Annotated in this window: 101 protein-coding genes, 2 tRNA genes and 1 pseudogene (2 of these 104 only partly in view); 50 read left to right on the forward strand and 54 right to left on the reverse strand. The window is 64.4% G+C overall.

The annotated features are described in order from the left end of the window. From N6L26_RS11250 to N6L26_RS11270, 5 genes are all read right to left on the reverse strand, one after another. A protein-coding gene (locus N6L26_RS11250; RefSeq protein ID WP_263605654.1) for a hypothetical protein crosses the window boundary here: on the reverse strand, positions 1-1503 show its 5' portion. It extends 501 nt beyond the left edge of the window; 1503 of the gene's 2004 nt are visible here — the first part of the coding sequence; the start codon lies at positions 1501-1503; the stop codon falls past the left edge of the window. A gap of 103 nt (positions 1504-1606) precedes the next feature. Then, positions 1607-2068 (reverse strand): DUF2141 domain-containing protein, encoded by a 462-nt coding sequence (locus N6L26_RS11255; protein WP_263605655.1) that lies wholly within the window; start codon positions 2066-2068, stop codon positions 1607-1609. Beyond that, entirely contained in the window at positions 2065-2781 is a 717-nt protein-coding gene (locus N6L26_RS11260; RefSeq protein WP_263607304.1) for a sterol desaturase family protein, read from the reverse strand. Before N6L26_RS11260 ends, N6L26_RS11255 begins: the two co-directional genes overlap by 4 nt. Before the next feature lie 49 nt (positions 2782-2830). After that, the gene (locus N6L26_RS11265) at positions 2831-3310 is read right to left on the reverse strand and encodes an MmcB family DNA repair protein (RefSeq protein WP_263605656.1); all 480 of its coding nucleotides are present in this window, start codon (positions 3308-3310) and stop codon (positions 2831-2833) included. A 94-nt stretch (positions 3311-3404) separates the two neighbouring features. Then, on the reverse strand, positions 3405-3803 hold the full coding sequence (locus N6L26_RS11270) for a hypothetical protein (protein ID WP_263605657.1): 399 nt from the start codon (positions 3801-3803) through the stop codon (positions 3405-3407). A 129-nt stretch (positions 3804-3932) separates the two neighbouring features. Between N6L26_RS11270 and N6L26_RS11275 the strand changes: the two genes are divergently transcribed. From N6L26_RS11275 to N6L26_RS11285, 3 genes are all read left to right on the forward strand, one after another. After that, positions 3933-4009, forward strand: a tRNA-Arg gene (locus tag N6L26_RS11275). A gap of 787 nt (positions 4010-4796) precedes the next feature. Then, positions 4797-6953: an ATP-binding protein gene (locus N6L26_RS11280; protein WP_263605658.1), complete on the forward strand. Its 2157-nt coding sequence runs from the start codon at positions 4797-4799 to the stop codon at positions 6951-6953. Positions 6954-6955: 2 nt separating this feature from the next. Next, on the forward strand, positions 6956-8341 hold the full coding sequence (locus tag N6L26_RS11285) for a hypothetical protein (RefSeq protein ID WP_263605659.1): 1386 nt from the start codon (positions 6956-6958) through the stop codon (positions 8339-8341). A gap of 12 nt (positions 8342-8353) precedes the next feature. On the opposite strand, the gene N6L26_RS11290 is transcribed toward N6L26_RS11285, so the two are convergent. The 4 genes from N6L26_RS11290 to N6L26_RS11305 form a co-directional block, all read right to left on the reverse strand. Beyond that, complete coding sequence (locus N6L26_RS11290) at positions 8354-9568, reverse strand: type II restriction endonuclease (RefSeq protein WP_263605660.1); 1215 nt, start codon at positions 9566-9568, stop codon at positions 8354-8356. After that, positions 9569-10021, reverse strand: a complete 453-nt coding sequence (locus N6L26_RS11295) for a very short patch repair endonuclease (RefSeq protein WP_263605661.1) — start codon at positions 10019-10021, stop codon at positions 9569-9571. Further along, the gene (gene dcm / locus N6L26_RS11300; RefSeq protein WP_318173605.1) at positions 10014-11216 is read right to left on the reverse strand and encodes a DNA (cytosine-5-)-methyltransferase; all 1203 of its coding nucleotides are present in this window, start codon (positions 11214-11216) and stop codon (positions 10014-10016) included. The genes N6L26_RS11295 and dcm overlap by 8 nt, the downstream gene beginning before the upstream one ends. Positions 11217-11845: 629 nt before the next feature. Next, entirely contained in the window at positions 11846-13006 is a 1161-nt protein-coding gene (locus N6L26_RS11305; RefSeq protein ID WP_263605663.1) for a tyrosine-type recombinase/integrase, read from the reverse strand. 377 nt (positions 13007-13383) lie between these two features. Here N6L26_RS11305 and N6L26_RS11310 point away from each other — a divergent pair, with 377 nt between their 5' ends. After that, positions 13384-14421: a diacylglycerol/lipid kinase family protein gene (locus N6L26_RS11310; RefSeq protein WP_263605664.1), complete on the forward strand. Its 1038-nt coding sequence runs from the start codon at positions 13384-13386 to the stop codon at positions 14419-14421. Beyond that, the gene (locus N6L26_RS11315) at positions 14418-15308 is read left to right on the forward strand and encodes a hypothetical protein (RefSeq protein WP_263605665.1); all 891 of its coding nucleotides are present in this window, start codon (positions 14418-14420) and stop codon (positions 15306-15308) included. The genes N6L26_RS11310 and N6L26_RS11315 overlap by 4 nt, the downstream gene beginning before the upstream one ends. Here N6L26_RS11315 and N6L26_RS11320 read toward each other — a convergent pair. Further along, positions 15305-15802: a DUF2141 domain-containing protein gene (locus tag N6L26_RS11320; protein ID WP_263605666.1), complete on the reverse strand. Its 498-nt coding sequence runs from the start codon at positions 15800-15802 to the stop codon at positions 15305-15307. The two genes, N6L26_RS11315 and N6L26_RS11320, sit on opposite strands and share 4 nt — an antisense overlap. 272 nt (positions 15803-16074) lie before the next feature. On the opposite strand from N6L26_RS11320, the gene rpe reads away from it, so the two are divergent. The 9 genes from rpe (at position 16075) to N6L26_RS11365 (ending at position 25421) form a co-directional block, all read left to right on the forward strand. Next, positions 16075-16737, forward strand: coding sequence for a ribulose-phosphate 3-epimerase (gene rpe / locus N6L26_RS11325; RefSeq protein WP_263605667.1), 663 nt, complete (start codon positions 16075-16077; stop codon positions 16735-16737). Then, positions 16734-18596: a heparinase II/III family protein gene (locus N6L26_RS11330; RefSeq protein ID WP_263605668.1), complete on the forward strand. Its 1863-nt coding sequence runs from the start codon at positions 16734-16736 to the stop codon at positions 18594-18596. Before rpe ends, N6L26_RS11330 begins: the two co-directional genes overlap by 4 nt. Before the next feature lie 5 nt (positions 18597-18601). Then, entirely contained in the window at positions 18602-20188 is a 1587-nt protein-coding gene (purH, locus tag N6L26_RS11335) for a bifunctional phosphoribosylaminoimidazolecarboxamide formyltransferase/IMP cyclohydrolase (RefSeq protein WP_263605669.1), read from the forward strand. 123 nt (positions 20189-20311) lie between these two features. Further along, positions 20312-20443: a hypothetical protein gene (locus N6L26_RS11340; RefSeq protein WP_263605670.1), complete on the forward strand. Its 132-nt coding sequence runs from the start codon at positions 20312-20314 to the stop codon at positions 20441-20443. Next, the gene (gene msrA / locus N6L26_RS11345; RefSeq protein WP_412071328.1) at positions 20401-21123 is read left to right on the forward strand and encodes a peptide-methionine (S)-S-oxide reductase MsrA; all 723 of its coding nucleotides are present in this window, start codon (positions 20401-20403) and stop codon (positions 21121-21123) included. Before N6L26_RS11340 ends, msrA begins: the two co-directional genes overlap by 43 nt. 37 nt (positions 21124-21160) lie before the next feature. Then, positions 21161-21628, forward strand: coding sequence for a Fur family transcriptional regulator (locus N6L26_RS11350; RefSeq protein WP_263605671.1), 468 nt, complete (start codon positions 21161-21163; stop codon positions 21626-21628). A gap of 79 nt (positions 21629-21707) precedes the next feature. After that, entirely contained in the window at positions 21708-23630 is a 1923-nt protein-coding gene (gene dxs / locus N6L26_RS11355) for a 1-deoxy-D-xylulose-5-phosphate synthase (protein WP_263605672.1), read from the forward strand. 152 nt (positions 23631-23782) lie between these two features. Continuing rightward, entirely contained in the window at positions 23783-24580 is a 798-nt protein-coding gene (locus N6L26_RS11360; protein ID WP_263605673.1) for a crotonase/enoyl-CoA hydratase family protein, read from the forward strand. A gap of 73 nt (positions 24581-24653) precedes the next feature. Further along, positions 24654-25421, forward strand: a complete 768-nt coding sequence (locus tag N6L26_RS11365) for a hypothetical protein (RefSeq protein ID WP_263605674.1) — start codon at positions 24654-24656, stop codon at positions 25419-25421. Positions 25422-25428: 7 nt separating this feature from the next. On the opposite strand, the gene N6L26_RS11370 is transcribed toward N6L26_RS11365, so the two are convergent. From N6L26_RS11370 to N6L26_RS11390, 5 genes are all read right to left on the reverse strand, one after another. Continuing rightward, a complete protein-coding gene (locus tag N6L26_RS11370; protein WP_263605675.1) occupies positions 25429-26112 on the reverse strand; it encodes an NnrU family protein in 684 nt (227 codons plus the stop codon). 77 nt (positions 26113-26189) lie between these two features. Further along, complete coding sequence (locus N6L26_RS11375; protein WP_263605676.1) at positions 26190-26684, reverse strand: FKBP-type peptidyl-prolyl cis-trans isomerase; 495 nt, start codon at positions 26682-26684, stop codon at positions 26190-26192. Positions 26685-26697: 13 nt separating this feature from the next. Then, complete coding sequence (locus N6L26_RS11380) at positions 26698-27990, reverse strand: amidohydrolase family protein (RefSeq protein WP_263605677.1); 1293 nt, start codon at positions 27988-27990, stop codon at positions 26698-26700. Further along, positions 27987-29369 carry an amidohydrolase gene (locus N6L26_RS11385; RefSeq protein WP_263605678.1) on the reverse strand — a complete coding sequence of 461 codons (1383 nt, stop codon included), beginning with the start codon at positions 29367-29369 and terminating at the stop codon, positions 27987-27989. Before N6L26_RS11385 ends, N6L26_RS11380 begins: the two co-directional genes overlap by 4 nt. A gap of 107 nt (positions 29370-29476) precedes the next feature. Beyond that, positions 29477-31060: a peptide MFS transporter gene (locus N6L26_RS11390; protein ID WP_263605679.1), complete on the reverse strand. Its 1584-nt coding sequence runs from the start codon at positions 31058-31060 to the stop codon at positions 29477-29479. 201 nt (positions 31061-31261) lie between these two features. On the opposite strand from N6L26_RS11390, the gene N6L26_RS11395 reads away from it, so the two are divergent. The 4 genes from N6L26_RS11395 to N6L26_RS11410 all read left to right on the forward strand — a co-directional run bounded on the left by N6L26_RS11395 (position 31262) and on the right by N6L26_RS11410 (position 32990). Beyond that, positions 31262-31603 carry a GntR family transcriptional regulator gene (locus tag N6L26_RS11395; RefSeq protein ID WP_253523079.1) on the forward strand — a complete coding sequence of 114 codons (342 nt, stop codon included), beginning with the start codon at positions 31262-31264 and terminating at the stop codon, positions 31601-31603. 48 nt (positions 31604-31651) lie between these two features. Further along, entirely contained in the window at positions 31652-32032 is a 381-nt protein-coding gene (locus tag N6L26_RS11400; RefSeq protein WP_263607306.1) for an integration host factor subunit beta, read from the forward strand. Between the two features lie 68 nt (positions 32033-32100). After that, positions 32101-32185, forward strand: a tRNA-Leu gene (locus tag N6L26_RS11405). A gap of 172 nt (positions 32186-32357) precedes the next feature. Beyond that, complete coding sequence (locus tag N6L26_RS11410) at positions 32358-32990, forward strand: PilZ domain-containing protein (protein ID WP_263605680.1); 633 nt, start codon at positions 32358-32360, stop codon at positions 32988-32990. A 49-nt stretch (positions 32991-33039) separates the two neighbouring features. Here N6L26_RS11410 and msrB read toward each other — a convergent pair whose 3' ends face one another. The 4 genes from msrB to N6L26_RS11430 form a co-directional block, all read right to left on the reverse strand. Further along, entirely contained in the window at positions 33040-33537 is a 498-nt protein-coding gene (gene msrB, locus N6L26_RS11415) for a peptide-methionine (R)-S-oxide reductase MsrB (RefSeq protein WP_263605681.1), read from the reverse strand. An 82-nt stretch (positions 33538-33619) separates the two neighbouring features. Next, positions 33620-34960: a cytochrome P450 gene (locus tag N6L26_RS11420; RefSeq protein WP_263605682.1), complete on the reverse strand. Its 1341-nt coding sequence runs from the start codon at positions 34958-34960 to the stop codon at positions 33620-33622. 134 nt (positions 34961-35094) lie between these two features. Beyond that, complete coding sequence (locus N6L26_RS11425) at positions 35095-36306, reverse strand: ABC transporter permease (RefSeq protein ID WP_263605683.1); 1212 nt, start codon at positions 36304-36306, stop codon at positions 35095-35097. Next, positions 36303-37283 carry an ABC transporter ATP-binding protein gene (locus tag N6L26_RS11430; RefSeq protein ID WP_263605684.1) on the reverse strand — a complete coding sequence of 327 codons (981 nt, stop codon included), beginning with the start codon at positions 37281-37283 and terminating at the stop codon, positions 36303-36305. The genes N6L26_RS11425 and N6L26_RS11430 overlap by 4 nt, the downstream gene beginning before the upstream one ends. A gap of 66 nt (positions 37284-37349) precedes the next feature. Between N6L26_RS11430 and queG the strand changes: the two genes are divergently transcribed. Next, positions 37350-38390: a tRNA epoxyqueuosine(34) reductase QueG gene (gene queG / locus N6L26_RS11435; RefSeq protein WP_263605685.1), complete on the forward strand. Its 1041-nt coding sequence runs from the start codon at positions 37350-37352 to the stop codon at positions 38388-38390. Here the strand turns inward: queG and N6L26_RS11440 are convergent. The 11 genes from N6L26_RS11440 to N6L26_RS11490 all read right to left on the reverse strand — a co-directional run bounded on the left by N6L26_RS11440 (position 38387) and on the right by N6L26_RS11490 (position 51528). Then, on the reverse strand, positions 38387-39547 hold the full coding sequence (locus N6L26_RS11440) for a CaiB/BaiF CoA transferase family protein (RefSeq protein WP_263605686.1): 1161 nt from the start codon (positions 39545-39547) through the stop codon (positions 38387-38389). The genes queG and N6L26_RS11440 overlap by 4 nt on opposite strands. Then, the gene (locus tag N6L26_RS11445; RefSeq protein ID WP_263605687.1) at positions 39544-40770 is read right to left on the reverse strand and encodes an NAD(P)/FAD-dependent oxidoreductase; all 1227 of its coding nucleotides are present in this window, start codon (positions 40768-40770) and stop codon (positions 39544-39546) included. Before N6L26_RS11445 ends, N6L26_RS11440 begins: the two co-directional genes overlap by 4 nt. A gap of 70 nt (positions 40771-40840) precedes the next feature. Further along, complete coding sequence (locus tag N6L26_RS11450) at positions 40841-45529, reverse strand: NAD-glutamate dehydrogenase (RefSeq protein ID WP_263605688.1); 4689 nt, start codon at positions 45527-45529, stop codon at positions 40841-40843. Between the two features lie 177 nt (positions 45530-45706). Continuing rightward, complete coding sequence (locus tag N6L26_RS11455; protein WP_263605689.1) at positions 45707-46684, reverse strand: LLM class flavin-dependent oxidoreductase; 978 nt, start codon at positions 46682-46684, stop codon at positions 45707-45709. Further along, positions 46681-47520, reverse strand: a complete 840-nt coding sequence (locus N6L26_RS11460) for a tetratricopeptide repeat protein (RefSeq protein ID WP_263605690.1) — start codon at positions 47518-47520, stop codon at positions 46681-46683. Before N6L26_RS11460 ends, N6L26_RS11455 begins: the two co-directional genes overlap by 4 nt. Then, positions 47517-48260, reverse strand: coding sequence for an alpha/beta hydrolase (locus N6L26_RS11465; RefSeq protein WP_263605691.1), 744 nt, complete (start codon positions 48258-48260; stop codon positions 47517-47519). Before N6L26_RS11465 ends, N6L26_RS11460 begins: the two co-directional genes overlap by 4 nt. A gap of 40 nt (positions 48261-48300) precedes the next feature. Next, on the reverse strand, positions 48301-49377 hold the full coding sequence (locus tag N6L26_RS11470; RefSeq protein ID WP_263605692.1) for a M48 family metallopeptidase: 1077 nt from the start codon (positions 49375-49377) through the stop codon (positions 48301-48303). Between the two features lie 4 nt (positions 49378-49381). Then, complete coding sequence (locus tag N6L26_RS11475) at positions 49382-50473, reverse strand: YjgN family protein (RefSeq protein WP_263605693.1); 1092 nt, start codon at positions 50471-50473, stop codon at positions 49382-49384. A gap of 70 nt (positions 50474-50543) precedes the next feature. Continuing rightward, positions 50544-50738, reverse strand: coding sequence for a helix-turn-helix transcriptional regulator (locus N6L26_RS11480; RefSeq protein WP_067693113.1), 195 nt, complete (start codon positions 50736-50738; stop codon positions 50544-50546). Further along, a complete protein-coding gene (locus N6L26_RS11485; RefSeq protein WP_263605694.1) occupies positions 50735-51313 on the reverse strand; it encodes a hypothetical protein in 579 nt (192 codons plus the stop codon). Before N6L26_RS11485 ends, N6L26_RS11480 begins: the two co-directional genes overlap by 4 nt. Then, positions 51310-51528, reverse strand: a complete 219-nt coding sequence (locus N6L26_RS11490) for a hypothetical protein (RefSeq protein ID WP_263605695.1) — start codon at positions 51526-51528, stop codon at positions 51310-51312. Before N6L26_RS11490 ends, N6L26_RS11485 begins: the two co-directional genes overlap by 4 nt. A gap of 120 nt (positions 51529-51648) precedes the next feature. Here N6L26_RS11490 and N6L26_RS11495 point away from each other — a divergent pair, with 120 nt between their 5' ends. From N6L26_RS11495 to N6L26_RS11505, 3 genes are all read left to right on the forward strand, one after another. After that, on the forward strand, positions 51649-53310 hold the full coding sequence (locus N6L26_RS11495) for an alkaline phosphatase D family protein (protein ID WP_263605696.1): 1662 nt from the start codon (positions 51649-51651) through the stop codon (positions 53308-53310). A gap of 233 nt (positions 53311-53543) precedes the next feature. Beyond that, entirely contained in the window at positions 53544-55583 is a 2040-nt protein-coding gene (gene thrS, locus N6L26_RS11500) for a threonine--tRNA ligase (RefSeq protein WP_263605697.1), read from the forward strand. Between the two features lie 14 nt (positions 55584-55597). Beyond that, a complete protein-coding gene (locus N6L26_RS11505; RefSeq protein WP_263605698.1) occupies positions 55598-56341 on the forward strand; it encodes a sulfite exporter TauE/SafE family protein in 744 nt (247 codons plus the stop codon). A 4-nt stretch (positions 56342-56345) separates the two neighbouring features. Here N6L26_RS11505 and N6L26_RS11510 read toward each other — a convergent pair whose 3' ends face one another. The 3 genes from N6L26_RS11510 to N6L26_RS11520 are packed head-to-tail and all read right to left on the reverse strand — an operon-like array spanning position 56346 to position 59231. Continuing rightward, positions 56346-56474, reverse strand: coding sequence for a hypothetical protein (locus tag N6L26_RS11510; protein WP_263605699.1), 129 nt, complete (start codon positions 56472-56474; stop codon positions 56346-56348). Between the two features lie 35 nt (positions 56475-56509). Beyond that, complete coding sequence (locus N6L26_RS11515) at positions 56510-57502, reverse strand: agmatine deiminase family protein (protein ID WP_263605700.1); 993 nt, start codon at positions 57500-57502, stop codon at positions 56510-56512. 25 nt (positions 57503-57527) lie between these two features. Next, positions 57528-59231, reverse strand: coding sequence for a M28 family metallopeptidase (locus N6L26_RS11520; RefSeq protein ID WP_263605701.1), 1704 nt, complete (start codon positions 59229-59231; stop codon positions 57528-57530). A gap of 106 nt (positions 59232-59337) precedes the next feature. On the opposite strand from N6L26_RS11520, the gene glnE reads away from it, so the two are divergent. The 6 genes from glnE (at position 59338) to N6L26_RS11550 (ending at position 70200) form a co-directional block, all read left to right on the forward strand. Further along, a complete protein-coding gene (gene glnE / locus N6L26_RS11525) occupies positions 59338-62019 on the forward strand; it encodes a bifunctional [glutamate--ammonia ligase]-adenylyl-L-tyrosine phosphorylase/[glutamate--ammonia-ligase] adenylyltransferase (RefSeq protein ID WP_263605702.1) in 2682 nt (893 codons plus the stop codon). Then, positions 62016-62489 (forward strand): peroxiredoxin, encoded by a 474-nt coding sequence (locus tag N6L26_RS11530; RefSeq protein ID WP_263605703.1) that lies wholly within the window; start codon positions 62016-62018, stop codon positions 62487-62489. The genes glnE and N6L26_RS11530 overlap by 4 nt, the downstream gene beginning before the upstream one ends. A 557-nt stretch (positions 62490-63046) precedes the next feature. Then, positions 63047-63724 (forward strand): M23 family metallopeptidase, encoded by a 678-nt coding sequence (locus N6L26_RS11535; protein WP_263605704.1) that lies wholly within the window; start codon positions 63047-63049, stop codon positions 63722-63724. Positions 63725-63878: 154 nt separating this feature from the next. Then, positions 63879-65426 carry an acyl-CoA synthetase gene (locus tag N6L26_RS11540; protein ID WP_263605705.1) on the forward strand — a complete coding sequence of 516 codons (1548 nt, stop codon included), beginning with the start codon at positions 63879-63881 and terminating at the stop codon, positions 65424-65426. Next, positions 65426-66727 (forward strand): cytochrome P450, encoded by a 1302-nt coding sequence (locus tag N6L26_RS11545; protein ID WP_263605706.1) that lies wholly within the window; start codon positions 65426-65428, stop codon positions 66725-66727. The genes N6L26_RS11540 and N6L26_RS11545 overlap by 1 nt, the downstream gene beginning before the upstream one ends. Positions 66728-67071: 344 nt before the next feature. Next, the gene (locus tag N6L26_RS11550; RefSeq protein ID WP_263605707.1) at positions 67072-70200 is read left to right on the forward strand and encodes a type ISP restriction/modification enzyme; all 3129 of its coding nucleotides are present in this window, start codon (positions 67072-67074) and stop codon (positions 70198-70200) included. 55 nt (positions 70201-70255) lie between these two features. On the opposite strand, the gene N6L26_RS11555 is transcribed toward N6L26_RS11550, so the two are convergent. Further along, positions 70256-71146: a UTP--glucose-1-phosphate uridylyltransferase gene (locus N6L26_RS11555; protein WP_263605708.1), complete on the reverse strand. Its 891-nt coding sequence runs from the start codon at positions 71144-71146 to the stop codon at positions 70256-70258. Positions 71147-71287: 141 nt separating this feature from the next. On the opposite strand from N6L26_RS11555, the gene murA reads away from it, so the two are divergent. Continuing rightward, complete coding sequence (murA, locus tag N6L26_RS11560) at positions 71288-72571, forward strand: UDP-N-acetylglucosamine 1-carboxyvinyltransferase (RefSeq protein ID WP_263605709.1); 1284 nt, start codon at positions 71288-71290, stop codon at positions 72569-72571. Between the two features lie 62 nt (positions 72572-72633). Continuing rightward, on the forward strand, positions 72634-72855 hold the full coding sequence (locus N6L26_RS11565) for a hypothetical protein (protein ID WP_263605710.1): 222 nt from the start codon (positions 72634-72636) through the stop codon (positions 72853-72855). Here N6L26_RS11565 and N6L26_RS11570 read toward each other — a convergent pair whose 3' ends face one another. Beyond that, positions 72856-73134 carry a ribbon-helix-helix domain-containing protein gene (locus tag N6L26_RS11570; RefSeq protein ID WP_318173607.1) on the reverse strand — a complete coding sequence of 93 codons (279 nt, stop codon included), beginning with the start codon at positions 73132-73134 and terminating at the stop codon, positions 72856-72858. A gap of 87 nt (positions 73135-73221) precedes the next feature. Here N6L26_RS11570 and N6L26_RS11575 point away from each other — a divergent pair, with 87 nt between their 5' ends. Then, positions 73222-73950 carry a helix-turn-helix domain-containing protein gene (locus tag N6L26_RS11575; protein ID WP_263605711.1) on the forward strand — a complete coding sequence of 243 codons (729 nt, stop codon included), beginning with the start codon at positions 73222-73224 and terminating at the stop codon, positions 73948-73950. A 39-nt stretch (positions 73951-73989) separates the two neighbouring features. Here N6L26_RS11575 and phbB read toward each other — a convergent pair whose 3' ends face one another. Together phbB and N6L26_RS11585 are read right to left on the reverse strand one after the other, a co-directional pair. Continuing rightward, positions 73990-74715: an acetoacetyl-CoA reductase gene (phbB, locus tag N6L26_RS11580; RefSeq protein WP_263605712.1), complete on the reverse strand. Its 726-nt coding sequence runs from the start codon at positions 74713-74715 to the stop codon at positions 73990-73992. 120 nt (positions 74716-74835) lie between these two features. Next, complete coding sequence (locus tag N6L26_RS11585) at positions 74836-75600, reverse strand: hypothetical protein (protein ID WP_263605713.1); 765 nt, start codon at positions 75598-75600, stop codon at positions 74836-74838. 335 nt (positions 75601-75935) lie between these two features. On the opposite strand from N6L26_RS11585, the gene N6L26_RS11590 reads away from it, so the two are divergent. The 4 genes from N6L26_RS11590 (at position 75936) to holA (ending at position 80501) form a co-directional block, all read left to right on the forward strand. Then, entirely contained in the window at positions 75936-76385 is a 450-nt protein-coding gene (locus N6L26_RS11590) for a DUF3576 domain-containing protein (protein WP_263605714.1), read from the forward strand. A gap of 62 nt (positions 76386-76447) precedes the next feature. Continuing rightward, the gene (gene leuS, locus N6L26_RS11595) at positions 76448-78970 is read left to right on the forward strand and encodes a leucine--tRNA ligase (RefSeq protein ID WP_263605715.1); all 2523 of its coding nucleotides are present in this window, start codon (positions 76448-76450) and stop codon (positions 78968-78970) included. Further along, the gene (gene lptE / locus N6L26_RS11600; protein ID WP_263605716.1) at positions 78970-79458 is read left to right on the forward strand and encodes an LPS assembly lipoprotein LptE; all 489 of its coding nucleotides are present in this window, start codon (positions 78970-78972) and stop codon (positions 79456-79458) included. The genes leuS and lptE overlap by 1 nt, the downstream gene beginning before the upstream one ends. Further along, positions 79455-80501 carry a DNA polymerase III subunit delta gene (holA, locus tag N6L26_RS11605; protein WP_263605717.1) on the forward strand — a complete coding sequence of 349 codons (1047 nt, stop codon included), beginning with the start codon at positions 79455-79457 and terminating at the stop codon, positions 80499-80501. Before lptE ends, holA begins: the two co-directional genes overlap by 4 nt. Before the next feature lie 7 nt (positions 80502-80508). Here the strand turns inward: holA and N6L26_RS11610 are convergent, their stop codons facing one another. Genes N6L26_RS11610 through N6L26_RS11620 form a run of 3 tightly spaced genes read right to left on the reverse strand, consistent with a single transcriptional unit; the run spans position 80509 to position 82367 of the window. Continuing rightward, on the reverse strand, positions 80509-81057 hold the full coding sequence (locus N6L26_RS11610) for an LptA/OstA family protein (RefSeq protein ID WP_263605718.1): 549 nt from the start codon (positions 81055-81057) through the stop codon (positions 80509-80511). After that, entirely contained in the window at positions 81057-81725 is a 669-nt protein-coding gene (locus N6L26_RS11615; protein ID WP_263605719.1) for an LPS export ABC transporter periplasmic protein LptC, read from the reverse strand. Before N6L26_RS11615 ends, N6L26_RS11610 begins: the two co-directional genes overlap by 1 nt. A 24-nt stretch (positions 81726-81749) precedes the next feature. Next, positions 81750-82367, reverse strand: a complete 618-nt coding sequence (locus N6L26_RS11620; protein ID WP_263605720.1) for a ribonuclease D — start codon at positions 82365-82367, stop codon at positions 81750-81752. 79 nt (positions 82368-82446) lie between these two features. Between N6L26_RS11620 and ung the strand changes: the two genes are divergently transcribed. Both ung and N6L26_RS11630 read left to right on the forward strand, forming a co-directional pair. Further along, entirely contained in the window at positions 82447-83130 is a 684-nt protein-coding gene (ung, locus tag N6L26_RS11625) for a uracil-DNA glycosylase (protein ID WP_263605721.1), read from the forward strand. Between the two features lie 58 nt (positions 83131-83188). Beyond that, positions 83189-84670, forward strand: coding sequence for a serine hydrolase domain-containing protein (locus N6L26_RS11630; RefSeq protein ID WP_263605722.1), 1482 nt, complete (start codon positions 83189-83191; stop codon positions 84668-84670). A 1-nt stretch (position 84671) separates the two neighbouring features. Here N6L26_RS11630 and N6L26_RS11635 read toward each other — a convergent pair whose 3' ends face one another. Next, positions 84672-85451: an SDR family NAD(P)-dependent oxidoreductase gene (locus tag N6L26_RS11635; protein ID WP_263605723.1), complete on the reverse strand. Its 780-nt coding sequence runs from the start codon at positions 85449-85451 to the stop codon at positions 84672-84674. Between the two features lie 85 nt (positions 85452-85536). Between N6L26_RS11635 and N6L26_RS11640 the strand changes: the two genes are divergently transcribed. After that, positions 85537-86319: an enoyl-CoA hydratase gene (locus N6L26_RS11640; protein ID WP_263605724.1), complete on the forward strand. Its 783-nt coding sequence runs from the start codon at positions 85537-85539 to the stop codon at positions 86317-86319. Positions 86320-86334: 15 nt separating this feature from the next. On the opposite strand, the gene N6L26_RS11645 is transcribed toward N6L26_RS11640, so the two are convergent. The 4 genes from N6L26_RS11645 to N6L26_RS11660 form a co-directional block, all read right to left on the reverse strand. After that, the gene (locus N6L26_RS11645) at positions 86335-87771 is read right to left on the reverse strand and encodes a glutamate synthase subunit beta (RefSeq protein WP_263605725.1); all 1437 of its coding nucleotides are present in this window, start codon (positions 87769-87771) and stop codon (positions 86335-86337) included. 5 nt (positions 87772-87776) lie between these two features. Beyond that, the gene (gene gltB, locus N6L26_RS11650) at positions 87777-92432 is read right to left on the reverse strand and encodes a glutamate synthase large subunit (RefSeq protein ID WP_263605726.1); all 4656 of its coding nucleotides are present in this window, start codon (positions 92430-92432) and stop codon (positions 87777-87779) included. Positions 92433-92666: 234 nt separating this feature from the next. Beyond that, complete coding sequence (locus N6L26_RS11655) at positions 92667-93800, reverse strand: hypothetical protein (protein ID WP_263605727.1); 1134 nt, start codon at positions 93798-93800, stop codon at positions 92667-92669. Between the two features lie 16 nt (positions 93801-93816). Next, positions 93817-95034 carry a TIGR04063 family PEP-CTERM/XrtA system glycosyltransferase gene (locus N6L26_RS11660; protein WP_263605728.1) on the reverse strand — a complete coding sequence of 406 codons (1218 nt, stop codon included), beginning with the start codon at positions 95032-95034 and terminating at the stop codon, positions 93817-93819. Positions 95035-95114: 80 nt separating this feature from the next. Here N6L26_RS11660 and N6L26_RS11665 point away from each other — a divergent pair, with 80 nt between their 5' ends. Together N6L26_RS11665 and N6L26_RS11670 are read left to right on the forward strand one after the other, a co-directional pair. After that, complete coding sequence (locus tag N6L26_RS11665; RefSeq protein WP_263605729.1) at positions 95115-95297, forward strand: hypothetical protein; 183 nt, start codon at positions 95115-95117, stop codon at positions 95295-95297. Next, positions 95290-96699, forward strand: coding sequence for a DUF5935 domain-containing protein (locus tag N6L26_RS11670; RefSeq protein WP_263605730.1), 1410 nt, complete (start codon positions 95290-95292; stop codon positions 96697-96699). The genes N6L26_RS11665 and N6L26_RS11670 overlap by 8 nt, the downstream gene beginning before the upstream one ends. A gap of 284 nt (positions 96700-96983) precedes the next feature. On the opposite strand, the pseudogene N6L26_RS13265 reads toward N6L26_RS11670, so the two are convergent. After that, positions 96984-98567 (reverse strand): annotated as a pseudogene (locus N6L26_RS13265) (LTA synthase family protein); the annotation flags it as partial. Positions 98568-98794: 227 nt separating this feature from the next. On the opposite strand from N6L26_RS13265, the gene N6L26_RS11680 reads away from it, so the two are divergent. The 3 genes from N6L26_RS11680 (at position 98795) to N6L26_RS11690 (ending at position 101168) form a co-directional block, all read left to right on the forward strand. Beyond that, complete coding sequence (locus N6L26_RS11680; RefSeq protein WP_263605731.1) at positions 98795-99244, forward strand: MaoC family dehydratase; 450 nt, start codon at positions 98795-98797, stop codon at positions 99242-99244. A gap of 57 nt (positions 99245-99301) precedes the next feature. Continuing rightward, positions 99302-100480: an acetyl-CoA C-acyltransferase gene (locus N6L26_RS11685; RefSeq protein WP_263605732.1), complete on the forward strand. Its 1179-nt coding sequence runs from the start codon at positions 99302-99304 to the stop codon at positions 100478-100480. An 85-nt stretch (positions 100481-100565) separates the two neighbouring features. Beyond that, positions 100566-101168 (forward strand): DUF4126 domain-containing protein, encoded by a 603-nt coding sequence (locus N6L26_RS11690; protein ID WP_263605733.1) that lies wholly within the window; start codon positions 100566-100568, stop codon positions 101166-101168. Between the two features lie 5 nt (positions 101169-101173). On the opposite strand, the gene N6L26_RS11695 is transcribed toward N6L26_RS11690, so the two are convergent. Next, a complete protein-coding gene (locus N6L26_RS11695; protein ID WP_263605734.1) occupies positions 101174-102412 on the reverse strand; it encodes a polyhydroxyalkanoate depolymerase in 1239 nt (412 codons plus the stop codon). A gap of 164 nt (positions 102413-102576) precedes the next feature. On the opposite strand from N6L26_RS11695, the gene N6L26_RS11700 reads away from it, so the two are divergent. The 5 genes from N6L26_RS11700 to N6L26_RS11720 all read left to right on the forward strand — a co-directional run bounded on the left by N6L26_RS11700 (position 102577) and on the right by N6L26_RS11720 (position 106410). Next, positions 102577-104406 (forward strand): ABC transporter transmembrane domain-containing protein, encoded by a 1830-nt coding sequence (locus N6L26_RS11700; RefSeq protein WP_412071329.1) that lies wholly within the window; start codon positions 102577-102579, stop codon positions 104404-104406. A gap of 42 nt (positions 104407-104448) precedes the next feature. Further along, complete coding sequence (locus N6L26_RS11705; protein WP_263605735.1) at positions 104449-105264, forward strand: undecaprenyl-diphosphate phosphatase; 816 nt, start codon at positions 104449-104451, stop codon at positions 105262-105264. Between the two features lie 98 nt (positions 105265-105362). Continuing rightward, positions 105363-105617 carry a GlsB/YeaQ/YmgE family stress response membrane protein gene (locus N6L26_RS11710; protein WP_263605736.1) on the forward strand — a complete coding sequence of 85 codons (255 nt, stop codon included), beginning with the start codon at positions 105363-105365 and terminating at the stop codon, positions 105615-105617. A gap of 79 nt (positions 105618-105696) precedes the next feature. Further along, complete coding sequence (locus N6L26_RS11715) at positions 105697-105954, forward strand: hypothetical protein (protein ID WP_253521399.1); 258 nt, start codon at positions 105697-105699, stop codon at positions 105952-105954. Between the two features lie 204 nt (positions 105955-106158). Further along, positions 106159-106410, forward strand: a complete 252-nt coding sequence (locus N6L26_RS11720) for a hypothetical protein (RefSeq protein ID WP_263605737.1) — start codon at positions 106159-106161, stop codon at positions 106408-106410. An 88-nt stretch (positions 106411-106498) separates the two neighbouring features. On the opposite strand, the gene phhA is transcribed toward N6L26_RS11720, so the two are convergent. Continuing rightward, the gene (phhA, locus tag N6L26_RS11725) at positions 106499-107437 is read right to left on the reverse strand and encodes a phenylalanine 4-monooxygenase (RefSeq protein ID WP_263605738.1); all 939 of its coding nucleotides are present in this window, start codon (positions 107435-107437) and stop codon (positions 106499-106501) included. A 58-nt stretch (positions 107438-107495) separates the two neighbouring features. On the opposite strand from phhA, the gene ppk2 reads away from it, so the two are divergent. Continuing rightward, positions 107496-108266, forward strand: coding sequence for a polyphosphate kinase 2 (gene ppk2, locus N6L26_RS11730; protein ID WP_263605739.1), 771 nt, complete (start codon positions 107496-107498; stop codon positions 108264-108266). A gap of 43 nt (positions 108267-108309) precedes the next feature. On the opposite strand, the gene N6L26_RS11735 is transcribed toward ppk2, so the two are convergent. From N6L26_RS11735 to N6L26_RS11760, 6 genes are all read right to left on the reverse strand, one after another. Beyond that, on the reverse strand, positions 108310-109164 hold the full coding sequence (locus tag N6L26_RS11735; RefSeq protein ID WP_263605740.1) for a MaoC family dehydratase N-terminal domain-containing protein: 855 nt from the start codon (positions 109162-109164) through the stop codon (positions 108310-108312). Further along, positions 109164-110396, reverse strand: coding sequence for an acetyl-CoA C-acetyltransferase (locus N6L26_RS11740; RefSeq protein WP_263605741.1), 1233 nt, complete (start codon positions 110394-110396; stop codon positions 109164-109166). Before N6L26_RS11740 ends, N6L26_RS11735 begins: the two co-directional genes overlap by 1 nt. A gap of 3 nt (positions 110397-110399) precedes the next feature. Next, positions 110400-111638, reverse strand: a complete 1239-nt coding sequence (locus N6L26_RS11745) for a CoA transferase (RefSeq protein ID WP_263605742.1) — start codon at positions 111636-111638, stop codon at positions 110400-110402. Positions 111639-111641: 3 nt separating this feature from the next. Beyond that, entirely contained in the window at positions 111642-112826 is a 1185-nt protein-coding gene (locus tag N6L26_RS11750) for an acyl-CoA dehydrogenase family protein (protein WP_263605743.1), read from the reverse strand. Then, on the reverse strand, positions 112819-113091 hold the full coding sequence (locus tag N6L26_RS11755; protein ID WP_263605744.1) for a hypothetical protein: 273 nt from the start codon (positions 113089-113091) through the stop codon (positions 112819-112821). The genes N6L26_RS11750 and N6L26_RS11755 overlap by 8 nt, the downstream gene beginning before the upstream one ends. 92 nt (positions 113092-113183) lie before the next feature. Beyond that, entirely contained in the window at positions 113184-113474 is a 291-nt protein-coding gene (locus N6L26_RS11760) for a hypothetical protein (protein ID WP_263605745.1), read from the reverse strand. Positions 113475-113590: 116 nt separating this feature from the next. On the opposite strand from N6L26_RS11760, the gene recQ reads away from it, so the two are divergent. Further along, positions 113591-115343: the 5' portion of a DNA helicase RecQ gene (gene recQ / locus N6L26_RS11765; protein ID WP_263605746.1), read on the forward strand. Its footprint extends 17 nt past the window's final position; only the first 1753 of its 1770 coding nucleotides appear in the window; its start codon is at positions 113591-113593; its stop codon lies off the right edge, out of view.

Genomic DNA, 115343 nt, shown 5'->3' on the forward strand with positions numbered 1-115343 from the left:
GCGGCCAACCGCGGCATACAGCGTCTTGCGGCTGCGATCTTCGGTGCTCTGCGCAGCCTGCGCCATTTCGCGCGCTGCGGCAAGGCTGCCGTAAAGGCCGTCGGGAGTGACCCCATCCTCCTCGACCGGCGCTTCTGCTTCAAGCTCATCCTGAGACCATTCTTCGCCATAAGCGATGGATTCTTCGAGCGGCGCGGCGGGCACTTCCGGCTCGTCGTATAGCTGCTGCTCCTCGAACGCCGGCTCGTAGTCGCCCGCTTCCTCGCCGGCAACGATGGCAAATTCGGTGTCGTCTTCGTCGGGTTCGCTCTCGTCGGTCCCGGCCATCGGCTCGAGCCATTGCTCGGCCGGAGCATCGTAGGCGGTGGGCATGGGCGGCGTGAATTCAGCGCCCTCGCCGTGGAAAGCATGCGGTATGGGCGGCGCGGTCTCGTCGCCCGTCAGGTCGACGCTCTTCTTGGCCCGCTCGCCGCGGCTCACCAGCGAGATCAGGCTGCTCGATGTCTCTTCATCGGCCAGTGGATTGACGACATCGGCAACATCGTCCTCGCCTTCCTCCTCTTCGTCCCATTCGGGCAGGCCGTAATCGGCGGCGGTCTTGATGCTGTTGTCGAACTCGGGGCCATCGTCGCCTAGACCCATGCCGTCTGCGATCGGGCCGCCCAAGGGATTGCCGAGTGCATCGAGGCGCGGGCCGGAGGAAGCGGGACGGGGGCTCGCTTCCATCGCGACCTCTTCCGGTTCGTCATCGGCCGTCCCGAATGCGGGCTGCGGCAAGGGGCCGTGTCCGTGGCTTTCCATCATCTCTGCGTTCCCGAGTTCGAGTACGTCTTCGCCGTGTTCGGCGCGCGCATTGGTCGTCAGCGTTTCGGCGGTTTCGACGGTGTTGCCGTAATCCGGCGCGCTCCCGAGCGACTGGTCGATAGCCAGCAGGAGCTCGTCGGCGGTCTGCTGGTCGGCCATTTCCTTCCAGTTGATCACGCCATAGATGAAATCGATCGTCTGGTTGTTGCTCGAATAGGGCAGCAGGATGCCGCGATAGAGTACCGGCGCGCCGTGGGCGTCGATGAACTCGGCCTCGAAGCCGATCGGCGCCTGGTTGGCGAGGATCTGCATGTAATGGTCGGTGATCCGGCTCAGTACCGAACGTCCGGGTACTTGCGACAGCAGCGCGGGACCACCGTCGAAATCGCATTCATACGCGAGTTCGGCGCCGACGAAGCGGACCATCGGATCGTCGACATCGTCCGACAAGTCGAGCAGCACAGAATAGGGACCGAAATCGCCCAGCTGTTCGGGGTGGAGCTCGGCAATATGCGGGAAGTCGAGATCGCCGAGCAGGCTGGCCCAGTGATTGTAGGCGCGCACCTGCATGCGGCGCTCGTCCTGTCCGACCGGCGAGGGCGGCGGATCGAGCTCGGCGTCGGACTCCTCGGCATAGTCGTCGCCGAAGTCCTCCTCCGCATCGCGCGAGCCGAAATAGCCGCCTAGCCTGTCAATCACTGCGTTGGTCCCCGCATTCTACTCATTCGAAAGGGGTATGCGGCGCGCGTGGTAAACATATCGTAAAGCGTATTGCCTGCGGCGATGACCAGCGCGTGGGACCTCAAAGCATGTAGCGCATCCGGATAGTGAGCCCGCGATCTTCCGCGCCAATATCGACCGCCGCGTCGGCAAAACTGGGCGGACCCATGCGCACCTTGGCATCGCGCGAGAAACCGAAGCCTTCACGTGGCATCATGCCCAGCGCGCGGTCGGCCTTGCCATTGGTATTCTCGTCATGGAGCAGCGCGATGGCATAGCGTCCCGGTTTGACGTTGGTGAAGGTGAAGGACACGCTGCCTTCGTGCGCCGGCGCGGTCGCTCCATGCGCCCCGGGCACGCCGCGGCAGCGTGGGAACTGATCCTCGTCCGTCGTCATGCAGGCGCGCACGATACCCTTGGCATTGCGTAGCTCGGTCACGGTCACGGTGATCGTCGCACCCGTCTTGGGTGTCGGCGGCGGCGGCGTCGCGGCTGCCAGTGCCGCGCTAAGCGGCAGCAGCCCCAAAACGGCCGCGCGGCTCACGCGTTGGGGCTGAGGCCGCGATCCGTACCGCACAAGCGATCCCAGAAGCGGAAATAGAGGCCGTAATTGCATCTGTACTCTTCATGATGACGCTGGTGGTGGCTGGCGGTTATCAGCCAGCCGCCTAACGCCGAGTGAACCAGTCGCCGGGGAAACATCTCCCAGCCCATGTGGTTGGTGACGCCCATCACGGTCATCACCAGCAATACCAGGCCGAGCATGGCGACATGGATCGGGATGAGGAAGACCAGTGCGGGGATCACCACTGCGCCGGTAATCGCCTCCCATGGGTGGAAGCTCATCGCCGCCCACGCGGTCGGCGGGCGGCTGGCGTGGTGGACCGCATGCATCGTGCGAAACCACGCTGGCCGGTGCATCAGCCGGTGCGTCCAGTAGAACCAGGTGTCATGCGCCATCAGGAATAGCAGCGGCGCGAGCGGCAGGTACCACAGCGGGTAATCGTTCCAGCCGGTATAGATCTGCGTCCACCCGCGCTCCTGCCAGCCCCACGCGACAACGCCCGCGGGAATGCCGTAAATCGCCGCCGAGGCGAGCGACCAGCCGATTTCCCGGCGAATCTGCGGCCCCAGCCTGGCGTGATAGCCGGGCCGCACGCGCTGCGTGACTGCAGCGAAAATCCCGCTTGCGGCAAGATAGCGCAGCGCCACGATTGCGGTCATCGCGAGAACGGACAAAAGAATGGCGGCCCACATCATCCGCGGACCTTAGTCTGCCGCAGGCCGCGGGGGAACAGGCGAAGTGCTAGTCGGGTGTGCCCCAAGGCGCGCATTGCGGGTCGAGCCCAACCGTCGCGCGGCGTAGTGCAGTGCGCGCAAGCCGCTCGACCTCGACCTTGCGGCGCGGGGCGGCCAGCGGGTGGAGCGGCGCAGGGCGGATGATCTCGCCGTCATAGCCATCGGCAACTATGATGCCGCAGCAATCGGGGCGATAGCCGTCGCCTTCCAGCGGGCTGCGATCGAGCCCCGGCGGCACGCCCCAGTAGAAGCGATCGCAATAATCGAGGTAGTCGGGCCATTTACCATCACCCAACAAGTCGCCGCGCTGCACCTTGATCTCGACGATGACCACGCGGCCCTTCGGATCGATACCCATCAAATCCGCCCGCCGGCCGTTCCTCAGCGGCATTTCTGCGAGGCACCAGATATCGTTGCGGGCAAAAAGTCGCGCAATGCCGCGGGCAACAATTGCGGCCGTTTCTGCTGTGGCTACCGAATCCGTCATGCTCCCGAACTGGAACAGAGGGCGAACATCGTCAAGGGTTATGTGCCAAACCGGCTGTCCGGGCAGCGCAGTCGATACTGGCGGAGCGGATCGTTCAGTTAGCCTCGATGAGGTCGACAATGGCTGTCCGCGCGGTGTGGAACTCGCGCCACAGCGTCAACGCGGCGGCGGTCGTGTCCTGGCCCTGCGCCGTAAGCGACAGCAATGCGCGCAGGCCCGGCTGCATTACTGCGGCGAGGTCTTCGATCCCGTGTGCTACCATTTCATAGTGCCAGCCACCCCGCTCGGCCGCGCGGTGTGGCAGCTGCTCGATTTCGGGTGTCGGCGCCTCGCGCCCGAGCTGGGCCAGATTGCCCACCGCAGCAGCCGCTTCATGCACCGCTTCCCATTGCGCGGCGAGGATGCCGATATTGGGCGTCGCCCGTGGTCCCGTGTCGGCGGGCGGCAGCATGGTGGCGTGGGCCAGGTCGAATTCGTGGGGCATCGCGCTCATGACCGTGGAAGGTACGAAGCCAGTCTTGCGAAAAGCCTAACGCGCGCATCGCGAGCGGCCCGTTCGTTTTAAGGCTGGCGAGCGCGACCGCGCTTTGCTAAGCGCCCCGCTCGCCGAAAGGCATGCGAAGCACCCGTAGCTCAGCTGGATAGAGCGCTGCCCTCCGAAGGCAGAGGCCACAGGTTCGAATCCTGTCGGGTGCGCCATTATTTCAATGACTTAGTGCTACGCCATTCCTCCCGTATGGAATGAGTATGGAAAATAGGGGGTCCGGCTGGCCCGGCTTCGATGTGCCCTCAGTGGCTCGCAATCCAGCAATTGTGGCTCGGCTTCCAGTCCAGGCATTTGCGGGTCCTACCTGCCGAATGCGCCAGCATTAAGCGCTAGCTGACTGCCTTTTCTTCGGCTGCGCCGGTTCGGGCATTAGTCTTAGTTAGAAATTACAGTTTGACCTGAGACGGCTTGGCAACGTGACGCGGACGAATTGTATGGATCGCAGACAACTCGCGGAGATTGGCGAGTTTCAATCGTCATTTCAAAGCCTTGTCCCGCAATGAGTTGTCTGCGGCTCAGCGCAAACCCGCTCTACTCGCAGGCGGGTTGATTCCGCCCAAACTGCATTTCATCAGAATTTATAACGGCTTACGTCCCGAATTCGCGGGGTAGGGTGTGCTCCTGTTCCGAGATGAGAAGAACGGTCGAGAAGGGCGAGTCAATACGCTGGCGCGGCAACGTATCACTTCCGAGTGGATTTCGAGCCTCGCTGGCGTTTGAGGCTGCCTGTGGGCCTTTAACAGAATGTCTGGTGCTGCGGAGTCCATGGAGCACAGCAGACTGTAATTGCGGCGTGCGATGCGTCTTTCAAGCCTCCCTGGGTTCGTGCGCGTCAGGTCCAATGATAACTTTCTTGCAAACGGAAACGACTCCCAAGCGAACCGATTGTTGGAACGCTTTTGCTGTGGTGATTGCACATAAATCGCTTATAGAATCTAGATGAATGAAATTGGCACAAAAGCTCACTTTAAATCTCGGGCACGGCTTCTTCAGCATTTGGGTGATCAGCTGATTGGCACGCCGCGACTGGCAGTTTTTGAGCTTGTAAAGAACGCCTATGATGCGGACGCCTCGTACGTAGAGATAAAAATCAAGGGTTTAGGTACCAGTAAGCCCAAAATTACCGTTCGTGATGATGGGGTCGGCATGACCCCGGAAACAGTTCGCAATGTGTGGTTTGTGATCGCTCACGATCACAAGGAAAAACAGCTCAAAAGCCGGATCAGAACCGAGAAAGGCCGGTTGCCTTTGGGTTCTAAAGGTCTCGGGCGTCTTTCTGTACACAAGCTTGGCAACAAAATTGATCTGATTACGCGGGCCGAAGGCGAGCCTGAGGTTGTTGTTCGCATCGACTGGAATGCGATGATGGATCATGAGTTTCTGGATGATGCGGAAGTCGTCATCGAGGAGCGCGAGCCAAAGGTCTTTGATAACGACACGACGGGTACGGCTATCAGGATATCTGAATTGCGGGACGTGCACTGGACGCGAGGAGAGATCCGTCGCCTGTACCGGCAGATAACGTCGATATCATCGCCATTTGGGAAAGAAGCCCGCGACGATTTTGACGCTTCACTGAAAGTGCCAGACTTTCCCGAATGGATCGCAAACCTTCCTGACCCGAGTGAGCTCCTGAAGAGGGCACCATGGAAATACAGTTTCACATTTGATGGTGAGAAATTCGAGTACGAATACAAGTTCAGGCCGATACCCGGCATTTCGCGAGAAGCACGCGAAGTTGTCGAAACGGATGTTCGCCTGCTTGTTCCGCCAGCGCCGGTCGATGATGATGACCCAATCTTTAGCGGAAAAGCGCAGACCAGCACGCTAAAAAAAGTAATCGCTGATCTGGAGATGCTTGATGGCATCGGACCGATATCGGGCGAATTTTTTGTTTACGATCTTACACCGAAGATCGCGAGTATGATGGGAGAGACAAAGCTCATTAAAGATTTTCTGGATGAGAATGGCGGCATCAGAATTTATCGCGATGGAATAAGAGTATACGACTATGGTGAGCGGAACAACGACTGGCTCGGGCTGGACCTGAAAAGAGTCAACAACCCCACAAAAGGAATTAGCCGGAATATAGTTGCCGGGTACATCTCATTGAATCAAGAAGACAGCCCTGCACTGGTTGAAAAGTCTAACCGTGAGGGTTTCATCGAGAATGCAGCATATAATCGCCTGCAACGAATTGTTCTTGGCGCCATTGAGCCGCTTCAGCGAGAAAGGGAAGTCGATCGCAAAGCAATACGTGAATTACTGGGTACGGTTCAGGATCCCGAGACAAAGAGTATTCTCGAGCCTGTTTCGAAGATAAAAGCAATTGCCAGTAGAAAAGGACTTTCATCCCAAGTTGATCCACTGCTGGACCGAATTGAACACGAATATGCTTCAATGAAAGAGCGGCTGCTTGTCACTGGCATTTCTGGCACCAGTCTGGCTGTCGTTTTTCATGAAATCGAGCAGGGTATCCGATCTTTGTACCGGAATCTGGAAGCCGATCCTGCAATGACAGTCGTGGCAGAGCAGGTTCGGGAAATGATGCGGCTCCTTGACGGTTTTTCCGATTTGTTGCGCAAAAAAGATCGCAAGATCGTCGAGTTGAATGCCCTCATAAAGCGGGCTCGCGATATCAATCATCTTCGGTTCCGACATCATAAAGTGCGCCTGAACTGTCCGGCAGTCGAAGAAGATGCTCCCAGGGTTTCGGTATCATGCTCATTTGGTTTGACGCTTGGGGCAATCACCAACATCATTGACAATGCCATCTTCTGGATGCGGACGCGCTGGCCTGATGATGACGAAGGCACCGGCCGCGCTATTTATATCAATATCGAAGACGATTTTGAAGGCGGACCTGCAATTGTTATTGCTGACACAGGCCCCGGTTTCCAAGACTCGCCCGTCGAGCTCGTGAGGCCCTTCTACTCGCGCCGCCCCGAAGGAATGGGAATGGGCCTGTATTATGCCAACATGGTTATGGAGCTTAATGACGGGCAGTTAGTCTTTCCTCAATTGTCCGAAACCAATGTTCCGGATGAGTACGACGGGGCGGTTGTGGCACTAAGATTCCCGCAGCAGGGACGCTAAAGATGTTTATTCATTCACGGTTTGTTATCGTTGATGACAAGGAGACGCATCTAGACGGGATCAAAAAGTCGCTCGATTTTCTGCGTCTGGACTGCCACTCGAAGCTGTATTCTGATGAGACTGTGGCTGACTGGCAAAAACTGCCCGGTATGCGCATACTGTTTCTCGACCAGAACCTCATAACCGGGGCTACATTCGGCGGCGAAACAAAAGTAGCTTTTGCGGCCCTCGCTGACGTGGTCTTCAAACTTGTTTGTCCCGAGAGCGGTCCTTATGGCCTGATACTATGGGCCGAGCAACCCGATCTCGAGGCGCTGAAAGACAGCTTTTTCGAGAGGTTCACAGGGGAAGATGCCCAGCTTCTCCCGGTATTTTTCACCTCTCTGAGGAAGGGAGATTATATCAACACCAATACCGGTGAAATTGTAGATGCTCAGAAACTACAAGTCGATATTCAAGACAGGATATCGCAAAGTCCGCAGCTTAACGCGCTGCTCTCTTGGGAAGCAGACGTTTCCGCCGCGATGGATGCGGTACTGCGGTCCGTTGTTAATCTGATTCCGGACGATGACAGGGCTTCTGACAACTTTGGCCCTGAACTCGGAAAAGTCTTTTACCGATTATCTCAAGCAGGCGCAGGAATCGAGCGTGCGACAGAATCGCCAAGGGAGGCAATCAACCGTGTTCTTGTCCCAATTCTGGCAGACAGAATAATTGAACACGATCCGAGTAGCGGGAACAATTTCGACTGGCAAACTGCATTGGTAGATCCAACTGAATCTCCATCAGTCCCGGCGCAGGCTTCGGTCAACAGCGCCATTCACCTGTCTTTTGCCCGTTCAGAAGGCAGCGCGCCGATCAAAGCGACCGACCTTGGTGCTGTCGTTCAGATTCCTGACAATGACGTATCGGGTTTTCTCGCTGGTCAGTTTGGATTGACGGAAGCAGAGTTCTTGGCCGAAATCTTCAAAGTGAATGAGGAAGAGTGGAAAGATTGCCGGGCCAGAATGGTGCAGATCGGAGCTCCTTGCGATTTTGCACAACCCAAGCCGGGGCCACTGTTGTATCTTTTTGCGGTGGAATGGCCGTTTGCCAATAGCGACGGGTGCAAAAATCAAGGAGCGGACCCGAAGCGCAATCTAAGTGTGGATACGAAACGCAAACCCAAGGATCTAGAATGGCAATCTCCCATCTTGCAATTTGAAGATGGGTTGAATGCAGGTCGAATATCGATTTTCAAAAACCTAGCGATAAGCATTACGCGGAAAGATGCTGAAGAGAGCTTGACGCCGCTATACCGGTTCAGAGACGAAATTATCTCGCAAATCACTCATTCGTACTCCAGGCATATTTCCCGCACTGGAATTGTGACTCTTCCGGAAAGATGAGTCAGCGCAGCGTCATTGCCGATCGTTTACCAGAGACAGAAACTCCGAAACATCCATCAACCATGTCTGCTGCGCCGACCTGAAACTCCCGTGAAGCTGGCGCGGCAGTACAAGCTGAAGCTGTTTCGCCTGCATTTCGGAGGTCTGGTTTTCGGAAATGCCCGGCTCCAGTGTCAGCAAATGTTTGTTCTCGATCCGCTCGGCCTCGGATAGCACCTGCCGCCAGCGGTCCTTCAAAGTTGATTTTGCGCCCAGCATAGTGAGCTTTGCCGCTGGAAAGGCAGGATCGTGATAATGCTCTTGTCCCGGAAACAGGAAGTCCGGCTTGTTGCGGTTCTCGGTCTCCGCTCCGCGCGCATACCGTATGCTGTTGGCGACAAATATTGCCTCCAGATGATGCTCCAATGACTGCCCCGCACGAGATTTGCGCCGGTTCTGGACGCTAAGGGAGAATGAAAGGAAACCGTCTACATCCGCACCCTCCGGCGCATTGAAGCCGCTCGCAATCCGCTCTGCCACTATGCGCCGCTCCAGCCGTCTGAAAAGCTGCTCTTCCATGTCGAGCCAATCCAGCAGCGCACCGTCCGGATCGTCTGCCGGGTCCACGTCTGTGACGGCCGACCGAGCGATCTCAGAGAAGTTCTTCGTTGTCGGAAACACCATGCCAAATTGCTCGATCAGTTCGTCTAGTCGGTCCGCTTCCGGCTCTTCCGGCTCAATGCCCAGCTCGTCCAAAATATAGCGCGTCGCAAAATCTAGGTCGGGATTGCTGGTTCCAGCGATCTCCTGAACGGTGAACTCGAACTCTGGCTGGTCCTCCAGCCCGAACAGCCAAACAAGCTGATTTTGAATGGTGCTGTCTACCGGCGTAATAATGACCATGGCCGTTCCGTCGCGGCATAGCGCAATGAAAAGCACATCTCCCGCCTGCATCATCCCGGTAACCTCGTTGTCGGGATAATAGAGACGGTATTCGGTGCGGGTCGGGTGCTGCCGCCGTGCATCATACCAGGTCAGAATACTATCAGTTGTGACCGCCTCCTGTTCCCGACCAAGCCATATATAGCGAGCCGGAATGTTCTTCTGGTCGTCGTCTCCGAACAAGCGGCGCAGCGGGCCTGAACCATTGAACTCGTGCTGGTTTGAAGTCGTCGGGCTGGTCTCTACAGCGCTTAGGCGCTTGACCGCCACACCTGCAAAATAGTCCGATAGCTGGCCTCGCCGCATTTATTGCCCCCTGATTTCAAGCTGTGCAGCATCCGATTGCAGCCATCGTCCGCAAGTACCGATCACCTCGTCGTGCGACAATCGTGTTCGGCCTTTCAGCGCGCATTCCCAAATCTCGGCCTGCCTCCAGCCTGCTTCTGCCAGCGCAGAATGCGTCCGAGCGTCGTTTTGGCGGTTGCGGTCGATCTTCGCGCGCCAGAACTCTGGGCGTGTCGATGGCAATTTGAAAAGGTGACAGTCATGGCCGTGCCAGAAACAGCCCTGCGCCATGATAACGGCTCTGTAGCGCGGAAAGACGATATCGGGTTTGCCGGGCATTGTTTTGTCATGCAAGCGGAACCGAAATCCGGCGGCATGGAGCCCCTGACGCAGGATCATTTCCGGTTTGGTGTTCTTCGATCGGATACCGGACATCATCCGGCTGCGGACCTCCGCTGCGACAATATCAGCCATATGCAGCGGCGGGTTCCCGGTCGGGCCGTGACACTGCATGGGGCGCTTCGTCATTCTGGCCATAACTCTTCGCCACTGCGGCCGCGATGTACGGCTGCATGGCATTTGCCAGAGCTTCGACAACCGGAACGACTACGGCGTTGCCGAACTGGCGATAGGCTTGCGTGTCCGATACCTCGATCCGCCATTTTCGGTCCCCGCGCTCAAACCCCATCAGGCGGGCGCATTCGGTCGGCGTGAGCCGCCGGGGCCGGGGGCCGGGCTGGTCTATCAGGATTTCCGAACCGTCCTTATAATAGCGGGCGGACAGGGTCCGGGTCACATCGTCAGGACCAAACAAGCTGAATCCGAAACCGTTACCCTTCGCCTGATGCTTCGCTTTGTAGCCTTGCAGATATTCCCAGAGCCGCGGAGTGAGAGTATATTTCGGATCAACGTCCTCGTGCCGATCCAGAATGCTGCCAAGCTTCGGGCCGTCTTCGGCAGATGGCAGCTCCAGCGCGTCCAGATCGAAATCTGTATCATCGCGAAACCCGACGATGAAAACCCGTTCCCGCTTTTGTGGAACCCATGGCTCAGAACTGATGACACGCGCCTGCACCTTGTAGCCCAGCTCGTTCTCCAGCACGTTCATGATAGTGGCAAACGTGCGCCCCTTGTCGTGGCTGGCAAGATTCTTGACGTTTTCCAGCACGAAAGCTGCCGGGCGGTGGTGCGCAATTATCTGGGCAGTATCGAAAAATAGCGTTCCTTGTGTGTCGCACAGAAACCCGTGTGGCCGTCCGAGCGCATTCTTCTTTGACACACCGGCGATCGAAAAGGGCTGGCACGGAAAACCGGCAAGCAAAACATCATGTTCCGGAATGCTTTCCGGGTGCTCTGAGAACTCTCGTATGTCCCCGGCGATCCGGTGATTGTCGCGGAAATTAAGTGCATAGGTTTTCTGGGCGTTGGCGTCCCATTCGGATGTGAAAACGCAGTGGCCACCGATCCCGTTAAATCCGATCCGCAGGCCACCGATCCCCGCGAACAGGTCAATAAACCGGAACGCAGTATTGTGGCTGGCCGGTTTCTTGTTCGCCGCCTCGCGCAATACCTTCTCTGCAAGACGGGGCAGTCTTACCGTTCCGTTTGCATACCGGTAGGCCGTGCGTTCCGACACCTCTAGCAGACTTCGCGCCTCTTCTTGGGTCAAGCCTGCCTGAGCGCATAGCTGAGTGAATCTTGTAGTCTTTGTAGCTGCTCTGCGCATCGAAACCCCGCTCTGTGTCAATTTTTGACACCGTGGCAGAATTATTCCCTGCTTGCAACAATGTTCTTAGTTTGTTCCTTCGTGTTGCTTGTTCGCACCGGCGCCAGGCGGCAGATCATGGTTGGGAAGCCGCCGTCGCGGCCGATAACTTGGACACACGGCAGCTTATGGGCCAGCTCCGCGAACTGCCGAACAAACCGATAATGGGGCGTAAATCGGTCATTTGCTGCGCTCAATCGCCGCGCGGCTCTTGCAGCACAGGGTTTTTCCAGAATGGTTGATCCGAGGTGTCTACAAACAGAGAGGAAAGCGCGCGCAAGTCGAATCTGGCGAGCACACCGTACCCCGCGAATTCGGGATGTAAGGGTATGTTTTGTAATTGAAATAGCGTTTCGGGCGGAATCAACCCGTCCACGAGTAGAGCGGGTTTGCGCCGAACCGCAGACAACTCACTTTGCGATAACTAACTACAATAAAGAGATATTTTCACGCGCTGCGGCGGGTCGCAGAAGAGTTGCGAATTTTTGCGCAAACCGTCGGCGGTTCGCTGCCTTGATAGGCACAAATTTCGCTCACAGAGCCAAATCCCCAAGTGCTTTCACCGCTGCATCGCTGGCAAGGTGGCCGTAGTGTCGCTCGATCATTTCGGCGCTCGTACCGGAAATCTGCGCGATCGTGAGAAGCGGAAGGCCTGCGCTCACAAGGTCAGTGATGGTGCTGTGGCGCAAGGTGTAAGCGGTGGCATTGGCTGGCAGTTCGGCAGCAGTTACGGCGGTTGCAATGGGCCGTTTCCAGCTATCCTTATCCCATGCCTTGCCGTTAGCGCGCATGAAGAGTGGAGCGCCTGGCAGCTTGTTCTTGGCCTGCTTGGCGAGCAGTTGCGCTGCCTCTTGCGGCAACTGAATGCGGCGCGGTTTCCCGGTCTTATCCTTGCCGATGGTGAGTTCCGCCGTGCGCTTGTCGAAGTCGCCAGCCATGAGTGCCGCCATAGCGCCGGGACGAAGCGGCAAGAGGCACAGGGCGCGGACGAACGGCGCTGCCTCTGCATCGGTGCTTTCGATCAGCTTCTTGCGCTGCGTGCGGTCCAGATAGAGCGTGCGGCGTCCGTTGGCATTGGGAATGGATTTCAGGGCTTCCTGCCAAGCCGCCTCGCTGTTCGGTGCGCCGGGAGACAGGACTTTGCTCAAGGCTGCTCGCAGCACGGCCATGTCGCGATTGACGGTCGATGGTGCCCGCTCGCGTTCGACCGGATTGCCCTTCTTCCGTCGGCTCACCAGTGCAGGTTGTGCTTCCAGCCGCTCGCGCCATTCCTTGACGTGGCGGCGGCGTAGCTTGTCCAGCTTCACCTTGGCGATTGCATCCTCATAAACGTACCGCTTGAAGCGCTGTTCGGCTTCTGGTCGGTCCTTGGCATACTCGCGGCAGGCATCGGCCACCGTCTCGATCTTGGCGCGGATTTCGCCGCCCGATTCCACAAGCTCGGCCAGCTTCTCGGCTTCCTTCTTGGCCGCTGCGAACATCTCGTTTCCGGGGAGCGTGCCGAAATCGCCCAGCGACTTCACCTGATAGCGGCTGGCATCTTCGTCATAGACGCGGGCAATCCATGTGCCCTTGCCCCCGCGTTTGGAAGGCCGGAAGCCAAGAAAGCACCCGGCGCGCAGCCGTTGCCAGTGCGGCTCGCGCTGCACTTTCAACCGCCCCCGGTTGCCGACTTTGCTCAGGTCCAATGCCACTGCCAATTCCCTCATTCCGTTTCGTATGGAATGCGTATGGAATACATGCAGGGATTACCGGAAACAAGCAGAGATAGGAAATTCTCCTATTTCAGAGCTTTAAGGGTTTCAGCTTGCCCCGCATTGTGCATGAACTCTGCCCTCCGAAGGCAGAGGCCACAGGTTCGAATCCTGTCGGGTGCACCATCTCTCTCCGCTTCGATGGGGCGAGCAGCAGCCCGTATTTCAGCATTCCGGCCGGTTCAGCGCAGCGCCAGAATAGCCGGGGCAAGTGTACCCTTTGCGCACGCGCGGCCAAGAATCGGGTGCGCCACTATTACAATTTGGCGAAAATGTCCTAGGTAGGCGATGCAGGGCGCGATTAAGGCACAAGGTTGATGGACCGGGTAATCTACAACTTCGACAGCCTGCCCCAGCGGCACGGCTTGGCGTCGGCCCCCAAGCGGCGTTCGATCTATCGTGCCCGCCGTACGCCGGAACCGCGTGTTGGAATTATCTATAATCCGCGTAGCCATCGCAACCACGGGCAGGATCTTGCCTGCAGCGGCGCAGACAGCATCATGGTCGCGCAGCCGCGCACGCGTGACGAGATCGCCCATGCCCTTGCCGGGTTTGCGCGCGACGGAATCGATTTTCTCGTCATCAATGGCGGTGACGGTACCGTGCGCGATGTGCTGACGATGGGTCAGACCGTCTTTGCCGATCGCTGGCCCGCTATCGCGGTGCTGCCCAAAGGCAAGACCAACGCGCTCAACGTCGACCTTGGCGCGCCGGCCGATTGGTCGCTCGAAGGAGCGCTGGCGGCATATGCCTCGGGCCGGCAGATCATCCGCCGCCCGCTCGCGGTCAGCCGCGAGGATCAGGATGATCCGGCCATGCTCGGCTTTATTTTTGGCGCGGGCGCTTTCACTCTCGGGATCGAGGCGGGACAGGACGCGCATTCGCTGGGCTTCTTCAACAGCCTCGCGGTGGGCGCGACCAGCGCCTGGGGCGTGATCCAGGGTTTGTTCGGGAGCAATCGCAACAAATGGCGCCGCGGTACGCCGATGCAGCTCGCTTACCTCCCTTCGGGCAAGCCGGTCCCGCGCTCGGCGCATGGCGATCCCGCGCGGCGTAGCGTGCTGCTCGCCTCGACGCTCGAACGCATGCCGATGGGTATCGAGCTGTTCGGTATGCCGCGACCGGGGCTTAAGTTCGCTCTGCTCGACCACCCGCTGCGGGGCCTGCTGGCCGCGTTGCCCGTCATCCTGATGGGCTGGCGACCGCGCTGGCTGGCCAAGGCCGGTCTCCACCAGCTGGAGGCCGACGCGCTGGCAATCGACGTGGCCGAACCGGTGATCCTCGACGGCGAGGCCTTCCCGCCGGGGCGCTATCGCGTCGAGCAGGGGCCGGAACTCACCTTCATCAGCGCGTGAGCAGCGCGCTCGCGCAGCGCATCGCAAGCGCACTCGACCGCCCGGTGCGGGACGAGGTGGCCGCCTATGCGCGCCGAATCGGCGAAGAGGCCGGGGCGCGGGCAGTGCTGTTTTACGGCTCCAACCTGCGGACCGGCTCGCTCGAGGGTGTGCTCGATTTCTATGTCCTGCTGCCCGGTCCCCAGCGCGAGAGAATCTGGCCGCGCGTCAGCTACCGCGAATGGGACCATGCGGACGAGCGGCTGCGCGCCAAGATTGCGACAATGTCGCTGGCGCAGTTCGACAGCGCTGCGCGCGGCGAATCGCGTGACACGACGATCTGGGCGCGCTTCGTCCAGCCTTCAGCGCTGGTCTGGGCGGCAGACGACGATGCGCGGGGGCAAGTGCTGGCGGCGCTTGGGACTGCGGCGACCACCGCAGGCCGGTTGGCGGCTGCGGTTGGGCCCGAAGAAGGGCCGGCGGAGGCCTATTGGGGCGCGCTGTTCCGTGCGACCTACCAGGCCGAATTCCGCGTCGAGAAACCCGGGCGGGAGAACTCCATCCTCGAGGTCAATGCAGCGCATTTCGATGGGCTGTTGCCGCTGGCGTGGGATGCGGCGGAGATCGCGTTCTCGCGTGACGGTGCAACCTTGCAGCCGAACCTGTCCGAAGACCGCCGCCGCCGCATCCTTGCGTGGTGGCGGCTTCGCGCGCGCCTGGGCAAGCCGCTCAACCTGCTGCGGCTGGCCAAGGCGACCACGACATTCGACGGGGCGGCGGATTACGCCGCTTGGAAGCTCCACCGCCATACGGGCATCTCGCTCGAGGTCACGCCCTTCCGCGCCAAGCATCCGCTGCTCGCGGCACCGGGCGCATTGCTCGAGCTATGGCGTAAACGCCGCGCCTAGCGGTAGCGCATCCGGATCGAGATGCTCTCGACCCCCGAACCGACCTCGAACGCGGTCTTCTTGTAGCTCGGCTTGCCGAGATTGAAGATGTTGATGCTGGGATTGTTCGACATCGCTCCGCCATCGGCGAAGATATCGGTGCTGCCATTGCCATTGATGTCGTGGCGCACTGCGATCGCATAGGTCCCGGGGCGCGGCAGCGGCATGCAGAAGGACATCGAGCCCGCTTTCGCCGGGGCTTCCATGCGGTAGATCCACTTGCCCTTCTCGAGCCAGTCTTCCTTTGTCCCGCGATAGCTCTGCACGCGCATCGTGCCCTTGCTTGCCTTGATGTCGGTAATGGTCACGCGCACGGCGGGGCCGGCGCCGGCGGCGCATTTGGCGGCATCATTGGTGATTTTCTCGCGGTATTGCGCCTCGGCCGGGGCGGGGGCGGCGAGTGTTGCAAAGGCAAGCGCCGCGATACCGGCGGTGGCAAATGTCGTCCGATTCATAGAGGTAATCCGTCTTCAACTGGGTCGATGCGGCGCTTCGCGCCAAGTGTGAGGAGCACTTCGCCCCTCGGTATGGCCTGCTGTTTACCAGACTGCGCTGAATTACGGCTGAATTTCGCACCTGCGGGATGGTCGCACCCGAGTCTCGGGCCCATCCTGGACCGGGCAAATGGACGGCCCATGTGGAAAAGGCTATCCTGCTCGCTTGTTAACCCTCGTTTCGCGCGCGTAGGGCTGGCCAAGCTCACCCGCGACCAAGGCCCCCAGCCCGCATGACCATTCCGCTTATCTCGCCTTCGATCCTGTCCGCCGATTTCGCTGCGCTGGGCGAGGAGGTGCGCGCCATCGATGCCGCCGGGGCCGACTGGATCCACGTCGATGTGATGGACGGGCATTACGTGCCCAATATCACCATCGGCCCGGCGGTGGTGAAGGCGCTGCGGCCACATACCGACAAGCCGTTCGACGTCCATCTGATGATCGAGCCGATCGATCCCTATCTCGAAGCCTTTGCCGAAGCCGGCGCAGACATCATTACCGTCCACCCCGAGGCAGGGCCGCATATCCACCGCACGCTGCAAGCGATCACCGCGCTGGGCAAGAAAGCGGGCGTGGTGCTCAATCCGGGCACCAGCCTCGACGCGCTCGACTATATCCTCGAGGATGTCGATCTGGTGCTGGTTATGAGCGTCAATCCCGGTTTCGGCGGGCAGAGCTTTATCCATTCGCAGCTGCGCAAGGTCGAGGCGATCCGCAAGCGGATCGATGCGCTGGGCAAGCCGATCCACCTCGAGGTCGATGGCGGGGTCAATGCCGAGACTGCGCGGTTGTGCGTCGATGCGGGCGCCGATGTGTTGGTCGCGGGTTCGGCCACCTTCAAGGGCGGGCCCGAGCGTTATGCCGCCAATATCGCGGCGCTGAAGGGGCAGGCGTGAACCACGGCGCGCGCACTCTTCTGCGCGAGGATCGCGGCGCCCCCGACGACAGTGCAGCGCCCGCGCTCCCTCTCACCGGCATGGCCGAACCGCTGGTCGACCGCGGCCCGCCCGCCAGGCCCGACGCGGTCCCGCTCGAACCGGCGCGTGCGCTGGTCCTCACCGATTTCCAAACGCCGCGCGCGGGCCCCGTCGATAGCCTCGTGCGCTGGGCCTATCGGCTTGGCGTACCCAATTCGGTGCTCGCGGCGCCGCTGCGCAAGCCCGCCGCGCCGCGCCTGCTCGCCACCGTGGTCAGCCCGCTGCAGGGCGAGCGCGCCGCAGGCATGGCGTTGCGCGCCGGTCAGTTCCTCGTCCACGGGCTCAAGGTGCCGGTCGACAAGCTCGATTTCGCCAGCAACGCCCCGCTGACCCCGCCCGTGCAGCGCGCAGTGCAGGGCTTTGGCTGGCTGCGCGACCTGGACGCCTGTGCCCCGCGCGAGGAATGCGCCGCGATTGGCGAGAAGCTGCTCGCACGCTGGCTCAAAGCCAATCCGATCCCTGCCAAGGGCCCCGCCTGGACGGTCGAACATGCCGGGCTGCGGCTGCTCGCATGGCTGGTTCATGCGCCCTTGCTGCTCGGCAGCGATGCCCGACTGCGCGCCCGTGCGCTCGGGGCGATGGAGGCGACTGCGCGCTTTCTCGACCGGCAGGTCGCCGGGGCCGAAGACCGCCTGGGCCAGGTGGCCGGCTGGTGTGCGCTGGTCGCTGCCGGATTGCTGCTGCCTGATGGACGCCCGCGTCGCCTGTTCGGCGAAGCGGGGTTGCTGCGCGCCCTGGGCGAACTGGTCAGCGAAGATGGCGGTGTGCTGTCGCGTAGTCCGCTGGCGCAGGGCGAGGCGATCGCGCTGCTGGTCGATCTGCGCGCCTGCTATGCTGCGGTGGACCGCGAACCGCCCCCCGCGCTGGAAACCATGCTTGGCCTGCTCGTTCCGCCGCTGCTGACGCTGCGGATGGGTGATCGGGGCTTGGGCAGCTGGCAGGGGGCGGGTGCGACCTCCGCCGCCCGGGTCGAAGCGCTGATCACCGCGAGTGGCATCCGCGCGCGGCCGGGCAAGGAAAGTCGTCACTGGGGATACCAGCGCGTCGATGCGGGCAAGGCCACGTTGGTGCTCGATGCCGCGCCGCCGCCCCGCGCGCGCCATGCGCGTTATGGTTGTGCCTCAACGCTGGCGTTCGAGCTGTCGCATGGCGACCAGCGCATCGTCGTCAATTGCGGCGGGGCAGAACTTGCGGGCGGGATGGTGCCTGTACGCATCGAACAGGGTCTGCGCGGCAGCGCGGCGCATTCGACGCTGGTGCTCGACGATGCCAATTCGACCGCAGTGCTGATCAAGGGGCAGATCGGCAAGGGGGTCGAGGAAGTCGATATCGCGCGCACCGCGGTCAAGCAGAAGGGCCGCGACGCGGCACGGCTGGAAGGGGCGCATAATGGCTATGCCGCGCGCTATGGCCTGATCCACCGGCGGACGCTGCTGCTGGGCGCCGACGGCAGCGGGCTGTCGGGCGAAGACGTGCTCGAGCCTTCGGGCCGCCAGGGCAAGCGCGGCAAGATCAGCTTCGCGATCCGGTTCCATCTCGGCCACGGTATCGAGGCCGGGCTGGCGGACGACCGGCGCGGTGCGGGGCTTGCCCTGCCCGACGGTAGCTACTGGCAATTCCGTCTCGGAGGCGATAGCGGCGAGGCGCATATCGCGATCGAGGACAGCCTCTGGGTCGACGGGCAGGGACGCCCGCGGGCCACCAAGCAGCTGGTCGTCGAGGGACTGACATCGCGCAGCGGGGGACGGTTCCCCTGGCTGCTCAAACGCATGGGGTGATTTACGTGGCTGACGTGGCGATCAAACGGGCACTGCTTTCGGTGTCCGACAAGAGCGGCTTGGTGGAACTGGGCACGGCGCTGGCCGGACGCGGCGTGGAGCTGGTTTCGACCGGCGGCACTGCCAAGGCCCTCCGCGAAGCGGGCCTCGACGTGCGCGACGTTTCCGATCTTACCGGCTTTCCCGAGATGATGGACGGGCGGGTCAAGACGCTCCATCCGATGGTCCACGGCGGCCTGCTCGCCGTGCGCGACAATCCCGAACACGCTGCGGCGATGGAAGCGCACGCTATCGGCGCGATCGATCTCGTGGTGGTCAATCTCTATCCCTTCGAAGCCACCGTGGCGAAGGGCGCGAAGCGCGACGAGATCATCGAGAATATCGATATCGGCGGGCCGAGCATGGTCCGCAGTGCGGCCAAGAACCACCAGTTCGTCACCATCGTCACCGACCCGGCGGACTATCCCACGCTGCTGGGCGAACTCGAGACCTCGGGCGCGACCTCGCTCGATTTTCGCCGCCAGTGCGCGGCCAAGGCCTTCGCGGCCACCGCCGCCTATGATTCGATGATCAGCCAGTGGTTCGCCTTTGCCGACCAGGGGCAGCTCTTCCCCGACTTCCTCGCGATCAACGGCAAGGCCCCGGTCGAGCTGCGCTATGGCGAGAACCCGCATCAGCAGGCGGCGCTCTACACCCCGGTCGACCCGCATGCGCAAGGCATCGCGCAGGCCGAGCAGTTGCAGGGCAAGGCGCTCAGCTACAACAATTACAACGATGCCGATGCCGCGCTGGAATTGTGCGCCGAATTCGCCGGCGGCGAACCCGCAGTGGTGATCGTCAAGCACGCCAACCCCTGCGGTGTCGCGCAGGCCGCGACCTTGCTCGAGGCGTGGAATGACGCGCTTGCCTGCGACAGTGTGTCGGCCTTTGGCGGCATCGTCGCGGTGAACACCGAACTCGACGGCGCAACCGCAGCCGCGATCTGCGAGATTTTCACCGAGGTCGTGATTGCCCCCTCGGTCAGCGATGCGGCGCGCGCAGCTTTCGCCAAGAAAAAGAACCTGCGCCTGCTGGTTACCGGCGACCTGCCCGATCCGCGCCGCGGCGGGCTGGCAGTCAAGCCGATCACCGGCGGCCTGCTGGTCCAGACGCGCGACAATGGCGCGATTACCGAGGCCGACCTCAAGGTCGTCACCCAGCGCGAGCCGACCGAACAGGAATTGAGGGATTGCCTGTTCGCCTGGACCGTCGCGCGGCACGTCAAGTCGAACGCCATCGTCTATGCCAAGGACGGCGCGACTGCGGGGATCGGTGCGGGCCAGATGAACCGCCGCGATTCTTCGCGCATCGCCGCAATGAAGGCGGCTGAAGCGGCAGAGAGCTACGGCTGGGATCAGAGCCGCACCGTGGGCAGCGCGGTCGCTTCCGACGCCTTCTTCCCCTTTGCCGATGGCCTGCTGGCCGCGGCCGAGGCGGGCGCGAGCGCGATCATCCAGCCGGGTGGTTCGATTCGCGATGACGAGGTGATCGCCGCTGCCGACGAACAGGGCCTCGCAATGGTCTTCGCCGGGATGCGCCACTTCCGGCACTGAGACTGGGCCGCTTCTCGGGCCGCGTTCGACGAGCGAAGCTGAACATCCGACGAAGGGCGTATTAAGCCGGTTGCAAGAGCTGTGCGTGTAACCACCTGGGCAAGACACACGAAAGACGCCCCTATGAGCCTGTTCACTCCCGACCTCTATCGCAATTTCGGCATCGGTTTCGGTGTCGGCGCCGTCGCCGTAATGCTGACCAATGGCAGCGAATGGCTCGCCGCCGTGCCGCAGCTGGTGGCTTCGATCTTCTAATGCGCCTGCGCGCTGCCCTTGCTGTCGCCACGCTGGCGCTGGGGGCTTCGGCCTGCCAGCAGCCGGCACTGGCTGCGGAACAGGCGGTTGCGGCACCCAAGGCACAGCGCGTTGCCAAGGAAGGACCGGGGCTCAAGACTGCGATCTTCGCTGGCGGATGCTTCTGGGGCGTTGAGGGTGTCTTCAGTCACGTTAGGGGCGTGACCAGTGCGGTGGCGGGCTATCACGGCGGCACCGGGCGCCAGGCGAGCTACAAGCTCGTTTCAAGCGGCATTACCGACCATGCCGAGGCGGTGAAGGTCACCTATGACCCCAAGGTGATCCGCTACGACCAACTCCTGCGGATCTACTTCTCGGTCGTCGCCGATCCGACCCAGCTAAACCGGCAGGGGCCGGACCGGGGCGCACATTACCGCGGCGCCATCGTCCCCATGTCCTCCGAACAGAACGCGGTGGCCAAGGCCTATATCGCGCAATTGACCGCTGCGAAGCTGTGGAACCGCCCGATCGTCACGCAGATCGAACGCGCGCAGGCTTTCTATCCGGCCGAAAGCTACCATCAGGACTTCATGCTCAAGAACCCGCGTCACAGCTATATCGTGCGGTGGGACGCGCCCAAGGTGAAGGCGCTGAAGGCGATATATCCGGGTGTCTACTCGGCGAGCTTCCAGCGCGACTAACTTGCGATAGGCGGTTCGCGCGCCTACCTGTTTTGGCATGGCCAGACATGCGCATGCTCACACCGAACACGAAGGCGACGACCTGATCGAGGCCGCCCGTCACACGCTTACCGACAATGGCGAGCAATGGACCGGCATGCGCCAGTCGGTGTTCGAGGAGCTTGCCCGGCATGACAAGCCGGCGAGCGCCTATGACATTGCCGACAATCTCTCGCAGAGCCGCGGCAAGCGGGTGGCGCCCAACAGCGTCTATCGGATTCTCGACCTGTTCGTGCGCACCAATCTCGCCAACCGGATCGAAAGCGCCAATGCCTATCTGGTCAACACCCACCCGGGGTGCCGCCACGATTGTATCTTCCTGATCTGCGATGATTGCGGCAAGGCCACGCATATCGACGACGACCGCGTTACCGGCGCGCTGCGCGTGGCGGGCCAGGACGCTGGCTTCACCGATGTCCGCCCGGTGGTCGAACTGCGCGGACTATGCGACGATTGCGCCTGCTGAGCTGCGCCAACAAACCGTTCATTTGCGGCGATAAAGCGTTCATCGACAGTTGCGTTTCTCGGGTGTAGAGCTTGTCCGCATGACAAGTCGCCCCAAGACCCCCCTCCTCGATACGGTCAATACACCTGACGATCTGCGCAAGCTGGGCAAGGACCAGCTGCGGCAGTTGTCCGACGAATTGCGCGCCGAAATGATCGACGCCGTCGGCACTACGGGTGGCCATCTGGGATCGGGACTGGGCGTGGTCGAACTGACTACCGCAATCCATTACGTCTTCGATACGCCGCAGGACAAGCTGGTGTGGGACGTCGGTCATCAATGCTATCCGCACAAGATCCTGACCGGGCGGCGCGATCGCATCCGTACGCTGCGCCAGGGTGGCGGGCTGAGCGGGTTCACCAAGCGCAGCGAAAGCGAATACGATCCCTTCGGCGCGGCGCATAGCTCGACCTCGATCAGCGCGGCGCTCGGCTTTGCCATGGCAAACAAGATGCAGGACCGGGCCGGTCGCGGGATCGCGGTAATCGGCGACGGCGCGATGAGCGCCGGCATGGCCTATGAAGCGATGAACAATGCCGAACAGGCGGGCAACCGGCTGGTCGTCATCCTCAATGACAACGACATGTCGATCGCCCCGCCCGTAGGCGGCCTGTCGGCCTATCTCGCGCGAATGGTGTCGAGCAGCGAATATCTCGGCCTGCGCTCGATGGCGTCGAAAATCGCCAAGAAGCTCGGCCGCCGCGTATGGGGCGGGCTGGAAAAAGCCGAGGAATACGCCCGCGGCATGGCCACCGGCGGCACGCTGTTCGAGGAACTCGGCTTCTACTACGTCGGCCCGATCGACGGGCACAATCTCGACCACCTCATCCCGGTGCTCGAAAACGTCCGTGACAGCGAACAGGGCCCGGTGCTGATCCATGTCGTGACGCAAAAGGGCAAGGGCTATGCTCCGGCTGAGAACAGCGCCGACAAATATCACGGTGTTGCCAAGTTCGATGTCGTCACCGGCGAGCAGAAGAAATCCAAGGGCGGCCCGCCCGCCTATCAGAACGTTTTCGGCGAAACGCTGGCCAAGCTGGCCGATAGCGACCCGCGCATTTGCGCCATCACCGCGGCCATGCCCAGCGGCACCGGCGTCGACAAATTCGCGCAAGCACACCCCGATAAGGCCTTCGACGTCGGAATTGCCGAACAGCATGGCGTGACTTTCGCCGCGGGCCTCGCTGCCGAGGGCATGCGGCCCTTCGCGGCGATCTATTCGACCTTCCTCCAGCGCGCCTACGACCAGGTGGTGCACGATGTAGCGATCCAGAACCTGCCCGTGCGGTTCGCGATCGACCGCGCCGGCCTGGTCGGCGCGGATGGCTGCACGCATGCGGGCAGTTTCGACATCACCTATCTCGCAACGCTGCCCAATTTCGTCGTCATGGCCGCCGCCGACGAAGCCGAGCTGGCTGCAATGACCTATACCGCCGCCGAATATGACGACGGCCCGATCGCCTTCCGTTACCCGCGCGGTGCGGGGACGGGCGTCGAGATACCCAAACAGCTCGAGAAGCTTGCCATCGGCAAGGGCCGGATCGTACGCGAAGGCTCGAAGGTCGCGATCTTGTCGCTCGGCGCACGGCTGGAGGAAGCCAAGAAGGCCGCCGACCAGCTCGAGGCCAAGGGCCTTTCGACCACTGTTGCCGACATGCGGTTCGCCAAGCCGCTCGACACGGCGCTGATCGAGAAGCTGATGCGCAGCCACGAGGTTGTGGTGACGGTCGAGGAGGGCGCGGTGGGCGGCCTTGGCGCCCATGTCCTGACCTTCGCCAGCGACATGGGCCTGACCGATGCCGGGCTCAAGGTGCGCACCATGCGCCTGCCCGATACCTTCCAGGATCATGACGACCCGACGAAGCAGTATGACGAGGCCAGGCTGAATGCCCCGCAGATCGTCGATACCGTGCTCGGCGCGTTGCGCCACAACAGCGCCGGGGTGGAAGAAGCGCGCGCCTGACTGGGCGGCGGCTTGGAGCGTCCTCATTCCGGGTTTGACGCTGCAGGTGTCCGGAAGCATAGCCAGTCCTCGGATCATGCCATTGTCAGCGCGTGCTAACTCTTTCGCAGTGCGGCGGGGACTGGCAGGACGGTCGATGAAAGAGAGGCTGCATGACCCTGCTGACTACCGACACGTCGAATCACGTCACCACGCTGACCCTAAACCGTCCCGACACGATGAACCCGCTTGGCGCAAAGGGTGACGGCGATGCCTTCGCCGCGGCCTGCGATGCGATCAATGGCGATATGGACGTGCGCTGCGTTATCCTGACGGGCGCCGGGCGCGCGTTCAGTGCGGGCGGCGACATCAAGGCGATGAAGGAGCGGAGCGGGACCTTCGGCGGGACTGCACCCGAAATATCGGATGGGTATCGCAACAACATCCACAAGGTTCTCCGCGCGCTGTACGGCCTGCGCGTGCCGCTGATCGCAGCGGTCAATGGCCCCGCGATCGGGCTGGGCTGCGATCTGGCCTGCCTCGCCGATATGCGTATCGCGAGCGACCGCGCAAAATTCGGCGTCACCTTCCTCAAGCTCGGTATCATCCCCGGCGATGGCGGGACCTGGATCTTGCCGCGTATTATCGGCGAGGCGCGCGCGTCCGAATTGTTCTACACCGGTGATGTAATAAACGCGGCGACCGCGCGCGACTGGGGTCTCGTCAGCCGGGTGGTCGAGGGCGAGGCGCTGATGGACGAAGCGCGCGCGCTCGCTGCCAGGGTCGCAGCCATGCCCCCGCACGCGCTGCGGCATGCCAAGAACCTGATGCGTCAGGGGCGCTCGGTGACCTATGACACCGCGCTCGAAATGGCCGCAAACACGCAGGCGCTGATGCACCTCACCGATGACCACATGGAAGGGGTGGATGCGCTGATCGAAAAGCGCGCCGCCGACTTCACAGGCAACTGAGCCGGGGCAGCGCCCGTCGGCTGCTTGCCAGTAGCGCCAAAATCGGAGAGACTTTGCCCTCGAGGGGGAAAGCATGCCCGTAGGAGTGCTCGAAGTCATCGTCTGGACCTGCGTCGGCCTGTTCGTCGGTGTCGTCCTGCTCGGATTTGCCGCGCTGGTGGGCTGGTGGCACCCACGCGACGAGGAAACGGGCAAATGGCTGAAACGGTCGGTGGTCTTCCCGCTGGTCGGCGGTGTGGTCGGTTTTGCGACCCTCGAGTTCGGCAGCGGGCGCGATACGCCGCCTCCACCCGAACCGAACCCGACCGTTTTGCCGACATCATCGCCCTCGCCGTTCATGCCGACCGGCACGCCCACGCCCAGTCCTTCGCCGACGGCAACAGATGCGCCCGCCGATCCCGCTCCGCTGGCTGAGGCGTGCACCGTGTCGGTCCCCCAGTCACTGACCACGTGGGCGCAAGAGCAGCTTGGCGAACCCCCGGCCTTCGGCTGTGCGGAGGATCAGACATATCCGACTTGTCTCGACCCGCTGCGCCAGCGTTCGCGCCCGGAAATATCGTCAGCCGCGGCGCGCGAATGCGGCGATGCGCTGGCTGAGTTCCGCCGCGCCTATATCGCGCCCGTCTATGGCGCCAAGGCAACCTACCAGGTCAATCTCGACAATGCCGAGGCGGCATTGCGACTGCGGATGTCGGAGGAAGCGGTGACACGCTATGATTACGTCACTGCCGAAATCAGCCGGATGAACGGGCGCGAATGGGATGGGTTCGTCGCCATCGACCGGCAATCGCGGCAGGACATGCGCGCCTGCCAGGACGAGCGGCGCTGCCTCGACGACTAGGCGCCGGTTACAGCCAGCGCCACACGCCTGCCGGCATGCCATTGGCGTGGATATGGCCATAGGTCGCGGCGAGCCAGATGATGAGCCCGCCGATCCATGCAAATGCTCCCGCCTTCGCCAGCCCGCCAACGCGCGGCCAATAGCTGGTCCGCGCTTCCCATCCGGACCAGGCGTCGCCCATTTGGCCTTCCTTCTTGCGGTCCTGCAAATGCGCGCCAAGCAGCGCCAGCAGGCCGATTGCACCCGCGAGAATGATCTGGCGCGGCGTGGGGCTGAGCAGGATATGCGTCGCCGCCCAGAGCGCGATCGCCCACATCATCGGGTGACGCGTAACATGGAAGACACCGTGCGGGCCTTGCGCCGCATGCGCCGCCGCGCGCGGATCGGGCAGCGCGGGATTGCGCTGGAACGACCCCGCCAACAGCACCGAGGCTAGGAGCATGATCACCGTGGCGATCGCCCACAGGGTGTCACCCGATCCGTTCCACAAGGGCGCCCCGCCCGGTCCGACCGCGCGAAACGCCATCGCCGCCCAGACGAATGTCGCCAGCGCGACCAGCGAATAGAGCGCGCGAAAGCCGTTCTCGCCCAGCACGCCGACCAGCGGCGCGCGTAGCGGGTGAGACAATGCGAAATGCATACCGACGAAGGCGAGCGACGCAGCGAGCAGCGAAACCAAGGCCTGATCCATGACCGACTCCCATGTTTACAGCGTCAACATAGATAGCAGGATCGGCTCACGAAGCAAGCGGCTATCGTGGCGGCCGATTATGCGGCGGGTTCGATCCCGAGCAACTGGACAGTGAACAGCAGCGTTGCACCGCCGGGGATCGGCCCCTTGCCCTTCGGTCCATAGGCAAGATCCGCGGGCGCGGCGATTTCGATCGTATCGCCCACGCCCATTTCGGGGATCGCCATCTGCCACGCCTTAATCAACCGTCCGAGCGGGAAGGTCGCCGGCTCCCCGCGGTCGAAGCTGCTGTCGAAGGTCTCGCCATTGAGGAATGTGCCCGCATAGTGCACGGTCACCGTATCCTCGACGCGCGCCTTCTCGCTGCTGCCCGCATAATCGACATGGCGCCACTTGAGCCCGCCCGGCATCGCGTGCCAGCCGTCCTCATGCGACAGGCCCGTGAGATACGCCTGTTGCGCGTTCATCCAGGCGATGTCCTGCGACCGGTCGGGCGGCGTATCCTGCGCGGATAGCGCATGGAAGCCGACCGCTGTCGCGGCCGCGCCCAACGCGAGCAGGGTGGTGCGCATTTCCTTCACTGGCCTACCAGTCGTAGCCCTTGGGCAAATCGCTCTCGTCGAGATCGCGATAACGCTCCTTGAGGCGGCTCTGGTGGTTGTCGAGCGGCTGATCGATACCGTCGATATAAACCTTTACCGGCATCGAACCCACTTCGAGCGGGTCGCCGTCCCAGATCACCAGGTCGCCCACGGCCCCAGGTGCAAGCACGCCAGCCTTGTCGCCCATGCCGCTGATCGCGGCGGGCACCGAGGTGATGGCCGCGAAGGCCTGGCCCCAGGTCAAACCGTCAGCACCGGGCATGCGGGTGAGCGCTACGAGATTACCCGCATATTGGTTGAGGTTGCGCGGGTTCTGCATCGCCGCGGCGTTAAGCGCGACCCTGACCCCGGCTTTCACCATCCGGCCGATATTGCTCTGCGTCGCCGCCAGTTCTTCGAAATTGGCAGGCAAATCGTCGAGCCCGTCGGCGATCACCGGCACGCCGGCGGCGGCGATTTCGCTGGCGACCAGCCAGCCTTCGCTCGCACCGACAAGCACGAGGTCGAGGCGCGGGAATTCACTTTTGAGCGCCAGCGTGCTGCGAATGTCGGAGGCGCGTTCCACATAGACGTAAAGCGGCTGCTCCCCGCGTGCGACGGGTGCCAATGCAGCTGCGTCGAATCGGGTCAGCAGGACATCGTCGCTGCGGATGTCGGCGCTGGTGGCGGCGCGGTTGGCGCTTGCCTCACGCAGCGCGGCGCGCAGCAGCGTATGCGTGGCCACGCGGCTGCCGCCCGCGATCCGTCCGCCATACTCGCCGAGCGCGACGACCTGGAATGCCCGCGCCTGCGTAACCGCGTCGGGATCGGCCCCCAGATCGATCACTGCGCCCTGCCCGCCGAAGATCGAGCTGGACGGCAGTGTGACCGTGGCCGCGCGGGTGATCCCCGATGCGCGATGCACAAGGATGTGCTGCGAGGAAGGATTGATCACCGGTGCAACGTCGAGCGCGGCGCTGAACGGCGCGCCTCCGGCGCGCGTGTCGTTCGATTCGCTGACCGCACCGACGTCCCACAGGCCGAGGCTGGTGACGGTCGCGAAAATACCCGGGGTGACCCAGGCGCCGTTTGCATCGATCGCGGGAAGGTTGCTGGCGGGCGTACCGCTGCCGATCGCGGAGACCTTGCCGTTCTCGACCACGACATAGCCGCTCTCGATCGGTTCGCTGCCATCGCCCGAGGCGACGGTGGCATTGGTCACGACGAAGCTCTGCGCGGTGGCAGGTGCGGCGAAGGCGATGGCGGCGGAGGCGAGAAGCGTTGCGAGAGCCTTCATTTCACGTCTCCTTCACCGGGCTGGCCGAGCTCGAAATCGCTCACCGGGCGCCGCTTGCGGTCCATCGCATCAAACATCAGCGCGCCATCGACCCAGACCTTCTCAGGCCGCGAATAAACCGATAGCGGATCGCCGTTCCACAGGACGACGTCAGCCATCTTTCCTGTCTCGAGGCTGCCGGTCATATCGGCGATGCCCATTGCCTTGGCGGCGTTGTGGGTGAACCAGCCGACCACTTCGGCATCGGGAATGTCGATTCCCAGCCGAAGCCCGGCGGCCTGCGCCTTGGCCGCTTCCTGATTGAGCCGTTGGATGCCATTCTCATCGTCGGAATGGATCACCACGCAGGCACCCGCCTGGCGCAGCAGCGCCGCATTTTCGAGGATACCGTCATAGGCTTCCATCTTGAAGCCGTACCAGTCCGCCCAGATCGCGCTGCAGACGTCGTTTTCCTTGAGCAGGTCGCCGATCTTGTAGGCTTCGACCGCATGGTGGAAGGCGGTGACCTTGTAGCCCATCTCCTTGGCCATATCCATGACCAGCGCCATTTCGTCGGCGCGGTAGCAATGGTTGTGGACGAGGATCTCGCCGTCGAGCACGCCGTTGAGCGTTTCCTTGCCCAGATCGCGCTTCTTGCCGTCATAGGCCTGCGCATCGAGCCACATCTGGCGGTTGACCGCGAAATTGCCCATCCGGGTCGAGGGCGCGCGGCCCTTGCCGCCGTAGACGCGCTTGGGGTTCTCGCCGCAGGCCATTTTCATGCCGTAGGGCGCGCCGGGGAACTTCATCCCCTGCACGGTCCGCGCGGAAACGTTCTTTAGCGTTACCGAGCGGCCGCCGGTGAGATTGGCCGAACCCGGCAGAATCTGCAGGCTGGTGACACCGCCATTGGCCAGCGCGCGGGTGAAGCCGGGGTCCTGCGGCCAGACCGAATGCTCGGCCCAGACCTCGGGCGTCATCGGACTGGTTGCCTCGTTCCCGTCCGAATGCGCCTGGACGCTCGGGGTGGGGTAGTCGCCGAGGTGAGAATGGATGTCGATCACCCCGGGGGTGACGAATTTGCCGCTGCCATCGATCCGGTCATAGCCGTCGGTGGCCAGCGAAGCATCGCCCACCGCGACGACCTTGCCGTCGCGGAACAGGACGGTGCCGTTGTCGATCCGACCGCCGCGGCCGTCGAACACGGTAGCGCCGACCAGCGCCGTCGGACGGCCGGGATAGGGGCTGTAGGTCGAGGGGAAGGGGGCATTGCCGTCCTTGCCAACCGGCGCGGTCCAATCCTTGGTAGAGGCCGAGGCGACATCGCTGCTGCCGCCGGTGGTGGAACATCCGGCAACCGCGAAAGCGGCCGCGCAGGCGAGCAAGGTGTATTTTTTCATGGAACCCCCAAATGCAGTCGGGCCGGAGCATCGCTGCCCCGGCCCGATCGGTCAAATGCATTTGTCGGTGCCAGCGTGCGTTTCGCCGATTGGTACCGGATAGCGGATCAGCCCAATGGGCGTGTTTCCGGATGAATCCCGGCACCCTGCGGCTCACCCGGGCCCTCGCTCTGCCCGAGCAGGTCGTCGCCGACATCGTCGTCCTGAAGCGTATCGAGATGCATGAGTTTCTTGATCAACGGGCTGATGACCATGACGCCGACACCGATCGCGATCGCATACCAGCCGACGGTCGAATAGACATCGAGCACGACCTGCCTGCCTGCTTCCTCGCCCACGCCTTCGGCACCGGTGGCCGAGGCGATCAGGCCGGCGGCAAAGTTGCCGGTGGCCGAAGCGAAGAACCAGGTGCCCATGATCAGCGACGCCATATGCGACGGCGCCAGACGGTTCATGGCCGACAGGCCGACCGGCGACAGGCACAGCTCGCCGGTGGTGTGCAGCAGGTAGATCAGGAAGATGAACAGCACAGGCACGGCTGCGTCCACACCGACCGACTGCGCGCCCCATACGAGCACGAGAAAGCCGAGGCCAACCTGTACGACACCCAGGCCGAACTTCAGCGGTGCACTGGGTTCGAGGCCCTTGCGACCAAGCGTTTGCCAGGTAACCGCGAACACCGGCGCAAGCAGGATGATGTAGATCGCGTTGATCGACTGGAAGGTCGAAGCGGGCACGCCCCCGCGATCGACATGGCGATCGGTAAACAGGTTGAGGCTCGAGCCCGCCTGTTCGAACAGCGCCCAGAAAACGATCGAGGTCAGAATGAGGAACATCGCCGCGAAAATGCGGTCTCGTTCTTCGCTGGGCAGCTTCACCACCGCAGTGAACAGGACATAGAGCACCAGCGAGCCACCGAAGAGGCCGAGCACATAGCCGACCATGTCCTGGTACTGGATCGCAAGCCAGCAAATGCCGACCAGCGCGATGCCCAGGCCGTACATCGACCATTCGGTCTTCTTGGCGAGTTGCTTGGGCGGTTCGCCGCGGCCGAGCAGCAGCGGCTTGCCCCAGACGAACACGACCAGACCGGCCAGCATGCCGATCCCGGCGAGACCGAAGCCGTAGGCCCAACCATAGGTTTCACCGATATAACCGCACAGCAGCGAACCGATCGCGGCGCCGAGGTTAATGCCCATGTAGAAGATGGTGTAGGCGGCATCCCGCCGCGTATCGGTGCGCGGATAGAGCTGGCCGACGATCACCGAGATATTCGCCTTGAGGAAGCCCGAACCGACGATGATCAACGCCAGTGCCAGCCAGAAGACGTAGACGATCGGATTGTTCTCCGTCCCTGCGGCGGGATCGCCCTCGAAGGCCATGAAGAAGTGGCCGAGGGTTAGCAGGACCGCGCCGAACAGCACCGCCTTCCTCTGCCCGAGATACTTGTCGGCCAGATAGCCACCAACGACCGGGGTAATGTACACCAGTGCGGTATAGGCACCGTAGATGATGCCCGCATCGCTATCCGAAAACAGCCAGTGCTTGGTCAGGTAGAAGATCAGCAGGGCGCGCATCCCGTAATAGGAAAAACGCTCCCACATTTCGGCGAAGAACAGGATGAACAGTCCCTTGGGGTGGCCCAGGAATGTCCCTGCCGAATCCCCGTCAACCGGTTGTGTTGTGGCCATGCGTGGCAAACCTCTTGTAGCGTTCAGGAAGCCGCACACAGGCTTCCTCCCCGAAGAAGCGGGCACCCTAACGGCTTGCGCGCTCATGTGAAGCATTAGTTACACTCGTGACCGGCTGGTGCGCGAATGGCGGTTTGCCCGGGAACCTTGCGCGCTCCGGTGTATTATGGCACTGATGCAGTCAGCTTCGGGGAACATGTGATGCGCAACCAGTCCAAGCCGGTCTATCTCAAGCTGCGCGACATGATCGCAGCCGCGATTATCGACGGACGCTATGCCGAAGGCGATATGCTGCCTTCGGTCCGCGCGCTGGCCGCCGAACAGGGCGCCAATCCGCTGACCGTCGCGAAGGCCTACCAGCAGTTCCAGAACGACGGCCTGGTCGAGGTCCAGCGCGGGGTCGGCATGTATGTCGTCGATGGCGCGGCCGAACGCCTGCGCCGGTCCGAACGCGACGCTTTCCTGCGCGAGGAATGGCCCGAGATCAGGGCGCGGATGGACCGCCTCGGCGTCTCGGCCAGCGAACTGCTTGCCGAAGCCTGAAGGCCGGGCTGAAATTTACAGCTGTGAACTTGCGGGGAACCGCGGCTTCTGCCACAACCAGCAGATTGGAATCGGGCAAGAAAGCATGATTTCGGTGGGGCGCGCGGTAATAACCCATTTGTGGCCGAATGGGCCAGGAGACGCCAAATGATCCGATCCGAACTTCTTGCTGCCCTTGCCCAGGATAATCCCGAGCTGCGGGCCGAGGAGGTCGAACAGGTCGTGGACGTCTTCTTCGAAGAAATCGCCCAACGCCTGAGCGAAGGCGGACGCGTCGAACTGCGGGGTTTCGGCGCCTTTTCGACGCGCGAACGCGAAGCGCGCAAGGGCCGCAACCCGCGCACCGGCGAAACGGTCGATGTGCCCGCCAAGCGCGTACCGTATTTCAAGCCCGGCAAGGACATGCGTCGCCGTCTCAACGACGATTGACGTTTCCCTATAGCTCAAGATCGATGATTGCCCGCCCGCCGGGCAGCGATTAGGGCTGCTTGCCGCAAGCGGGTGTGGCGGAATGGTAGACGCCGGGGACTTAAAATCCCCTGTCCTTTGGACGTGTGGGTTCGAGTCCCACCACCCGCACCAGCACTGTTGCACCTCGTTCGATGAAGAAAACGCGCCCTACCGCGAATTATTCGCAAAGGGCTTATCTCCGCGTTAACCCCTAAGGTTATATTAGGAAGCTTCAAAGGATCGCTGGGCCAGGGAACCATTGCAGACAAGCCGTAGCTGCGGGTATCTGGAGAATTTAGGGGCGATGGAATTTACCACCGAACTCCACATGGACGATAACGCTTCTTCGACCGGACCCGACCAGCGTGCTGCGCCGCGCTTCATCTCGCTTATCCGCGCGGCGAAGCTGGTGTGCGGACAGGGCGAGTTCGTCTGCGTTATCCGCGATGTCTCGGCGACAGGCGTGTCCGTGCGCACCTTCCATTGCTTGCCGACCGACGCGGCGATCGCGCTCGAATTGCAGAACGGCGAAACCTACGAGCTTGAACTGGTCCGCTCCGAAGGCTTCGAAGCCAGCTATCGGTTCACCACCCCGATCGCGGTCGAACAGCTGATCCAGGAAGACTGGGGCTACCCCAAGCGCCAGCTGCGTCTCAACATCATGCTTCCGCTGGTGGTCTCCGCGCTGACCGGCCGCGGCAAGGCGGTTACGCTCAACATCTCGCAGCAGGGCGCGCGGATCGAATGCGACCATGTCTTCTCGATCGACCAGCGCGTGACGATTTCGTGCGATGAGTTGCCCGACATCCGCTGCACGGTCCGCTGGCGCAAAGATGCCAATTACGGGTTGGTGTTCGAGGATACCTTTACGCTGGCCGACTTCGCCAAGCTGGCCGCCAAGGTGCAATGTCCCGCGCTGTTGCAGGACCAGCGGTAATACGCGCTGCTGCTCGGGGTGTAGCCGTCACGCTCGATCGACCGTTAATCTAGCTAGCCACGAAATCCATTGCGGCGCCATTGATACAATGGCGCTTGCCGGTTGGCTTGGGGCCATCGTTGAAGATATGGCCCAGATGCCCGCCGCAATCGGCGCAATGCACTTCGGTGCGCGGATAGCCGATCTTGTAATCGCTAGCGGTGCCGACCGCGCCCTTGTCGATGGCTCGCCAGAAGCTGGGCCAACCCGTTTTCGAATCGTATTTGGCCTTTGAGCTGTAAAGCGCGTTACCGCAGCCCGCACAGGTGAAGGTGCCCGCCCGGTGTTCGTCATTGAGCGACGAGGAATAAGGCCGTTCAGTCCCCGCCTGGCGCAGGATTGCGAATTCCTGCTTGCTCAGCCGCTGGCGCCATTCGGCAGCGGTGTGCTTTACCCGGAAATCCTTCGCCTCCGCCGCGCCCGAACCGCAAGCTGTCAGCGCTGTAAAGCCGGCAGAGACACCGATCCAGCCAAGCAGGCGGCGGCGGTCGAGAGACAGGTCGGTCATCGTTGGCGGTTTCATGGCGTGGAGGAATAGCCCCCCACGCCTGAACCTACGCTTGAACCGCGTTCCGGGTTACACGCCGCGGTCAGAAATCGGTGACCTCGACCTCGAGCTTGCGGAAGCCGTGGACGAAATTCGCCCGTACGCGTTCGATGTCGCCCGCGACATGCACGCGGATGCGGCGCTTGTGCATTTCCTCGAGCAGGACGCGCAGCTGGAGTTCGGCAAGCCGCGCACCGACGCAGCGGTGGATGCCGTATCCGAAGGCGATGTTGCGACGGGCATTCTCGCGCGTCAGGTCGAGCTTGTCGGGATTCTCGAACACCTCCTCGTCGCGATTGGCCGAGAGATACCACAGCACGACCTTGTCGCCCTTCTTGATCGTCTGGCCGAACACTTCGGTATCCTCGGTGCAGGTGCGGCGCATATGCGCCAGCGGGGTCTGCATACGGAGCATTTCCTGCACCGCATTGGGGATCACGTCGGGGTTCTGTTCGAACAGCTTGCGCTGCTCGGGGTTCTTGTCGAGTTGATAAACGAAGCCGCTCATCGAATTGCGCGTCGTGTCGTTGCCGCCCACGATCAGCAGGATCAGATTGCCCATGAATTCCTGCGGGCTCATCTGGTTCATGGCTTCCGAATGGATCATCATCGAAATGAGATCGTCGCCCGGCTCCTTGTCATGCGTGCGCTCGATCCACAGCGACTGGAAATAGGCGGCCATTTCATTGAGGAAGCCCCAGCGCATCTCGTCGAGATCGCGCACGGTGGCGAGCTCGGTATCGCCCGCCCAATCGGACCAGAAGGTCAGCAGGCGGCGGTCTTCCCAAGGGAAGCCGAACAGGATCGCGAGCATACCGGTGGTCAGTTCGATCGAGACCTTGTCGACCCAGTCGAATACTTCCCCTCGCGGCAGGCTGTCGAGCAGTTCGCCGGTGCGCTGGCGGATCTCGCCTTCCATCTCGGCCATGCCGCTGGGAGTGAACTTGGGCGCGACGGTGCGCCGCTGGCCGGTGTGCTGCGGGCGGTCCATGGCGATGAACATCGGCAGCTCGCGCCGCTCCTCGATACCCGCCTCGGCCAGCTCTTCATCGGTCAGCCGGTTGAGGATGGTGATCCCGCCATGCTCCCAGCTCGACGAAAAGACATCGGGCAGCGCCTCGATATGCTGGATCGCCTTGTGGCCAACCACCGCCCAATAGGGCCCGAACGGGCTTTCGGGGATGTAATGCAGCGGGCCGGCTTCGCGCATCTCCTTGAAGATCGGCTGCCAGGTGTTCTCCGCATAGATGTCGCTGCGGCTGACATCCCATTTGTGCGGGTGGCTGAGGCGTTCCTCGGGATGCTCCGCAAAATGCTTTTTCAGCGCTTCATGCGCTCTGGGTTCGGTGCGGCATTGGGGGCGTTCGATTGCAGCAGTGGCCATGTTTCTCTCCTCGCGGGAGCGACTCCATCCGTCGCTCTCCCTCCTATGCGGCCCATCCTGCCTTAACTGACACGTGTGTCAATAGTGCGTTGCAAATCGCCACCCAACGATCTCGTTGTTTCAGGCGCGGAGGCTTACGCCGGCTCGGTCCCGCCGACATGACCCTTCACCGCGCGCCCGCCGCGGCCCGATTTCATCACCCGGCGCCGGAAGATCGTCGCCCCGAAGCGGACGAACAGGATCACGCATAGCGCCTGCCAGCCAAGCGCGAGTGCATGCGGCCACAGCGCGTCCGATTGCGCCGCGCGCGCAAGCATGGCGAAGGGCGAGGACAGCGGGAAAATCGCGGCGAACAGCTCCATCGGCGAACCGGGGCGGGTGATCGAGGACGCGGCAAGGAAAAACACCAGCAGCTGCGCCATGGTGACGGGCATCGACAGCGTCTGCACCTCGCGCACGGTCGTCGCCATCCCGCCAATCGTCAGGAACAGCGAGCCGAGCAGCAGATAACCCATCGCGAAATAGACAATCCCAAACAGCAGGAACAGCGGCCAGCCGAGCGCCGGTTCGGGCAGCTGCGGCAATGCGCTACCCGCCAGCAGGCCGATTGCCGCGCCCGCAGTGGCCCAGACGGCAATGCCCACGAGGCTGATACCCAGCATGGCGGCAAGCTTGCCAAGGAACACCGCGTCCATCGGGATCGCAGCGGCGAGCACTTCGATGATCTTGTTGGCTTTTTCCTCGACGAGGTTGGACAGCACCATGCCCGCCAGCAGCATCATCAACAGGAACAGCAGCAACTGCCCCGCCTGCGCGGTGCGGATGCGGTCGCTGCGCTGCGCGGCGACGCTGGTCGCGACGGGGCGCGCGGCAACTTCGGGATAGGCGGTCGCGGTGCCCGTACCGGCATCGGCGGCGATCAGCGCGACCGGCCCGCTCCAGTAATCGATCGCGTCTGCCGGCGCGGTCAGCGCGGGCGCGGCCACCGTGCCGCTGATCACGGCGGTGTAGTTTTTGCCCGGCTCGCGCAGGATCTGTTCCGGCGAGGCCGCGCTCGCGTTCGGCTGGAGTTCGGGCAGCGCCATGCCGATCTGCGGGGCGAGTCGCGCGCGTGCGGCGATCATCGCCTGCGTGTCGGCCTCGTCCATGGCCACCGCGATGACGCGGGTATTGGCATCGCGTTGCACTTGCCCCCCGATCCCGCCTGCCAGCGCGCCGATTACGATCGGGAACAGCGGGCCCAGCAGGAAGAAGAAAAAGGCGCGACTGAAGAGGATCGCGTGGAAATCACGCTTGGCCACGACACGCGCGGCTTCGAACAGCGTCAGGCGAGTGGTGTCGGTCATCGCGTGGCTCCTGCAGCCTGGCCTTCCTCGAGCGCGCGTGCCGCCGCTTCACCGGCAATCTCGACGAAGGCATCATGCAGTCCGGCGCGTTCGATCGACAGCGACAGGATACCCGCTTCGCCATCGATCAGCTGCTTGAGCAAGGCCTCGATCCCCGTCTCGGGAACGGGGAAGAACCAGAAATCGCTGCCATCCCCCTTGGCATTATGGCGTGCATCCGCGGGGAGCGCCGCGCGCCACGCGCCGTTGCGCTGGCGCGTCTCGAGCCGGACCTGCGCGGGGATGCGGTCGCGGGCGGCATCGACCGACCCGGCATAGGGGACCTTGCCCCCGGCAATGATTGCGACCTCATCGCACAATCGCTCGGCGTGGTGGATGACATGGGTGGAGAAGATCACCGTGGTGCCATTGTCCGCCAATTCGCGAATCATCACTTCGAGCTTGCCCTGGTTGATCGCATCGAGCCCGCTGAAGGGTTCATCCAACACGACCAGTCGGGGGCGGTGGACCAGCGTGCCGAGCAATTGCACGGTCTGCGCCATGCCCTTCGACAGCTGGCGGATCTGCCGGTCGACCGCATGGCCGAGACCGTGGCGTTCGAGTAGTTCGCGCCCGCGCGCCTTGCCTTCGGCGGTGGGCAGGCCGCGCAAAGCGCCCATGAAGGCTATCGCTTCGTCGCATTTCATCGCCGGATAGAGCCCGCGTTCCTCGGGCAGGTAGCCGATCAGCTTGGCGACCTCGTGCGGACGGTCGTTGCCGAACACACGGCGCACCCCCTCGTCGGGATCGATAATACCCAGCAGCATGCGCAAGGTCGTGGTCTTGCCCGCGCCATTGGGTCCGAGGATGCCGTAAATGGCGCCTTCGGGCACGGCGATGTCGACGCCGTCGACCGCCAGCGTGCCGTCGAAGCGCTTGACCAGCCCGTGAGCCTCGATAGCGAGCGGGCGCTGGTCGCCTGCCTGGGGTCGCGTCATGGAGCCTGTGTCGGTAAGCATGCGCGCATGAGTAGTGGCTGGCAGTGAACGGGAGCACACGCAAGCGTGGTTAATGCGGAGTTGCAGGCGGAATTGCGCGCCGAGGCCCTCAGGCTGGGTTTCGTTGCTTGCGGATTTGCGTCCGCCGCGCCCGATCCGCAGCGCGCCGCGCGGCTCGAGCATTATCTGGGCGAGGGGCGCCATGGGGCGATGGACTGGATGGATGCGCGCAAACAGCAGCGCGCCTCGCCGCAAGGATTATGGCCCGAAGCCAACAGCGTGATCGCGCTGGGCATGAGCTATGCCCCCGATGTGGACCCGTTGGCGCTGGCCGATGCGCCGGAGAAAGCGCGCGTTTCGGTCTATGCGCAGGGGCGCGATTATCACGACGTGGTCAAGAAGGCGCTGAAAGCGCTGGCGCGCTGGCTGATCGCGCGCGCGCCAAAAAGCGAACTCAAGGTCTTCGTCGATACCGCGCCGGTGATGGAAAAGCCGCTGGGAGAGGCGGCCGGGATCGGCTGGCAGGGCAAGCACACCAATCTGGTCAGCCGGTCGCATGGCAGCTGGCTGTTCCTCGGCGCGATCTATTCGACGCTCGAATTTGCGCCCGACCAAGCGCATCCCGACCGCTGCGGTAATTGCCGTGCGTGTCAGGATGCCTGCCCGACCGATGCCTTCCCCGCGCCCTACCAGCTCGATGCGCGGCGCTGCATTTCCTACCTCACGATCGAGCACAAAGGGCCGATCCCCGAGGAGTTTCGCGAGGCGCTGGGCAATCGCATCTATGGCTGCGACGATTGCCTGGCAGTCTGCCCGTGGAACAAGTTTGCCGAGACGGCGCAGCGGCACATCAAACTGGCCCCGCGCGAGGAGTTGGTGGCACCCGATCTCGCCACTTTCCTGCAATTCGACGATGCGGGATTTCGGCAGTTCTTTTCGGGCTCGCCGATCAAGCGGGTCGGACGCGACCGCTTCGTGCGCAACTGCCTCTATGCGGCGGGGAACAGCGGTTCGGCGGCCCTGGCTCCGCTTGTCGAGGGACTGCGCGGCGATCCGGATCCCGCGGTTTCCGATGCTGCCGACTGGGCTGCCGCACAGCTCGCCTAACCCTTGCGGTAATCCCGGTCATGTTCGCCCAGTAGCGGGGCGGGTGACGGATCGGGGGCGTTCCAGGCGGAAAAGCGCGACGGTTCGCGCATCTCGACCAGTGCGCCCTCGCTGGGGTGTTCGCGCCGCATGAAAAAACCCGAGGCTTCGAGATGGGGCTCGTCCGCCATATCTGCCATGTCGCGCACCGGCATCGCGGGGATCGCATGGGAGTGCATCAGCGCAACGAGCTCGTCGGTGGCGAAACCGGCGGTGAGTTCGGCTATGCGGGCATAGAGCTCGGCCTGTCCGGCGATCAGCCCTTCGACCGTCGCGAACCGGGCTTCTCCCGCGAAGGCCTCGTCGCCCATCAGCGCGATCACCTTGGTGAAATGGTCGAGCCGGTAAGGCACGATGCTGACATATCCGTCGCGCGTCGGGAACGGCTGGCGATTGGGATCGACCTGGCGGCCATAGCAGGGCGGGCCGACCGGCGGGTCGAAGGTGTTCCCGCCGAGATGCTCTTTCAGCATGAAGCTGCTGAAGGCCTCGAACATCGGCACTTCGACATGCTGGCCTTGGCCCGTGCGCAGGCGGTGCACCACCGCGGCCATCACCGCATAGGCGGCGTGCAACCCCGCAACCTTGTCGGCGATCAGCGAGGGCAGATAGCGCGGTCGCTCATCGCCATCGGCGCGCGGCAGCAGGGTGGTGGTGCCGCTCGCCGCCTGGATTACGTCGTCATAGGCCTGGAGCCCGGCATAGGGGCCGCCCGAGCCGAAGCCGACGCAATGGACATAAATGAGGTCGGGCGCGAGCGCGCGCGCGCTGTCGTAATCGAAACCGAGCCGTTCGATAGCTTCGCCGCGGACGTTGTGGATGAAGATGTCCGCATCGGCGAGCAGGTCGCGCAGGATCGCCCGGTCGCCGTCCTGCTTGAGATCGAGCACGAGCGACCGCTTGCCGCGGTTGAGCGCAATGTATCCCGGGCCCATTGCCTTGCTGTGCGCGGATGGCGCGCCATAGCGGAACGCGTCGCCGCCGGGGGCTTCGACCTTGATGACCTCGGCGCCGAAATCGGCGAGAATCTGCGTGCAATAGGGTCCGAAGACGACCGAGGTCATGTCGATCACACGAAGCCCTTCGAGCATCGCGCGATCGTCCCCGGCTGCAATCACAGCATGTCCTTGAGCGGCACTGCAGCGTCGGCAAGCACTTCGGTATCCACTTCCGCGCGCGCCATCACCAGCTTGCGGCCCTGCGCGTAATCCTTGGTGTTGTTGACGCAATCGAGCGCGATCACCACGCCTTCGCGCAGGTAGACGACGCTGAACTTCTTCGTCGCCGGATCGCCGCGCAGCACGGTGGCGTCATAGCCGATCGATATGCCGACGGTCTGCAAGCGCAGATCGTACTGGTTCGACCAGAACCACGGCACCGCATCATAGGCCTGCTTGTCGCCCATGATCGCCTTGGCCGCGATGCTCGCCATGTCGGTGGCATTCTGGACCGATTCGAGCCGGATGACCTTATTGTCGGCATAGGGATTGGCGTGGCTGGCGCAGTCGCCAATGGCATAGATGTTGTCGAGCGTGGTGCGCCCGTAGGCATCGACATCGACTCCGTTCGAGCCCGCCGCACCCGCTGCAATCAGCGGACCCACCGATGGCACGATGCCGATCCCCGCGATAATCATGTCGCAGGCGATCGTCTCGCCGCTGTCGGTCATCACGCCGGTGACGCGGCCGTTTTCGCCGGTGATCGTCTCGACCGCGGTCGATAGCCGCAGGTCGACGCCTTGTTCGCGATGATAGGCGGCGTAGAACTCGGACAATTCGGGGCCCGCGACGCGCGCGAGCACGCGGTCGAGCACTTCGACCACGGTCACCTGGCAGTCGAGCTTGCGGAGCACCGCGGCCGCTTCGAGCCCGATATAGCCCGCCCCGACGATCACCGCGCGTTTTGCCCCGGCGGCGAGCTCTTCCCTGAGCGTATCGACATCGCGCCGTGTACGGACGTAGTGGATACCCATATTGTCGCTGCCCGGGCACGACATCCGGCGGGCATCGCCGCCGGCAGCCCAGATCAGCTTGCGGTAGGTAATCCGCGTATCGTCGGACAGGCCCAGCTCGCGCGCGACCGGGTCGACCTCGTTGACGTTGCGGCCCAGCCGCAGCGTGATGTCCTTGTCGGCCCAGAATTGCTCGGGGCGGATCTGGATGCGCTCGAACGGCTTTTCGCCCGCGAGGTATTCCTTCGACAGCGGGGGCCGCTCGTAGGGCGGATTGCGATCGCGGCTGACGATGAGGATCGACCCCTCATGGCCGTTCTGCCGCAATGCGATGGCGGCCTGGGCCCCGCCATGACCCGAGCCCACGATGACGATATCGAAATGTTCCATCGCCGCGCTGGCTGGCGCGAAAACGCCAGCCGGTCAAGCCCAGCCGGTCATGCCCGGGTCAGGTGTGGTGCTAGCGCCCGAGCAGGTTGCGCGCCATGCTCGCGACCTGCGCCAGCATGGCCGGGGCGACCGGCGACTGGCCCTGCGCCCGTGCGACCATGGTACGGAACCCGCGCACCGCGACCGTCTGCTCCTCGGCCCATTTGGCAACCGCGGCGGGCATGTCCTGCTTGGCATCCTTGCGCCGCGCAAGACGCCGCAGCAGTTCGAGCCGCATCTGCTGGAAATCGCGCGCGAGGCCCGACACCAGCAGGCGTTCCCACACATCCGAGGGGCTCATCAACGCGGCAGTCGACTGCGCCCAGTCGAGACCCAGGCGGCGGCCAACTTCGGTAAAGGCTTCGGTCAGGCCGATCGGGGCGATGCCCGTCTCGCTCGCCAGCTTGGCGAGGCCTACTGCGCCATCGAGATCGTAGAGATGCGCCACCCGCGCAGCGAGCGCTTCAGGCGCCCCGGCGGCGATCAGCTGGTCGCACAGGCGATCGGATTGCTGGCGCGATTCGGTGCTCAACAGCTCGGTGGTGGCGCCCGCCAGCTTGGCGACCGCCTTGCCGATATCACCCACCAGCGCGCTCGGGTCGACGTGACCCGAAGAGGTGCGCAGCACGTCCGAAATCAGATTTCCGGCTGCCGCAGCGATCCGGTCGAACAGCATCAGCCGGGCGCTTTCGGGCATCTTTGTGGCATCGATAGACGTCCATAGGTCGGGCAGGTCGAACAGGCGTTCGGCGGCGACGAAGGCCGCGGCCACCTGATCCAGCTCGACGCCTTCTTCTTCCGCCAGTTCGAAGGGATGGATCATCCCCATGCGGTTGACGATGCGATTGGCCAGTTTGGTCGCGACGATCTCGCGCCGCAGTTGGTGACCCGCGATCTGCGTCTTGTACTTCTTGCGCATCGGCTCGGGGAAGGCTTCGAACAGCGTTTCCTCGAGCAGCGCATCGTCGGTCAGGCTGCCACGTTCGATGGCATCCTGCAGCACCAGCTTGGACGAAGACAGCAGCACCGCGAGTTCGGGCCGGGTCAGACCTGCGCCATCGGCCGCGCGGCGTTGCAGCGTCTGGTCGTCGGCCAGACCCTCGGTCCGGCGATCGAGATTGCCGCCCGCCTCGAGCGTCTGGATGATATGTTGCTGCGAGGCCATCGCGCGGGCACCGCCGACTTCGGCGATCGAAAGCGCCAGCGCCTGCAGGCGATTGTCCTCGAGCACGATCCGCCCGACCTCGTCGGTCATCGATTCGAGCAGCGCGACACGCTTGGGCTCGCTGAGCTTGCCCGCGCGCTTGGCAGCGGCCAGGGCGATCTTGATATTGACCTCATTGTCCGAGCAATCGACGCCTGCCGAATTGTCGATGAAGTCGGTGTTCGAACGTCCGCCGCCATGCGCGAACTCGATCCGCCCCGCCTGCGTGATGCCGAGATTGGCGCCCTCGCCGATGACCTTGGCGCGGAGTTCCTTTGCATCCACGCGCAGCGCATCGTTGGCCGGGTCGCCGACCTGGACGTTATTCTCCTGCGACGCCTTGATATAGGTGCCGATGCCGCCGAACCAGATGAGGTCGACCGGCGCCTTCAGTATCGCCGAGATCAGCGCTTCCGGCTCGATCGTGCCCTGTTCGATGCCCAGCTTGGCCTGCATCACCTTGGACAGCTTGATGGTCTTGGCATCGCGCGCGAACACCCCGCCGCCCTTGGAGATCAGCGCGCTGTCGTAATCCTCCCAGCTCGAGCGGGGGAGCGCGAACAGGCGCTGGCGCTCGTCCCAGCTGGCCGCCGGGTCGGGATTCGGATCGAGGAAGATGTGGCGGTGATCGAAGGCGGCGACCAGCTTGATCGCCTTGGACAGCAGCATTCCGTTGCCGAAGACATCGCCCGACATATCGCCGCAGCCGACGACCTCGACGGACTCGCTCTGCACATCGACGTCCATCTCGAGGAAGTGGCGTTGTACGCTGACCCACGCGCCCTTGGCGGTAATGCCCATGGCCTTGTGGTCGTAGCCCTTCGAACCGCCGCTGGCGAAAGCGTCGTCGAGCCAGAAATCCTTCGCCTCGGCGATCGCATTGGCGACATCGGAGAAGGTCGCGGTGCCCTTGTCTGCGGCGACCACGAAATAGGGGTCCTCGCCATCGGTGATGACGATCTTTTCCGGGTGGACGACCTTGTCGTCGACGATGTTGTCGGTGACCGACAGCAGCGTGCGGATAAAGGTTTCGTAGCTGCCGCGCCCCTCGGCGGCCCAGCCTTCGCGGTCGAGCGCCGGATTGGGCAGCTGCTTGGGGTAGAACCCACCCTTGGCGCCGGTCGGCACGATCACCGCGTTCTTCACCCGCTGCGCTTTCATCAGCCCGAGGATTTCGGTGCGGAAATCGTCGCGCCGGTCCGACCAGCGCAGGCCGCCGCGGGCGACGGGGCCGCTGCGCAGATGGATACCCTCGACCCGGCGCGAATAGACGAAAATTTCGCGATAGGGGATCGGTTTGGGCAGATTGGGGACCTTGGCCGAGTTGATCTTGAAGGCCAGCGCCTCGGCCGCCGCGGGGGCGAAGGCATTGGTGCGCAGGATCGCGTCGATCAGCGAATTGTAAAGCCTGAGCAGGCGGTCGTCATTGATCGCCTTGACCTTGGCGAGGCCTCGCTTGATCGCGGCGCGCGCGTCCTCGACCGCCTTCTCGCGACCAGTGCCGAAGTCGGGATCGTGGCGCGCGGTGAACAGCGCGATCAGCGCGCGGGTCACGTCGGGTGCCGCAGCCAGCGCGTCGACCACGGTATAGATGGTGAAGCCCATGCCCGCCTGCCGCAAATAGCGGTAGAAGGCGCGCAGCCAGTTCGCCTCGCGCGCGGACAGGCCTGCTTCGGGCACTAGCCGGTTGAAGGGGTCGTTTTCCGCTTCGCTGTTGAGGACGGCGCTGACGGCTTCCTCGATCGCTTCGGAACGGTCGATCAACGTCTTGGGATCGGCGCCCGGCTTCAGGTCGAGCAGGAAATCGTGGATCGTCCCCAACCGCCCCTCGTCGAGCACGGTGGGCATTTCTGACCGCACGTAGAAACCGAAATCCTCGAGCGCTGGCACGCCTTCGGACAGCGGCAGGCTGCCTTCGGACTGGTAGAGCTTGAGCCGCAGGCATCCCTGCACCTCGCGGTCGCAGAAATACATCCGCGCACCGCGCACCACTTCCTCGCTTTCCACGCTCGCGCCGAGGTGGTGGAGGCGCGCAATGTCGAGCGCCGCCTCGCGCGGGCCGTAGCGGCCACGGAAACCGGTGGGGAAATGGTCGGCGAAGCGCATGGCGAGGCCCGCTGCGCGGCTGGGTTCCTCGATCGTGCCAAGCTCGGCCTCGACCGCTTCGCCCCAGCCGCGCAGCAGCGTTTGCATCTGCTCCTCAAGCTGCGCCTGGTCGGGGGCCTGGTCACCATCGCGAATGTCGAACACGAAGCGGATCGTGGCGAGATTGCCGCCTTCGACCTCGAGGCTCCAGTCGAGCAGCCGCGCCGAAGCGGCTTCTTCGAGCAGCGCCTGGATTTCCAGTCGGACCTGCGTCGCGACCATGTCGCGCGGCAGCCAGGCGAAGGCGAAGAGGTGGCGGGCCAGGGGGGCCTCGACCAACGCGAGGCGCGGACGCGGGCGGTCGACCAGGCTCATCATCGTCGTCGCGACGCGCTCGACGTCCTTTTCGGAGAACCCGATCAGCAGATCGTGCGGGAGCGTGGTCAGCGCATGCACCAGCGCCTTGCCGGCATGCCCGGTATCATCGAACCCGTGACGGCTGCGCAGCGTATCGAGCTGGCGGCGCAGGCGCGGCACGCTGCGCGGCGGCGCGGCGAGCGCGGCGCTGGTCCAGACCCCGGCATGGACCGAGAGCGCGACCGGTTGGCCCTGCTCCTCGATCGGCACGATGAGCAGGTCGAGCGGGACGCGGCGATGCACGTTGCTGAGATGGTTGGCCTTGATGATCAGCGGACGGCGCTGGTCGGTGCCCGCTTCGAACCAGGCAAAAGCACGCTCGTAGGAGGCTTCGGCAAGCAGGGCTTGCGCGCTGCGGCGGCAGATGCCCAGCTCGTCTTCCTGGCGCCCGTCGCGGTGGCGGGTGACGTGACCCAGCTGGGTCAACATGCCCGAATTGAGCCAGTCGAGCAGTTCCGCCCCTTCATTGTCGGTTGCCGCGATCCGCTTGGCATCGCTCGCCATGGCGTCCTGCAGCGCGGGCCAGTCAGTGACTGCCGCGCGCACGTCGGCGAGCGTTTCCTTGAGCGTTTCCTGCAACTGGCGGCGGGTCTTGGCATCGACTCGCGCCGCCTCGATGTAGATCATCGATTCCCAATAGGCTTCGTCCGGATCGCCATCGGGGATGCCGATAAGCCGTCCCTTGTCGTCGCGCTCGACGGGAATGACCGGGTGGACCAGTCGGTCGATCGACAGGCCCAGCGCGGCAATCGTCGCAGCGACCGAATCAACCAGGAAGGGCATGTCGTCATTGACGATCGCAATGCGGGTCAGGCGGCGTTCGTCGCTAACGCTTTCGATCGCCATGGCCGAACGTCCAAGCGTACGCTGGATGGCCAATTGCCCGACGAATTGCGCGGCGTCACCAAGCTGCGCCTTGTCGAACGGCGTATCGCCGCTGAGCAGCGACAGGCGCATTCTCTCGGTGATCGCATTCTGGAGGGTTTTCGGAAGGGCGGCAGTTGTCGAACCCATAAGGGGCCTCTCTCCTTGCGGCGCATGATCGTTTCCGCGCCGCGAAATATCCGAGTCGTGTGCGCCACGACCTGCGCGCCGCGCCTAGGCCCGTTGCAGGCGGGCTGCAAGGTGCTGTGCGCGCAAAAGTGCAATCGTATGCGCACCGCCATACGGTCCGCCGACGCTACGGCACGCCTAGTCCGTCAGCACATCCATCGCGAGTTCCAGCGCCCGGCATCGTGCGACGGGATCGAACATGCTGCCGCCGAAGACGATCTCGTCGGCGCCGGTCCGTTCGATAAAGGCACGCACCGCTTGGGCGGCCTGTCCCGGTGTGCCGATCGCGCTGGCCTGGCCGATATGCGCAAGCATGGCCTGCGCTTGTGACGGCAGGCCGGCGCGATAGCCGCGGACCGGCGGCGGCAGCTTGCCCGGCGTGCCGGTGCGTAGCGCGACAAAGGCCTGCAATTGCGAGCTGGCGAGATATTCGGCCTCGTCCTCGCTATCGGCGACGAACAGGTTCATCGCCGCCATCACATGCGGTGCGGGGCAGGCTTCGGAGGGCTGGAAATCGCGCCGGTAAAGTTCGAGCGCGCCATCGAGGTGGTCGGGTGCGAAATGGCTGGCAAAGGCATAGGGCAGGCCCAGCTTGGCGGCGAGCTGGGCGCCGAACAGGCTCGATCCGAGCATCCAGAATTCGGGCCGCGCGCCAAGGCCCGGGGTTGGATGGATGGCAGTTTCGCCCGCCATCAACGCCATCAGCTCGACCACGTCCTGCGGGAACATTTCGGCGGCGCGATGCAGATCCTTGCGCAATGCACGCTGCAATTCGGGGCCCGCTCCGGGTGCCCGGCCAAGCCCGAGATCGATCCGCCCGGGAAACAGCGCATCGAGCGTCCCGAACTGTTCGGCGATCTGGAACGGTGTGTGGTTGGGCAGCATGATCCCGCCCGACCCGATCCGGATGGTCGAGGTGGCATTGCCGATATGCGCCAGCACGACCGCAGTCGCCCCGCCGGCAATCCCGACCATGGCATGGTGCTCGGCCACCCAGAAACGCTTGCAGCCGGCCTTTTCGGCGGTTTGCGCGAGCATGGTCGCGGCATCGAACGCCTCGCCCAGCGTACCGCCCTCGCGGACGGGGACGAGATCGAGAACGGAGAAATCGGTCATGATGCAAGCTGCTCCAGATAGGTCCGGGCCCGGGTGGCCTCGGTGCTTTGCGGCGCGACCAGCAATACCGATTCGAAGCTGCGCCGGGCTTCCTCGTCGCGCCCCGACAGGGCGGCGATCACACCCGCCTCGAGCCCGACTGCGGGATCTTGCGGGGACAGCAAGGCGGCCTGCGCAATCTGTTCGCGCGCTTCGCCAAGCCGTTCGAGCCGCCGCGAGAGCGTGGCCGAGAGCAGCCAGGCGCGAGCATTGGCGGGGTCCGCTCCGCGCGCGCTGGCCAGTGCAGCCACCGCGGCTTCGTTACGGCCTAGGGCAACCAGCGCGCGGGCGCGGTCGACCGAGACGCTGCCCATGAGCGGCGCATCGGCAGCATCGGTCGCGTAGTTTACCGCGCGGGCGAAGGCGATTTCGGCAATGGCGGGATTGCCCTGCGCCATCGCGGCATTGCCCGACATCGCCGCAAGCCGCGCCTGGTAGGCGGGCGCACCAGAAGGAACTTCGCCGACGGCAAGATCGAAGGCGCGCTGGGCTTCGGTAAAATCCTCCAGCCGCACCAGCGCGAGGCCGAGGCAATGCGCCGATTGGGCCAGTTCCAGCTGGTTCGCGGCGGTCTCGCGCCAGGCCTGCGCCATATTGCTGGCGGCTTCGGCATCCTCGGTGGCGAGTGTAACGCATTCGGCCAACTTGCTACCCGAGGTGCCCGTGGCGCCGACGGGTGCAGTCGCGCGCTCGCGTGCGGGGCGATCGCGCAATTCCTCGGGCAGTCCGGGGAAGGCGTCGGCGCCAGGGTTGGGGCCGACCTGCAGGATCAGCAGGGCGATGGCGGAGGCAATCATACAGGGCCTTTCGAAAGCGCGTCGACGGTGCGGAGCAGCAGGGCGATGTCCTGCTCGCGCGACAAGCGGTGGTCGCCGTCCTTTACCAGCGTGACCTGTACATCGTCCGAACGCAGCGCGGCGGCGAGCCGCAGGCTGATGTCCCACGGCACATCCGGATCGCGCTGGCCGTGGATCAGCCGCACGGGTGCGGTGATGGGGATCTCGCCGCCGAGCAGGAGCTGCGCTTGCCCATCGCTGAAGAAGCCCGGGTGCAGCGGTGTGGGCTCGGGTCCGTAGGGGTTCTCGTCGTAGATGGTTTCGCCCGCGATCAGCTTCGCCTTGTCGGCATCGGACCGCCCCCAATCGGTGAAATCGGGTGCCGGGGCGAGGCCAACCAGCCCGGCCAATTGCCCGCCAAGCGTTTGCCCGACGGACAGCATCAGCCAGCCGCCCATGGACGATCCGAGGACGATCACCGGCCCGCTGATCAGGGCATCGACCAGCGCCAGAACCTCTTCGCACCAGCGCGAGAGCGTGCCGTCGGCAAAGTCACCCTCGCTTGCACCGCAGCCCGAATAGTCGAGCAGCAGGCACGCCTGCCCCCGCGCCTGCGCCCATTCGAACACGGCGGTCGCCTTGCCGCCCGCCATGTCGGACATATAGCCCGGCAGGAACACCAGCGCGGGCCCGGCGCCCGGCGTGAAGCGATAGGCGATGCGCCCGCGATCGGGCATGGCGTGGAACTGGATATCGCTCATTTGCGCATGCTGTTCACGCGACCGGGCGCGATTGCAAGGGTCAGAAGAAGCCGAACTCCTCGACGTCGGGATCCTGCGCGCACATCGATTGGAGCGCGGCGAATTCCTTCTCGGTCAGCACCGGGGGATAGTCCGCGTCCTCCTTTGCCGCCGCGCGATAGGCCTTGGCGCGCTCGCCCGAGGATGGATGGCTGGCCAGCCATCCGACCATAGCGGGGGCGTCTGCGCTATCGCCATGGCGTTCGGCCATCCGTTCGAAGAATTCGGCGGCGCCGATCGGCGAGATATCGCTTTCGGCCATGCGCGCGCGGGCATAATCGTCCGCCTCGCGTTCGGCATCGCGCGAATAGCCCATCGCGGCGAGACCGAAGACGCTGTTGGTGACGCCCGAATCGGCGCCCGCCAGCAGGATCGACAGGCCGAACTGGCGCAGCAGCGCGGTCATCACATGGCGTTCGCGGACATGGCCGACCTCGTGGGCGAGCACCCCGGCCAGCTCTTCCGGGCTGTCGGCCTGCTGGATCAGCCCGTCGAACAGCATAACCTGCCCACCGGGCAGCGCGACCGCATTGACCATTCCCATATTGGCGACGCCCACGCGCACCTTCTCCTCGGCCGGATCGACCTTGGCGAGCAGCTTGGCGAGCGCCGCATCGCCCGCGGGCGTGTGACAGATACGGCCGCCGAAATCGCCGACCATCGCTTCGCCGATCTGGCGCTCCCAACTGGGCGGGATACGCGGACCCAGCCAGTCGGGTGCGGTCAGGAACAGCGCCACCGCCGCGGCGCTGGCAACGCCGAATATCGCTACCGCCTTGCCCAGCCCGAGCCTGTCGACCCAGGCGCCGTAATCGCTTTTGGCCGGCAGCTGCGCGGCGAGGCCTGCGGGAATGTCCTCGGGCAGGATCAGGCGGAAATCGGGCACGCTGGCGCGGTGATAGACCCGCTGGTCAGGGCGGATTTCGCCATAGCGCAGGTCGGCGGCATCGAATTCCTCGCGCGCCTCTGGCCCCGCCAGCGTAAACCCGCCGCGTCCGTCCCAGCTCAACGTCCCGCTATGGCGCACTGCATTGGTGCCATCGTACCATTGGGCGGCAGTCTGGAACGCGTCTTCCATCGGCTCAGATCGCGCCCATGTCGAAGGCGTCGAGCAGGCCCTCGCCATGCTTCGCGGTGCGGGTCTGCGACTGGGTCAGCTCGTCGAGCAGGATCTCCCCGCTCGCCTCGAGATGCGTCATGAAGAACTTCCAGTGGCGATAGGACAGGAAGACCAGCCCGATCCCGAAAGTAAAGACGACCAGCAGCGCATCGACTACCAGCAGTTTCACCCAATCCAGCGTCGAGGCCGTGAAAGTGAAGTGCAGGTTGCGCCAGCGGGTTGCGCCGACCACTTCGCGGTAGAACTTGGCGAAGAATGCCACTGCGATCAGGCCGAGGCCGAAGTAAAAGAACAGCACCAGGGCGATGATGCCGATCAGCCCGCCAAGCGCGCGGCCTTCCTCGCCGCCGACACCATAACCCGCGAGCATTCCCATGCCGGCCATGATGATCCCACCGGCGAAGAGGACGAAGGGGGTCAGATAGAACAGCAGATAGCGCGCGAAGACATTGCCCGCTTCGGCATCGGCCTCGAACGCGTAGGGCCCGAAGCTCATCTTGCTCCACCGTTCGTTCCACAGGCTGGTCATCGACCAGGGCAGCAGCAGGCCGGCCGGGATCCAACCCACCGCGGTCTTCCACATGTAGGACAGGCCGAACAGGAAGCCGGCGGTGTCGCTGCCACCGCGAATGCCGCGCCAGCGAGTGCGCGAAAGGCGGTAGCGCAACGCGCGGAAACGGGCGACGCCGAGCAGGTAGAAAATCGCCAGCGCCGCGAATGCCGAAAGCGCAATGCCAAGCAATTCGTACCCGCGCGCGACCAGCGCCTGCGCAACGAAGCTCAACCCGAAATAGGGAATGCCGAATAGGACGAAGACCATGACGAAACCGATGAACAGCTCCATTCCGGTGCCTGCCCATTCGAGATGTTCGTCGACGAAGCGCGTGCGCGACCACAGGTAGCGCCGCTCGCGCGCGGTCGCCCAGAAGCGGTAGATGCCCAGGGTAACGATCGTCAGCAGCAAATTGGGCAAGGCGATCTTGGCGAAATCGCGCCAGTTTCCTTCAAAGACGAAGGCGCTGCCCGCCCCGTCCATCTCTTGCGACCCATGCATAAGTAACGACCCCTGTGAATATATCGCGCAAGGGTCGGGGATCGCCGCTGCCGTGTCAATCGGCGAGCCGTTATTCTTCGCGCAGGAAGATCTCTTCTATCGCCAGCCCGAAAACATCGGCGATGCGAAAAGCGAGGGGGAGCGAGGGATCGTAACGACCGGTCTCGATCGCATTGACGCTTTGCCGCGAAACCTCGAGCCGCGTGGCGAGATCCTGCTGGCTCCAGTCGCGCTCGGCGCGCAGGACCTTGAGGCGGTTCTTCATGCGCCGCGCACCTTCTGCCACAATTGCGCGAGACCCAGGCCGATCGCCCAGACAGGCAGCACCCACCACGCCCAGATATGCGGGACGAGTTCGAACATCTCGAGGAAGCCCCAGAAGATACCGATGGCCAGCACGATACCAAGCGCGACCAACGCCGCCATGATCGTGCGGTGGCGCAGATACTCGTCCTGTTCCTCGGCGAGGTAGCGCCCCATCGCCCAGATGATGCCGAAGGTCGGGAGCGTCGGTAGGAGCGAGATGGCGAAGACCGCCGGATCGGACAGCTCGTAGCGGTTCCACAGCGTGATCGCGATGCCGAGGCCGAGGACATAGCCGAAGCTGCTGAACACGATTCGCCGGTTGTACGCAGCCATCGCTTGGCTGGTGCAGCCATCCGCCCCGCGCCGCGCCAGCGGGAAGAGCAGGAAGGTCGCCGCAGCCAGCAGGATGAAGCCGACGGGCGATGCGATCGCCCCGCTCAGTTTCAGTGCCGCGATGACGGCGATGCTGAGGAAGTAGAGCGTGACCCAGCGTCCCGGCGACTTGAGCAGCCAAAGCCTGCCGGTGCCGCTCATGCGCGGACATTCGTGCTGCAACCGCACGAGCCGGTGCGCGCGATATGGATGGCCGCGAGGGCCGGGAAGAGAATCACGCTGAACTGCGCAAATTCTTCTGGGACGATGTCGAAGACTGCGAGCACCGCAATCGCGATGATTGCGCCGGCGAACAGGAGGGGGGTTTTGGGTGGCATGGCAATGGTCCTTTCCGTAATGTAAAGCGTGTTTGTCACCAGCGAGACGTAATGTCAAGCCTGCTTTCCAAACAGTCGTGCGTGCATGTCGCTTTGGAAAATGGCTTGTCACCACACCGTCATCGGGCGCAGGCAGGGCGCCGGAAGAGGAGAATTCGAATGTTCGCGACCGAACCGCCTGCCGCTGCCCCGTTATCCGCACTCGACCGTCGCTCGCTGCTCAAGGGAGGCGTCCTCGGGTTGGGGGTGGCCGGCGCTCCCCTCGCCGCGCAGTCGGGGGGCAAGGGGTTCAGCCACGGCGTCGCCAGCGGCGAACCGGCGGCCGAGCGCGTGCTACTCTGGACCCGTTTCGTGGGTGCGCAAGACACGGCGCTGGAATTCGAGGTCAGCGAATCGATCGATTTCGCGCGTCCCGCTGGCGGTGGCTCGGTCATGGCTAGCGCGGATCACGACTGGTGCTGCAAGGCCTGGGCCGAAGGGCTCGAGCCGGGGCGCTGGTATTATTATCGCTTCACCGCGCCCGACGGATCGCACTCGGACGTCGGCCGCACGAAGACGCTGCCCGTCGGTGCGACCGACAAGTTCCGCATGGCGGTGTTCTCCTGTTCGAACATGGGTTTCGGCTGGTTCAACGCCTATGCGCATGCCGCCGCCGTTGGCAATTTCGACTGCGCGCTGCACCTTGGCGACTATTTCTACGAATACGGCCCCGGCACCTATCCCTTGAACGAAGAGGCGCAATCGGGCCGTGTGCTGTTCCCCGCACGCGAGATCGTCAGCTTGGCCGATTACCGCATGCGTTATGCGACCTATCGCCGCGATCCGGACCTGCGCCGGCTCCACCAGCTGTTCCCGATGATCGCCGGCTGGGACGATCACGAAAGCGCGAATGATTCATGGCAGGGCGGGGCACAGAACCACCAGAGCGATACCGAAGGCGAGTGGTCGGTGCGCAAGGCCGCTGCGGCCAAGGCCTACCGCGAATGGATGCCGGTGTCGGATGAACCCTGGGCCGCGTATGAGGTGGGCGACCTCGCAACTCTTTTCCGGCTCGAGACGCGGCTGACCGCCCGCGCCGAGCAGTTTTCTTACGGCGACATCCTGTCGGGCAAAACGACCCCTGAGGATGCTATGGCCGCGCTCGTCGCCTTCCGTGAGGGTGACTACCGCGATGGCAGGCGCCAATTGCTCGGAATGAAGCAGCAGGCCTGGCTGACCGATGGCCTCAAACGGTCGGCATCCGCGGGTAAGCGGTGGCAGGTGCTGGTGCAACAGGTGCTGATGGGCAATCTGGCCACCGCGCCGCGGCTAACTGAAGGGCTGCCGGCAGACCTGCCCGCCTATATCCGCCAGCGCATCCTGGCCGGGGCGATGGCCGGCCGCGCCGAATTGCCGCTCAATATGGATGCGTGGGACGGATATCCCGCCGCGCGCGAACGGGTGTTCCGGGCCGCCCTCGACGCCAATGCGAATTTGATCAGCCTGGCGGGCGACACGCATAATGCCTGGGCTTTCGATCTCGATCATGCGGGCGAGAAGGTCGGGGTCGAATTCGGGGTGCAGGGCGTCACTTCCCCCGGACTCGAAAGCTACGCCTCTTACCTCCCGGTCGATGTCCTCGAACGCGAGACGGTTGCGCACAATCGCCAGCTCAAGTGGATGGACGGATCGCGCCGCGGATACATGGCGGTGGAGCTCACGCCGGCCAGCGCATCGAGCGAGTTCCGCTTCGTTTCCAGCGTGCGCGAGAAGGGAGCCGGGGTGAACGATACCCGCCGCGTTTCGACGCAAACGGGCAGCCGCGCGCTCGATATGGGTTGAGAAACCGGCGGCCTGCACCTAATGTACAGGCCATGCCCAACGTGTGTATCACCGCGACGACTACCACCACCCCGGGTGACCGGGGGCGGTTGGTCGCGGTCTGATCCGCGCCGCCGCCGCCCGGTTTCGGGCGGCATGGCGTTTCCTCCCGAATCCGGATTTTGCGCAAACGCCGCTTCAAGCGCGCGCGCCCATGTGCCATGGGCGCCGCAACCAAACGGACGACGAATGACATGACGGAACTGCTCAAGATCAGCCTGCCCGACGGTTCGGTGCGCGAAATGGAAGAAGGCGCGACGCCCGCAGATGTCGCGGCGGCGATCGGCCCGGGGCTTGCCAAAGCCGCCATCGCCGCGCGTGTCGACGGTGAATTGCGCGACATCAACCGCCCCTTCGAGGGCGATGCCGAACTCGCACTGGTAACCGCGCGCGACGAAGCGGACGCGCTCGAACTGGCGCGCCACGACTATGCACATGTGCTGGCCGAGGCGGTGCAGGCGCTGTGGCCGGGTACGCAGATCACCTTCGGCCCGGCGACCGATGACGGGTTCTATTACGATGTGAAAGCGCCCGCCACGCGCGATCCGTTCAGCATGGACGATCTCCCCGCGATCGAAGAAGAGATGCGGCGCATCATCAAGGCCGACAAGCCGCTCCGCCGCGAGGTCTGGAGCCGCCAGCAGCTGATCGAGAAATGGGAGGCCGATGGCGAGGCCTTCAAGGCCGAATGGGCGCGCGAACTGCCCGAGGACGAGGAACTGACCGTCTATTGGTCGGGCGTGCCGGGCAGCGACGGCGCCTGGCTCGACATGTGCCGCGGCCCGCATCTTGCCAGCACCGGCAAGCTCGATCCCGCCGCCTTCAAGCTTACGCGGGTTGCCGGGGCCTATTGGCGCGGTGACCAGCGCAACCCGCAATTGACGCGCATCTATGGTACCGGCTGGCTCAACAAGAAGCAGCTCAACGCGCATCTGATGCGGCTGGAAGAAGCCGCCAAGCGCGATCATCGCAAGCTCGGCCGCGAGATGGACCTGTTTCACCTGCAGGAAGAAGCGCAGGGCTCGGTCTTCTGGCACCCCAACGGCTATCGCATCTGGCGCGAGCTCGAAGCCTATATGCGCCGCAAGATGGACCGCGCGGGCTATCGCGAGATCAAGACGCCGCAGTTGATGGACGTGCGTCAGTGGGAGCAATCGGGCCATTGGGGCAAATATGCCGAGAACATGTTCGCCGTGCCCGATATCGTCCCCGAGGTCGAAGGACTGGGCGACGACAATGACGGCAAGGGTGCCAATCCGCATGTCGCCCCCGATGCCGACTGGATGGCGATCAAGCCGATGAATTGCCCGGCGCATGTGCTGGTCTTCAAGCAGGGCATCACCTCCTATCGCGACCTGCCGATCCGGCTGGGCGAGATGGGGTGCTGCCACCGCAACGAACCGCATGGCGCGCTGCACGGCATCATGCGCGTGCGCCAATTCACGCAGGACGATGCGCATATCTTCTGCACCGAAGACCAGGTCATCGACGAGGTCCGTGCCTTCTGCACGCTGGTCCACGAGGTCTATTCGGACTTCGGCTTCAACTATCAGGTCAAGCTCGCGCTACGTCCCGAAAAGCGCTTCGGCAGCGACGCGATGTGGGACCAGGCCGAGCAGGAATTGCGCGAGGCCGTGGCCGAAGCGGGCATGGCGAATGAGGACTACGGCTGGGAAGAACTGCCCGGCGAAGGCGCTTTCTATGCGCCCAAGCTCGAATGGCATTTGACCGACGCGATCGGGCGTACCTGGCAAGTGGGCACGATCCAGGGCGACCGCGTGCTGCCCGAACGTCTCGATGCGACCTACATCGGCGAGGACGGCGAAAAGCATCGCCCGGTCATGCTGCACCGCGCGATCTTCGGCACGTTTGAGCGCTTCATCGGCGTGCTGATTGAACACTTCGCCGGGCGGCTGCCCGTTTGGATTGCGCCGGTTCAGGCGGTGGTCGCGACGATCGTCTCCGATGCCGACGACTACGCCAGCGAAGCGGTTGCGAAGCTGAAAGCTGCGGGCATCCGCGTCGAGAGCGACCTGCGCAACGAGAAGATCAACTACAAGGTGCGCGAACACAGCCATGCCAAGGTTCCCCACCTGCTGGTGGTCGGCAATCGCGAGGCCGAAGAGGGCACCGTCGCGGTGCGCACTTTGGGCGAGAAGGAGCAGCGCGTCATGCCGCTCGACGAGGCGATCGCGATGCTGCGTAGCGAAGCCACTCCGCCCGACCTGCGCTAGAAGGACTGCACGCGATGGACCTGCTGGCGGCCTATGCGCCGTGGCAATTGGCGGCGGCGCTGGCGGCGGCCTTCGGCTCGGCCTTCGTGCGCGGTCTGACCGGTTTCGGCATGGCGATCCTGCTGGTGCCGATCCTCGCGCTGGCATTGCCGCCGGTGGAGTCGGTGCTGCTGGCCAATTTCCTCTCGCTCTTTATCGGACTGAGCGAGGTCCGCCGGCTGGTGCGCGGGGCCGAACGGTCGGCGTGGCGCATATCCATTCTCGTGGTTCTGGTCACCCCGCTTGGCCTGCTGGCGCTGGCCGCGACCAGCGATGACCTCGCGCGCTTCCTGATCGCGATGATCGCGTTGTCCGCGTTCTTCGCTATCCTCCTGCCGCGCCGCGCGGGCGCCGAACCGGGGCATCTGGCCACCGGCGGGGTCGGCGTGCTGAGCGGATTGATGACGGGCTATGCCGGGATGCCCGGCCCTCCGGTCGTGCCCTATTATGTCGGCCGGGCGATCCCGCGCGAGACGGCCAAGGCCTCGATGATGCTGATCTTCACCATCGCGGCAGGCGCGGGTCTGGTTTCGGGAGCGGCGCTGGGGATCCTCGCCTGGCGCTTGCCTTTGCTGGCAGCGCTGCTGTTCCCCGCCGTGCTGTTGGGTAATTGGCTGGGCGACCGCGCCGCCGGACAGATCGGCGACGCACTATGGCGCGCGGTCGTCGGGGCAATTCTGAGCGGGGCGGCGCTCGCGACGCTGCTGCGGCTGCTCTAGGCGATCAGAACGGCAGTACCGGTCCGGCGAGGACCAGCGCGAGGCCGCAGCCACCCACAATCAGCGCGCGCGCAACATCGACCACCGACTGGGCGGGGGCTTGCGTGCGGGCGAGAGCGGTAGGCTTGACCATGACCGCCATTCTCGGGTGCAATAGCTAATGAAAGGTTAAGGGCGCCATCCGGCTGCGGGCATTTGCTGGCTGGCGCAATGGAATCCCCCCCCGCCGGCCAGCACTGCATCGCCCGGCAGGCCGATCGTCGCGCGGTTGGGGAACAGCGCGGCCACCGCTGCCACGCCGTCCGCGTCATGCGAGCTGCCGAAGGTCGGCACGACGACGAGATGGCTGGCGATCGCGAAATTGGCGTAGCTCGCGGGTTCGATATGGTCGCCGCTGGTCACCAGCCCGGGCGAGGGAATGTCCCTGACCGCCACGCCTGAATCCTCGGCGCGCGCCTTGGCATCGGCGTAGATCGCGGCATTGGGATCGTCCTTGCCGGTGGCGCGTGGCAAACACAGCGTATTGGGCGCCACGAAGCGCGCGAGATTGTCGACATGGCCATCGGTGTGGTCGTTGACCAGCCCGTCGCCCAGCCACAACACGCGGGAAAAGCCCAGGTCGCGCTTCAGGCGTTCTTCGATGTCGCCCCGCGACAGTTGCGGATTGCGGTTGGGGTTGAGCAGGCACTGTTCAGTCGTGATCACCAGTCCGGTGCCGTCTCCGTCGATCGCACCGCCTTCGAGGATCCAGTTGCCGGTTTCGAGCGGCAGCCCCGCATCCTCGGCCAGTTCGGCGCCGACCGTCTGGTCGCCGTCCATCAGATACTTGCCGCCCCAGCCGTTGAAACCGAAGCGCCGCGCGGCGCGGTTGCCCGCGCCGTCGCACAGCACCAGCGGACCCGTGTCGCGCAGCCAGACATCGCCGTAGCTGCGCCGTTCGAGCGTGACCGCGCCCGACACCAACTGCCGCGCGCGCGTCTCGTTGGCGGCATCGCGGACCAGCAGGCGCACTTCCTGCCCGCTCTCCGCTACGGCGTTGGCGAAAGCCGCGATCTGCTCCTGCGCGCGCGGGAGTACTGCGGGCCATTCATCCGCGTCATGCGGGAAACCGATCCACAGCCAGTCCTGCGGCGCCCATTCGGGCGGCATGCGGAAGGTCATGGAGCGGTCCTTTTCGTGCCGGGTGTCAGACGGCGCAAGCCGCGCCTTCGCCGGCGCAATCCTCGTCGCGCGTGCCCTTGAACTCGTCGCCTTCGTTCCAGTTGGGCCAGCTGGTCGATTCGCCCAGCATGCGGCCGATCCGGTAGAACAGCGCGAGATCGCTCATCACGCCTGACCAGTCCCAGTTCGGATCGTATTCGTCCTTCGGGCCATGATAGCGGTTTTCGCGATAATCCGCTGCCACCGCCGCGCCCGCTTCGGTGCCTCCTTCGATCAGGTCTTCACCGCCATCGAGATACAGCATCGGCACGCCGCGTTTGGCGAAGGCGAAATGGTCCGAACGGTAGTAATAGCCCGCTTCGGGGTTCGGATTGGGCGTGGTCACCCGGTCATCGTTCATCAGTGCCTTGTCGAGGAACAGGTCGAGCTGCGACTTGCCCGGGCCGACCACGGTCACGTCCTTCGCCGCACCCGCCATCAGGAAAGCGTCCATATTGATACCGCCGACGGTCCGGTTGAGCGGGAACACCGGGTTGGCGGCATAATAGTCCGCGCCGAGCAGGCCCGATTCCTCGGCGGTGACTGCAAGGAAGACGAGGCTGCGCTTGGCGGGGCCTGCCTTGGCATGCGCTTCCGCCAGTGCGACCAGAGCCGCGGTGCCGGTGGCGTTGTCGACCGCGCCATTGCAGATATCGTCGCCATCGGGGGCGGGCGTGCACCGGCCGAGGTGATCCCAATGCGCGGTGTGCATGACGTATTCGTCCGCGCGCTCGCTCCCCGGCAGCATGCCGATCACGTTCTGCGAGGCAAAGGTACGGATATCGTTGCGGAAGCTGGTCGAGGCGGTGAGGCCCAGCGGAACGGCGGTGAAACCTTTCTCGCGCGCCGCAGCCGAGAGTTCGCCGAGGTCCTTGCCCGCCGCGCCGAAGATATTCTCTGCGACCGCTTTCTGCACCCAGCCGTTCAGCTGCGTCATTGGCGGCGGATTGTCGCCGCGCGAGGCATAGGCCTGCGGCCCCGACCAGCTGCTTTCCACCACGTTCCAGCCATAAGCGGCCGGCGCGGTGTCGTGGATAATGATCGCACCCGCCGCGCCCTGGCGGCCGGCTTCCTCGTATTTATAGGTCCAGCGCCCATAGAAGGTCATCGCCTTGCCGTTGAACGGGCCATCGAGCGTTTCCGCGCCGAAATCGGGATCATTGACGAGGATGACCGCGGTCTTCCCCGTCATGTCGAGCCCGGCATAGTCGTTCCAGCCCTTCTCGGGGGCGTTGATGCCATAGCCGACGAAGACCAGTTCGCTGTCCTCCAGCGTGGTCTGGACATCCTCGCGATAGGTCACCCCGACCCAGTCGCTGGCATAATCCAGTTCCATCGCTTCGCCGTCGCCGCCAGCAATCGTCAGCGGCGCGTAATTCTTGCCGGTGATCTCAACCAGCGGGACGTCCTGTACCCAGCTGCCGTTATTGCCAGGTTCGAGGCCCGCCTGCTCGAATTCTTCGATCAGATAGGCGACGGTCTTTTCCTCGCCCGGCGTGCCCGGCGCACGGCCTTCGAATTCGTCCGAGGACAGCCGCTCGGTAACGCGCTTCATAGTCTCTTCCGACAGCGTGCCGTCGGCGACATCGGGCAGGTCGAGCCCGGCATCGACGTCTGCATCGGGGTCCAGCCCCATGTCGCAGGCGGACAGCACCAGCGCCGCGCTCGCGGCAAGGATGAAGCGTTTCATCGCGGAGGTTCCTCTTCTCACATCTCGCATTGCGCGTGCTTGTGTCAGCATGGCGGGACGAGGGCAAGCTTGCGCCGGTGTCCAGGCGGCGGCAGGGGTAGTCGCGATGGATGCCGACTGGACCTCCGCGCTGCACCGCGCCCGCGACCATGCGCCCTTCCTTGCGCGTGCGCTGGAGCGGCGCCCGGATCTGGCTAAGATGCTGGCCGAGGGAGCGGGCGAAGAGGCGCTGCTGGTCGCCAAACAGGTGGCGGAAACCGACGTCGCTACGGCGCTGCGCCGCGAACGGCTGGGCCTGGCGCTGGTGCTGGCGGTGGGCGACCTCGCGGGGGCCTTCGATCTCGACAAGGTCATGCGCGAGCTATCGACTTTTGCCGACCGCGCGCTGCATGCCGCGCTCGCGGCCGCGATACGCAAGCGCATGTCCGATGCCGAGCCAGCGGGAATGATCGGGCTTGCGCTGGGCAAGCATGGCGCGGGCGAACTCAACTATTCCTCCGACATCGACCCCATCCTGCTTTACGAGCCCGAACAGCTACCCCGGCGGGAGCGGGACGAACCGGGCGAGGCGGCCCAGCGCTATGCGCGTGAGACGGTGCGGCTGCTGTCCGACGTCACCAGCGAGGGCTACGTTTTCCGGGTCGATCTGCGCCTGCGTCCGGCAGCCGAAGTCAGCCCGCTGGCGATCTCGCTCGACTCGGCGATCACGCATTACGAAAGTTCGGCGCTGGCATGGGAACGCGCGGCGTTCATCCGTGCGCGCGCCTGTGCGGGCGATATTGCCGCAGGCGAGGCCTTTCTCGACCATATCCGCCCTTTCGTGTGGCGGCGCAGCCTCGACTTCGGCGCAATCGACGAGGTCCGCCGCCTGACCCACCGCATCCGCGACGAACAGCGCGGGCCGCGGGTTCCCGAGCCGGGCTACAACCTCAAGCTGGGGCGCGGCGGTATTCGGGAAATCGAATTCTTCGCGCAGACGCACCAGCTGATCCATGGCGGGCGCGATCCTTCGCTGCGGGTGCGCGGGACGCGCGCGGCGCTCGATGCGCTTGCCGCGACCGGACGGATCTCGCCGACGGATGCGCGCAAGCTGGGCGAAAGCTATGACGGCCTGCGGACGATCGAGCACCGGCTGCAAATGGTTGGCGACAAGCAGACGCATACGCTTCCCGAAGGCGATGGGCTGGACACGGTCGCGCAGTTGCACGGGCTGGCCGATGGCGCCGCGCTGGTTACGCTGGTGGGCGATTTGGCCCGCCCGGTCGCGGAACGCTTCGATGCCCTGCTCGACGAGGACCGCATCTCGGTTCCGAAAAGTGCGCCGCATGTCGTGGCGGATACCGGCAGCGTGCCCGAAATTCCCGTCGAACTGGTCGAACGCATGAGCCAGTGGACCGGCGGCCGATATCCCGCGCTGCGCAGCACCGCCGCACTCAGCGCGTTCGAAGCGATTCGCCCCGACCTGCTGTCTTCGATCGCGGGTTCGCCCGATCCGACCGCTGCCGCGGTGCGCTGGGAAAGCCTGATTGCGCGCCTGCCGAGCGCGGTCAATCTGTTCCGCCTGCTCGAAGCGCGTCCCGGCTTGTTCGCGCTCATCGCCGATTGCCTCACCCTCGCGCCGCCGCTGGCGGAGGATCTTTCGCAGCGACCCGAACTGCTTGATGCGCTGATAGATCGCACTGCGCTGGACCTGCCGGGCAGCGTTGCCGAAGTGGCAGCGCGCATGGGCCGGCGCGAACGCGGTGACGATTACGAGATGCAGCTCGACCGGCTGCGCGTGGTCACGGGTGAGACCCGCTTCGCGCTCGCAGTGCAATTGGTCGAGGCGGCGCATGATCCGCTCGAGATCGCCGCCGGGCTGGCACGTACCGCAGAGGCCGCCCTGCAGGTCGCGGTGGAAGCGGCCGAGGAGGAATTCGCTGCAAAGCATGGCCGGATCGCGGGTAGCGAGCTTGTCGTCGTCGGGCTCGGGCGCCTGGGCGGCGGCGTGCTGACGCATGCCTCCGACCTCGATATCGTCTATCTTTTCACGGGCACGCACGAAGGCGAATCGGATGGCGCGCGACCGCTCGGCGCGACGCTCTATTTCAATCGCCTTGCCCAGCGGGTTACCGCCGCGCTCAGCGTGCCGACCGCGCAGGGCGCGCTTTACGAAGTCGACACCAGACTGCGCCCGCAGGGCAATCAGGGGCCGCTGGCCGCCAGCGTGGAGAGCTTTGCGCGCTACCAGCGCGAGGATGCCTGGGCGTGGGAGCATATGGCGCTCACCCGCGCACGGGTGCTGGTGGGGAGCGCTGCCGCGCGTGCCGAGGTCGGAGAATTGGTGACATCGATCCTGTGCCGCGAACGCGCTCCCGATGCCTTGCGCAAGGATGTGCTCACCATGCGCGGTGAGATGGCGGCACACAAAACCGCCAAGGGACCGCTCGATGCCAAACTGCTGCGCGGCGGGCTCGTCGATATCGAATTCCTGGTGCACTATCTGCAATTGCGCGATCGCGCAGCGCTGGGTCCCGATCTCGGCCCGGTCATTGGCAGACTGGTCGCCGCCGGGAAACTGCCGCCGGCGCTCGCCGATGCGCATCGCTTGATGACGCGGCTGCTGGTCGGTACGCGGCTGCTCGCGCCCGACCTGGCCCGCCCCAATCCCGCGGCTGCGGCGCTGCTGGCGCGGCAGAGCGGGTGTGGCGACTATGCGGATCTCACGCAGTGCTTGCATGCGGCGCGCCACGATGTTGCCGCGGCATGGCAGGACGTGTTCGGTGAAACCCTGGAGATGGACGAATGACCAAGACCTATGGCGAAGGCGATGCCTTTCCCGATTTCACCATGGAAACGCCCGATGGCGGTATGCTGACCAAGGCCGATCTGGCGGGAAAGAAGGCGGTGATCTTCTTCTACCCCAAGGACAACACTCCGGGCTGCACCACCGAGGCGAAGGATTTCTCCGCGCTCAAGCCCGAGTTCGAGAAGGCGGGTGCGGCACTGCTCGGGGTCAGCAAGAATTCGGCCAAGAAGCACCAGAACTTCATCGCCAAGCACGACCTCACCGTTGCGCTAGCAACCGATGCAGCCGAGAGCGGGCTCTCGGATACGCTCGGCGTATGGGGCGAAAAGCAGATGTATGGCAAAACCTTCATGGGCATGATCCGCTCGACCTATCTGCTCGATGAAGGCGGGAAGATCCTCCGCGTCTGGCCGAAGGTGAAGGTAAAGGGTCACGCGGAAGAGGTGCTCGCGGCGGTTCGCGGCGACTGACGTTTCGCCTCGGCAGAACCGATGTGCCGGTCTCGCTTTCGGCGGCTGTCGGTGCGCGATGAGCTGAATCGAGGGCGCTGCAAACCCTCCGTGACGCTACGTCGCGCGAGGCTAGCGGTTCGAGCCGGATTGTGATTCGCGCTGCGAACGGAAAGCCGCCGGGCGCGAGCGTCTGCTGACCCTAAGGCCATGAAATCAGGATAAAAATCCCCAAACGAATCATTGACTATGCAATCGCGAATCCAGCGGTCGACCTGAAGCATTTTCATGCCGTCCAGAGCGCGCGCAGGGCTAACCTACAGAAAAAGCGAAGAAATCTCTTCGGTGCGTGCTTTCTTCGTGGAGGCAGGAGAGGCGGTAAACGACTCAACGCGTTTCGCAGGCAACCTGCCGCGCGGTTCCTGCGCGGCTATTGCTTGATTAACTTTTCTGCCGATAACCCAAACTCACAAGAAGCCGGGGGGTTCCGGCGCAGACTGAAAAGGGCGGAAACGGCCGGGACGCCGGGATCGCCAAAAATCGAACAGGCGCGCAAAGCGCCGGATGGACGGGTTAGCATGATCACCAAGCGCACTTCGCTTGTTCTCGCATTGATGGCTGGTTTCGGCGTTGCCGCCGCTCCGGCCCATGCTCAGGAAACCAACGCTGCGGCCGCTGTCGGTGCCATCGACATGAGCAAGGTCACCGCGCCCGCTCAGGCTGGCGACGACGCGCAGTTCCAGCAGCTGTTCGCCAAGTGGGACGAACTCGATCGTACGACCCCGGCCGCTGCCCGGGTTTCGGTGCCTTCGCGCATGCCGCTCGACGACACGCGGTTGACCAGCGATTACGGCATGCGGACCCACCCCGTGCTCGGCGGTCGCCGCAGCCACAAGGGTGTCGACCTGTCGGCGCCGACCGGTACTCCGATCTATGCGACTGCCGATGGCTACATCAGCAAGGCGGAATGGTTCTCGAGCTACGGCAAATATGTCTCAATCGAACACGGCGCGAACCTGCAGACCCGCTTCGCGCATATGTCGGATATCGCCGTGACTGCGGGCAGCCGCGTCAAGAAGGGCGACATCATCGGTTACGTCGGTTCGACCGGCCGTTCGACCGGCCCGCACCTGCATTATGAAGTCCGCATAGACGGCAAGGCGGTCAACCCGGTTCCCTATATGGTCGAATCGGAAGCACAGCGTGCTTTCGCGCTCGCCACCGGCCAGGGCGGCCGGGGTGACGGCGAAGAGTAAGATTTTAGCCCTTCAAGGGTCGCAAAAGAGGCGGTGGGAGCGATCCTGCCGCCTTTTTTCTTGCCCATGCGAGAGGCTTAGGTAGGTTTCTTCTCGAAACTGGACGAGTCCGCGGCAGAACGCCGGACCGACAGCGAGGAGAGAGAAGCCAATCATGCATCCAATCACCCACGCGCAGACGCGCCCCGACCATCCCGCGATGATCATGGCGGGCAGCGGCCAGACCGTGACCTTCGCGGAAATGGACGCCTATGCGAACCGCTTCGCACAGCTGCTGCGCGCACGCGGGCTCAAGCGCGGAGACCATTTCGCAGTGCTGATGGAGAACAATGTCCATTACCTGCAGGTGGTATGGGGGTCGCAGCGCGCGGGCACGATGATGGTCCCGATCTCGACCAGGCTGACCGCGCCCGAAATTTGCTACATTCTCAAGGATGCGGGGGCCAAGTTCCTGCTCACCAGCACGCGCTATGCCGAGGTGATCGAGGGCATCCGCGACGAATGCGCCGACCTGCCGCTGCTGATCGTGGATGGCGAAGGCGAGGAGGATTACGAAGCCGCGCTCGCCGCGCAGCCTGCGGAGCCGATTCCCGACCAGGCGCCCGGGCAATACATGCTCTATTCCTCGGGCACCACCGGCCGCCCCAAGGGGGTCAAGCCTGCGCCGCCAGGGGATGACGACATCCTCGCCACCAACCCGCTGATGGGCCTCGCGATCATGGGCGCCGGCATGCCCGCCGATGGCAGCATGGTCTATCTCTCGCCTGCGCCGCTTTACCACGCCGCGCCGATCGGTTGGTGCACCACTGCGCAGCGGCTGGGCGGGACGGTCGTGGTGATGGAGAAGTTCGACCCCGAACACGCGCTGGAAACGATAGAGAAATACAAGGTCACTGACAGCCAGTGGGTGCCGACGCATTTCGTGCGGATGCTCAAGCTCGATCCGGAGGTGCGCACGCGCTACGACCTCTCCAGCCACCAGCGCGCGCTGCATGCCGCGGCGCCCTGCCCGGTGCCGATCAAGCGCGAGATGATCGAATGGTGGGGGCCGATCATCAACGAATATTACGCCGGCTCCGAAGGCGTTGGCATGACGCTGATCAAGGCCGAGGACTGGCTGACCCATCCCGGCAGCGTCGGCAAGGCGATCCACGGCACGCTGCATGTCTGCGACGCCGAGGGGGAAGAGGTCCCCGCGGGCCAGGACGGGTTGCTCTATTTCGAGAACGATCAGATCCCGACCTATCACAACGATCCCGAGAAGACGCGCGAGGCGATGCATCCCAAGGGCTGGATGACGCTGGGCGACATCGGGCATGTCGATGAAGACGGCTTCCTCTATCTCACCGACCGCAAGAGCCACATGATCATCTCGGGCGGGGTCAACATCTACCCGCAGGAGATCGAGAACCTGCTGGTCACGCATGACAAGGTGATGGACGCCGCGGTGATCGGCGCGCCGTGTCCCGATTTCGGCGAGAAGGTGGTCGCGGTGGTACAGCCGCTCGACATGGCCGAGGCGGGCGATGCGCTCGAGGCCGAATTGCGCGACTTCCTCGCCCCCAGCCTCTCCAAGATCAAGATGCCCAAGCTCTTCGAGTTTCGCGCGCAGCTCCCGCGCGAGGCCAATGGCAAGCTGTACAAGCGCGAATTGCGCGACGAATTCCAGCAGGCGGCCGAACAGCAGACGGAGCAGGCATAATGGCGGTGCAGGACCGCCCCCGGCTCGATCCCGCCACCGCCCGGGCAGTGATCGACCCGCAAAGCTACGCCGAATGGGACGGCCTGCTCGACACGTTCGACCGGCTGCGCGAGGAAACCCCCGTCGCCTGGGTCGAGCCGGACGACGATGCGGTGCACCCGTCCTTCTGGCTGGTCACGCGCTATGACGATGTGATGCGCATGTCGAAGGACAATGCGACCTTCCTCAACAACCCGCACAGCGTCGTCTTCAGCCTGACCGAGGGGATCGAGTTCGCCAAGCAGTTCTCGGGCGGCAGCGAGCATATGGTCGCCAGCCTCGTCACCTTCGATGCGCCGGTTCACATGAAGTATCGCAAGCTGACGCAGGAATGGTTCATGCCCAAGAACCTGCGCGGCGTGGAGGACGAGATCCGCAGTATCGCGCATGCCGCGGTCGATCGCCTGCTCGCCGATGGCGCCGAGGCCGATTTCGTCACCAAGGTTTCCGCGCCCTATCCGCTGCATGTGGTGATGCAGATCCTCGGCGTGCCCGAGGAAGACGAGCCGCGCATGCTGATGCTTACCCAGCAGATGTTCGGCGGCAGCGACGAGGATCTCAACCAGTCGGGGATGAAGGACCTCCCGCCCGAGGCGATCACCCAGCTGGTGGCCGGCGCGGTCAAGGACTTCGAGGCCTATTTCGCGCAGCTCACCGCGCAGCGCCGCGCCAACCCCACCGGCGATGTCGCCAGCACCATCGCCAATGCGGTGGTCGACGGAGAACCGCTGAACGACCGCGACATGATGGGCTATTACATCATCCTCGCCGCCGCGGGCCACGACACCACCAGCGCCAGCACTGCGGGCGCAATGCTCGCCTTGGCGCAGGACCCCGATCAATGGGCACGCGTGCGCGCCGACCGCAGCCTGTTGCCCGGCATCGTCGAGGAAGCGATCCGCTGGACCACGCCGGTCCAGCACTTCATGCGCACTGCGGCCCAGGACACCGAGGTCGGCGGTCAGGCCATCGCCAAGGGCGACTGGCTGATGATGAACTATGTCGCCGCCAATCACGATCCGGCGCATTTCGACGACCCGCGCCGCTTCGACGCCGCGCGCAGCCCCAACCGCCACCTCGCCTTCGGCGCGGGCGCACACCAGTGCCTCGGCCTGCATCTCGCCCGGCTCGAGATGCGCATCCTGTTCGAAGCGCTGCTCGACCGGATCGAGACCGTCGAGCTGGCAGGCGAGCCCGCGCGGTCCAAATCGACCTTCGTCGGCGGGCTGAAGACGCTGCCGCTGCGCTTCACTGCCGCCTGAAAAGGCATTCCGGGCGGACCGCAAAACGCGTTTGCGAGAAGCGTGACCTTCCGCCGCTTCACGGCGCAGCCTGCGCTCTTGCGGGCGGGCTGCACTGTCCGGGATGTTACCTTCCATTCGAGCCTGCTCTACGATGTGTTGGCCTGCCGGCGCGGGCGATCTTGGACGCGACCACAGGGCGGTCCACCTAAGCGCGAGAGATGCGCGTGCGCTCGTCATGCGGGTATCGACGGTTTGAAAGAGCCGCCGCGAAGCTAGCAATCGGTTCGCGTGTAGGAAAATCGACGCTGTGCGATGGGATTCGGCTGCGCTAGGGCGGAGCGATGGAAGGGGGCGTGCGTTCCGTGGATATTGCCGACTATCTCAGCGAGATCACCGAAATCTATAAGAGCGGAGATGCGACCGAGCATAGCTATCGCGCGCCGCTGCAGCGGTTGTTCGAAAGCGTCGACGACAGTGCGCGCGTCATCAACGAACCCAAGCGGTCCGAAGGCGGGATGCCAGATTTCCTGTTCCAGCGGAACGGAGTCGCGTTCGGCTGGGCTGAGGCGAAGGACATCGACAAGGATGTCATCAAGCTGAAGGGCTACAGCGTAGAGCAGCGCAAGCGGTACGAGAATGCCTACCCGAACCTGCTCTACACCAACGGAGTCGATTTCGAGTTCATCCGCAACAAGGAGGTCGTCCACCGCACTTCCATTGCGGATTTCCTTGGCGATCTGGGCGGATTGCAGCCGCTCCCGGAAAAGTTGGATGAACTGGAGCGGCAGTTAAAGCTGTTCGTCGAGCAGAAGCCGATCAGCATCCGCAGCGCGCAAAAGCTGGCCGAAATGATGGCGGGCAAGGCGGCGATCATCAAGGACGAGGTCGGCATTGCACTGGCCGAGGATGCAGAGTTTCGCAGTGGCCTCGGGCGGCAATACAATACCTTCAAGGACAATCTGCTGCCCAACCTGACGCCGGGTGAGTTCGCGGACATCTATGCCGAAACGATCACCTACGGCATGTTCGCAGCGCGTCTGCACGACGATACGCTGGAGACCTTCAGCCGGCAGGAAGCACTGGAGAAGCTGCCCAAGTCGAACCCCTTCCTGCGCGGGCTTTTTCAGTACGTGGCGGGCTACGATATCCCCGACCGGTTGCGCTATGTGGTCGATGATCTGGCCGAAGTTCTCCGCGCCAGCGATCCGCATTCGCTGTTCGAAGATTTCGGTAAGTTCACCGCGCGCAACGATCCCTTCATCCATTTCTACGAAACCTTCCTCGCCGCCTATAACCCGAAGAAGCGCAAGAGCCGCGGCGTCTGGTACACGCCGGAGCCGGTAGTCGATTTCATCGTGCGCGCGGTTGACGATGTGCTGAAGACCGAATTCGGCATTGCCGACGGTCTGGCCGACACCGGCAAGGTGACGGTGGACTGGGACACCGGGCAGACTGACAAGAAAGCCAAGCCCGTGACGATCCGCAAGGACGTGCACCGGGTGCAGATACTCGATCCGGCGACAGGCACGGGCACCTTCCTCGCCAAGACGGTGCAGACCATCGCCGACCGGGTGAAGGCGCGCGCTCCGGGCAAGTGGAGTTCCTACGTCGAGGAAGACCTGCTGCCGCGCCTGCACGGCTTCGAGTTACTGATGGCCAGCTACGCCATGTGCCACATGAAGCTGGACATGCAGCTGACCGAGAGCGGCTATGTGCCCAGCAAGAACCCGCCGCGCCTCTCCGTCTGGCTGACCAACGCGCTCGAACCTGCGGAGCGCGAGGTGAAGGACCTGTTTTTCCAGCAGCTCGCCGACGAAGCGCGCGGCGCGAGCGAGGTGAAGCGCCAGACGCCGATCATGTGCGTTATCGGGAATCCGCCCTATTCGGGCGAGAGCGCCAACAAGGGCGATCACATCATGGGTTTGATGGAAGCCTACAAGACGGAGCCGGGCGGCAAGGAGCGGCTAAAAGAACGCAATCCCAAGTGGGTGAATGACGATTACGTCAAGTTCATCCGCATGAGCGAAGACCTGATCGCCAAGAACCCGTCAGGCGGCGTACTCGGCTTCATCACCAATCACGGCTATCTCGACAACCCAACTTTTCGCGGGATGCGTTGGCACCTGCTCAAGACCTTCGACAAAATTTGGGTGCTCGACCTACACGGCAACGCCAAAAAGAAGGAGGTCAGCCCGGACGGTTCGCCGGACAAGAATGTCTTCGATATTCAGCAGGGTGTGGCGCTAATTGTTGCTGTGCGGAAGGATGCTGGTAGCGATGAGCTGGCGGAGGTTTGGCATGGCGATTTGTGGGGGAGCCGAAAGGCTAAGAGCGAGGCGCTCCGCGAGCCACCGAGAGAATCCTTTTCCTTGGTAGATACCCGCGAACCTCGTTTCGAGTTTGGCGAAGTAGATCACGAACTAGAAGCAAGATTCAGGGCGGGTTTTGGTCTCGAGAACCTTCTGCCTGTGAACTCCATTGGGATCGTCACGGGAGCGGATTGGAAACTCGTTTCGAGTGCAAAAAGCCCCGAGATTGACCGCCAAGCTATCGGCGAAACCTACGAAGCCGAGCTAGAGCAAGGCTTCTCCTACCGCCCATTCGAGGCAGCGAAACTGTATTATGACCGCCGTTTGATCGAACGCGACCGATACGATGTGATGCGGCACTACACCTCTATGCCAAACATTGGAATCCTGACTACTAAGGCACATCGCGACCAGGATTTTGCGCACGCGTTTCTGACGACAAAGCTCAGTGAAGCCATTTTTCTGTCGGGAACCACAGCGAGCAATGCAATGAACCTACCCCTCTACCTCTACCCCGAAGAGGATGCCGCTCAAGCAGATGCGCTCGCGCCGACCGAGCGAACGCTCAACCTCGACCCCAAGCTCTACAGGAAGATCTGCAAGGCCGCCGGTATCGATCCTGATGACATAGCCGGACCTCAAGATGATTTCCGCGCGCCAACCGGCGATGCGCGTCCGCCTGAGATCAAGGTGTTCGACTATATATACGGCGTGTTGCACTCGCCCGATTATCGACGGACCTTCGCCGAACTCCTCAAGATCGACTTTCCGCGCATTCCTTTTCCGGCGAGCCCCGAGGTGTTCCAACACGTCAGCGAAAAAGGTGAAGCGCTGCGTCGCCTGCATCTGATGGAACCCGCCGCCATCGGTGAGGTGAATTATCCCTTCATGGGCGATGCCGAAGATGACGAGGAAGACAGTGTCGTCGCGTCCGGTCATCCGAAGCTGAAGGATGCGCGCGTCTACATCAACAAATCGCAGTATTTCGATGGTGTCCCACAAGTCGCATGGGACTTCCACATCGGCGGCTACCAGCCGGCGCAGAAATGGCTGAAGGATCGCAAGGGCCGCGCGATCTCCTACGCGGACATCGGCCACTACCAGAGCATCGTCAAAATCCTGGTCGAGACCGACCGGATCATGCGCGAGATCGAATTGCCTTTGGAGACAGAGGACGCGTGAAGCCCGACCCCGGATCAAGTCCGGGGTGACGGTAGCGGTGTGACGGACCGGAAGCCTACTCCGCCAGCAATCGCTCCGCCATCGCGCGGACTTCGGCGCCCATGTCTTCGCGTTCGAGCGCCAGGGCCAGTGTCGCCTCGACGAAGCCGGTCTTGCTGCCGCAGTCGAAGCGGCGGCCGGCGAAGGTGGCGGCGTGGAAGGGCTGGTTGCCGATCATTTTCGCCATGGCGTCGGTCAGCTGGATTTCCCCGCCCGCGCCCTTGCCCTGGTCCTTGAGCACGCCCATCACCTCGGGCTGGAGGATGTAGCGGCCTGAGATGATCTTGTTCGACGGCGCCTCGTCGACCGGGGGTTTTTCGACCAGCCCGGTCACCTCGGTCAGCGTCTCGGACAGCTGGGCGCCCGGCGCGATCACGCCATAGCTCGACACTTCGTCATGCGGCACTTCGAGCACCGAAATCAGATTGCCGCCCACCTCTTCATAGGCTTCGACCATCTGCTTCATGCAGCCGGTGCCGCCGCCCCTGGCCGCGACCATCAGCTCGTCGGGCAGGAGGATGGCGAAGGGATCGTCGCCGACGATCGCGCGCGCGCACCAGATCGCATGGCCCAGCCCCAGCGGCACCTGCTGGCGCACGGTGATGATATCGCCCGGCGTGGCGCGGGTGGGCTCGAGCACCGAGAGGTCCTTGCCGCGCTCCGCCATGGTGGTTTCGAGTTCGAAGGCGACGTCGAAGTGCTCGACGATCGCGGTCTTGCCGCGGCCGGTGACGAAGATGATCTGCTCGATCCCCGCCTCGCGCGCCTCGTCCACCGCATACTGGATCAGCGGACGGTCGACGATCGGCAGCAATTCCTTGGGGATGGCCTTGGTCGCGGGGAGAAAGCGGGTTCCGAGACCGGCGACGGGAAACACCGCCTTCTTGATCGGTTTACGGGCTGACATCTCTGTTCCTCCTGCCTGTTTGCGCGGTCGTTTTCGCGCGAGGGGGCGCACGGGATCGGTCGACGATACATCCGCTGGTGCGGCGCTGCGATGCTATCGTGACGCTTGCCAGCATGACGCGCGAGGGTAAAGCACGGTTCCATGGACAAATTGATCATTCGCGGCGGTAACCGCCTGTCGGGGACCATCCCCATTTCGGGCGCCAAGAACGCCGCGCTCACGCTGATACCCTGCGCGTTGCTGACCGAAGAGGCGCTGACCTTGCGCAATCTCCCGCGGCTCGCCGATATCGACGGCTTCCAGCACCTGATGACGCAATTCGGCGTCAGCCATACGATCCCCGGCAAGCGGCCCGAGGAGTTCGGGCGCAATGTCACGCTCGAAGCGATGCGGATCACCAGTTCGGTCGCACCCTACGATCTGGTGCGCAAGATGCGCGCCTCGATCCTCGTGCTCGGTCCGCTGCTGGCGCGTACGGGCGAGGCGACCGTGTCGCTGCCGGGCGGCTGCGCGATCGGCAACCGCCCGATCGATCTGCATCTCAAGGTGCTCGAAGCCTTCGGCGCGCATATCGAGCTGGCGCAGGGCTATGTAAAAGCCATCGCGCCCGACGGCGGGCTGCCCGGCGGCGAATTCGACTTTCCCGTCGTCTCGGTCGGGGCGACCGAAAATGCGCTGATGGCCGCGGTGCTGTGCAAGGGCACCAGCCGGCTGGTCAACGCCGCGCGCGAGCCCGAAATCGTCGATCTGTGCAACCTGCTCACCGCGATGGGCGCCGAGATCGAAGGGGTCGGCACGTCCGAATTGACGATCCACGGCGTCAACAAGCTGCATGGCGCGACCTATCGCGTGATGCCCGACCGGATCGAGGCGGGCTCCTATGCCTGCGCGGCGGCGATCACCGGCGGCGAGGTGCGGCTCGAAGGCGCCGATGCGGGCGACATGGGCTCGACGCTGCACGCGCTGCGCAACATCGGGGTCGAGATCGAAAGCGACAAGCACGGCATCAACGTGGCCGCCAATGGGCCGCTCAATGCGCATAATCTCACCACCGCGCCCTTCCCGGGGCTGGCCACCGACATGCAGGCGCAGCTGATGAGCCTGCTGACCCGCGCCGAGGGCACCAGCGTGCTCAAGGAAACGATCTTCGAGAACCGCTTCATGCATGTGCCCGAACTGGCGCGGATGGGTGCGGATATCGAGACCGAAGGGCGCACCGCGATCGTGCGCGGTCCGGTGGACCTCACCGGCGCGGAAGTGATGGCGACCGATCTGCGCGCCTCGATGAGCCTGGTGATCGCGGGGCTTGCCGCTGCAGGTGAGACCACCGTACGCCGTCTCTACCACCTCGACCGCGGGTATGAGCGGCTGGAAGAAAAGCTCCAGCTGGTCGGCGCAGATGTCGAACGGGTGGGCGACGAATGAGCGCTGGCTGACGGACCTTTCCGGCGATCCACGCGTTGGGTCGCCAAGGAAGGAGTTCTCACATGTTACTCAAGCTCTTGGCGCTCGGCGGTATTGGATATGCCGGCTATCGCTATCTCGAAAAGAACAAGTCCAAGGCGGCATTTGCCGACAACCAGGGCGATGCATCGATCCGCGACGCAGGTCCCGAATCGATGCGCGACAAGCCCGACGGAACCTGGACCAAGGCGGACGAGGAAAGCGACGAAAGCTTTCCCGCTAGCGATCCGCCAGCCAATTACTGATCAGGCGGTTTGAACTGCCGAAGGGGCGGTTGGCGCAAGCCAGCCGCCCTTTTCATATGTGACCAGCCAGATGCGAATCGCACCCGCCAGTCCCGGCGGGGTTTCGGCGCGGATTCGTTCGGCGTCGATCTGCGCGACCAGCGCGTTGATCGACTGGTTGCGCATCCGCGCCGCGGTGGTGAGCTTGTCCCAGAACAGCGGTTCGAGGCTGATCGAGGTGCGGTGGCCGTCGATGCGGACCGAGTATTTCTTGGGGGGATGGTAAGGGGGCATTTCCATAGGCCGCGCGCCCTACAACGCCCGGGCCGGGGCCGATACGATTTTTTTGGGGTGTGCGGTGAACCGTGCCGGGCTTAGGTTTCGGGCATGGCTGACGGCTATGACGCGCTTACCGAAAAGGAGAAGGAAACGCTGCGCCTGATGGCGCGGGGCCACGATGCCAAGTCGGCCGCGAGCGCGCTATCGCTCTCGGTCCACACGATCAACGAGCGGCTGCGCGCAGCGCGGCGGAAGCTGGTAGTAACCAGCAGCCGCGAGGCGGCCCGGCTGGTGCTCGACCGCGAATGCGGGACCTACGAAAATCCTGCATCCAAGGATTTGGGGGAAGACCCGCGAGCCGGTTCGGATGATCAATCGGGCAGCAGGTGCAACCGTGCCTGGCTAATCGGAGGAATCCTCATGTCCGTACTGACCGTCGCAGCGCTGCTGCTCCTCACGCCCCTCGCCTCCGATGGCGCGGGCTCTCCCGATGCCGAAACCGCGGCGCGCGACGCGGCGCTGGAGGCTGCCGCGCGCAATTGGCTGGCGCTTGGCGATGCCGGAGACTGGCAGGCGGGCTACGATACGGCCGGCGACAGTTTCCGCTCGGCCAACAGCGTTGCGCGATGGGCCGCGGCGTCGGAACAGGCCCGGGTTCCGCTGGGCGCCGTCGTCGCGCGTAATCTGGCGACGATCCGCTACCTCAACGCGCCGCCGCATGGCTATCGGGAAGTCACCTTCCATACGCGCTTCGCCAAAAAATCCGACGCGGTGGAGACGGTCACGCTCGTGAAGGAAGACGGCCAATGGAAGGTCGTCGGGATCCTGATCGACTGAATCGACCGGGCACGGGGCGCACCGGCGGCCCAGTGCCCATCAATACATATGCTGGCCGCCGTTGATGCTCATCGTCGAGCCGGTCACGAACTCGGCATGTTCGGAGCACAGGAAGCTGACCCCGCGGGCGATTTCGCTGGCCTTGCCAAGACGCCCTACGGGAATCTTGGCGACGATCTTCTCGAGCACCGGTTCGGGAACGGCGGCGACCATGTCGGTGTCGATATAGCCCGGGGCGATTGCGTTGACGGTGATCCCGAAGCGCGCGCCTTCCTGCGCCAGCGCCTTGGTGAAGCCGTGGATGCCGCTCTTGGCGGCGGCGTAATTGACCTGGCCATATTGCCCGGCCTGGCCATTGATCGACCCGATGTTGACGATGCGGCCCCAGCCGCGTTCCTTCATTCCGGCGAAGGTGGCCTTGGCGGTGTTGAAACAGCCGCCCAGATTGGTGCGCATGACTGCGTCCCAATCGGCGTAGCTCATCTTGAGCAGCGTGCCGTCGCGGGTGATCCCGGCATTGTTGACCACCACGTCGATCGGGCCATGCTGCGCCGCAATGCTTGCGCAGGCCGCTTCGACCGCCTCGGGATCGCCGACATCGAACTTGCTTGTCGGGATGCCGGTTTCTTCGGTGAAGCGCTGGGCGGCTTCGTCATTGCCCGCGTAATTGGCGATGACGGTAAACCCCCGCTCGTCGCGCAGGCGTTCGCAGACTGCGCGGCCGATCCCGCGCGTGCCCCCGGTTACAATAGCCACCCGTGACATAGTCGATTCTCCCCAGCATTCCCTAGCGTTGCCGCGAGCCTAGGCCAGCGACAGGGCGCGCGCAAAGCCTCAACGCCCAAGCGGCGCTGCGGTGCAATCGTATTTTCGGGTGGGGCTTGCTTAGAAGCTGACGCGCGTGCCGACGTAGACGGCCTGATCGTCCTCGAGCCCGTCGGTCAGCGGGGCGAGCCGGTTGTTATCTTTCGACAGGCGGACACCGGCGGTCACGTTGACGTTGCCGACCACGCGATAGGAAGTGCTGAGGTCGACGCTCTGGTTGCCCGAGCCTTCGAGCGTACGCGGCGAGCGACCGGCCTTGTCTTCCTTCTCGAGCGCGAGGCGCGAATCGAAGCGGCCCGGCTTGGCGGGCTTGTCGCCCTTGTCGAGGGCGAAGCTGGCGAGGTCGGGCATGCCCATGTCGCGCAGGCCGACCGAGACGGCCGCCGGTTTGGCGGGCTGGGCAAAGCTTTGGTAGCCGCGCGCCACACCCAGATTGTAGCTCGTCTGGCTGATCGCCAGCACGCGTTCGCGGCCGTCGGCAGTGCCGGCCGAATCGATCGCGCTGCGGACCGAGATCGCGCGGGCCATGGCATCGTCGACGCGGACCGCCACGGTCACGGTGCGGTCCTTGGTCAGCACTGGTTTGTTCGCCGGAGTGAACCGCAGGCCGTCTTCACCCATTACGGCGGCGACGCGCGCAGCGAGCTGCGGATCGACCTTGGCCGGGGTAAAGCGCAAATAGGATACGGTTTCGGGAAGCTCCGCTGCCGCACTGGACTGCACCACGGCAAGACCGGCGGCGGGTATCGTCAGCGACAGACCGGCAACAGCCAGCGCCGCGGGTACGAACCGCGCCTTGCCCTGACTTTTCACCGAACGTGCCATCGCGAACGAGCTTCCCTTGTTTCTCGGGACTAAAGGCAGAACCGCCCTGAACGGTTCCTGACTTTTTCACCCTGGCGGGGCGAGTCCCTTGTTTGTCAAAGCCAAGGTAGCACTCGCGCACCCGATGGCCAGCTTTTCCACAGGGGGGACGTGCAATTGGCGAAAAGTGTTGCGCAGTATCCACAAGCACTTGGCTGCCGGTGAGTAGACCGCGCGCATGGATTAAGCCCGCATTCACGCGTGGAAGGCTGTTTGGGCCGCCGACGGCCTATGCCTTGCTCCCAAGCGTGCAGGCTTTATAGAGCCAAGCAATCTGCAGGATACCAAGGATCGACATGAGCGCTTTCGCAACCATCCGCCGCCCCGCAACCATCGCCGTAGCGACCGCCGCCTCGCTGGGCCTCGCGGCATGCGGTGGCGGTCGTGAGCGGCCGCAGGCGGACGTTGCCGCGGCGCAGGTCACCACCATCGGGGTCAATTCCTACCTCTGGCGCGCTTCGCTCGACGCAGTGAGCTTTGCCCCGCTGCTCCAGGCCGACAGCAATGGCGGGGTGATCGTGACCGACTGGTATGCCAATCCGAGCAATCCGGGCGAACGCGTCAAGATGACCGTTACCATCCTCGATTCGGACCTGCGCGCCGATGCGCTGCGCGTGGCCGCCAGCCGCCAGGTCAACCAGTCGGGCACTTGGGTCGACGCGCCGGTTCAGGCCGCGACCGTGCAGAAGCTGGAAGACATCATCCTGACCAAGGCGCGCGAACTGCGCCGCGAAGCGGTCAGCTGATCGCGGGGGCGCTGCCGGAAAGCGCCTTCCCATAGCCGGTAAAATCCGTAAACGCGGCTCGCATGAGCAGCGATACCCGTTTCGATCCCGCCAACGCCGACGCGCACTGGCAAAATGCGTGGGACCAGGCGCAGACCTTCCGCGCCGATAGCAATTCTCCCAAGCCCAAGAGCTACGTGCTCGAGATGTTTCCCTATCCCTCGGGGCGCATCCATATCGGGCATGTGCGCAATTACACGATGGGCGACGTGCTGGCGCGCTACAAGAAGGCTGTCGGGCACGAAGTGCTGCACCCGATGGGTTGGGACGCCTTCGGCATGCCCGCGGAAAACGCGGCGATGGAAAAGGGTGTCCACCCGGGCGGCTGGACGCGCGACAATATCGAACACATGAAGGCGCAGCTCAAACGTCTCGGCTTTGCGCTCGACTGGTCGCGGGAGCTGGCGACCTGCGAGCCCGATTATTACGGCCATGAGCAGGCGCTGTTCATCGATCTGTATGAGGCGGGCCTCGTCTATCGCAAGGAAAGCGAGGTCAATTGGGACCCGGTCGATATGACCGTGCTCGCCAATGAACAGGTGATCGACGGCAAAGGCTGGCGCAGCGGGGCCGAGGTCGAGAAGCGCAAGCTGAACCAGTGGTTCCTCAAGATCACCGATTTCGCCGAGGAACTGCTCGACGGGCTGGGCAAGCTCGAGAACTGGCCCGAAAAGGTCCGGCTGATGCAGGAAAACTGGATCGGTAAGTCCACCGGGCTCGAATTCAGCTTCGACCTCTCGAACGGCGAGACGCTGCCGGTCTATACGACCCGCCCGGACACCATCTTCGGCGCGAGTTTCGTCGCGGTCGCACCGGATCATCCCGTCGCGCAAGCCGTGGCGGCACAGAACTGCGATGCGGCCAAGTTCATCGATTTGTGCAAGCGGGGCGGCACGACCGCGGCAGAGCTGGAAACGGCAGAGAAGCTCGGCTTCGACACCGGGATCGGGGCGAAGCACCCTTTCACGCAGCAGCACCTGCCCGTCTACATCGCGAACTTCGTCCTGATGGACTACGGCACCGGTGCGATCATGGCGGTGCCGGGCCACGACCAGCGTGACTTCGAATTCGCGACCAAATATGGCCTGCCGATCCCCCGCGTCGTCGCACCGAGCGTCGATCAGGCCCGCAAGCCCTTCGAGGGAGAGGCCGAAGCGGGTGAAGGTGTGCTGGTCAACTCCGATTTCCTCGACGGGATGGAAGTCGAGGATGCCAAGCGCGAAATCATCGACCGGATCGAGGCGCAGAGCCGCGGCGAGGGAAAGACCGTCTGGCGGCTGCGCGACTGGGGCGTATCGCGCCAGCGGTACTGGGGCACGCCGATCCCTTTCATCCATTGCGAGACCTGCGGCGTGGTCCCTGCGCCCAAGGCGAGCCTGCCGATCACGCTGCCCGAGGATGTCGATTTCCAGACGCCGGGCAATCCGCTGGTCCGTCACGCAACGTGGAAGCATGTTGAGTGCCCCAAATGCGGCGGCAAGGCGGAACGCGAAACCGACACGCTCGACACTTTCGTCGACAGCTCGTGGTATTTCCTGCGTTTCGCCAGCCAGCCCGCGGACAAGCCGTTCGACAAGGACGAGATCGCCAAATGGCTCCCGGTCGAACAGTATATCGGCGGGATCGAACATGCGATCCTGCACCTGCTCTACGCCCGCTTCTGGACTCGCGCGCTGGCACATATGGGCCAGATCGAGGTGACCGAACCCTTCGCCTCGCTGTTCACGCAGGGCATGGTCACGCACGAGACCTACAGCCGCCAGAACGGGGGCAAGACGGTCTATTACGCCCCCGACGAAATCAGCCGCGAGGCCGAACGCGCGCTGCTGAAAGACGATGGTGGCGCGGTCGAGATCGGCCGGGTGATCAAGATGTCGAAGTCGAAGAAGAACGTCGTCGACCCCGATACGATCATCGACACCTATGGCGCCGACGCGGTGCGCTGGTTCATGCTGTCCGACAGCCCGCCCGAACGCGACCTGCCGTGGTCCGAGGCGGGGATCGAGGGTTGCTCGCGATTCGTGCACCGTCTGTGGCGCCTGTTTTCGGCATTCGACGAGACCGCTCAGGGCGAAGATAAAGCGCTGGATCGCAAGACCCACCAGACCGTCGCGGCAGTTGCCGAAGACATCGAGTCTCTGGGCTTCAACAAGGCCGTTGCTCGAATCTACGAACTGACAGGGGTGATCGAGAAGGCCGCTCCTTCCTTCAGTCGCTCGGTAGCTATCCGGACACTGATGCAAATCGTCGCGCCAATGATGCCCCATCTTGCTGAAGAGGCCTGGGCATCGGTTGGAGAGGGGTTCCTGATTGCGGACGCCGGCTGGCCCAAGGTCGATCCTGCGCTGCTGGTCGAGGACGAGGTCACCATCGCCGTGCAGCACAAGGGCAAATTGCGCGATACGCTGACCGCGCCCAAGGGGGCCTCCAAGGACGTTCTCGAGGCGATGGCGCTGGCGTCGGAGAAGGTGCAGCGCTCGCTCGACGGGGCACAGGTGCGCAAGATCATTGTCGTGCCCGACAGATTGGTGAATATCGTCACCTGATGCGCATTCTTTTCGCCTGTCTCGCCCTGTGCACACTCTCCGCCTGCGGCCTGTCGCCCATGTATGCGGGCGGCGGCAGCGGCGCGATGGCGCAATCGCTGGCGGCCATCGAGGTGGCCCCGATCGAAGGGCGCGCCGGCTGGCTGGTGCGGAGCGCGCTTGAGGAACGGTTTGGCGCAGCAGGCACGGTCAGCCCGCAATACCGGATCGATGTCCGGCTCGACGATCAGCTCGAAGGGCTCGCGGTGCTGCGCGACGATACGATCAGCCGCGAACGGCGGACGTTGCGCGCGCGCTATCAGCTGGTCGACCTCGCCACTGGCGAAATCCTGCTCGACGCGACCGATGGCTCGGATGCCGGGATCGACGTGGTGTCGAGCGAATATGCGGTCATCGCCGCCGAACAGACCGCGCTCGAAAACCTGTCGCAGGACCTTGCCCAGCGGATCGTCACACGCGTCTCGCTGGCGCTGCGCCAGACCCGGTGAAGCTCACCAATCGCGATTTCGCGACCAAGGGGCGCGGGGCGGCGCAGGGCTGCTCGATCTTCTTCTTCTGCGGCCAGGACGAAGCGGGCGCGACTGCGGCGGCGAACGAACTGGTCAGCTGGCTCCCCGAACCCGGCGAGCGTGTCGAACTGTCAGGCGCGGAACTGCGCGGCGACCCCGCCCGGCTGGGCGATGAGGCACGCACCACGTCGCTGTTCGGCGATCAGCGGCACATCTGGGTCCGCGCGAATGGCGAAGAGGCGCTCGAAGCGCTCAAGGTGCTGGTCGAAACCGGCGATGGCGGCGCGGGCGCTGCCTGTCCGATCGTGGTTGTCGCGACCTCGGCCACCGACAAGTCGCGTAGCGCCAAGCTGCTGGAAAAGCGCAAGGATGCGCTGGTGGCGATGTTCTACCCGCCCGATCTCCAGTCGGTTACCCGCAGTGTGCGCGCGCTGGCCGATGGGGCGGGCGTGCGGCTGGGCGGCGATCTGGCCGAGCGGATTGCGCGCGCGGCCAATCTCGACGTGCGGCTGGCACGCAGCGAGATTGAGAAGCTGGCGCTTTATCTCGATGCCAGCGCGCAAAGCCCGCAAAGCGCCACCGCGGAGGATATCGACGCGATCGGCGCGGCGAGCGAGGACGATGGTTTCGTGCCGCTGGTCAATGCGGTGATGGGCGGCCAGGCACCCAAGGTCGCGGTAGAACTGGCGCGGATGAAATTGCTCGGGCTCAATCCGGTGGGCGTGTTGCTCGCCTTCGAGCGGCGCGCGGCGCAATTGGCGCGGATCGCCGCGGCGCTCGGTTCACGGTCCTTCGGCGATCTCGACCGCGGCGAGGAAGCGCGGCTGGGTATCTTCTTCAAGGAAAAGCGCGACATCGGGCAACAGCTCGCGCTGTGGCGGCACGGCGACAAGCTCGACCGGCTGACGCAGCGCCTCGTCGGACTCCACCGCGAATTGCTGACCAACAGCCAGGCCGCCGAATTGCTGCTGGCACAGGGCCTTGCCGATATTGCGCGGGTGGCCGGCGCGCGGGGGCGCTAGCTGCGCCTCAGCTTTCGGGGACCGAGAAGGTCCCGGTGACCCGGCCGCCCGACTGGCCTTCGCCCGTAACCGAGGACGATCCGCTGGCGCGCCCGTCGACGCTCGACACGCCCGAGGCGAGATCGATCACCAGCCGTCCGCCATTGAGCGTATCGCCCCCGCGGTTGAGCCGGACATTGCCCGCCATGGTGATGATCCGGCGGTTGAAATCATAGACCGCCGTATCGCCGCGCGCGCGCTCGTTACCGCGGGTTACATTGACTCCGCCGGTGGCCATGATGCGCTGGATCTTGAGGCTGCCGGCATCCGAATAGCTCACGATGGTCCGCGCCGCATTGAGGTTAAGCCCGGCCTGGGTGATCGCGACATTGCCCGACAGCACGACGCGGTTTTCGCGGTCCTGCAGCTCGATCCGGTCGGCGGCATAGGACACGGGCGCATCCGAATTGTGTCCCGCGATCGACTGGGCGGAGAGCTGCATTCCGGCAAAGGCGAGCGCCGTGACCGCGAATGAACCGATGCCCCAGCGGGCGATGGTGGGGAGCAGGGGCTTCATTACGGCATCCTCAGCTTTCCGGGCTCCATGCGCAGCCGCGCATTGCCCGACAGGGTTATGGTGCGCGCCGACAGATCGGCGGTCAAACGGTCGGCGCTGAAGGTCCCGGCGGGGATTTCCCCGTCGACGCCCCCCGCACCGACCAGCAGCTTGTTGGCCAGGTCGACCGAGACGCCGCGCGCCAACATGCGATAGCCATCGGCGGCCTGCATGCGCATCGGTCCGGTGATCGAGACCACTTCCTCGTCGATGTCATATTGCCCCGCTTCGGCACTCAGCCGCGCAGGACCATCGTCGAGCAGCAGCCGCGCGACCAGATCGTCCATCCGTACGAGGCCTTCGGCGCTCGAACGCTGGACCGCCTCGCCCGCGGTCAGCGAGAACGGGCGGTTCTGGTTGTCGGCCCCGCGATAGAGCGCATTGTCGACGCGCAGCCGTTCCGAAATGATCGCCACCTTGTTGCGGTCGAGCAGGAAGCTGACCTCGCCGCGCGGCGAGAGCGGGGTAATCACCATCAGGGCCGCCAGCACGCCGACCGCCATCGGCAGCGCGCGCGCAAGGAAAGCGACGAGGCGATCGTGCGCCCCGCCGGGCTCCGCCCAGTGCTGGCGCTCGTGGCGCCGCTCCTGGGCTTCTGCCGTTTCGATCCTGCGTTGCCGGAATGCCATGCGTGTCGCCTGCCCGCGTGCTCCTTACATGTGGCTGAAGATATCGTGCTCGGCCCAGCCCGCCACATCGAGCCGCGCGCGGGTGGGAAGGAAGTCGAAGCAGGCCTGCGCCAGTTCGGTACGACCTTCGCGCGCCAGCCGGCGATCGAGCTCGTCCTTCATGCGGTGGAGGTAGCGCACGTCGCTCGCGGCGTATTCGCGCTGCGCGTCGTTGAGATCGGGGCCGCCCCAGTCGCTCGACTGCTGGGCCTTGGAAATGCTTTCGCCGAGCAGTTCCTCGACCAGCATCTTGAGCCCGTGGCGGTCGGTATAGGTGCGCACCAGCTTGCTGGCGATCTTGGTGCAATAGCAGGGCGTCGCTTCCACCCCGAGGTAATATTCGATCGCGGCGAGGTCGAAGCGCGCGAAATGGAACAGCTTGAGCCGCGCCGGATCGGCCAGCACCGCCTTGAGATTGGGCGCGTCGTAATCGCTGTCGGGCGCAAAGCGCACGAGATGCTCGTCGCCCTTGCCGTCGCTGATCTGGACGACGCACAACCGGTCGCGGATCGTGACGAGACCCATGGTTTCGGTATCGACGGCCACGGGGCCATCGGCGAGGACGCCTGCGGGGAGGTCTTCTTCGTGGAAATGCACTGCCATGCGCGCGGCCTTAGGCCGATTGGGGATTGGTGGGAAGGGGTGCTGGCGAGGCGCGCCCGGGCGGCCTAGTCCTGTCCGCATGGCGACCGACACGATCCCCGAAAGCTGGCAGGCCGCGCTGGGCCCCGTGCTGGCGACCCCGCAGGCGCGGCAGCTGGGCGGCTTCCTCGTGGAGGAAGAGCGCGCGGGCAAGCCGATCTACCCCCCGCGCGGATGCCGCCTGGCCGCGCTGGAGCTGACCCCGCTCGACGCGGTCAAGGTCGTGATCCTCGGGCAGGATCCCTATCACGGGCCGGGGCAGGCGATGGGCCTGTGTTTCGCGGTGCCGGAAGGGGTGAAGGTCCCGCCGAGTCTCGTGAATATCTACAAGGAACTGGAGAGCGACCTCGGCATCGCCCGGCCCGCGCATGGCGATCTGAGCAAATGGGCGCGGCAGGGGGTGTTGCTGCTCAACAACACGCTGACGGTCGAAGGCGGCAAGGCGGGCAGCCATGCGCGGCGCGGCTGGGACGCGATCACCGATGCCTGCGTGGCGGCGGTGGCGGCGCGCGAGGAGCCCGCAGTGTTCATCCTGTGGGGCAGCCATGCGCAGGCCAAGGCGCAGCGTATCGCCGGGCTGAGGGACGCACGGCACTGCGTGATCGAAAGCCCGCATCCGAGCCCGCTATCGGCGCATCGCGGCTTCTTCGGCTCGCGCCCGTTCAGCCGGACCAATGCATTCCTGATCGAACACGGCCGCACCCCGATCGACTGGGCCGTTTGACTTGCCATCGGCGTGAGGCTGTAGGAGACTTGCCCCGAGCGACTGGGGGACAATGGCGGTGAAGGCGATATTCAAGGCAGGCGCGGCGCTGGCAGTGCTGGGCATGGTGGTTCCGGCGCAGGCGCGCAATGGCGGCGATCATCATGCCGAAGCGGGCACCCCCGATGCAGAACAGGCCGAGGCGCTGGCGGAAGCGATGCGCGCGGCCGAGCTGTGGATCGAAGGCCAGCGGCAATATCGTAATATCCCCGCGGTCTCCGCCGCAGTGGCGCAGGGCGACCAGACCGTCTGGGCGCGCGGCTTCGGCACCACCGACCGTGCGCGCCAGGCACCCGCAAGTGCCGACACGATCTATTCGATCTGCTCGATTTCCAAACTGTTCACCGCAGTCGCGCTGATGCAGCAGTGGGAGCAGGGCAAGGTCGCGCTCGATACGCCGATCGCGCATTATCTGCCCTGGGCCACACTGGCGGACGACCCGCGTGACAGCGTGCCGGTGACCCTGCGCGGCGCGCTGACCCATTCTGCCGGGCTGCCGCGCGAATCGGATTTTCCCTATTGGACCGGGCCCGACTATCCCTTCCCCAGCCAGGCGCAGGTCCGCGCCAAGATCGGCTCGCAGGCGCCGCTCTATCCCGCTTCGACCACCTGGCAGTATTCGAACCTCGGCCTGACGCTGGTCGGTGAAACGGTCGAGGCGGTCAGCGGCGAACCCTTCGCCGATTATGTCACCGCACACATTCTCGAGCCGCTCGGCCTAGAGGATACGCGGCCCGGGCTGCCTGGCGCGCTTTACGGCGGGCAGCTGGCAGTCGGCTGGGGCGCGCTGACCGCACAGGGCACGCGCCCACAGATCGACCTGTTCGATCCGGCGGGGATCACGCCTGCCGCGGGGTTCAGCGCCAGCGTCGCCGATCTGGCGAAATTCGCCAGCTGGACCTTCCGCCTGGCGAAATCGGGCGAAGCCGAAGTGCTGCGCGCCTCGACGCTGCGCGAGATGCAGCGGGTCCACTATATTTCGCCCGATTGGGAAACCAGCTGGGGGCTTGGCTTCGCCGTGCGCCGGGAGGGCGACACGACGGTGGTTGGTCATGGCGGGTCCTGCCCCGGCTATCGCAGTTCCTTGATGATTGCGCCGAGCGAGGAGATGGCGGTTGCGGTCGCGATGAATGCGATGGATGATCCGGGCGCGCTTGCCTACGGGATCGTCGCACTGATCAAGGCACGGGGCGGGGCCACGCCGTTTGCCGAGGTCGAGGGCGTCGATCTGGCCGAATATGCCGGGGTCTATGACGGGCAGCCCTGGGGTGCGGACTATATGCTCATTCCCTGGGCGGGCGGGCTGACCTGGCTTTCGGCCGATGCGGACGAACCGGGCAAGTCGATGTGGCGGCTGAAACCGCTGGGCGACGACCGGTTCCGCGTCGTCACCGACACAGGCGAAGAGCGCGACGAAGTCGTCTTCGAGCGGGACCGCGCGGGCAAGGTCCACGCGGTCCACCAGCATTCCAATTCCTCGCGCCGAATACGCGGGCTCTAGCTCAGAAGATCGAATAGCCGCCGTCGATGACCACCGAATCGCCGGTGTGGAAGCGGCTGGCATCACTCGCGAAATAGACCGCGATGCCCGCAAAGTCCTCGCCTTCGCCCCAGCGGCGCATCGGTACGCGGCCGATCGCTTTCTCGTTGAAGGCGTCCCATTTCTGCAGCCGCTCGGTCATGTCGGTGGCGATCCAGCCGGGCAGGACGGCATTGGCGCGGATACCGTAGCGCGCAAGTTCGACCGCGGTGCCGCGGACCATCGCCAGCACGCCCGCCTTGGTCGCGGCATAGGCCTGGTTCTGCGGCGCGCCGTGGATCGCCGAAACCGACGAGGTGACCAGCAGCGAACCACCCTTGTCCCCGCCTTCGGCGCGCGCGACCATATGCTTGCTCGCCTCGCGGAAGGTCCAGAACACCGCATCGAGATTGACCGCGGTGACCTTGCGCCATTGCTCGGTGGTCTGCTCGGTCAGCGGCGCGCTCCCGCCGACCCCGGCATTGGCGATGCAGCTATCGATCCGGCCAAGGCGTGACAGGCTGTCGGCCATCGCGTCGACCACCGCCTGTTCGTCGGACACATCGACCGCCAGCGCCTCGATCTGCGTGCCATGCACCTTCAGCCGTTCGAGCGCAGCGGCGTTCTTGTCCGCATTGCGCCCCCAGATCGCGACGTTGGCGCCCGCTGCCGCGAGCCCTTCGGCCATGCCCAGGCCGATCCCGCCATTGCCGCCGGTTATCACTGCCGCCTTGCCCGTCAGGTCGAAGGGTTTGAAAGCCATAGTCCTAATCTCCTCTCGCTCCACCTGCAGTGAAGGGCAGCGGGGGAAAGATTGCAAGATGCAACTCGTTCGTTAGGCTGCATGCATGACCGCCCTTATCCTGACCGAGATCTCCGACGGGATCGCCACCGTCACCCTGAACCGCCCGGAAGCGATGAATGCGCTGTCGAAGGCGCTGCGCCATCGGCTCTATGCGGTGATGACCGAACTCGATGCCGATGACGCCGTACGCACGGTGATCCTGACTGGCGCAGGCGAGCGGGCGTTCACCGCCGGGCTCGACCTCAAGGAATTGGGCGCGGAGGAAGGCGCATTGGGCGCAGCCAATGCCGAGGGGGCGGACGAAAACCCGGTCAAGGCAATCGAAAGCTGCCGCAAGCCGGTGATCGGCGCGATCAATGGCGTGGCGATTACCGGCGGGTTCGAAGTCGCGCTGGCCTGCGACGTGCTGATCGCCAGCACCAACGCGCGCTTTGCCGATACGCATGCGCGGGTCGGGATTGTGCCGGGCTGGGGGCTGTCACAGAAACTGTCGCGCATGATCGGGATCAGCCGCGCCAAGGAATTGAGCTTTACCGGTAATTTCCTCGATGCCGACACTGCAGAGCGTTGGGGGCTGGTCAACCGCGTGGTCGCGCCCGCAGACCTGCTGCCCGAAGCGCGGCGGATCGCCGCCGATATGGCGAGCATCGATCCCGCCTTTCTCGCCAGCTACAAGCGGCTGATCGATGAAGGCTATGCCGCGAACCTGCGCGAGGGGCTGGCTATCGAGCACCGGCTTTCGTCGGCGGCCAATAGTGCGGTCAGCCCTGCCGAGGTCGAAGCGCGCCGCGCAGCGGTACAGGCGCGCGGACGCACGCAGAATTAGCTCAGTGGGGCTGGTTTAGCGGGGCAGCTCGCTTGCGCCCATCAGCGCCTTGTCGACCGCGCGGGCGCATTGCCGGCCCTCGCGGATCGCCCAGACCACCAGGCTCTGCCCGCGCCGCATATCGCCGCAGGAGAACACATTGGCCTCGCTGGTGAGATACCATTCGGTATCCGCGGCGACATTGCCGCGCCCGTCGAGATCGACGCCTGCACGGTCGAGCAAGCCGCGCCGCTTGGGTCCGGTGAAGCCCATCGCGAGCAGGATGAGATCGGCCTTGAGCGTGAATTCACTGCCCGCGACTTCCTGCATGCGGCCGTCTTTCCATTCGACGCGAACGCATTCGAGGCCGGCGACATCGCCATTGTCCTCGACCACGCGCTTGGTCAGCACCGCCCAGTCGCGGTCGACGCCTTCTTCGTGGCTAGACGAGGTGCGCAGCTTGAGCGGCCAGTCGGGCCAGGTCAGCGCCTTGTCTTCCTTCTCCGGCGGCTTGGGCATGATCTCGAGCTGGGTCACGCTGGCGGCGTGCTGGCGGTTGCTGGTACCCACACAGTCGCTGCCGGTGTCGCCGCCGCCGATCACGATGACGTGCTTGCCCGTGGCGGTGAGTGAGCCGCGCGGCGCGGCGCGCACTTCGTCGTCGCCCGCATTGCGCTTGTTCTGCTGGCTGAGGAATTCCATCGCCAGCCGCACGCCGTTGAGCTCGCTGCCCGGAATGTCGAGCATGCGCGCTTCTTCGGCGCCGCCCGCCAGCACCACTGCGTCGAAATTTTCCTGCAGCGCCTGGAAGCTGACTTCGACCCCGACCTCGCTCGAGGTGCGGAACTGGACGCCCTCGGCCTCCATCTGCACCGCGCGGCGGTTGATGAGGTGCTTTTCCATTTTGAAGTCGGGAATGCCGTAGCGCAGCAAGCCGCCGATCCGGTCGCTCTTCTCGAACACGGTGACCGCATGGCCCGCGCGCGCGAGCTGCTGTGCGCAGGCAAGGCCCGCCGGACCGCTGCCGACCACCGCGACCGATTTCCCGCTGCGCCGCTCGGGCAGTTCGGGTTTGACCCAGCCTTCGTCGAAGCCGCGGTCGATGATCGCGCATTCGATGCTTTTGATCGCTACCGGCGAATCGACGATGTTGAGCGTGCAGGCCGCCTCGCACGGGGCGGGGCACACGCGGCCGGTGAACTCGGGGAAATTGTTGGTCGAATGCAGGACTTCGAGCGCGCTTTTCCAGTCGTCTTCATAGACGAGGTGGTTCCAGTCCGGGATCAGATTGTTCACCGGACAGCCGTTGTGACAATAGGGAATGCCGCAATTCATGCAGCGCGCGGCCTGCTGGCGCAGCTCCTCGTCCGTTAGCGGGAGCGTGAACTCCTTGTAGTTCGTCAGCCGCTCCTGCGGCTCGACATAAGTGCGCTCGAGCCGATCGTATTCGAGAAAGCCGGTTTCCTTGCCCATGACCCTTACTCCGCCGCTTCCATTGCGGCCTGTTCGCGTTCGTCTTCGAGTGCCTTGAGCGCGCGCCGGTAATCGCGCGGCATCACCTTGCGGAAATTGCCGAGTTCGTTCGTCCAGTCGTCGAGCAATGCCTTGGCCTTGGCCGAGCCGGTGTGCAGCAAGTGCCGCTCGACCAGGACCTTGAGCCGTTCGGCGTCATGGTAGAGCGGGTCGCCCATGCCGCAATTCTCGACCGAGACGGGGCGCTGCTGCGGGCTACCCCAGCTGCGTTCGGCACCCGCGCCATCGCCCGGCTGGACGTCGACCACATCGACCTGCGCCGGATTACACAGCGCTTCGAAGCTGCTGTCGGGATCGTAGACATAGGCGATCCCGCCGCTCATCCCGGCGGCGAAATTGCGGCCCGTGGGGCCGAGCACGCAGACGACCCCGCCGGTCATATATTCGCAGCCATGATCGCCCGTGCCTTCGACCACGGCGACCGCACCCGAATTGCGCACGGCGAAGCGTTCGCCCGCGACGCCTTCGAAATAGGCCTCGCCCGCGATCGCGCCATACAGCACGGTGTTGCCGACGATGATGTTTTCGCCCGGCGCCCGCGGCGCGTCTTCGGGCTGGCGGACGATGATCCGGCCGCCCGACAGGCCCTTGCCGACATAGTCATTGGCATCGCCGGTCAGGCTGATCGCGACGCCATGCGCAAGCCAGGCGCCGAAGCTCTGCCCGGCAACCCCGGTGAAATCGATCCTGATCGTGTCGGGCTGGAGCCCGGCATGGCCATACGCCTCGGCAATGCGGCCCGACAGCATGGCGCCGACGGTGCGGTTCACATTGCGGATTGTGCGCGTCAGCTGGACCGCCTGGCCACTTTCTATCGCGGGCTTGCAGGCCTCGAGCAGCTCGACGTCGAGCGCCGCGGCAAGCCCGTGATCCTGCTGCTCGGTGTGATGCAGCGCCTTGCCCTCAGGAGCAGGTACGGCGTGGAGGATGCGCTTGAGATCGACCCCATGCGCCTTCCAGTGGCGTTCAACCCGCCGCATGTCGACGCGATCGACGCGGCCGATCATTTCCTCGACCGTGCGGAAGCCCATTTCGGCCATCAGCACGCGCAATTCCTCGGCGACGAAGAAGAAGTAGTTGATGACGTGTTCGGGCGTGCCGGTGAACCGCTTGCGCAGTACCGGGTCCTGCGTGGCGACCCCGACCGGGCAGGTGTTGAGATGGCACTTGCGCATCATGATGCAGCCCGCCGCGATCAGCGGGGCGGTGGCAAAGCCGAACTCGTCCGCGCCGAGCAGCGCGCCGATCGCGACGTCGCGACCGGTGCGCAATCCGCCGTCGACCTGCACCGCGATACGGCTGCGCAAATCGTTGAGCAGCAGCGTCTGCTGCGTTTCGGCGAGGCCGATTTCCCACGGGCTGCCCGCATGGGTCAGGCTGGTCAGCGGGCTTGCACCCGTACCGCCGTCATAGCCCGAAATGGTGACATGGTCGGCCTTGGACTTCGACACGCCCGCCGCGACTGTGCCGACGCCGACTTCGGACACCAGCTTGACCGAAATGCGCGCCTTGGGCTGCACGTTCTTCAGATCGTGGATCAGCTGCGCGAGATCTTCGATTGAGTAGATATCGTGATGCGGCGGGGGCGAGATCAGGCCGACGCCGGGCGTCGCATGGCGCACCGCGCCGATCCGCTTGTCGACCTTGTGGCCGGGCAGCTGGCCGCCCTCGCCGGGCTTCGCGCCCTGCGCCATCTTGATCTGGATATCGTCCGAATTGACCAGATATTCGGTAGTGACGCCGAACCGGCCGCTGGCGACCTGCTTGATCCGGCTGCGCATCGAATCGCCATTGTCGAGCGGGCGGAAGCGTTCTGGCTCCTCGCCGCCTTCGCCGGTGTTCGAGCGACCGCCGAGCCGGTTCATCGCAATTGCGAGCGTCGAATGCGCCTCGTGGCTGATCGAGCCGAAGCTCATCGCGCCGGTGCTGAAGCGTTTGACGATCTCGACCGCCGGTTCGACTTCGTCGAGGCTCAGCGGCTGTTCGGCAGGCGTCAGTTCCATCAGCCCGCGGATGGTCAGCAGGCGTTCGCTCTGTTCGTTGATCGAACGCGCGAACTCCTCGTAATTCTTCACATCGTTACCGCGGACCGCGTGTTGCAATTGCGCGACCGATTGGGGGGTCCAGGCATGCGCTTCGCCGCGCAGGCGGTATTGGTAGATCCCGCCGGCATCGAGCATGCCCTTGTAGAGCGGGTTATCGCCATAAGCCTGCCCGTGACGCTGCACTGCCTCTGCGGCGACTTCGGCCAGACCGATGCCCTCGATGGTCGTCGCGGTGCCGGTGAAATAGGTATCGATGAAGGTGGAGTTGAGCCCGACCGCGTCGAAGATCTGCGCGCCGCAATAGGACTGGTAGGTCGAGATGCCCATCTTGGACATGACCTTGAGAATGCCCTTGCCGACTGCCTTGACGTAGTTCTGGCGGACGTCCGCCGGATCATGATCGGGGAACCGCCGCGCGCGCAAATCTTCCAGCGTCTCGAACGCGACATAGGGGTTGATCCCCTCGGCGCCGTAGCCTGCGAGCGCGCAGAAATGATGCACTTCGCGCGCTTCGCCGGTCTCGATCACGAGCCCGGTCTGCATCCGCAGCCCCTGGCGCACCAGCTGGTGATGCACTGCGGCGGTCGCCAGCAGCGCGGGCATGGGAATGCGGTCCGGGCCCTGGCCGCGATCGGACAGGATTAGGATGTTGGCATCGCCCAGCACCGCTTCGGTCGCCGCCCAGCACATTTCCTTGAGCGCCATGGCGAGGCCCTCGGCGCCGTTCGAGGCATCCCAGGTGATATCGATCGTGGCGGTGCGGAAGGCGCCGTCCAGCGCGGCTTCGACCGAACGGATCTTCGCCAGACCTTCATTGGTCAGGATCGGCTGGCTGACTTCGAGCCGCTTGTGCGTGCCCGCATCGCGGCCGAGCAGATTGGGCCGCGGGCCGATCATCGACAGCAGGCTCATCACCAATTCCTCGCGGATCGGGTCGATCGGCGGGTTGGTGACCTGTGCGAAGTTCTGCTTGAAATAATCGTAGAGCAGGCGGCTGCGGTCGGACAGCACGGCAATCGGCGTGTCGGTCCCCATCGAACCGATCGGGTCCTCGCCTCCCTGCGCCATCGGCTCGAGGAAGCGGCCGATATCTTCCTGCGTATAGCCGAAGGCCTGCTGGCGTTCGAGCAGGCTGGTGGTCGCAGTGGGGATCTCGCTCAGCTCGGGTTCGATCCGGTCGAGGTCCTTGAGCTTGTACTGCGCTGTCTCGAGCCATTTTTCATAAGGCGCGGCATTGGCCAGTTCGGTCTTGAGCTCCTCGTCCTCGACGATACGGCCCTGTTCGAGATCGATCAGCAACATGCGGCCCGGCTGGAGCCGCCATTTGCGTGTGATATCGGCATCGTCGAACGGCAACACGCCGCTTTCCGATGCGAGCACCACGAGATCGTCCTTGGTCGTGCACCAGCGCGCAGGGCGCAGGCCGTTGCGATCGAGGCAGGCGCCAATCTGCTTGCCATCGGTGAAGCAGACCGCGGCGGGACCGTCCCAGGGCTCCATCAGTGCGGCGTGATATTCGTAGAATGCGCGCCGGGCCGGATCCATCAGCGGATTCTTGGCCCAGGCCTCGGGCATGAGCATCATCATGGCATGCGCGAGCGAATAGCCGCCCGCGACCAGCAGTTCGAGCGCATTGTCGAGACAGGCCGTGTCCGACTGGCCGTGCGGGATCAGCGGCCACATCTTGTCGAGATCGGCGCCGAGCAGTTCGCTCTCCATCGTCCGGCGGCGCGCTTCCATCCAGTTCACATTGCCGCGAACCGTATTGATCTCGCCATTATGCGCCATGAAGCGATAGGGGTGCGCCAGCCGCCAGCTGGGGAAGGTATTGGTGCTGAACCGCTGGTGGACGAGGCCGAGCGCGGATACGCAATCGGGATCGCGCAGATCGTCGTAGAAACTGCCGACCTGGTTCGCCAGCAACAGGCCCTTGTAGACCACGGTGCGGCTGGAAAAGCTCGGGATATAGGCGGTCGATAGCCCGGGGATGCCGTGCTTCTGCTCGAGCGCGGCAAGCGGGTTGAGCGTCTGCTTGCGGATCACGACGAGCTTACGTTCGAACGCATCCTGGTCGGCGCAATCGGGGCCGCGTGCGATCACGCATTGGCGGATGACGGGCATCGAATCGACGACGGCCTTGCCGAGACCATCGAGCGTGGTCGGGACATCGCGCCAACCGACGACGCGCTGGCCTTCCTTCTCGGCGAACCGTTCGAGCTGGCGCTCGACGAATTCGCGCGCCTCGGTCGGCTGCGGAAGGAAGCACATGGCAACCGCATAATCACCCGCCTGCGGCAGGTCGTGGCCATGCTCGGCCGCCCATTTGCGTAACAGCGGGTCGGGCACCTGCAGCAGGATTCCCGCACCGTCGCCCAGCAGCGGATCGGCACCGACCGCACCGCGGTGGTCGAGATTGGCGAGGATCTCGAGTGCCTGCGTGACGATGGCATGGCTTTTCGCGCCCTTGATATGCGCGACCATGCCGACGCCGCAGGCATCGTGTTCGTTACGCGGATCGTAGAGACCCGTTACGGTTTGGGGCGGCGTGCGTCCCATCAGCGATGCGTCCTCCTTCGTGCCCGCCCAACCGGCCTCGCATGGGGTGCGGGGCAGCCGGGAGCATGGTCGAGCGGTGCCCATCACGGCACCAGCAAAATTGCGCGAAGGATCGTAATGCCGACCGGATCGGGATTTTGCAACTGCGAGAAGCGAAGCAAAATTTCGCGGGAGCCAAGTTTTCCGCTTTATACGGCGCTTTAGCGAGGGCGCGGCGCGCGCCCGGTAGCCAGCTTAGTCGGGCTTGCCGACGCGACTGAGCTTGTCGAGCGCGCTGCGCAGTTCGGCCTGCGCGTCGTCGGATGTCTCGCCGGAATGCGATTCGGGCGCATCGCGCTCCGCCTCGCGGCGCAGGAAGGCGATGACCATATCCGAATCCTCCTGCTCTTCCGCGGACGGACCGGCCTGGAATGCCTTGAGGGCGTTGCCGAGGCGTTCGGTGAGCTTGTCGAGCGGCAGATCGCCCAGCGCTGCGGCTGGAGCCGGGCTTGGCGCGGGTTCGGGCGCGGGGGCTTCTTCAGCGGGTGCTGGGGGCGCTGGGGGTGCTGTCGGCGCGGGCTCGTCGAAGCCTTCTTCCTCGGATTCGTCGAAATTGCTTTCGTCCAAATTATCGAGTTCGCCGTTGGGATCGGCGATGGGATCGACATCGGCCACTTTCGGCCCGACGTTCTGCCACTCATCCCACGAGTCCTCCCCGAATGCAGCCACCGGCTCCTCCCAATTGTCCGCGATCGGTGCTGGCGCGGTTTCGGCCTTGAACTTGTCGAAGACCGAGATTTCCATTTCGTTAGCATCCGCCGCTTCGGGTTCGGTCGGCCACTCGGGCGCCGTGTCGCTGTCGGCCTCCTCGTGCCACAATTGCATCAGCGCATTGTCGGGCTGCGGCGCGTCGGCGAGCAGCAGCTCTTCGTTGTCCGCTTCCTCGGGCGGGTCCTCGACCGGGCGGATGCCCTCTTCGGCCATATCCTCGCGCGGATTGAACAGACGACGCGGGCCGGTCTTGCGGAGCGGGGGCGCATCCTGCGCGCCGTCATCGTGCAGCCAGACACCGCCGGGTTCGTCCGCATGATCGGCATCGTCGTCATCCCCCATGGCCTCGTTGACGGCGGTCACGCGCATCGCGATCGCGAGGCCGATCAGCAGGCCCAGCACGGCAGCAACGGCGGACAGCACCAGACGGCGCATTCCTGGATCGGCCAGCATGTCGGCGAGGCCGAGGCGCTCGGCCATCAGCAGGTGGACCGCTGCGGGCATGACGAAGAGGCCAAGCCCCAGCAGCAGCGCAAACCATGCGCCGACACCCCATTTGAAAGCAGGGTGGCTGCTGATCGGTGCAGAGTGCGTCGCGGCGTTCATCGGCGTGGTCATACTCGTTGCATGCGGCTCAGACGACCGCGGAAGAATCACGGACTAGCAGATTCTGGTAAACGGCCCGATAACGATCAATGTTCCTAGCCCAATCATGGGCTTGCGCGACATGGGCATGGCCCGCTTCGCGCATCGCCGGCCAGCGTTCGCGCGCGGCGATGAACCCCGCCAGCGCCTCGGCCATGGCGGCGGGATCGTCGGGCGGGAAAAGCAGGCCGGTGACGCCGTTTTCGATCAGTTCGCGGTGCCCGCCGACATCGCTCGCGGCGACGATGCGCCGCTGGGCCATGGCCTCGAGCGGCTTCAGCGGGGTGACCAGATCGGTCAGGCGCGAGCGTTTGCGTGGATAAGCGAGCACGTCGACCAGCGAGTAATAGCGCTCGACCTCGCCATGCGGGACGCGGCCGGTGAAGACGATCGCCTCGCTTGCGGGTGACGCCGCGGCCTGCGCGCGGAGGGCTTCGTCCATCGGCCCGCCGCCGACCAGCAGCAATTGCGCCCCCGGCTGGCGCTCGCGCAGCAGCGGTAACGTCGCGATCAGATCGCCCAGGCCCTCGTAATCATAAAAGCTGCCAATGAAGCCGATCACTGGTCCCGGCCCGATGCCGAGCGTCTCGGCCAAACCCGCATCGCGTGGCGGCGGATCGCCGAACAGCGTCAGATCCACCCCATTGGGAGCCAGCGCGATCTTGTCGCCATCGTGGCCGCGTGCGACCAGATCGCTGCGCAGCCCGGCGCAGATCGTGAAGACCGCATCGGCCTGCGCCACCACGCGGTTTTCGAGCGCGCGGGTGAGGTGGTATTTGAGCGATCCCGCGCGTCCCGTGCCATTGCCGACCGCCGCATCTTCCCAGAAGGCGCGGATTTCATAGACGAAAGGAAGGCGTAGGCGGCGCGCGGCGCGCAGGCCGGCCATGCCGCAAAGGGCGGGCGAATGGGCGTGGATGATATCGGGGCGCCATTCGTGCGCGACTTGCTCGATCTGCTGGCGCAGCGCTTCGATTTCGCGCCATTCGCGCCAGACGGATGGACCCGAGGGCTGGCCGGGTGTGCGATGGAAGGTCAGCCCTTCGACCTCTTCCACCGGCGGTCCCTCGGCGAAATGGCGCGCGCCGGTAATGCCGCGCACCTCGACCCCGGCCCCCTGCAGGCTCTTGAGGATCGCGCGCGTGCGGAAGGTATAGCCGGAATGCAGCGGCAGCGAATGGTCGAGGATATGCAGCACGCGGGTCATCAGTGGGCGCCTGTGTCACATTACGCTTAACGGCGCGTCAACCGCGAGGCATTAGGGACCGCTGCGGAGACCAAGCACTCGTGATCGACTATTTCGCCCTCGCCCTGACGCATGCGCTGATCCTTATCGCGATCCTGCGCGTGTTCATGCGCGACGACCTCGACCGCGAAAACCCGCCGGGTGCCGAGCCCGAAGCGGCAAAACCGAACCGGCGCGAGGCACGGCGAGCGCGACGCGCAGGCGGGACGGCGCGCGATGCTTGACGCCGCGCTGTTCCTGTTCGTCATGGCGCTGTTCGCGCTCGGCCTGAGGCGCCCCTTCGTCTGGGTGCTGGCCTATCTCTATATCGATATCCTCGCCCCGCAGAAGATCGGCTGGACGCTGACGCCGATGCTGCCGATTTCCTTCATTGCCTTCATGCTCGCCTTCGCCGGCTGGGCGATTGCCGATGCGAAATCCGAGATTCGCTTTACGTTGCGGCAGGGCATCATGATCGCCTTTCTCGGATTGTGCTTCCTCACGCTGCAATGGGCCGATTTTCCCGAGGATGCGGCCTATAAATGGGAATGGGTCTGGCGCGCGCTGGTGTTTGCCATCTTCCTGCCCTTCACGCTGGTCACGCGATTGCGGCTGGAACTCGCCCTGCTGGTCGTCGCGCTGACGGCGGGAGCGATCATCATTTCCTCCGGCCTCAAGACCGCACTCGGCGGCGGGGGTTATGGCAGCCTGTATTTCTTCGTGAACGACAATTCGAATATCTACGAGAGTTCGACGCTCTCCACGGTCGCGATCGGGCTGATCCCGATTATCTGGTGGTTCATGAACCATGGCCGGGTTTTCCCCCCCGATTGGCGCGTCAAGCTGTTCGGCTCGGCCTTCATCTTCTCCTGCCTGCTGATCCCGATCGGGACCGAAGCGCGCACCGGACTCGTGTGCATCGGCGTCCTCGCGCTTCTGCTGCTGCGCGATGTGAAGCGGCGGATGACCTTCATCGCCGGCGGCATCGCCATAGTGCTGATGGCGGCGCCTTTCCTGCCGACAAGCTATTACGAACGCATGGGACTGATCACCGGGCACGAGCAGGACCAGTCGGCCTCGACCCGCCTCGCGGTATGGCAATGGACCTATGACTATGCGCTCGAGAACCCGCTCGGCGGCGGCTTCGATTCCTACCGCGGCAACAAGTTTGAATACCGCCTGCCGCAGGTCGAGGAAGACGGCAGCACGACTACGGTCGAATACAAGGACGTGGTCGACGAGGCGCGCGCCTTCCACTCGTCGATCTTCGAGGTGCTGGGCGAACAGGGGTGGATCGGCCTGTTCCTGTGGGTCTGGCTCCATGCCAGCGGGCTGTGGCAGATGGAAAAGCTGCGGCGGCGCTGGCGTGGGCGCGAGGGGGCGAGCTGGCAATCACCGTTGGCGAGCGCGCTGCAGATGACACAGATCATCGCGCTGGTCGGATCGCTGTTCCAGGGGATCGCCTACCAGCCGGTGATCCTGCTGATCATCGCCCTGCAATGCGGGCTGTGGACCTATCTCAAGCACTGTGAGGAAGCGGCCGCCGAGCCGCGCTCCTCGCGCAGGCGCGCTGCCCACCGTTCGGAGCCCCAGCGCGCCACCAGCGCATCGAATGCGGCCCGTTCCGCCCCGCCGAGCGAGGCGTAATCCGCACACCGCCGCGCGCGCGTGACGCAGGCCTCGCCGCTGTCGAGCCGCAGCGAAATCACGCCCAGCTCTTCATGCGCCAGACCGATCGCAGTCGGTTCGTCGAGCGGTCCGATATGGAGGAAGGGCGCAGGCGACGCGGCTGCGGGAACATCCGCGCCCAGGAGCCGCAGGATTATGGCGCGATAATCGCTCAATCCCAGCGGTGCCCGTGCCGCACCAAGCGGACGGTTGCCGGCGAGGAAAGTCGCGTTCTGCCGGTCGTTGATGACATGGCCATGGCCGAGAAAGCCCTCCTCGAACAAAGCCTCGCCATGGTCGCCCGTGACGATCAGCACCGTGTCCTCCCACACGCCCAATGCTTCCAGCTTCGCGATGAGCCGGCCCAGCGCGGCGTCGGTATGCGCGACCGCGTTCCAGTAGGTCCGCTCCAGCGCCGCGCGGTTGTCCTCGTTGATCCCGCCGCGGTCCAGTGGCGGCTTGGCGAAGCGGTGCGGGACGGCGTCGTGGTCATAGGGGAAATGCGGCGTCTGGAAATTGAGGTAGGCGAATTGCGGTGTCTCCCACGTCGCGGCATCGCCGAGCGTTGCGTCGAAGCGATCGAGCACGATATTCTCGTCGACCAAGAGCGAGCCTTGCGCGGCAAAGCTGAAAGCGCGTTGGTCCCTGAGCGTTTCGGCATCGACGAAGCGGTCGGCAAATTCGCGCATTCCGACAGCTTCGGAAATACCGCCGAAATCCTCCGGTTGTCCCGAGAACACGCCGATTTCATAGCCGCTGGCATCGAGTTCGCGAAACAGGCTTGGCGATCCCGGTGGCACGACCAGGCTGCCCGCGAAGAGCGATTTGAGCGAGGCGGTGGTAAATCCGACATGGCTGTAGACAGGCGCGACGGCCCCGCCCTGCGCCGCCACGCGCGCGAGATTGGGAGCGACGAGCTTCCCGTCGATGCGCTTGCCGAGCACATCCGCGCGGGTGCTTTCGAAGACGACGATGACAAGGTGGGGCCTTTCGCCTTCGACCGGCATCGACGGAAGCGGTTGCGGAACCGGGACAAGCGCGAGATCGCCGCCATAGCCGTCCTCGTCGATCCCGTTGCCGGGGATATCGAGCGCGAGCGGATGGCGAGCCGCATCGAACGGAGCCGGGTCGATCGTCCGCCCCGCCAGACCGTACCCATCGCCGTCGAAATCGCTCGCCAGCGCCAGCATGTCGCCGAGCCCCTGCCAGGCGGCGATCCTTTCCAGCCCCCGCGGCCCGTCGCCGCCCAAACGTGGCAGCACCAGCACCGCGCCGGCAAATGCCAGCCAGACGATGCCGAGTGTGGTCCAGCGAGGCCATGCACTAGCAAGCGATGACTGCTTCCCCGGCAATCGGCGAAGCAGGCGGGCCGCCAGCCACCATGCCGCAAGAAACAGGGCGAGCGTGCCCACGCCAAGCATGATCTCGTTCTTGGCGAACAGCAGCGCATCGGTCGCGCTTCCGCCGCCCAGTTGTTTGAGCAGGGCGAAGCTGACCGCATCGCTGAAATAGGAATGCAGTTGGTAACGCAGGCTCAATACCAGCAGGCTGATCCCGCCATAAAGGAAAGCGAAATGCAGCACGGCAGACTGCGCACCGGACGCACGCGCAAGCCGGCCGGCCAGCTTCCAGGCGAGCAGGGCGACAGCAATATGGGCGAGTGCAAAGCCAGCGAGGAAGATTGCCAGTTCGCCGCCCGTATCGACCGCACTCGACTGCCCGAACCCGCCGGTGAACACACCATATTTGCGATTGGCGACCGCCAGCTCCGCGCCTGCCACAATGGCGGCAACCAGCGGGACCCCGATTGCGGGTTTGAGGGCAGCGCCGAGGATACGGGCCAGCATGGTTTCTCCAGCGTTGCGGGCGCCCTTGCGCCACGCGGGGGACCATACCGTCTGTGCGAATCGGCTCAATACGCGCGGCGGCCTTCATCACCGGACACGGCGCTTCCCCATGCCGTAGCGGCACGTGCGGCGGTGTTGCGCGCATCCCGCGCATGCGCCATGACTCGCGCCGCACGCGCGGCCGGAGTCGCGCGAAACCGTCAGTTTTGGATAGAGGAGAGGCGCGCATGAGCCCGCAGGATCTGGCCGCGAAGGTCGGCGAAGTAATCGGCACCAGCGAATGGGTCGAAATGAGCCAGGAGCGTATCAACCAGTTCGCGGATGCCACCGGCGATCACCAGTTCATCCACATCGACGAGGAAAAGGCCAAGATGACGCCGTTCGGCGGCACCATCGCGCATGGCTTCCTGACGCTGTCGATGATCCCCTATCTCGGCGCACAGTCTGATATGCCCCGGCTCGAGGGCGTGAAGATGGGCGTCAACTACGGCGGCAACAAGACGCGCTTCATCTCGCCCGTGCGCAGCGGCAAGCGGATTCGCGGCCACTGGAAGCTGGTCGAAATGGTCGAGAAGCGCCCCGGCCAGTGGCAGCAGACCAGCGAGATCACCATGGAGATCGAAGGCGAGGACAAGCCCGCGCTGATCACCGAATGGATCACCCAGATTTTCGTCTGATTTCCCCCTCCTCCCCGGTGAGGATTCAGGCACTTTCAGCAAACCAAGGAAATACCCATGCGTGACGCAGTCATCGTCTCCACCGCCCGCACCGCCATCGGCCGTGCCTACAAGGGCGGGTTCAACGACACCAAGGGCCCGACGCTCGGCGCCTATTCACTCAAGCCCGCGATCGAGCGCGCCGGTATCGAAGCCGACGAAGTCGACGACGTGCTGTGGGGCAGTGCGCTCCAGCAGGGTACGCAGGCCGGCAACCTCGCGCGCCAGGTCGCGCTGCGCGCCGGCTGCCCGATCGGCACCAGCGGGATGACCATCGACCGCCAGTGTTCGAGCGGCCTGATGAGCATCGCCACCGCCGCCAAGCAGATCATCACCGACCGCATGGATGTGGTTGCCGCGGGCGGTCAGGAATCGATCAGCCTCGTGCAGACCAAGGAAATGCGGGTGATGCCCGATCCCGAACTCGTGAACATGCACGGCGCGGTCTATATGCCGATGCTCCAGACCGCCGAAACGGTCGCCCAGCGGTATGGCATCACCCGCGAGGCGCAGGACGAATATGCGCTGCAAAGCCAGCAGCGGACCGCCGCGGCGCAGGAAGCGGGCAAGTTCGACGACGAAATCGTCTCCGTCAGCACCACGCACAAGGTGCAGGACAAGGAAACCGGCGAAATCTCGGACGTCGAAATCACCATCGCCAAGGACGAGGGCAACCGCCCGCAGACCACGCTTGAAGGCCTTTCGAGCCTCAAGCCGGTGATGGGCGAAGGCACCACGATCACCGCGGGCAACGCCTCGCAGCTGTCGGACGGGTCCTCGGCCTCGGTCCTGATGGAGGCCAAGGTCGCCGAACAGAAGGGCCTCCAGCCGCTTGGCCGCTATGTCGGCATGGCAGTTGCCGGCACGCAGCCCGACGAAATGGGCATCGGCCCGGTCTTTGCAATTCCCAAGCTGCTCGAACGTTTCGACCTCAGCGTCGACGACATCGGCATCTGGGAACTGAACGAAGCCTTCGCGGTGCAGGTGCTCTACTGCCGCGACAAGCTGGGTATCCCGGCTGAGCTGCTCAACGTCAACGGCGGCTCGATTTCGATCGGCCACCCCTATGGCATGACCGGCGCGCGCTGCACCGGCCACGTGCTGCTCGAAGGCAAGCGCATGGGCGCGAAATACGGCGTCGTCACCATGTGCGTGGGCGGCGGCATGGGCGCAGCCGGCCTGTTCGAAATTTTCTGATCGAACATCCCGGGCGAGCGGCTCGCTTGCCTAAATCACGGATAACGGACATCCTCCGGCCCTGGCGGTCGGGGGATGTTCGCGTTTGGGCATCATGGAAATCATTGGTGTAGCGGGAAGCGTCAGCCTGTTGGCGGGCTGGCGGCTGTATCTGTGCATCTTCGCGACCGGGCTGGCGATGCGGCTGGATGCGTTGCCGCTGCCCGAACACCTCGCGGCTCTCGATGTGCTCGCCAGCCCATGGGTAATGGGCGCAGCGGCGCTGGCGGCGATTGCCGAATTCCTCGCCGACAAGGTGATGTGGCTCGATTCGATCTGGGATGCGGCACATACATTCGTGCGGCCCGTGGGCGGCGCGTTGCTGGCGCTGGCGATCATCGATCCGGCGGATCCAGCGACACAGGTGATCGCCTTCCTGCTTGGTGGCGGGGCGAGCTTTGCAGCGCATGCGGGCAAGGCGCAAGCGCGCGGCGTGGTCAACGCCAGCCCGGAACCGGTCAGCAATATCGCTGTCTCGACCGCCGAGGACGTGGCTACGGTCGGGCTGCTCTATCTCGCCTATGAATTCCCGCTGATCGCCGCGGGGATCGCCATTGTGCTGCTCGCCCTGACTGTGTGGTTGCTGCTGCTGGCGCGGCGGATCATCGGCAGGCTGTTCGGACAGCGAAAACCGCCACCGCCCGGCTGACCGGGTCAACCGTGTTCGGCGATGAATTCCTCGACCACCGGGGCGATACGGTCGCGCCATTTGCTGCCGTTGAAGATGCCGTAATGGCCCGCGCCTTCGGCCATGTAATAGCGCTTCTTCGCACTATCGAGACGGGGCGTCAGGTCGAGCGCGGCCTTGGTCTGGCCGAGGCCCGAAATATCGTCGCGCTCGCCCTCGATCGCCAGCAACGCGGTGCGCGTGATGTCGCCGAGATCGACCCGCTTGCCGCGGTGCAGGAACGTGCCGTTGGGCAGCGCATGGTCCTGGAAGACCTCCTGCACCGTCTGCAGGTAAAATTCGGCGGTCATGTCGGCGACGCTGCGGTATTCGTCGTAGAAATCCTTGGTCGCCTGCGCGCTGGCCTCGTCGCCCGCGGTGAGGTGTTTGAACATCTCGTAATGGCTTTGCATGTGATTGCCGAGATTCATGCTCATAAAGCCCGCCAATTGCATGAAGCCGGGATAGACCCGCCGGCCCGCGCCGCGATACTGCATCGGCACGGTGGCGATGACATTGTGGCGGAACCATTCGATCGGGCGATCCATGGCCATGTCGTTGACGCTGGTCGGCGAACAGCGTGTGTCGATCGGCCCGCCCATCATCGTGAGCGTGCTCGGCGTGCAGGGATGGTTGTCGCGGTTCATTATCGCGGTGGCGGCGAACACAGGCACCGAGGGCTGGCAGACCGCCATGATATGCGCACCTTCACCGATATGCTCGAGGAAGCCGATGACGTAATCCATGTAATCGTCGAGGTCGAAATTGCCCTCGTGCAGCGGCACCGTTTTGGCATCGGCCCAGTCGGTCACGAATACGCGATAGTTCTGCAGCATCCGCTCGACCGTGCCGCGCAGCAGCGTGGCGTAATGGCCGCTCATCGGCGCGACGACCAGCAGGCGCGGCGCATCCTCGGGCAGGTTTTCGCGGTAGAACTCCTTCAGATCGCCGAAGGGGCGGTTGACCACGGACGCCTCGAACACCGGATCGGAGGTGCCGTCGACCTCGACCGTCTCGATGTTCCAGCCCGGCTTGCCATAGGTGGCAGTGGCATGGGCGAACACTTCGAGCGCGCTGGCCGCCATCGGGCCGATATTCAGATAGCCCATCGGGTCGATGTGATTGACCGGGTTCGACGGATTGTTGAGCATTTCCACCCCGATCGAGGCGATGGTGCTGGCCGAATTCAGCCAGCTGCGCTGCAGTTCATAGGCGTGATAAAGCAAAAGGAATCCTCTGCTGGTCCGGCGCATGATGCGGTTTCCGGCCCGGGTAAAGACGGCCATCCTGCCGCCCGGTTGGTAATTGTGCAACGCACAATAGCTTAAAATGTGCCTTCGCGCATGCAGCAGTGTGGATTTTCGCGCCGCGCCGACCTAATTGCATGCGCATGGCAGCCAAGGACGAGACGGAAACCGAGGGTCGCGGCCGGTTCGCGCGCAAACGCGCGGCCAAGGACGCACCGCGCCAGCGTTCGCTGCGCCCCCTGCGCATGGTGTGGCAGGCGGGGAAGAATTATCCTGGTCACGTCGCGCTGGCGCTGGTCGCACTGTTCATTACCGCCAGCGCGACGCTCGCGATCCCGGCGGGGTTCAAGATGGTCATCGACCGCGGTTTTGCCGAAGGGGCCACGGCCGACGATATGGCGCGCTGGTTCCGCTATCTGCTGATGATCGTCGCCGTGCTCGCGGTAGGTACGGCGATGCGCTTTTACTACGTCAGCTGGCTGGGCGAGCGCGTGGTCGCCGATATCCGTCTGCGCGTGCAGGAAAACCTGCTGCAGCTTGCCCCGGGTTTCTACGAGGAGAACAGCCCCAAGGAAATCTCGAGCCGCATGACCAGTGATACAGCGCTGATCGAACAGGTCGTCGGCACCACCGTTTCGGTTGCCCTGCGCAATGCGCTGATGGCGATCGGCGGTACGTTGTATCTGTTCTGGCTCGTGCCGGGACTGACCATGGGCCTGCTGCTCATCATTCCCGCAATCGTCGTCCCGATCACGCTGTTCGGGCGGCGGCTGCGCAAGGTTTCGCGCACTAGCCAGGATCGGGTCGCCGATATCGGGGCGATGGTCACCGAAGTCCTGTCGGCGATGAAGATCGTCCAGGGTTTCAACCAGGAAGGCCGCGAGCACGGGCGGTTCCGCGAGGCGGTCGAGCGGACCTTTGCCGTGGCGCGGCGCCGGGTGATCCTGCGGGCAGCGATGACCGCGGTTGTCATCCTGCTGGTGTTTGGCGGTATCACCCTGCTGGTCTGGCGCGGCGCGCAGGCGGTCAGTGAGGGCGCGATTTCGGGCGGTACGATTGCCGCCTTCGTGCTTACCGCAGGCCTAGTGGCCGGCGCAATCGGCGCGCTGACCGAGGTATATGGCGATCTGCTGCGCGGTGCCGGCGCGGCCAGCCGCCTTTCCGAACTGCTCGACGAGCAGCCCGCGATTACCGCGCCCGAGCGCCCGCAGGAGCTGCCCGTCCCGCCGCGCGGCAGCCTGTCGTTCCGCAATGTCACTTTCCGCTATCCGACCCGGCCCGAAGCGCCGGCGATCAGCGATTTCAGCCTCGAGGTCGAACCGGGAGAAGCGGTGGCTATCGTCGGCCCCTCGGGTGCAGGCAAATCGACCATCTTCCAGCTTGCTGAGCGGTTCTACGACCCGCAGGCGGGCTCGATCCGGATCGACGGCATCCCGCTGACCGGCGCCGACCCCGCCGAAGTTCGCCGCCGCATCGCCTATGTCCCACAGGAAGGCGTCCTGTTCAGCGCCAATGCGCGCGACAATCTGCGTTATGGGAATTGGGAGGCGAGCGAGAATGATATCTGGGCCGCCGCGCGTGCTGCCAATGCCGCCGAATTCCTCGAGAAACTGCCGCAGGGGCTCGACACCTACCTCGGCGAGAGCGGTACCCAGCTGTCGGGCGGCCAGCGTCAGCGGATCGCCATCGCGCGTGCGCTGCTGCGCGATGCGCCGATCCTGTTGCTCGACGAGGCGACCAGCGCGCTCGACGCCGAAAGCGAGCGGCTGGTGCAGGAAGCACTCGAACATCTGATGGAGGACCGCACCACGCTGGTCATCGCGCATCGCCTGTCGACCGTGCGCGCTTCCGACCGGATCGTGGTGATGGAAGATGGCCGCATCGTCGAGCAGGGCACGCACGACCAATTGTCGGGCAATGGCGGGCTTTATGCTCGGCTCGCTTCGCTGCAGTTCGGTCTCGAGAGCGCGTGATCGCTTGACTCCGGCCTCGCCTTTCCCTTGGGGACTGCCGCAATGAACGACTATCTCACCGCAATCTTTCTTGGCATCGTCGAGGGGCTGACAGAATTCATTCCCGTGTCCTCGACCGGGCACTTGATCCTCGCCACCGAACTGTCGGGTGCTGATCCGAACGAATGGGCGATGTTCAACGTCGTCATCCAGCTCGGTGCGATCCTCGCGGTGGTCTATCAATATTGGGGCACCTTCTGGTCGGCCGGCATGGGCGTGCTCAAGCGCGAACGCGAAGGGCTGATGTTCGCACGCAACATCCTGCTCGGCTTTCTGCCCAGCGCGGTAATCGGCTTCGCACTCTATGAGAGTTTCGAAGCCATGCTCGGCAATCCGGGGATCGTGCCGTGGGCGCTGATCGTCGGCGGTGTGGCGATCATCGTGATCGAACGCGCTGCCAAGCCGCGCGATGAAGGCCGCGGCGTGGCCGATTTGCCGCTGAGCAAGGTACTCGGCGTCGGTTTCGCACAATGTCTGGCGATGGTCCCGGGCGTCAGCCGGTCGGGTGCCACGATCATGGGCGCACTCGCCATGGGCATCAATCGCAAAACGGCTGCCGAATTCTCCTTTTTCCTTGCCGTGCCGACCATGGTCGGTGCGACCACGCTCGAAGTTGCGACCAAATACGGTGCGATGATGACCGGAGCGACGCGGGTCGGGTGGGACCATATCGCGCTTGGCTTCGTCGTCAGCTTCATCGTCGCGCTGGTCGTGATCCGCGCGTTCGTGGCCTATGTCAGCCATAGCGGCTTCACGCCGTTTGCCTGGTACCGCATCATCGCGGGCAGTGCCGCGCTGGCCTGGTTGACCTTTGCGTAGCCTTGGCGCCACAGTCCGGCCATAATTCTGTCGCTGCGCCGGAACTTTTGGTTCGCAACGGATTTAACGCCAGTGAGTGAAACGCGAGAGTTAGACCAATGGGCTTACTGATCCTGATCGTAGTGGGCGCCCTGCTCGGGTGGCTGGCGACGATTATCCTGCGCATCGAGGATGGCCGGAATATCCTCGCCAATGCGCTGGTCGGTGTGCTCGGCTCATTGGTAACTGGCATGGTCGCGGGTAACGGTGCCATTCTGGGCACTGTGAGCGGCGTTGCGCTGCTGTGGGCGGTGCTCGGCTCGGTCGTGGTGATCGGCTTGTTCAACCTGTTCCGCCAGCGCGCTTACCGCTGAACACGCTTCACATAATCTTAGCATTCATTACAAACGGGCGCGGGATGGATTCGCGTCTCGAATACCAAGGGGAATACCTATGAACTTCAACAAGCTTACCATTATCGCCTCGGCCGCCGCCCTCAGCCTCGGCGTTGCCGCTTGCGACAGCCCGCAGGAAGAAGCCGCTGAAGAGCAGGCCGAAGCCATGGAAGACGAAGCTGACGCGATGGAAGACGCCGGCGAAATCACCGACGCTGAAGCTGACGCCATCGAAGCCGAAGCCGACGACATCGAAGACGCCGCCGAAGGCGACACCGATGCGATGACCGAAGGTCTCGAAGAAGCCGTCAACTAAGACGCTCTTCAGCAAGAGTTACCAAGCGGCCCGGAAGCGATTCCGGGCCGCTTTTGCATGTGTGGTTGGCAATCGCCGCATTGGGATTTGTGTGGGAACCGAGCGGCTATTCGCCCGTTCATCACATTCTCGCCGCATTTCGAATACGCGGCGTGCACATGCGTCGCGACGCGGCGCGAACCTAAAGGTTAAAGGGGATACGTAATGAAGTTCACCAAAGCCACGATCATCGCTTCTGCCGCTGCCATGAGCCTCGGCCTTGCCGCTTGCGACAGCGCAGCCGAGAACGAAGCTGAAGAAAACATCGAAGAGATGGAAGACGCTCGCGACAACCAGGTTGACGCCATGGAAGAAGCCGGTGAAATCACCGAAGACCAGGCCGACGCGATTGACGACCAGACCGACGCCATGGAAGAATCCATGGAAGAGCAGGCTGACGAAATCGACGAAATGTAAGCATCGTCGATCGTTATTCGATCATGCGGCCCCGGAGCGATCCGGGGCCGTTTTTCGTCGGGCCCTGTTTTCCTGGCCCCTGCTGTCGTCAGACCGGCTTGGCGCCGCTCTCGCGCCCGCCGCGCTGCGTATATTCGAGCGAGCCGCGGTTCACCACATGGTCGACATCGATCACCGCGGTGTTGGCATAGGTGAAGCCCGCGCCCAGGTTCCGGTACAGCTTGTCGAAATCGCGCTCGACCGTCTGGCGATAGAGGTCTTCGAAACTCTCGATCACGAAATAGGTCGGCTGCAAATCGCTGATCACGTAATCGGTGCGCATGACGCGGTCGACATTGAGCATGATCCGGTTGGGACTCTGCGCCTCGGTGGCATAGACCACCTCGGTCGGGCCCGAGAGGATGCCCGCGCCATAGGCCTTGATCCCGTCGGCTTCCTGCAGCAGCCCGAATTCGACGGTGTACCAGTACAGCGAACCGAGCGCCTTGAGCCGGTTGTAGCGCATCGCTTTCCAGCCCGCGCGGCCATATTCCTGCATGTAATCGGCGTAGACCGGATCGGTCAGCATCGGGACGTGGCCGAAGACGTCGTGGAAGACGTCGGGTTCCTGGATGTAATCGAAGGTCTCGCGCGTGCGGATGAAATTGCCTGCCGGGAACCGCCGGTTGGCCAGGTGCCAGAAGAACACGTGATCGGGGATCAGCATCGGCACGGGCACCACGCTCCACCCGGTCAGCGTGTCGAGATCTTCGGACAATTTGCCGAACTCGGGCACACCCCCGCGGTCGAGGTTCAATTTCTCCAGCCCTGCCATGAAGGCCGTCGCCGCGCGGCCGGGCAGCACGGCCATCTGCCGCGCGAACAGATCGTTCCAGATCGCATCGTTTTGGGCGGAATAGTCGGTCTGCTTGGGTTCAAGCCAGTCGTCGCCGACATGCTCGGGCTTCTTCAGCGGCGCGGTGAACACGTCCGCCGGAAGGTCGGGCAGCTGGGTAAAGTCCTGTTCGGTCTGTGTAAGTGTAGCCATATGGTTGGCGCTAATACTATCATTGCCGCATGCATACAAATGGCAGGAGCAAGGCGCGATGAAACGCAAGCACTATGAGGCGGCGATGGCGCCGCTGCGCGAGCAGCTGGTCGTCATGGCGCGGTGGGCGCGGACGACAGGGCAGCGGATCGTGGTGCTGTTCGAAGGGCGCGATACTGCGGGCAAGGGCGGTGCGATCCGGGCGGTGTCCGAAAAGCTCAACCCGCGCCAGTGCCATATCGTCGCGCTCGCCAAGCCGACCGAGGCCGAACAGACGCAGTGGTATTTCCAGCGCTATGTCGATCATCTGCCCAGTGCAGGGGAAATCGTGCTGTTCGACCGCAGCTGGTACAACCGTGCCGGGGTCGAGAAAGTGATGGGCTATGCCGACGACGCGCAGGTGGCGCGTTTCCTCGATCAGGTCCCCGCGTTCGAGAAAATGCTGGTCGACGATGGTATCCTGTTGTTCAAATACTGGCTCGGCACCGATCAGGCGCAGCAGGAAGAACGGCTGCGCGAACGGCTGGAGGACCCGCTCAAACGGTGGAAGCTGTCGCCGATCGATCTGGCCGCACGCGATCGCTACGATGCCTATACCGACGCACGCGAAGCCATGCTGGCGGCGACGCATACCGCGCATGCCCCGTGGACCCTGGTCGACTTCAACGACCAGAAGCGCGGGCGTTTGACTCTGGTACGCGACCTGCTCGGCCGGCTACCCGATACGCATGTCGTCCCGCCGGAGATCGACTTTCCTGCGTTGGGCCGCGAACCGCGCGCCGAAACCTATGCGGTGCTGAAACCGATCGCGGATTATCCCATCGAATAGTCATTGCGAGAAGTCGCAGGCGACGCTTCGCTGTTCGCAAAGGCTAACGGAGAGTAGCAGACGCCCTGGTCACCTGGCGGCCATCGCCGGCAAAGGCACCCAGCTCGATGTCCTCGCCATCCCCGCGCAGCACGAGGTGGAGCGGTTCGCCCGCAATCGCCGGGCTGACCCCGCGAAAGGCGAAGTGGGTCAGGCGGTTCTCGCCAGAGTGCGCGCCGGCCAGCTGGAGCAGCAGGCTGGCCGTCAGCGGACCGTGGACCACCAACCCGCGATAACGTTCGACCTCGCGCGTATAGGGCGCATCGTAGTGGATGCGGTGGGTGTTGAAGGTCAGCGCGGAATAGCGAAACAGCAGCCGCTCGTCGGGCACCAGTTCGCGGTGCACGTCCCACCCTTGCGGGTCGAAGGAAACCGGGGTCGGTTCGGGCGGGGACAAGGGCGCATCATTTGCCAGCGTGTCGAGATAGACCGCGGTCTGCCGCTCGGTAACCGCGCGAATGCCGTCGGCGCTGGTTTCGTGATCGATTTCGACGAAGACCATATCGCCCCGGCTGCCCGATTTTGGCGTGACCGAGACGACGCGGCTGACGCGCTCGACCGCCGCGCCCACGGCGATCGGTGCGTCAAAGTTGATCGCGCTCGATGCCCACATGCGCCGGGGCAGCGGGATCGGGGGCAGGAAGCTCGCCGGGTCGTTCTCCCGCAGGGGATGGCCGTCGGGACCAAGCTGCCCGGTCCGCGCCTCGGGTGTGCAGAGGCAGAAGTGGATGCCTTGCGGCATCGCTGCGTCGGTCGGCGCAGCGCGGTCGAAGGTGGCGTACCAGCGGGCAGCCAGTGCCGGATCGAGCCGGTCGGCGGCGCGCTGTTCGCGGCCGATCCAGTCGGCAAACTTTGCCATCAGGCAGCGCGCTCGAACACCGCCGCCATGCCCTGACCGCCGCCGATGCACATGGTTTCGAGTCCGTAGCGCACTTCGCGGCGTTGCATTTCATGCGCCATGTCTGCGAGGATGCGAATCCCCGTCGCGCCGATCGGGTGGCCGAGCGAGATGCCCGAGCCATTGACGTTGACGAGGTCGCGGCGGCTGTCGTCCTCGGCGAAACCCCAACCCTTCAGCACCGCGAGCGCCTGCGGGGCGAAAGCCTCGTTGAGTTCGATCAGCCCGATATCGTCCCAGCCCATGTTGGTCTTGGAGAACAGCCGTTCGACCGCGGGAACGGGGCCGATCCCCATCCGGCTGGGATCGCAGCCGGCCGCGCTCCACGAATGGAACCACAGGATCGGTTCGAGACCCAATTCCTCCACCTTGTCCTCTGCCACCACCAGGCAGGCTGCGGCGGCGTCGTTCTGCTGGCTGGCATTGCCCGCCGTCACGATAGCGTCTGCATCGCGTTTGCCGTCGATCGCGCGCAGCTTGCCCAGTGTGTCCATGCTGGCGTCCTCGCGGAAACCCTCGTCGCGCGCGAAGACCACCGGATCGCCGCGCCGCTGCGGAATTTCGACCGGGACCAGCTGGTCGTCGAACTTGCCTTCGGTCCAGGCGCGGGCGGCGTTCTGATGGCTCCGCACAGCGAATTCATCGGCTGCCTCGCGGCTGATGTCGTAATCCTTGGCGAGATTTTCAGCGGTTTCGATCATGCCGGTGATGACACCAAAGCGTTCGATCGGCTGGCTCATCAGGCGTCCGCGCGTCAGGCGGTCCCACAGCACCATGTCGCCCATCCGTGCGCCTTGGCGCGCCTTGGTAGTGTAATGCTCGACATTGGACATGCTCTCGACCCCGCCCGCGAGGACGCAATCGGCCACACCGGTCTGCACCATCATCGCCGCAGTCGCGACCGCCTGCAGGCCCGAGCCGCAGCGCCGGTCGAGCTGGAAGCCGGGGACTTCGATCGGATAGCCCGCCGCCAGCCAGCTCCAGCGCCCGATCGCGGGGGCCTCGCCGCTGCCGTAACCCTGGCTGAAGACGACATCGTCGACGCGCATGGGGTCGACGCCGCTGCGTTCGACCAGCGCCTTGATGATAACCGCGCCGAGCTGGCCGGCCTCGAGCGGGGCGAGGCTGCCCAGAAACTTGCCCACCGGTGTACGCAGGGGCTTGCAGATGGCTACGCGGCGGAGTGTCGTCATGGCTTAATCCTTGTCGGAGAGGCGGGCGATGTCACGATCGACGAGATCGCCGATCACGCCTGAGGACAGGCCGAGCCGCTCGGCCAGCACTTCCTCGGTATGCTCGCCCAGATAGGGCGCGGGCGCGGGTGCACCGGCTTCGCGCGAAGGGATATTCGCAAAGCTGCGCGTGGCCGGATATTCGAACCCGCTCGGATTGACGGGCGAGGTCTCGAACAGCGGATTGTCGCCAACCAGTTGGGCGTCGTTCGCGGCCTCGTGCATCGTCCGGTATCGTTCGAAGGTGGTGCCATGCGCCGCAAGGGTGGCGGAAAGATCCGCCCAGTCCATCGTGTCCGCACGCTCCTGGAACAGCGCGAACAGCCGGTGACGGTGCTCGAACCGCGGGCGGTCGCCGTCGGTGAAGCGTACGCCGAGCTCGGCTTCCAGCGCGGTGATCCGCTCGGCGAGATCAAAGGCGGCGACGAGCCCGTCCCATTGCTTTGCCGTCAGCGCAGCAACCATGAACCGCACGCCGTCACGGCTGCGGAAGTCGCGCCCGAATGCGCCCCAGATCGCATTGCCCAGCCGTTCGCGATCATCGCCGCGATAGAGCATTTCGGCCATTGCCCCGCTATTGGCCATCGTCCCGATCGCGACGTCGCCCAATGGCACACGCAATTCGCTGCCTTCACCCGTGGCATCGCGGTGACGCAGCGCGGCAAGCAGGGCGAAGGCGCAATAGGCGCCAGTGATGAAATCCCATGCGGGAAGCACCTGGTTGACCGGCGGCGCGGTAGCCATGTCCCAGTCCTCGGGGCCGCACATCAGCGGGTAACCGCTCGCCGCGTTGACGGTGAAATCCATCGCCTGCCGCCCGTCGTGCCAGCCCATGATCCGCACGCTGACCAGGTCGGGCGCGGTATCGGGCTGCTGCGCGGCTATGGCGTCATGCCCGAGGAAGCTTTTCTCGGGCAGATTGGTAATCAGATTGCCCGTGTTGGCCGACAGCGCGACCAGCAATTCGCGCCCCTCGCCGCTGCGCAGGTCGAGCGCGACCGATTTCTTCGCCCGGTTGAGGTTCTCCCAGCTGAGCGAGCGGCCTTCCTTGGTCAGCATGTAGCGATCGTAATCGAGCCCGCCCTGCTTGTGATCGACGCGGATCACCTCGGCGCCCATCTGTGCGCAATAGAGCCCGGCAGTGGGCGAGGCGACGAAGCTCGAGGCTTCGATGATGCTCAGATCGTTGAGGAGCTGGTACACCCGTTACAATCCGGCCGCGTAATCGCGCAGCATGTGCTTGGCGATCTGCAGCTGGAGGATCTGCGTCGTGCCCTCGTAAATGCGGTAGATACGCGCATCGCGGAAGAAACGTTCGGCGTCGTATTCGGCGAGATAGCCCGCACCGCCATAGATCTGCACCACGCGGTCGACCACGCGGCCGCACATTTCGGAGGCGAAAACCTTGAAGGCAGCGGCGTGCTTGACCGTGTTCTCGCCGCGATCAACGCGTGCGGTGACATCGGCCATCATCGCCTCGGCGGCGTAGATCTCGGTCCAGCTTTCGGACAGCATCTGCTGGATCAGCTGGAAATTGGCGATCGGTTCGCCGAAGGCCTGCCGCTCATTGGCGTATTTGAGCGCCGAATCGAGCGCGCGGCGCGCATAGCCGGTGCTCGCCGCGCCAACCGAGATACGGCCATTGTCGAGGCTCATCATGGCGAAGCGGAAACCCTGGCCGGTTTCGCCGCCGAGCAGGGCATCGCCCGGCACATGGACATCGTCGAGCATGACGTCGGAGATATGGCTGCCGGCCTGGCCCATTTTCTCATCGGGGCTGCCGGTCGATACGCCCGGCGTATTCATGGGCACGATGAAGGCGCTGACATGCGCATTCTTGGGCAGCGCGTCTTTCTCGGTGCGCGCCATGATCAGTCCGACCTCGGCATGCGGGGCATTGGTGATGTAGCGCTTGGTCCCGTTGAGGATCCAGCCGTTGCCATCGGGATCGGGCTTGGCGGTGGTCGCCATCGCGGCGCTGTCGCTCCCCGAACCGGGCTCGGTCAGGCCGAAGCAGGCAATCGCGCCCCCGGCGATCTTCGGCCACCACTCGGCCTTCTGCGCCTCGGTTCCGCCATTCTTGATCGCCGAATTGAACATGCCGACATTGATCGAGAAGATCGAGCGATAGGCGGGCGCGGCATAGGCCATGGCCTTCACGACCTTGGCATATTGCGTGATGTTCAGCCCCGCGCCGCCAAACTCCTCGGGCACGGTCAGGCCGAACAGTCCCATCTCTTTCATTTCCGCGACGATCTCGTCGGGGATCCGGTCGTCGGCGATGACGTCCTTCTCGGCCGGAATCAGCCGCTCGCGGACATAGCGTTCGAGCTGTTCGAGAAACTGGTCGAAAGTCTCGGCATCCATGCCGGGGTGGACGGCGTCACTCATCGGGAAGCTCCATCTGTTCCGGGCCGCCCGTTTCCTGCGGGGCTGCAGCGGACGGCATCTTGCCTGCGGGGGCGCCATCGAAGCCTTCCGGCTCGGCGGGCGGGACCACGCCTTCGGGCAGGCGGCGCTGCTCGATCATCTCGGCGGCATCGTCGAGCGCTTCGGCCTCGTTCTGCGTCACCGCGCCGACGGGTTCGGTATCCTCCTCATACCCGGAACAGGCAGACAGCGTGAGCAAGGCGAGGAGCGGGATGAATCGGTTCATGGCTGCGGAAGCTAGGCGCACATGCGCCGCGCGCAAAGGACGCTACGGCGCGGCTGGGCGCGGGCGAGCCGCGAGGCCCGCCCGCTTGAAGCTCAGTTGCTGGCGTCTTGCGCCATGGCGTCCATCGCCGCTGCGGCAGTATCGGCTGCATTGTCGCCGGCTTCCTGGATCTGCGCCGTCTCGTTCGGGCTCAGGTCGGGGGTTTCGGCGACCACGTCATTGGCTGCGGGGTCTTCGACCGGCTCGGCTTCGACATCGGCCAGCGCGTCGTCGGCGGCGATTTCGACGGTGTCAGCTTCGGCTTCGGTCGAGGCGTCTTCGGTGCTGCCGCAGGCGGCAAGGGCGAGCGTGGCGGCGGCGGTCAGGGCGATACGGAAGTTCATGGTTTCTCTACTCCGGTGATGGGTCGCGCGGGTAAAGCGCAACCGCGGGGCGCGGGGCAAGGGGAAAATCGCCCGCGACCGGTTGCGCGTGCGCCTCCTTCTGTCATCAGGCGGGCATGACCGGGATCGCGCGCGCAGGACAATCGCTGAAGGAGACCTTTGGCTTCGATCGCTTCCGCGGGCGGCAGGAAGAGGTGGTCGCGCGCGTACTGTCAGGCGATTCGACGCTGGCGGTGATGCCCACCGGGGCGGGCAAGTCGCTGACCTACCAGCTCCCCGCGGTGATGCTGGAGGGCACTTGCGTGGTGATCAGCCCGCTGATCGCACTGATGCACGACCAGCTGCGCAGCGCACGCGCTAATGGCATTCGCGCCGCCACGCTGACCAGCGCCGATGCCGACTGGCGCGAAACGCAGGACGCTTTCCGCGCGGGCGAACTGGACTTGCTCTATGTCGCGCCGGAACGTGCCAGCCAGCAGGGTTTCCGCGACTTGCTGAGCAGTGCCCCGCTGTGCCTGTTCGCCATCGACGAGGCGCATTGCGTGTCCGAGTGGGGGCATGATTTCCGCCCCGACTACCGCATGCTGCGCGGCATGCTCGATGCCTTCCCGCAAGTTCCGCGGCTGGCGCTGACCGCCACCGCAGACAAGCAGACCCGCGCCGATGTCATGGCGCAGCTTGGCATTCCCGAGGACGGGCTGGTGCTCGCGGGGTTTGATCGGCCCAATATCCGCTACGCGATCCGCCACCGCGACAATCCGGTGCGCCAGCTGACCGATCTGATGGCTGCTGCGCCCGGTCCGGGGATCGTCTACGCCCCGACGCGGCGCAAGGTCGAGGATCTGGCGGACAAGCTCGCCGCGGCCACAGGGCGCGCGGTGCTGCCCTATCACGCGGGCCTCGATGCGGGGACGCGCGCTGCCAACCAGGCGGCGTTCGTGACGAGCGAGGACATGGTGATCGTCGCGACGGTCGCTTTCGGCATGGGGATCGACAAGCCCGACGTCCGCTTCGTCGCGCATGTCGGCGTGCCCAAGTCGATCGAGGGCTATTACCAGGAAACCGGCCGTGCGGGCCGCGATGGCGATCCCAGCCAGGCGGTGATGTTCTGGGGCGCGGGCGATTTCGCCACCGCGCGCCAGCGGCTCGCCGAAGTCGACGAGGGGCGCCGCGCTGCCGAGCGCGCTCGCCTTGATGCGCTTGCCGGGTTGGTCGAAACCGCCGCCTGCCGCCGCGCGGTGCTGCTACGCCATTTTGGCGAGGATCCGCCCGCGACTTGCGGCAATTGCGACAATTGCCTCGAACAGCCGAGCGTGACCGATGTCACCGAGCTGGCGCGCAAGCTGCTGTCGGCAGTGTACCGCACGGGGCAGAGCTTCGGCATGGGCCATCTGCAGAAAGTGCTGACCGGGAGCGAAGACGAGCGCGTGCGCCAGCGCGGGCATGACCGGCTGACTGTTTTCGGTATCGTCGAAGGGGAAGAAGCGGCTCTGCTTCAGCCATTGTCTCGCGCCTTGCAGGCCCGCGGGGACCTGGTCGCCACCGAACATGGCGGACTGGCGCTGGGCGGCTCGGCGCGCGCGATCCTGACCGGCGAGAGCGCGGTCGCCATCGTCGTCCCGCCCAAGCGCCAGCGCCGTCGCCGCGGCGATGCGACACCCAATCCGGTGGGCGATCCGCTGTTCGAAGCGCTGCGCGCGCTGCGCAAGGAACTGGCCGAAGAGGCGCAGGTGCCGCCCTATGTCGTCTTCCACGATTCGACGCTGCGCGAGATGGCCAGCGCGCGGCCAACCACGCTCGCCGCGCTGGGTCGGCTCCCCGGCATCGGGGCGAAAAAGCTCGAGGCCTATGGCGAGCAATTCCTGCGCG

Origin of the sequence: Qipengyuania sp. SS22 (genome assembly GCF_025736935.1) — a bacterium.
GTDB lineage: Bacteria > Pseudomonadota > Alphaproteobacteria > Sphingomonadales > Sphingomonadaceae > Qipengyuania.

What these genes read in the sequence shown, in the direction of transcription:
- N6L26_RS11260 (WP_263607304.1), bottom strand. Translation starts at nt 2,781, where the DNA reads ATGTGGGCCGCCATTCTTTTGTCCGTTCTCGCGATGACCGCAATCGTG.
- N6L26_RS11265 (WP_263605656.1), bottom strand. Translation starts at nt 3,310, where the DNA reads ATGACGGATTCGGTAGCCACAGCAGAAACGGCCGCAATTGTTGCCCGC.
- N6L26_RS11270 (WP_263605657.1), bottom strand. Translation starts at nt 3,803, where the DNA reads ATGAGCGCGATGCCCCACGAATTCGACCTGGCCCACGCCACCATGCTG.
- N6L26_RS11280 (WP_263605658.1), top strand. Translation starts at nt 4,797, where the DNA reads ATGAATGAAATTGGCACAAAAGCTCACTTTAAATCTCGGGCACGGCTT.
- N6L26_RS11285 (WP_263605659.1), top strand. Translation starts at nt 6,956, where the DNA reads ATGTTTATTCATTCACGGTTTGTTATCGTTGATGACAAGGAGACGCAT.
- N6L26_RS11290 (WP_263605660.1), bottom strand. Translation starts at nt 9,568, where the DNA reads ATGCGGCGAGGCCAGCTATCGGACTATTTTGCAGGTGTGGCGGTCAAG.
- N6L26_RS11295 (WP_263605661.1), bottom strand. Translation starts at nt 10,021, where the DNA reads ATGGCTGATATTGTCGCAGCGGAGGTCCGCAGCCGGATGATGTCCGGT.
- N6L26_RS11310 (WP_263605664.1), top strand. Translation starts at nt 13,384, where the DNA reads ATGGACCGGGTAATCTACAACTTCGACAGCCTGCCCCAGCGGCACGGC.
- N6L26_RS11320 (WP_263605666.1), bottom strand. Translation starts at nt 15,802, where the DNA reads ATGAATCGGACGACATTTGCCACCGCCGGTATCGCGGCGCTTGCCTTT.
- rpe (WP_263605667.1), top strand. Translation starts at nt 16,075, where the DNA reads ATGACCATTCCGCTTATCTCGCCTTCGATCCTGTCCGCCGATTTCGCT.
- N6L26_RS11340 (WP_263605670.1), top strand. Translation starts at nt 20,312, where the DNA reads ATGAGCCTGTTCACTCCCGACCTCTATCGCAATTTCGGCATCGGTTTC.
- msrA (WP_412071328.1), top strand. Translation starts at nt 20,401, where the DNA reads ATGGCTCGCCGCCGTGCCGCAGCTGGTGGCTTCGATCTTCTAATGCGC.
- N6L26_RS11350 (WP_263605671.1), top strand. Translation starts at nt 21,161, where the DNA reads ATGGCCAGACATGCGCATGCTCACACCGAACACGAAGGCGACGACCTG.
- dxs (WP_263605672.1), top strand. Translation starts at nt 21,708, where the DNA reads ATGACAAGTCGCCCCAAGACCCCCCTCCTCGATACGGTCAATACACCT.
- N6L26_RS11360 (WP_263605673.1), top strand. Translation starts at nt 23,783, where the DNA reads ATGACCCTGCTGACTACCGACACGTCGAATCACGTCACCACGCTGACC.
- N6L26_RS11365 (WP_263605674.1), top strand. Translation starts at nt 24,654, where the DNA reads ATGCCCGTAGGAGTGCTCGAAGTCATCGTCTGGACCTGCGTCGGCCTG.
- N6L26_RS11370 (WP_263605675.1), bottom strand. Translation starts at nt 26,112, where the DNA reads ATGGATCAGGCCTTGGTTTCGCTGCTCGCTGCGTCGCTCGCCTTCGTC.
- N6L26_RS11375 (WP_263605676.1), bottom strand. Translation starts at nt 26,684, where the DNA reads ATGCGCACCACCCTGCTCGCGTTGGGCGCGGCCGCGACAGCGGTCGGC.
- N6L26_RS11380 (WP_263605677.1), bottom strand. Translation starts at nt 27,990, where the DNA reads ATGAAGGCTCTCGCAACGCTTCTCGCCTCCGCCGCCATCGCCTTCGCC.
- N6L26_RS11385 (WP_263605678.1), bottom strand. Translation starts at nt 29,369, where the DNA reads ATGAAAAAATACACCTTGCTCGCCTGCGCGGCCGCTTTCGCGGTTGCC.
- N6L26_RS11390 (WP_263605679.1), bottom strand. Translation starts at nt 31,060, where the DNA reads ATGGCCACAACACAACCGGTTGACGGGGATTCGGCAGGGACATTCCTG.
- N6L26_RS11395 (WP_253523079.1), top strand. Translation starts at nt 31,262, where the DNA reads ATGCGCAACCAGTCCAAGCCGGTCTATCTCAAGCTGCGCGACATGATC.
- N6L26_RS11410 (WP_263605680.1), top strand. Translation starts at nt 32,358, where the DNA reads ATGGAATTTACCACCGAACTCCACATGGACGATAACGCTTCTTCGACC.
- msrB (WP_263605681.1), bottom strand. Translation starts at nt 33,537, where the DNA reads ATGACCGACCTGTCTCTCGACCGCCGCCGCCTGCTTGGCTGGATCGGT.
- N6L26_RS11420 (WP_263605682.1), bottom strand. Translation starts at nt 34,960, where the DNA reads ATGGCCACTGCTGCAATCGAACGCCCCCAATGCCGCACCGAACCCAGA.
- N6L26_RS11425 (WP_263605683.1), bottom strand. Translation starts at nt 36,306, where the DNA reads ATGACCGACACCACTCGCCTGACGCTGTTCGAAGCCGCGCGTGTCGTG.
- N6L26_RS11430 (WP_263605684.1), bottom strand. Translation starts at nt 37,283, where the DNA reads ATGACGCGACCCCAGGCAGGCGACCAGCGCCCGCTCGCTATCGAGGCT.
- N6L26_RS11445 (WP_263605687.1), bottom strand. Translation starts at nt 40,770, where the DNA reads ATGGAACATTTCGATATCGTCATCGTGGGCTCGGGTCATGGCGGGGCC.
- N6L26_RS11450 (WP_263605688.1), bottom strand. Translation starts at nt 45,529, where the DNA reads ATGGGTTCGACAACTGCCGCCCTTCCGAAAACCCTCCAGAATGCGATC.
- N6L26_RS11455 (WP_263605689.1), bottom strand. Translation starts at nt 46,684, where the DNA reads ATGACCGATTTCTCCGTTCTCGATCTCGTCCCCGTCCGCGAGGGCGGT.
- N6L26_RS11460 (WP_263605690.1), bottom strand. Translation starts at nt 47,520, where the DNA reads ATGATTGCCTCCGCCATCGCCCTGCTGATCCTGCAGGTCGGCCCCAAC.
- N6L26_RS11465 (WP_263605691.1), bottom strand. Translation starts at nt 48,260, where the DNA reads ATGAGCGATATCCAGTTCCACGCCATGCCCGATCGCGGGCGCATCGCC.
- N6L26_RS11470 (WP_263605692.1), bottom strand. Translation starts at nt 49,377, where the DNA reads ATGGAAGACGCGTTCCAGACTGCCGCCCAATGGTACGATGGCACCAAT.
- N6L26_RS11475 (WP_263605693.1), bottom strand. Translation starts at nt 50,473, where the DNA reads ATGCATGGGTCGCAAGAGATGGACGGGGCGGGCAGCGCCTTCGTCTTT.
- N6L26_RS11480 (WP_067693113.1), bottom strand. Translation starts at nt 50,738, where the DNA reads ATGAAGAACCGCCTCAAGGTCCTGCGCGCCGAGCGCGACTGGAGCCAG.
- N6L26_RS11485 (WP_263605694.1), bottom strand. Translation starts at nt 51,313, where the DNA reads ATGAGCGGCACCGGCAGGCTTTGGCTGCTCAAGTCGCCGGGACGCTGG.
- N6L26_RS11495 (WP_263605696.1), top strand. Translation starts at nt 51,649, where the DNA reads ATGTTCGCGACCGAACCGCCTGCCGCTGCCCCGTTATCCGCACTCGAC.
- thrS (WP_263605697.1), top strand. Translation starts at nt 53,544, where the DNA reads ATGACGGAACTGCTCAAGATCAGCCTGCCCGACGGTTCGGTGCGCGAA.
- N6L26_RS11505 (WP_263605698.1), top strand. Translation starts at nt 55,598, where the DNA reads ATGGACCTGCTGGCGGCCTATGCGCCGTGGCAATTGGCGGCGGCGCTG.
- N6L26_RS11510 (WP_263605699.1), bottom strand. Translation starts at nt 56,474, where the DNA reads ATGGTCAAGCCTACCGCTCTCGCCCGCACGCAAGCCCCCGCCCAGTCG.
- N6L26_RS11515 (WP_263605700.1), bottom strand. Translation starts at nt 57,502, where the DNA reads ATGACCTTCCGCATGCCGCCCGAATGGGCGCCGCAGGACTGGCTGTGG.
- N6L26_RS11520 (WP_263605701.1), bottom strand. Translation starts at nt 59,231, where the DNA reads ATGAAACGCTTCATCCTTGCCGCGAGCGCGGCGCTGGTGCTGTCCGCC.
- glnE (WP_263605702.1), top strand. Translation starts at nt 59,338, where the DNA reads ATGGATGCCGACTGGACCTCCGCGCTGCACCGCGCCCGCGACCATGCG.
- N6L26_RS11530 (WP_263605703.1), top strand. Translation starts at nt 62,016, where the DNA reads ATGACCAAGACCTATGGCGAAGGCGATGCCTTTCCCGATTTCACCATG.
- N6L26_RS11535 (WP_263605704.1), top strand. Translation starts at nt 63,047, where the DNA reads ATGATCACCAAGCGCACTTCGCTTGTTCTCGCATTGATGGCTGGTTTC.
- N6L26_RS11540 (WP_263605705.1), top strand. Translation starts at nt 63,879, where the DNA reads ATGCATCCAATCACCCACGCGCAGACGCGCCCCGACCATCCCGCGATG.
- N6L26_RS11545 (WP_263605706.1), top strand. Translation starts at nt 65,426, where the DNA reads ATGGCGGTGCAGGACCGCCCCCGGCTCGATCCCGCCACCGCCCGGGCA.
- N6L26_RS11555 (WP_263605708.1), bottom strand. Translation starts at nt 71,146, where the DNA reads ATGTCAGCCCGTAAACCGATCAAGAAGGCGGTGTTTCCCGTCGCCGGT.
- murA (WP_263605709.1), top strand. Translation starts at nt 71,288, where the DNA reads ATGGACAAATTGATCATTCGCGGCGGTAACCGCCTGTCGGGGACCATC.
- N6L26_RS11565 (WP_263605710.1), top strand. Translation starts at nt 72,634, where the DNA reads ATGTTACTCAAGCTCTTGGCGCTCGGCGGTATTGGATATGCCGGCTAT.
- N6L26_RS11570 (WP_318173607.1), bottom strand. Translation starts at nt 73,134, where the DNA reads ATGGAAATGCCCCCTTACCATCCCCCCAAGAAATACTCGGTCCGCATC.
- N6L26_RS11575 (WP_263605711.1), top strand. Translation starts at nt 73,222, where the DNA reads ATGGCTGACGGCTATGACGCGCTTACCGAAAAGGAGAAGGAAACGCTG.
- phbB (WP_263605712.1), bottom strand. Translation starts at nt 74,715, where the DNA reads ATGTCACGGGTGGCTATTGTAACCGGGGGCACGCGCGGGATCGGCCGC.
- N6L26_RS11585 (WP_263605713.1), bottom strand. Translation starts at nt 75,600, where the DNA reads ATGGCACGTTCGGTGAAAAGTCAGGGCAAGGCGCGGTTCGTACCCGCG.
- N6L26_RS11590 (WP_263605714.1), top strand. Translation starts at nt 75,936, where the DNA reads ATGAGCGCTTTCGCAACCATCCGCCGCCCCGCAACCATCGCCGTAGCG.
- leuS (WP_263605715.1), top strand. Translation starts at nt 76,448, where the DNA reads ATGAGCAGCGATACCCGTTTCGATCCCGCCAACGCCGACGCGCACTGG.
- lptE (WP_263605716.1), top strand. Translation starts at nt 78,970, where the DNA reads ATGCGCATTCTTTTCGCCTGTCTCGCCCTGTGCACACTCTCCGCCTGC.
- N6L26_RS11610 (WP_263605718.1), bottom strand. Translation starts at nt 81,057, where the DNA reads ATGAAGCCCCTGCTCCCCACCATCGCCCGCTGGGGCATCGGTTCATTC.
- N6L26_RS11615 (WP_263605719.1), bottom strand. Translation starts at nt 81,725, where the DNA reads ATGGCATTCCGGCAACGCAGGATCGAAACGGCAGAAGCCCAGGAGCGG.
- N6L26_RS11620 (WP_263605720.1), bottom strand. Translation starts at nt 82,367, where the DNA reads ATGGCAGTGCATTTCCACGAAGAAGACCTCCCCGCAGGCGTCCTCGCC.
- ung (WP_263605721.1), top strand. Translation starts at nt 82,447, where the DNA reads ATGGCGACCGACACGATCCCCGAAAGCTGGCAGGCCGCGCTGGGCCCC.
- N6L26_RS11635 (WP_263605723.1), bottom strand. Translation starts at nt 85,451, where the DNA reads ATGGCTTTCAAACCCTTCGACCTGACGGGCAAGGCGGCAGTGATAACC.
- N6L26_RS11640 (WP_263605724.1), top strand. Translation starts at nt 85,537, where the DNA reads ATGACCGCCCTTATCCTGACCGAGATCTCCGACGGGATCGCCACCGTC.
- N6L26_RS11645 (WP_263605725.1), bottom strand. Translation starts at nt 87,771, where the DNA reads ATGGGCAAGGAAACCGGCTTTCTCGAATACGATCGGCTCGAGCGCACT.
- gltB (WP_263605726.1), bottom strand. Translation starts at nt 92,432, where the DNA reads ATGGGACGCACGCCGCCCCAAACCGTAACGGGTCTCTACGATCCGCGT.
- N6L26_RS11655 (WP_263605727.1), bottom strand. Translation starts at nt 93,800, where the DNA reads ATGACCACGCCGATGAACGCCGCGACGCACTCTGCACCGATCAGCAGC.
- N6L26_RS11660 (WP_263605728.1), bottom strand. Translation starts at nt 95,034, where the DNA reads ATGACCCGCGTGCTGCATATCCTCGACCATTCGCTGCCGCTGCATTCC.
- N6L26_RS11670 (WP_263605730.1), top strand. Translation starts at nt 95,290, where the DNA reads ATGCTTGACGCCGCGCTGTTCCTGTTCGTCATGGCGCTGTTCGCGCTC.
- N6L26_RS11680 (WP_263605731.1), top strand. Translation starts at nt 98,795, where the DNA reads ATGAGCCCGCAGGATCTGGCCGCGAAGGTCGGCGAAGTAATCGGCACC.
- N6L26_RS11685 (WP_263605732.1), top strand. Translation starts at nt 99,302, where the DNA reads ATGCGTGACGCAGTCATCGTCTCCACCGCCCGCACCGCCATCGGCCGT.
- N6L26_RS11700 (WP_412071329.1), top strand. Translation starts at nt 102,577, where the DNA reads ATGGCAGCCAAGGACGAGACGGAAACCGAGGGTCGCGGCCGGTTCGCG.
- N6L26_RS11705 (WP_263605735.1), top strand. Translation starts at nt 104,449, where the DNA reads ATGAACGACTATCTCACCGCAATCTTTCTTGGCATCGTCGAGGGGCTG.
- N6L26_RS11710 (WP_263605736.1), top strand. Translation starts at nt 105,363, where the DNA reads ATGGGCTTACTGATCCTGATCGTAGTGGGCGCCCTGCTCGGGTGGCTG.
- N6L26_RS11715 (WP_253521399.1), top strand. Translation starts at nt 105,697, where the DNA reads ATGAACTTCAACAAGCTTACCATTATCGCCTCGGCCGCCGCCCTCAGC.
- N6L26_RS11720 (WP_263605737.1), top strand. Translation starts at nt 106,159, where the DNA reads ATGAAGTTCACCAAAGCCACGATCATCGCTTCTGCCGCTGCCATGAGC.
- phhA (WP_263605738.1), bottom strand. Translation starts at nt 107,437, where the DNA reads ATGGCTACACTTACACAGACCGAACAGGACTTTACCCAGCTGCCCGAC.
- ppk2 (WP_263605739.1), top strand. Translation starts at nt 107,496, where the DNA reads ATGAAACGCAAGCACTATGAGGCGGCGATGGCGCCGCTGCGCGAGCAG.
- N6L26_RS11735 (WP_263605740.1), bottom strand. Translation starts at nt 109,164, where the DNA reads ATGGCAAAGTTTGCCGACTGGATCGGCCGCGAACAGCGCGCCGCCGAC.
- N6L26_RS11740 (WP_263605741.1), bottom strand. Translation starts at nt 110,396, where the DNA reads ATGACGACACTCCGCCGCGTAGCCATCTGCAAGCCCCTGCGTACACCG.
- N6L26_RS11750 (WP_263605743.1), bottom strand. Translation starts at nt 112,826, where the DNA reads ATGAGTGACGCCGTCCACCCCGGCATGGATGCCGAGACTTTCGACCAG.
- N6L26_RS11755 (WP_263605744.1), bottom strand. Translation starts at nt 113,091, where the DNA reads ATGAACCGATTCATCCCGCTCCTCGCCTTGCTCACGCTGTCTGCCTGT.
- N6L26_RS11760 (WP_263605745.1), bottom strand. Translation starts at nt 113,474, where the DNA reads ATGAACTTCCGTATCGCCCTGACCGCCGCCGCCACGCTCGCCCTTGCC.